76 protein-coding genes and 1 pseudogene are annotated in these 92008 nt (G+C 62.1%); 42 read left to right on the top strand and 35 right to left on the bottom strand.

The genetic code is table 11. The features are described 5' to 3' along the window. From OO306_RS12700 to OO306_RS12690, 3 genes and pseudogenes are all read left to right on the top strand, one after another. Positions 1-1781 (top strand): RHS repeat-associated core domain-containing protein (locus OO306_RS12700; protein ID WP_265968910.1); only part of this gene is annotated, 1781 nt, incomplete at its 5' end. Between the two features lie 6 nt (positions 1782-1787). Then, entirely contained in the window at positions 1788-2507 is a 720-nt protein-coding gene (locus OO306_RS12695; RefSeq protein WP_265968909.1) for a hypothetical protein, read from the top strand. Between the two features lie 701 nt (positions 2508-3208). After that, positions 3209-3472 (top strand): annotated as a pseudogene (locus tag OO306_RS12690) (PAAR domain-containing protein). Between the two features lie 241 nt (positions 3473-3713). Here the strand turns inward: OO306_RS12690 and OO306_RS12685 are convergent. The 3 genes from OO306_RS12685 to OO306_RS12675 form a co-directional block, all read right to left on the bottom strand. Beyond that, complete coding sequence (locus tag OO306_RS12685; protein WP_027593496.1) at positions 3714-4685, bottom strand: biotin-dependent carboxyltransferase family protein; 972 nt, start codon at positions 4683-4685, stop codon at positions 3714-3716. Then, the gene (locus tag OO306_RS12680; protein WP_027593497.1) at positions 4682-5569 is read right to left on the bottom strand and encodes an allophanate hydrolase subunit 1; all 888 of its coding nucleotides are present in this window, start codon (positions 5567-5569) and stop codon (positions 4682-4684) included. The genes OO306_RS12685 and OO306_RS12680 overlap by 4 nt, the downstream gene beginning before the upstream one ends. 93 nt (positions 5570-5662) lie before the next feature. Then, positions 5663-6421 (bottom strand): 5-oxoprolinase subunit PxpA, encoded by a 759-nt coding sequence (locus OO306_RS12675; RefSeq protein WP_027593498.1) that lies wholly within the window; start codon positions 6419-6421, stop codon positions 5663-5665. Positions 6422-6541: 120 nt separating this feature from the next. Here OO306_RS12675 and OO306_RS12670 point away from each other — a divergent pair, with 120 nt between their 5' ends. The 4 genes from OO306_RS12670 (at position 6542) to OO306_RS12655 (ending at position 11098) form a co-directional block, all read left to right on the top strand. Further along, entirely contained in the window at positions 6542-7459 is a 918-nt protein-coding gene (locus tag OO306_RS12670) for a LysR family transcriptional regulator (protein ID WP_027593499.1), read from the top strand. Between the two features lie 155 nt (positions 7460-7614). Continuing rightward, positions 7615-9681: a maltose alpha-D-glucosyltransferase gene (treS, locus tag OO306_RS12665; protein ID WP_265968907.1), complete on the top strand. Its 2067-nt coding sequence runs from the start codon at positions 7615-7617 to the stop codon at positions 9679-9681. An 83-nt stretch (positions 9682-9764) separates the two neighbouring features. Then, entirely contained in the window at positions 9765-10394 is a 630-nt protein-coding gene (locus OO306_RS12660; protein WP_265968905.1) for a riboflavin synthase subunit alpha, read from the top strand. 2 nt (positions 10395-10396) lie between these two features. After that, positions 10397-11098: a YoaK family protein gene (locus OO306_RS12655; protein ID WP_027593502.1), complete on the top strand. Its 702-nt coding sequence runs from the start codon at positions 10397-10399 to the stop codon at positions 11096-11098. A 42-nt stretch (positions 11099-11140) separates the two neighbouring features. Here the strand turns inward: OO306_RS12655 and proP are convergent, their stop codons facing one another. The 6 genes from proP to glaH all read right to left on the bottom strand — a co-directional run bounded on the left by proP (position 11141) and on the right by glaH (position 18791). Next, complete coding sequence (gene proP / locus OO306_RS12650; protein WP_027593503.1) at positions 11141-12643, bottom strand: glycine betaine/L-proline transporter ProP; 1503 nt, start codon at positions 12641-12643, stop codon at positions 11141-11143. A gap of 142 nt (positions 12644-12785) precedes the next feature. Continuing rightward, a complete protein-coding gene (gene hemB, locus OO306_RS12645; protein WP_027593504.1) occupies positions 12786-13760 on the bottom strand; it encodes a porphobilinogen synthase in 975 nt (324 codons plus the stop codon). Between the two features lie 217 nt (positions 13761-13977). Further along, positions 13978-14871: a PA4780 family RIO1-like protein kinase gene (locus OO306_RS12640; RefSeq protein ID WP_027593505.1), complete on the bottom strand. Its 894-nt coding sequence runs from the start codon at positions 14869-14871 to the stop codon at positions 13978-13980. Positions 14872-14990: 119 nt separating this feature from the next. Continuing rightward, on the bottom strand, positions 14991-16382 hold the full coding sequence (gabP, locus tag OO306_RS12635) for a GABA permease (protein WP_027593506.1): 1392 nt from the start codon (positions 16380-16382) through the stop codon (positions 14991-14993). Between the two features lie 158 nt (positions 16383-16540). Next, positions 16541-17791, bottom strand: a complete 1251-nt coding sequence (gene lhgO, locus OO306_RS12630; RefSeq protein ID WP_265968904.1) for an L-2-hydroxyglutarate oxidase — start codon at positions 17789-17791, stop codon at positions 16541-16543. A gap of 22 nt (positions 17792-17813) precedes the next feature. Next, positions 17814-18791 (bottom strand): glutarate dioxygenase GlaH, encoded by a 978-nt coding sequence (gene glaH / locus OO306_RS12625; protein ID WP_085272973.1) that lies wholly within the window; start codon positions 18789-18791, stop codon positions 17814-17816. 196 nt (positions 18792-18987) lie between these two features. On the opposite strand from glaH, the gene csiR reads away from it, so the two are divergent. Next, entirely contained in the window at positions 18988-19686 is a 699-nt protein-coding gene (gene csiR, locus OO306_RS12620; RefSeq protein ID WP_027593509.1) for a DNA-binding transcriptional regulator CsiR, read from the top strand. A 4-nt stretch (positions 19687-19690) separates the two neighbouring features. Here csiR and OO306_RS12615 read toward each other — a convergent pair whose 3' ends face one another. Then, on the bottom strand, positions 19691-20122 hold the full coding sequence (locus OO306_RS12615) for a multidrug/biocide efflux PACE transporter (RefSeq protein WP_099430896.1): 432 nt from the start codon (positions 20120-20122) through the stop codon (positions 19691-19693). A 93-nt stretch (positions 20123-20215) separates the two neighbouring features. Between OO306_RS12615 and OO306_RS12610 the strand changes: the two genes are divergently transcribed. The 4 genes from OO306_RS12610 to OO306_RS12595 all read left to right on the top strand — a co-directional run bounded on the left by OO306_RS12610 (position 20216) and on the right by OO306_RS12595 (position 26333). Next, complete coding sequence (locus tag OO306_RS12610; protein ID WP_265968903.1) at positions 20216-21070, top strand: LysR family transcriptional regulator; 855 nt, start codon at positions 20216-20218, stop codon at positions 21068-21070. Positions 21071-21383: 313 nt separating this feature from the next. Continuing rightward, the gene (locus OO306_RS12605) at positions 21384-23129 is read left to right on the top strand and encodes a hydantoinase B/oxoprolinase family protein (RefSeq protein WP_027593512.1); all 1746 of its coding nucleotides are present in this window, start codon (positions 21384-21386) and stop codon (positions 23127-23129) included. 13 nt (positions 23130-23142) lie between these two features. Beyond that, positions 23143-25227: a hydantoinase/oxoprolinase family protein gene (locus OO306_RS12600; RefSeq protein ID WP_265968901.1), complete on the top strand. Its 2085-nt coding sequence runs from the start codon at positions 23143-23145 to the stop codon at positions 25225-25227. A 149-nt stretch (positions 25228-25376) separates the two neighbouring features. Continuing rightward, positions 25377-26333: a helix-turn-helix domain-containing protein gene (locus OO306_RS12595; RefSeq protein WP_265968900.1), complete on the top strand. Its 957-nt coding sequence runs from the start codon at positions 25377-25379 to the stop codon at positions 26331-26333. 27 nt (positions 26334-26360) lie between these two features. On the opposite strand, the gene OO306_RS12590 is transcribed toward OO306_RS12595, so the two are convergent. Both OO306_RS12590 and OO306_RS12585 read right to left on the bottom strand, forming a co-directional pair. Then, positions 26361-27254, bottom strand: coding sequence for a DUF2950 domain-containing protein (locus OO306_RS12590; protein WP_265968899.1), 894 nt, complete (start codon positions 27252-27254; stop codon positions 26361-26363). Then, a complete protein-coding gene (locus OO306_RS12585) occupies positions 27251-28717 on the bottom strand; it encodes a DUF3300 domain-containing protein (RefSeq protein WP_265968898.1) in 1467 nt (488 codons plus the stop codon). The genes OO306_RS12590 and OO306_RS12585 overlap by 4 nt, the downstream gene beginning before the upstream one ends. Positions 28718-28921: 204 nt before the next feature. Between OO306_RS12585 and OO306_RS12580 the strand changes: the two genes are divergently transcribed. Together OO306_RS12580 and OO306_RS12575 are read left to right on the top strand one after the other, a co-directional pair. Further along, entirely contained in the window at positions 28922-29173 is a 252-nt protein-coding gene (locus OO306_RS12580) for a hypothetical protein (protein ID WP_265968897.1), read from the top strand. 81 nt (positions 29174-29254) lie between these two features. Next, positions 29255-29974, top strand: a complete 720-nt coding sequence (locus OO306_RS12575) for a TorF family putative porin (RefSeq protein WP_238213421.1) — start codon at positions 29255-29257, stop codon at positions 29972-29974. Here the strand turns inward: OO306_RS12575 and OO306_RS12570 are convergent. Beyond that, the gene (locus OO306_RS12570) at positions 29971-30843 is read right to left on the bottom strand and encodes a DMT family transporter (RefSeq protein WP_265968896.1); all 873 of its coding nucleotides are present in this window, start codon (positions 30841-30843) and stop codon (positions 29971-29973) included. The genes OO306_RS12575 and OO306_RS12570 overlap by 4 nt on opposite strands. Before the next feature lie 100 nt (positions 30844-30943). Continuing rightward, on the bottom strand, positions 30944-31354 hold the full coding sequence (locus OO306_RS12565; RefSeq protein ID WP_265968894.1) for a RidA family protein: 411 nt from the start codon (positions 31352-31354) through the stop codon (positions 30944-30946). 191 nt (positions 31355-31545) lie between these two features. On the opposite strand from OO306_RS12565, the gene OO306_RS12560 reads away from it, so the two are divergent. Next, positions 31546-31863, top strand: a complete 318-nt coding sequence (locus tag OO306_RS12560; protein WP_238213397.1) for a hypothetical protein — start codon at positions 31546-31548, stop codon at positions 31861-31863. Between the two features lie 50 nt (positions 31864-31913). Here the strand turns inward: OO306_RS12560 and OO306_RS12555 are convergent, their stop codons facing one another. Further along, on the bottom strand, positions 31914-32126 hold the full coding sequence (locus tag OO306_RS12555) for a PLDc N-terminal domain-containing protein (RefSeq protein ID WP_027593522.1): 213 nt from the start codon (positions 32124-32126) through the stop codon (positions 31914-31916). Between the two features lie 228 nt (positions 32127-32354). On the opposite strand from OO306_RS12555, the gene OO306_RS12550 reads away from it, so the two are divergent. Further along, positions 32355-33362, top strand: coding sequence for a GlxA family transcriptional regulator (locus OO306_RS12550; protein ID WP_027593523.1), 1008 nt, complete (start codon positions 32355-32357; stop codon positions 33360-33362). 6 nt (positions 33363-33368) lie between these two features. On the opposite strand, the gene OO306_RS12545 is transcribed toward OO306_RS12550, so the two are convergent. Next, positions 33369-34040, bottom strand: a complete 672-nt coding sequence (locus OO306_RS12545) for a TetR/AcrR family transcriptional regulator (RefSeq protein WP_027593524.1) — start codon at positions 34038-34040, stop codon at positions 33369-33371. Between the two features lie 180 nt (positions 34041-34220). Between OO306_RS12545 and OO306_RS12540 the strand changes: the two genes are divergently transcribed. Beyond that, positions 34221-35105, top strand: coding sequence for a DMT family transporter (locus tag OO306_RS12540; RefSeq protein WP_265968893.1), 885 nt, complete (start codon positions 34221-34223; stop codon positions 35103-35105). An 8-nt stretch (positions 35106-35113) separates the two neighbouring features. On the opposite strand, the gene OO306_RS12535 is transcribed toward OO306_RS12540, so the two are convergent. Then, the gene (locus OO306_RS12535; RefSeq protein ID WP_099429141.1) at positions 35114-35998 is read right to left on the bottom strand and encodes a hypothetical protein; all 885 of its coding nucleotides are present in this window, start codon (positions 35996-35998) and stop codon (positions 35114-35116) included. 217 nt (positions 35999-36215) lie between these two features. Between OO306_RS12535 and OO306_RS12530 the strand changes: the two genes are divergently transcribed. The 5 genes from OO306_RS12530 (at position 36216) to OO306_RS12510 (ending at position 41268) form a co-directional block, all read left to right on the top strand. Further along, positions 36216-37196, top strand: a complete 981-nt coding sequence (locus tag OO306_RS12530; RefSeq protein ID WP_027593527.1) for an aliphatic sulfonate ABC transporter substrate-binding protein — start codon at positions 36216-36218, stop codon at positions 37194-37196. Between the two features lie 16 nt (positions 37197-37212). After that, positions 37213-38604, top strand: coding sequence for an LLM class flavin-dependent oxidoreductase (locus tag OO306_RS12525; protein WP_265968892.1), 1392 nt, complete (start codon positions 37213-37215; stop codon positions 38602-38604). A 106-nt stretch (positions 38605-38710) separates the two neighbouring features. Then, positions 38711-39547, top strand: coding sequence for a bifunctional allantoicase/(S)-ureidoglycine aminohydrolase (locus OO306_RS12520; RefSeq protein ID WP_027593529.1), 837 nt, complete (start codon positions 38711-38713; stop codon positions 39545-39547). Between the two features lie 101 nt (positions 39548-39648). Continuing rightward, entirely contained in the window at positions 39649-40254 is a 606-nt protein-coding gene (locus OO306_RS12515) for an START domain-containing protein (RefSeq protein WP_027593530.1), read from the top strand. Between the two features lie 90 nt (positions 40255-40344). Continuing rightward, the gene (locus OO306_RS12510) at positions 40345-41268 is read left to right on the top strand and encodes a LysR substrate-binding domain-containing protein (protein ID WP_099429138.1); all 924 of its coding nucleotides are present in this window, start codon (positions 40345-40347) and stop codon (positions 41266-41268) included. A gap of 48 nt (positions 41269-41316) precedes the next feature. Here OO306_RS12510 and OO306_RS12505 read toward each other — a convergent pair whose 3' ends face one another. Continuing rightward, positions 41317-42735 (bottom strand): amino acid permease, encoded by a 1419-nt coding sequence (locus tag OO306_RS12505; protein WP_027593532.1) that lies wholly within the window; start codon positions 42733-42735, stop codon positions 41317-41319. Between the two features lie 380 nt (positions 42736-43115). Beyond that, on the bottom strand, positions 43116-43538 hold the full coding sequence (locus tag OO306_RS12500) for an Lrp/AsnC family transcriptional regulator (RefSeq protein ID WP_027593533.1): 423 nt from the start codon (positions 43536-43538) through the stop codon (positions 43116-43118). 193 nt (positions 43539-43731) lie between these two features. Between OO306_RS12500 and OO306_RS12495 the strand changes: the two genes are divergently transcribed. Both OO306_RS12495 and ctlX read left to right on the top strand, forming a co-directional pair. Next, a complete protein-coding gene (locus tag OO306_RS12495) occupies positions 43732-44784 on the top strand; it encodes an ornithine cyclodeaminase (protein WP_099429136.1) in 1053 nt (350 codons plus the stop codon). 33 nt (positions 44785-44817) lie between these two features. Then, entirely contained in the window at positions 44818-45777 is a 960-nt protein-coding gene (ctlX, locus tag OO306_RS12490) for a citrulline utilization hydrolase CtlX (protein ID WP_369124837.1), read from the top strand. Between the two features lie 111 nt (positions 45778-45888). Here ctlX and sodC read toward each other — a convergent pair whose 3' ends face one another. The 6 genes from sodC to pobA all read right to left on the bottom strand — a co-directional run bounded on the left by sodC (position 45889) and on the right by pobA (position 52260). Then, positions 45889-46404, bottom strand: coding sequence for a superoxide dismutase [Cu-Zn] SodC (gene sodC, locus OO306_RS12485; protein ID WP_265968891.1), 516 nt, complete (start codon positions 46402-46404; stop codon positions 45889-45891). A 120-nt stretch (positions 46405-46524) separates the two neighbouring features. Continuing rightward, positions 46525-47472 (bottom strand): FecR domain-containing protein, encoded by a 948-nt coding sequence (locus tag OO306_RS12480; protein WP_265968890.1) that lies wholly within the window; start codon positions 47470-47472, stop codon positions 46525-46527. Next, the gene (locus OO306_RS12475) at positions 47469-47984 is read right to left on the bottom strand and encodes a sigma-70 family RNA polymerase sigma factor (protein ID WP_085274256.1); all 516 of its coding nucleotides are present in this window, start codon (positions 47982-47984) and stop codon (positions 47469-47471) included. The genes OO306_RS12480 and OO306_RS12475 overlap by 4 nt, the downstream gene beginning before the upstream one ends. A 53-nt stretch (positions 47985-48037) precedes the next feature. Further along, positions 48038-48919 (bottom strand): LysR substrate-binding domain-containing protein, encoded by an 882-nt coding sequence (locus OO306_RS12470; RefSeq protein ID WP_085274280.1) that lies wholly within the window; start codon positions 48917-48919, stop codon positions 48038-48040. A gap of 70 nt (positions 48920-48989) precedes the next feature. Next, entirely contained in the window at positions 48990-50795 is a 1806-nt protein-coding gene (ggt, locus tag OO306_RS12465; RefSeq protein ID WP_265968889.1) for a gamma-glutamyltransferase, read from the bottom strand. A gap of 277 nt (positions 50796-51072) precedes the next feature. Next, entirely contained in the window at positions 51073-52260 is a 1188-nt protein-coding gene (gene pobA, locus OO306_RS12460) for a 4-hydroxybenzoate 3-monooxygenase (protein WP_265968888.1), read from the bottom strand. Positions 52261-52432: 172 nt separating this feature from the next. Here pobA and OO306_RS12455 point away from each other — a divergent pair, with 172 nt between their 5' ends. The 3 genes from OO306_RS12455 (at position 52433) to OO306_RS12445 (ending at position 54697) form a co-directional block, all read left to right on the top strand. Further along, positions 52433-53311: a helix-turn-helix domain-containing protein gene (locus OO306_RS12455; protein ID WP_099454378.1), complete on the top strand. Its 879-nt coding sequence runs from the start codon at positions 52433-52435 to the stop codon at positions 53309-53311. 67 nt (positions 53312-53378) lie between these two features. Beyond that, the gene (locus OO306_RS12450; RefSeq protein ID WP_027593543.1) at positions 53379-53777 is read left to right on the top strand and encodes a MerR family DNA-binding transcriptional regulator; all 399 of its coding nucleotides are present in this window, start codon (positions 53379-53381) and stop codon (positions 53775-53777) included. 20 nt (positions 53778-53797) lie between these two features. Continuing rightward, the gene (locus OO306_RS12445) at positions 53798-54697 is read left to right on the top strand and encodes a hydroxymethylglutaryl-CoA lyase (protein ID WP_027593544.1); all 900 of its coding nucleotides are present in this window, start codon (positions 53798-53800) and stop codon (positions 54695-54697) included. A 529-nt stretch (positions 54698-55226) separates the two neighbouring features. On the opposite strand, the gene OO306_RS12440 is transcribed toward OO306_RS12445, so the two are convergent. Beyond that, positions 55227-55757, bottom strand: coding sequence for an MgtC/SapB family protein (locus tag OO306_RS12440; RefSeq protein WP_238213352.1), 531 nt, complete (start codon positions 55755-55757; stop codon positions 55227-55229). 154 nt (positions 55758-55911) lie between these two features. Here OO306_RS12440 and OO306_RS12435 point away from each other — a divergent pair, with 154 nt between their 5' ends. Beyond that, on the top strand, positions 55912-56151 hold the full coding sequence (locus OO306_RS12435) for a DUF3203 family protein (RefSeq protein WP_027593546.1): 240 nt from the start codon (positions 55912-55914) through the stop codon (positions 56149-56151). 273 nt (positions 56152-56424) lie between these two features. Here the strand turns inward: OO306_RS12435 and OO306_RS12430 are convergent, their stop codons facing one another. Further along, positions 56425-61356 carry an RHS repeat domain-containing protein gene (locus OO306_RS12430; RefSeq protein WP_265968887.1) on the bottom strand — a complete coding sequence of 1644 codons (4932 nt, stop codon included), beginning with the start codon at positions 61354-61356 and terminating at the stop codon, positions 56425-56427. Between the two features lie 244 nt (positions 61357-61600). On the opposite strand from OO306_RS12430, the gene ccoG reads away from it, so the two are divergent. The 5 genes from ccoG to OO306_RS12405 all read left to right on the top strand — a co-directional run bounded on the left by ccoG (position 61601) and on the right by OO306_RS12405 (position 70066). Then, on the top strand, positions 61601-63004 hold the full coding sequence (gene ccoG, locus OO306_RS12425; protein ID WP_099429130.1) for a cytochrome c oxidase accessory protein CcoG: 1404 nt from the start codon (positions 61601-61603) through the stop codon (positions 63002-63004). 52 nt (positions 63005-63056) lie between these two features. Beyond that, complete coding sequence (gene mapR, locus OO306_RS12420; RefSeq protein WP_027593548.1) at positions 63057-64466, top strand: GntR family transcriptional regulator MpaR; 1410 nt, start codon at positions 63057-63059, stop codon at positions 64464-64466. Positions 64467-64523: 57 nt separating this feature from the next. Further along, positions 64524-66179, top strand: coding sequence for a PAS domain-containing sensor histidine kinase (locus OO306_RS12415; RefSeq protein WP_265968886.1), 1656 nt, complete (start codon positions 64524-64526; stop codon positions 66177-66179). 64 nt (positions 66180-66243) lie between these two features. Beyond that, on the top strand, positions 66244-68313 hold the full coding sequence (locus tag OO306_RS12410; protein WP_265968885.1) for a PAS domain-containing sensor histidine kinase: 2070 nt from the start codon (positions 66244-66246) through the stop codon (positions 68311-68313). A 31-nt stretch (positions 68314-68344) separates the two neighbouring features. Continuing rightward, positions 68345-70066 (top strand): ATP-binding protein, encoded by a 1722-nt coding sequence (locus tag OO306_RS12405; protein ID WP_265968884.1) that lies wholly within the window; start codon positions 68345-68347, stop codon positions 70064-70066. A 6-nt stretch (positions 70067-70072) separates the two neighbouring features. Here the strand turns inward: OO306_RS12405 and OO306_RS12400 are convergent, their stop codons facing one another. The 6 genes from OO306_RS12400 to OO306_RS12375 all read right to left on the bottom strand — a co-directional run bounded on the left by OO306_RS12400 (position 70073) and on the right by OO306_RS12375 (position 76664). After that, positions 70073-70819: an SDR family oxidoreductase gene (locus OO306_RS12400; RefSeq protein ID WP_027593552.1), complete on the bottom strand. Its 747-nt coding sequence runs from the start codon at positions 70817-70819 to the stop codon at positions 70073-70075. A 460-nt stretch (positions 70820-71279) separates the two neighbouring features. Continuing rightward, positions 71280-72812, bottom strand: coding sequence for a DHA2 family efflux MFS transporter permease subunit (locus OO306_RS12395; protein WP_186680211.1), 1533 nt, complete (start codon positions 72810-72812; stop codon positions 71280-71282). Beyond that, entirely contained in the window at positions 72809-74002 is a 1194-nt protein-coding gene (locus OO306_RS12390; protein ID WP_099429126.1) for an HlyD family efflux transporter periplasmic adaptor subunit, read from the bottom strand. Before OO306_RS12390 ends, OO306_RS12395 begins: the two co-directional genes overlap by 4 nt. A gap of 30 nt (positions 74003-74032) precedes the next feature. After that, positions 74033-74506 carry a MarR family winged helix-turn-helix transcriptional regulator gene (locus OO306_RS12385; RefSeq protein WP_099429125.1) on the bottom strand — a complete coding sequence of 158 codons (474 nt, stop codon included), beginning with the start codon at positions 74504-74506 and terminating at the stop codon, positions 74033-74035. 121 nt (positions 74507-74627) lie between these two features. Then, entirely contained in the window at positions 74628-75245 is a 618-nt protein-coding gene (locus OO306_RS12380) for a response regulator transcription factor (protein WP_099429124.1), read from the bottom strand. A gap of 12 nt (positions 75246-75257) precedes the next feature. Beyond that, on the bottom strand, positions 75258-76664 hold the full coding sequence (locus OO306_RS12375; protein WP_265968883.1) for a sensor histidine kinase: 1407 nt from the start codon (positions 76662-76664) through the stop codon (positions 75258-75260). A gap of 195 nt (positions 76665-76859) precedes the next feature. On the opposite strand from OO306_RS12375, the gene OO306_RS12370 reads away from it, so the two are divergent. The 3 genes from OO306_RS12370 to OO306_RS12360 all read left to right on the top strand — a co-directional run bounded on the left by OO306_RS12370 (position 76860) and on the right by OO306_RS12360 (position 81571). Continuing rightward, entirely contained in the window at positions 76860-78482 is a 1623-nt protein-coding gene (locus OO306_RS12370; RefSeq protein ID WP_265968882.1) for an acyl-CoA synthetase, read from the top strand. Between the two features lie 141 nt (positions 78483-78623). Beyond that, positions 78624-80393 (top strand): acyl-CoA dehydrogenase C-terminal domain-containing protein, encoded by a 1770-nt coding sequence (locus tag OO306_RS12365; RefSeq protein ID WP_265968881.1) that lies wholly within the window; start codon positions 78624-78626, stop codon positions 80391-80393. Between the two features lie 170 nt (positions 80394-80563). Further along, on the top strand, positions 80564-81571 hold the full coding sequence (locus tag OO306_RS12360) for a FecR family protein (RefSeq protein ID WP_238213309.1): 1008 nt from the start codon (positions 80564-80566) through the stop codon (positions 81569-81571). Between the two features lie 13 nt (positions 81572-81584). Here OO306_RS12360 and OO306_RS12355 read toward each other — a convergent pair whose 3' ends face one another. Next, complete coding sequence (locus OO306_RS12355) at positions 81585-82904, bottom strand: Na+/H+ antiporter family protein (protein ID WP_027593561.1); 1320 nt, start codon at positions 82902-82904, stop codon at positions 81585-81587. Between the two features lie 187 nt (positions 82905-83091). On the opposite strand from OO306_RS12355, the gene OO306_RS12350 reads away from it, so the two are divergent. Beyond that, on the top strand, positions 83092-85236 hold the full coding sequence (locus OO306_RS12350) for a methyl-accepting chemotaxis protein (protein WP_265968880.1): 2145 nt from the start codon (positions 83092-83094) through the stop codon (positions 85234-85236). A gap of 32 nt (positions 85237-85268) precedes the next feature. Here the strand turns inward: OO306_RS12350 and OO306_RS12345 are convergent, their stop codons facing one another. Then, positions 85269-87185 carry a S8 family serine peptidase gene (locus tag OO306_RS12345; RefSeq protein WP_265968879.1) on the bottom strand — a complete coding sequence of 639 codons (1917 nt, stop codon included), beginning with the start codon at positions 87183-87185 and terminating at the stop codon, positions 85269-85271. Between the two features lie 175 nt (positions 87186-87360). On the opposite strand from OO306_RS12345, the gene OO306_RS12340 reads away from it, so the two are divergent. The 5 genes from OO306_RS12340 to OO306_RS12320 all read left to right on the top strand — a co-directional run bounded on the left by OO306_RS12340 (position 87361) and on the right by OO306_RS12320 (position 91840). Continuing rightward, on the top strand, positions 87361-88377 hold the full coding sequence (locus OO306_RS12340; RefSeq protein WP_265968878.1) for an ABC transporter substrate-binding protein: 1017 nt from the start codon (positions 87361-87363) through the stop codon (positions 88375-88377). After that, the gene (locus OO306_RS12335) at positions 88374-89222 is read left to right on the top strand and encodes a proline/glycine betaine ABC transporter permease (RefSeq protein ID WP_085274270.1); all 849 of its coding nucleotides are present in this window, start codon (positions 88374-88376) and stop codon (positions 89220-89222) included. Before OO306_RS12340 ends, OO306_RS12335 begins: the two co-directional genes overlap by 4 nt. Positions 89223-89303: 81 nt before the next feature. Further along, positions 89304-90167, top strand: coding sequence for a LysR family transcriptional regulator (locus tag OO306_RS12330; protein ID WP_085274271.1), 864 nt, complete (start codon positions 89304-89306; stop codon positions 90165-90167). A gap of 109 nt (positions 90168-90276) precedes the next feature. Then, positions 90277-91194, top strand: coding sequence for an AEC family transporter (locus OO306_RS12325; RefSeq protein ID WP_265968877.1), 918 nt, complete (start codon positions 90277-90279; stop codon positions 91192-91194). A 34-nt stretch (positions 91195-91228) separates the two neighbouring features. After that, a complete protein-coding gene (locus OO306_RS12320; protein ID WP_027593568.1) occupies positions 91229-91840 on the top strand; it encodes a cell wall hydrolase in 612 nt (203 codons plus the stop codon). Positions 91841-92008: the final 168 nt, after the last annotated feature.

The following is a 92008-nucleotide window of genomic DNA, read 5'->3' as shown; positions in this document are numbered from 1 at the left end:
GCACCTGCAGACTGCAATGGTTCTACGATGCAGCAGGTAACAACACGCGCGAGCATCAGTGGCTGGATTATCTGGTCAAGCCACAGGTGGCCGTGTTCAAGCATGAGTACGATGCGCTTAATCAACGTATTGCCACGACCCGCCCCGATGGCCACCGGGTCAGCTGGCTGACTTACGGCAGCGGCCACCTGCTCGCGCTCAAACTCGATGACCAGGAGTTGATCAGTTACGAGCGTGACGACCTGCACCGAGAGATCGGCCGCGTGCAAGGTAATGGCCTGGTCCAGCGACAAACCTGGAGCCCGAATGGTCAGTTGCTGGAACAGACCCTGGTTCGGCAAGGTGAGTCCAAACGCATAGCGGCGCGCACCTATCGTTATGACGAAGCCGGGCAGCTATACCACATCAAAGACCTGAACCGTGGCGATCTGCGTTATCGCTATGACCCGGTGGGGCGCTTGCTTGAAGCCAGCCTTAACTACGAGAAGGAAACATTTGCCTTTGACCCAGCGAGCAACCTGCTGGACCCCGAGGCACCACCGGGTCCGAATCCACACTCGCCACGCAAATTGATGGACAACGTGCTGCGCAGCTACTGCGGCACCCAGTATCGGTACGACGAGCGCGGCAACCTGCTGGAGCGGATTGAGAACGGCAAGACAGGCAAGTTCACTTGGGACCTGTATGACCGGCTGCGGCGGTACGAGGATCACCGGTTGGTCGTCGAGTTCGGCTATGACGCGTTAGGCCGTCGTGTCTACAAGGACTCGCGCTCGAAGTACCGCAACCGGGTCCAGGCCGGACCGGTCTGGAACGAGAACGCGAGACGAGCACTAGATGAGGAGCTGGGCTGCGATCTGACCCTATTCGTGTGGGATGGCGACACCCTGGCGTTCGAACAGCGAGGCCGTGATGGCAAGGGGCAGACCACGCACTATGTATTTGAGCCCGGAACCTTTATTCCAGTGGTGCAAGGGGTGATGCATCACATTGAAGAAATGCTGCATCAGCCAATCTATGACTTCCCATATGATGTTAATCAAGATCCTGTCTGGCGGCACCAGGCGGCACCAAGGCCTACTGTGGCTTTCGCCTGGTATCAGTGTGATCAGCTGGGTACTCCCGTAGAGCTTACTGGCGAAGATGCGCATATTGCATGGAGAGGAAGCTACAAAGCTTGGGGACTGGCGCTGGAAAAGCGCAGCGATAAGGCGGCTTGGGCAAACATTCGAAACCCGCTACGCTTTCAGGGGCAATACTTCGATACCGAAACAAGCTTGCATTACAGCCGTTATCGGAACTATGAACCATCAACAGGGCGTTTCATTGCGAAAGATCCAATTGGTTTTCTAGGCGGATTTAATATTTACCAGTATGCAAACAACCCTATTGCCTGGACAGACCCTCTTGGGCTTACGCCGTGCAGAATATCGGCCACAAAGGAAAAATGCAAAGCCCTGATAGCAAAAATTTACGCAAAATCCGTCGGCCGAAAGGAATTTTCTGGAAGCAGGGGTTTACTCGAAAGAGTAGAGGACATGCGCGATGATAAGCATAATCTGTACCTTTTCGCCCGCACCAAAAACCAAGCCAGGCAACATGGTCAACTTGCAGGAAAAGGGTCTTGGGAAGGACACCAAGAGGCAGCAAACGATATCAAAATCGGACTAAATAATGACATAGAAAAGTTTGACAGCCGCGATTGCAACAAGCACTACAAAATACCTCACTCGATACGTAATTTAGCAAGAACTCCTATCCCACCCACCCCTACTAGGTAACGAAAAATGGCCAAGACATTTGACGAATTGATTTTCCTGTTAAGTACAGACTGCCTTGCTGCTGAAGTACTAGAAAGCTCAGACAAAGTCGAACTAAATTCGATCAAAGAAATAGCTCGCCACTCAGTAAAGACAATAATGAATGGCGAAAAAAACTACTACTTGTACGCCGACTTTTCTTTCCATAGACAGCGCAGCACGCAAGAGGTCTTTTTCAAAATGGCAAGAGAAAAAAATATACCGGAAGCCACTTTAAAAAAATTAACAGAATATATTGAAATCCTTGAAGGCATAACAGACTCACTAAGCACCGCACTTCATACAATAAGCTCAATCGCCAGCCACCTATATTGGCTCACCACAGATGAAATAGACTCAACAATAACAAATGAAACACTAGAGATAATTGCGGAAATCGAATCTATTGGGCTCGAAAGAAAATCGCACGTTTATGACTGGGAAGATGCGTGGTCCGAAACCGCATCAGAATGGGATAACTATATAAAATCACTGATGGATGGAATTGATGATGCACCGTATTTAACATTCATGAAAATAAAAAACTTTTCATCTCGACTAGATTTCCTTAATGCTTGGAAAGCACACCTTGGAGAAGAAAAATTCTTAACAATCAAAAATCTTATCAGAGCGGAAGGACATCTTAAACTGGATGAAATCAATCCTCCAGCAGCAGCAGAACTGGATAAAATCTTAAATACTCTATGACAAAAATACAACGTCTTTAAACGCTACTAGCCCCACAACCCATAAAGGTCCTACTGGCGAAAAATGTGCCCCAAGGGCATGCGGGGCTGGGTTGAGCGCCAAAGAGTCACGATGTCACATTATGTTTGCAGACACTGACTTAATCAGATTTAACGTCAAACCAAACACACAAACTAGGACCCCGACAACCGAACCTCAAGAGGCAGAAAAAAATGATGCCCCGCCAATCACAGAAGAAATAATTGAAACAATTATACACATAAATAAACTTATTACACTTAATGAGTTTGAAAGAGCAGAGAAAAACGATTGATCATTCAAGTCAAGCCTGCGCACTTACGAGCAGCACTCCATGAATATTTTAACAACAATTCACCATCCGACTTATCCCGCACACCTACACCTTCCAGACAACAAATACCAAACAACTCAATTCCGCTATTGCGGACCCTAAAAACCCACCCCCATCATCCTGGATGATTGAAGCCGACATCATCATCGATAAGTAACCGAGTGACCTAAGTGCGACTTACAACATGAACACAACCGATACAACAGCAAGAATAGATCTTTATGCAATCCTAACCCAATAAGCAACCAAAGTATCACCGCAAACCAAGACAGGATATAAACACCACCAAAACCCAAGACCGACAACATAAGGCATACCATATGAAAACCAGTCAGATGAGTAACCAAAAATGAGCATCGTAGTTCGTTTAGGCGACACAACCAATCATGACGGGCAAGTGATCGAGAGCATCCCGCACACCAACCTCTACAGAAAACCCATGGCCGGCAAAGGCAATATGGTTCTCTGCCCTCTGTGCAAAGACTAGTTCCCTATCATCGAAGGCAGTGACACGTACCGCGTCAACGGAGTACCCGTCGCCCTTGACGGCACGAAAACCGCGTGCTGCGCCACCTTGATTGCCAGCGCACCACACGGCAGCGTCCATCGCTGAGTCAACCTGGCCAAGTGGAGCAAGCGAACAACAGACACCCCGTCAGTATGTCTGTTGCCGCCGCTCCCGAGATAAAAATTGAGAGCTGATCAGACTGTTCTCCATAACGTAAATGTACGTGTACCGATGAAATGTCAACCCGGTCGCGCACTACAATTTAGCTATGCAAAAAAAGCAGCAACAATAGCGCCTAATTATCGGACAGTGGAGCACCACAAAGATGCTCCACCCCACACCACCATCAGCCAAACAGCCTGGCAACACACCCCAGCTTCTTCTTGTACGACCGCCGCGCCTCCAGCGCCTGCTCCAGGCTCACCGGCAAAAACCGCGCCTGCTGATTAGGCTGCATCTGCCCGACCAGGTCCAGGTCGGCACTGATCACGGTGCCGATCATGGCGTACCCGCCTCCGGACACCGCATCGCGGTGCAGAATGATCGGCTCCAGCCCCGCCGGCACCTGGATCGAGCCGATCGGGTAGCAGCTGTCGACGATGTTCGAGGGGTCCGAGCCGGCGCCAAACGGCTGCTCACGCGGCTGGAAACTCAATGGGCTGCCGCCTTTGTAGCGGTAGCCGATTCGGTCTGCCTCGGAGCCGACGGTCCACGCCTCGGTAAAGAAGCGCTGCGCTGCTGCGTCAGTCAGTCGATGGAAATACAAGCCTGGGACCACCCGCAACACCACTTCGCCACCCAGCGACTGTCGCAACGCCATCGGCAGGCTTGCGCCGGCGCGGGTCTTGCCGCTGGGCACACCGACTGGCAGCACATCGCCTGCCAGCAACTTTCGCCCATGGTGCCCACCCAAGGCCCCCAGCGCGTAGGTCGATCGGCTGCCGAGCACCTCGGGCACATCGATACCCCCGGCGACGGCCAGGTACGCCCGGGCACCCGCCGTGGGGAAACCGAAGCGCAACACCTGCCCTGCCCTGACCGCGAACGCGGTGTCGGGGCGCTGCTCACGGCCGTCGAGCAATGCCGGCATCTGCGCGCCGCACACTGCCACCAGCGCATCCTGCTGGAACTCAAGTTCTGGGCCCACCAGCGCGCATTCAAGCCCCGCGGCGCCTGCCGGGTTGCCGACCAGATGGTTGGCTGCGCTCAAAGCGTACTGGTCAAGCGCCCCGGAAGGCGGAATGCCCAGGTGGTAATACCCCTCGCGACCGAGGTCCTGTACCGAGGTTGCCAGGCCGGGTTTGAGTACCTTGATCATGCCAGCACCTCCTGCAGCGTCTTGGGGTAGCCGACTGGGTCGGCGAGGAAGGCATCCAGGGAGAACGCCACCGGACGAATGCGCAGGTTGAAGCAACCGTCTTCCACATCCGCCACCGCCTGGTCATAGGCGCGGCGGTCGATCGGCTTGAACTGCACGATGTCACCCGGGCGGAAGAACACCATGTGCGCCTTGAGGTAGGCCAGCGTCTGTTGCGGGTCGTAGATCGGTGCCGGGGTGACGCCAAACATCTGGTAGCCCCCCGCCCCGCGCACCGAGTAGATGCAACCGAAGCAACCGCCATGGCCGAGGGTCAGCTTGGGCGTGTCGGTGCGTGGGCGCAGGTACTTGGGCACCTGCAGTTGCCGCTCGCGCTCGACCATCTGGAACATGAACGGCAGGCCGGCGACGAAGCCGACCATCGACACGAACCAGGGTGCGCCGCTGTGGGCAGCGATGAACGCCTCGACATCGGCCAGGCCGTTGACCCGCGCCGCATACTCAAGGTCGGTGCTGCTCGGGTCCTGGTGGCGATCGCGAAAACGCATTAGGGTTTCGTGGGTCCAGGGGTCGTTGTACAGCACCGGGATTTCGATGATGCGGGTGTGCAGCGAGCGCTCGGCCACCGCCTCTGCCTCGGCGCCGCGTACGGCTTCGAGCAGGGCCTCGGGGGCAATACGGTCAGGGTCGAAGCGGATCTGGAACGACGCGTTGGCCAGGCACACGTCGAGGACGCCCTCCAGGCCAAGCCGTTCCACCGCGCGGGTGACGGCCATGCCTTTGAAAAAGGCCTCCAGCGACATGCTGTCACTGACTTCGGCAAACAGGTGCTCGTCGGCACCGAAGCTGTAGCGGATCGGGGTAGAAGCAACCGGCTCGGCCATGACTGTTCCTTTTCTTGGAATCTTTATAGAAAGGCAGGCGAAATCAAATCGATGCAGCGGCCCCGGCCTAGGTGCGCCAGGTGCCGGTAAAACTCAGCGTGGCGCACGCACCTCGATACCGGCCTGATCCAGCGCCTTGCGCGTTGCCTCGACCAGGTCGAGCGCGCCGGGGGTATCGCTGTGCAGGCAAATGGAATCGAACGTGATGGCCAGGTCCTGCCCCTCGACCGTACGCACCAGGCCTTGCTGGCAAGCGCGCAGCACGCGCTCGGCGACGGCCTCGGGTTGGTAGCCGCGCACGTTGCGGGTGAACACGATGGAGCCGCTCATATCGTACTCGCGGTCGGCATAGAACTCGCGCACCACCGGCTGGCCAAGTTCTTCGGCAATACGGCAGATCACCGAGCCTGGCATGCAGTACAACAGCAATTGCGGCTCGACCACGCGCAGGTTCTGCACCAACAGCCGGGCCGCCACCTCATCGCGCGCCAGGTGCATGTACAACGCGCCGTGGGGCTTGATGTGCTGCAAGGTCACACCTTGCGCACGGGCGATTTCACGCAGCGCACCCAGTTGATACAGGATGTCGTCGACCAGCTCCTGGGCGGTGGCATTGATGTGCCGGCGGCCGAAACCGACCAGGTCACGAAAGCCTGGGTGTGCACCGACGCCCACGCCCAGCGCCTTGGCCCGCTCGACGGTGCGGCGCATGGTGCCGGGGTCGCCGGCATGGAAGCCGGTGGCGATGTTGGCCGAGCTGATAAAAGCCATCAGCTCGTTGTCGACGCCATCACCGATGGTCCACGGGCCGAAGCCCTCACCCATATCCGAATTGAAATCCACCACCTGCATGAACGTATCTCCTGGCACTTGTGACTGCATGCAAGCCACGTTAGATTTTCCACACCCCCTTGGGAAGATCTATAAACAGATAGGGTGTCTTCTGAAAATCAGATACACCGGGAGCCAACCGTGTCATTGACCCTGCGCCAGGTCCGCTACTTCGTCGCCACTGCCGAGATCGGCCAGATTTCACAGGCGGCGATCCACCTGAACATTTCCCAGTCGGCGGTGACCACTGCAATCAAGGAACTCGAGGCGATGCTCGGCGTGCTGCTGTTCCAGCGCTCGGCCCAGGGCATGAGCCTGACCGAGGCGGGCCGGCACTTTCTGAACCGCGCCTACGTGATTTTGCGCAGCGTCGACGATGCGCTGAACAGCCCGCTGCCAGACGTGCGCGCCAGCGGCCTGCTGCGCCTGGCGGCGAGCTATACGGTGATTGGCTACTTCTTGCCACACCACCTGCAACGCCTCGAACACTGGCACCCGGACGTGACCCTGGAAGTGCATGAGCAGGAGCGCAGCGCGATCGAGCAAGGGCTGCTGGAGGGGCGCTTCGACATGGCGGTGGTGCTCACCGCCAACCTCACCCACCCGGATATCGTCTCGGAAACCCTGTTCAACTCCGAGCGCCGGCTGTGGCTGCCCGGCCACCACCCGCTGTGCGAGCGCTCGGCGGTGAGCCTGGCCGATGTGGCCAGCGAACCGTTCATTCTGCTGACCGTGGACGAAGCCGAACAAAGTGCCATGCGTTACTGGGAGCAGGCCGGGCAGCGGCCCAGCGTGCGCGTGCGGACCAGCTCGGTGGAGGCTGTGCGCAGCATGGTCGCCAATGGCAGCGGCGTGGCGATCCTCTCTGATTTGGTGCACAGGCCCTGGTCGCTGGAGGGCAAACGGATCGAGACGGTGACCATCAGCGACCCGGTCACGCCGATGAGCGTGGGCCTGGCCTGGCATCGCGAGCGGGCGTTCAGCCCGGCGATGCAGGCGTTGCGCAACTACTTTCATGGTGCATTTCTGGCACCGCAGCAGTTGTCGGCGCGGCGTTGAACCGGGGGGCTGCTTTGCAGCCCAATCGCCGGCAAGCCGGCTCCCACTGGGGCGACGCAAGCTTGAAGATTGCAGCCACTCCGTTTCACGCCGAACGTTCCGCCTGCAACGCCGTCATAACTGTGGCCGGTGCCGACACGCAGAGAGGACGCGAGATGACCCAACCCGACCCGTCATACATCAAGTGGCTCGAAGACCGTTCCATGCTCAAGGCCTCCCAGGAACGGGCCCGCCTGTATTCGGGGCAATCGCGCCTATGGCAGAACCCCTACGCCGAAGCCCAGCCCCGCCGCGCCACTGAAATCGCCTCGGTGTGGCTGACGGTCTACCCAGACGCCATCATTGCCCCGGAGGGCGGCTCGGTGCTGGCGGCCTTGGCCCACGAGGCGCTGTGGAAGCGTTTGTCGGAAATTGGCATACAAGGCGTGCACACTGGCCCGATCAAACAGTCCGGCGGCGTGCGTGGCCGCGAATTCACCCCCAGCGTGGACGGTAACTTCGACCGCATCAGCTTCGACATCGACCCGCTCTACGGCAGCGAGCAGGACTTGATCCAGATGAGCCGCATGGCCGCTGCGCACAACGCTGTGACCATCGATGACCTGATCCCTTCGCACACCGGCAAAGGTGCCGACTTCCGCCTGGCTGAGCTGGCCCACGGGGCCTACCCTGGGCTCTACCACATGGTCGAAGTGCGCGAGGAAGACTGGCCGCTGCTACCCGAGGTGCCCGCAGGCCGTGATGCGGTCAACCTATTGCCGGCTGTGTGCGACGAGCTCAAGGCCCGCCACTACATCGTCGGCCAGTTGCAGCGGGTGATCTTCTTCGAGCCTGGGGTCAAGGAGACCGACTGGAGCGTCACCCCGCCCATCACCGGCGTCGATGGCAAGACCCGGCGCTGGGTGTACCTGCACTACTTCAAGGAAGGGCAGCCGTCGCTCAACTGGCTCGACCCAACCTTCGCCGCCCAGCAGATGATCATCGGGGATGCCCTGCATGCGCTGGACTGCCTGGGCGCGCGGGGCCTGCGCCTGGATGCCAATGGTTTTCTCGGGGTGGAAACGCGGCTCCAGGGCACCGCCTGGTCCGAAAGCCACCCGCTGTCGATCGTCGGCAACCAGTTGATTGGCGGCATGATTCGCAAGGCGGGCGGGTTCAGCTTTCAGGAGCTTAACCTGACAATCGACGACATAGCCCAGATGTCCACGGGCGGCGCCGATCTGTCCTATGACTTCATCACCCGCCCCGCCTACCAGCATGCACTGCTGACCGGTGACACCGAGTTCCTGCGCCTGATGCTCAAGGAAATGCACGCGTTTGGCATCGACCCGGCTTCCTTGATCCACGCCCTGCAAAACCATGACGAGCTGACCGTCGAACTGGTGCACTTCTGGACACTGCATGCCCACGACATGTACCTGTTCAAGGGCCAGACCCTGCCTGGCAGTATCTTGCGCGAGCACATACGCGAAGAAATCTATGAGCGCCTGTCTGGCGAACATGCCCCCTACAACTTGCGCTTCGTCACCAATGGCATCAGTTGCACCACTGCCAGCCTGATCACCGCCGCGCTGGGTATCCGCGACCTTGAGCAGATCGACGCAGCGGATATCGAGCGCATCCAAAAAATCCACCTGCTGCTGGTGATGTACAACGCCATGCAGCCCGGCGTGGTCGCACTGTCCGGCTGGGACCTGGTCGGCGCCCTGCCCTTGCCTGCCGAGGCGGTGGCCGAACGGATGCTCGATGGCGACACCCGCTGGATCCACCGTGGCGGCTACGACCTGGCCGGGCTCGCCCCCGACGCTGAGGCGTCGGTGCGCGGCATGCCCCGGGCGCGGGCGCTCTACGGCAGCCTCGACAGCCAGCTCGAGAGCAGCGACTCGTTCGCCAGCAAGGTGAAAAAACTGCTGGCCGTGCGCCAGGCCTACGGCATCGCCACCAGCCGCCAAGTGTTGGTGCCCGAGGTCAGCAGCCCCGGGTTGCTGGTGATGGTGCACGAGCTGCCAGCGGGGCGCGGCATCCAGATCAGCGCACTGAACTTTGGCCAGACGGTCATTGCCGAGGAGCTGCTCTTGACCGGCTTCACACCGGGAACGGTGGTGGACATGATCAACGAGACGGTCGAGGGGGATTTGACTGAAGATGGGCGCTTGATGGTCAACCTGGAGCCGTACGAGGCGCTGTGCCTGCGCATCGTGAGCAGCAGCGGGCATGTTTGAAGGGCGGCGGCCGCCTTGCTTTTACCGCTTCAGAGGCATAGTTTCCGGGGGACTTCATTTTCCCGTGCCCAGGAGCAATTTCCATGTACACCGGCATCGTCCAGGCCGTTCGCCCGCTGCTTGCTGTGACCCCTTACCCAGGCCACCGGCAGTTCACCGTCGACCTCACCCCTGAACTGCTCGACGACCTCAAGATCGGCGCCAGCGTCAGTGTCGAGGGCACGTGCCTGTCCGTCACCGAGATCGACGGCACCCAGGTGAAGTTCGACGCCATGAATGCCACCCTCGAACGCACCAACCTGCGCTGCCTGACGGCCGGCCAAGGCGTGAACATCGAGCGCTCGGCGAAGATGAACGCGGAGGTTGGCGGCCACCTGATGGCCGGGCACATCGCCACCACCGCCGAGATCGTCGAACAGGTGATCGAAGAGACCGGTGCGTTCATCCGTTTCCGCATGCCAGCGCAATGGGCCAAGTACGTATTCCCCCGCGGCTTCCTGGGGGTCAACGGTTGCAGCCTGACCGTCGCCGATGTCGATGACAATGTCATCACCATCAACCTGATCCCCGAGACCTTGCGCCAGACCACCTTCGCCCATTACAAGGCCGGCGAGCTGCTCAACATCGAAGTGGACCACCAGACCATGGTGCTGGTCGATGTGATCGAGCGAACGCTCAAGGGCACGCTGGCCCGCGAAACACTGCCGCGCTGAGCATGCTGCCCAACGTACTGCCCGCCCGCAACGCACGACGGCTGAAGCTGCAGGCCCTGCGCGGTCGCGTGGGCCTGGGGCTGGTTGCCGCGCTGTCGGTGCTGGCTGGCATGACGGATGCTATCGGCCTGCTGGCGCTGGGTGATTTCGTGTCGTTCATGAGTGGCAACACCACCCGTCTGGCAGTGGCCATCAGCGAGGCGGACCTGGCCATGGTGCTGCGCTTGAGTGGCGCGGTGCTCGGCTTTGTCGCAGGCAATGCGCTGGGGGTGATACTGGCCCGGGCTTGCCGACGCCGCGCCTGGCCGGTGCTGCTGGTGGTCGCCGTACTGCTTGGCATGGCGGCGGCCTGGCCCCTGCCCGCCACGTTTCCGGCGCTGCTGGCAGCGACGCTGGCGATGGGCATGATCAATGCCGTGGTCGAACAAGTGAATGGCCTGCCGATCGGCCTGACCTATGTCACCGGCGCCCTGTCCCGCTTCGGCCGCGGCTTGGGGCGCTGGTTGCTGGGCGAGCGGCGCAACGGCTGGCGGGTACAGCTGGTGCCTTGGGCTGGCATGCTGCTGGGCGCCGCACTGGGCGCCTGGCTTGAGCACCAACTGGGCCTGCAGGCGCTGGCAGGCAGTTGCGCGCTGGCGTGCCTGCTGGCCTTGGTGACACGGTTCATTCCGCGCTCTTGGCAACGCGGCTACATGCCGCGTTGATCAAACGCTGCGGGTAGCGCCGAAAAACCCTCGGCCCGTCCCTTAATCGATGCGCGGGTGTTGCTGCACCAGCAATTTGCGCTTGGCCTCAAGCTCGGCGATCTGCGTGTCGATGTCCTCGATCTTCTGCTCGATATTGTCGTGGTGCTCCTGCAACAGCTCGCGCGCTTCATCGATGTCCGACGCGGCAGGCGCTGCGCCGCGCAGCGGCTTGTTGGCGGTCTCTTTCATGGTCAGGCCCGTGATCAGGCCGATGGCCGCGATCACCATCAGGTAGTACGCCGGCATGTACAGGTTGCCCGTGCTTTCCACCAGCCAGGCCGCCAAGGTCGGGGTAAGCCCCGCGATCAGCACCGAGATGTTGAAGGCACTGGCCAACGCGCTGTAGCGGATATGCGTGGGGAACATCGCCGGCAACGTCGACGCCATCACGCCGATGAAGAAGTTCAGCAGCACCGCAATGATCAACAGCCCGGCAAAGATCAGCCCGAGCGCGCCGCTGTTGATCAGCATGAAGGCCGGGATGGCCAGCGCGAACAGACCGACACTGCCGACCATGATGAAAGGCCGGCGGCCGAACTTATCGCTGAGCAGGCCGATGATCGGTTGCACGAACAGCATGCCGACCATGATCGCGATGATGATCAGCACCCCGTGGTCTTCGCTGTAATGCAGGTTGTGCGACAGGTAGCTGGGCATGTAGGTGAGCAGCATGTAGTACGTGACGTTGGTGGCGATCACCACGCCAATGCAAGTCACCAGGCTGCGCCAGTGTTGGGTGGCGACTTCCTTGAACGACACCTTGGGGCCGGAGGCCAGGCCTTCGCGGTCGCCCTGCTCAAGCTTCTCCACGTGTTGCTGGAACGCCGGTGTTTCTTCCAGTGCGTGGCGCAGGTAGAGACCAATGATGCCCAGCGGCAGGGCCAGGAAGAACGGCAGGCGCCAGCCCCACTCAAGGAACTTCTCCTCGCCCAGCACGGTGGAAATCAACACCACCACGCCTGCGCCGAGCACAAAGCCTGCGATCGAGCCGAAATCCAGCCAACTGCCGAGGAAGCCGCGTTTGCGGTCGGGTGCGTACTCGGCAACGAAAATCGACGCCCCGGTGTATTCACCGCCCACCGAAAAGCCCTGGGCCATCTTGGCCAGCAACAGCAGGATGGGCGCCCAGATGCCGATAGTGGCGTAAGACGGTATGAGGCCGATGGCAAAGGTGCTCAACGACATGATCACGATGGTCGCGGCGAGAATCTTCTGCCGGCCGAACTTGTCGCCCAGGGCACCGAAGAACAACCCACCCAGCGGGCGAATCAGAAACGGTACCGAGAACGTCGCCAGGGCGGCGATCATTTGCACACTGGGGTCGGCGTTGGGGAAGAACACCTTGCCGAGCGCGTAAGCGACGAAGCCATAAACGCCGAAGTCGAACCACTCCATGGCGTTGCCAAGTGCGGCAGCGGTGATCGCTTTGCGCATCTTGGCGTCATCGACGATGGTGATATCTTTCAAGCCAATTGGCTTGACGCTTTTCTTGCGAGATTTCATGCCCATTTCCTTGTCACTGAATGCTCTATGGCATCAGAGACAAAGGGACACAAAATAATTCAGCGCTTAGTAAATTTTTTGTGGCTAGAGGCCATCTGCGGGTATTCGCGGCTCTTGGAGGGCCGCGAATACCTTTTACTGATCAGATGCCTTCGCGGGCCAGGTCCATGGCGAAGTAGGTCAGGATCAGGTCGGCACCGGCGCGCTTGATGGCACCGATGCTCTCACGCACCACACGCCCTTCGTCGATGGCACCGGCGAGGCCGCCGAACTTGATCATCGCGTACTCGCCACTGACCTGATACGCCGCCAGCGGCAGGCGCGAGGCCGCGCGGATGTCGGCGATCACGTCCAGGTAGGCACCGGCCGGCTTGACCATCAGCACATCGGCCCCTTCCTGCTCGTCGAGCAACGATTCGCGCACGGCTTCGCGGCGGTTCATCGGGTTCATCTGGTAGCTCTTGCGGTCGCCTTTGAGCGCAGTGCCGCCCGCTTCGCGGAAGGGGCCATAGAGCGACGAGGCGAACTTGGTCGAGTAGGCCATGATGGCGGTGTCATGGAAGCCTGCGGCATCCAGAGCGCCGCGAATCGCCTGGACCTGGCCGTCCATCGCCGCCGATGGCGCGATGAAGTCAGCACCGGCTGCGGCCGCGACCACGGCCTGCTTGCCCAGGTTGGCCAGGGTGGCGTCGTTGTCCACGCCGTGGTCGTGCACCACGCCGCAATGGCCATGGCTGGTGTATTCGCAGAAGCAGGTGTCGGACATCACGATCATTTCCGGCACGGTGTCCTTGCAGATCCGCGCCATGCGCGCCACCAGGCCGTTTTCGTTCCAGGTGTCACTGCCAACCTCGTCCAGATGGTGCGAGACACCAAAGGTCATCACCGACTTGATGCCGGCGCGGGCGTAGCGCTCGATTTCCTGCGCCAGCAGCTTTTCAGGGATGCGGTTGACGCCAGGCATGCTGGTGATCGGCACGAAATCGTCAATGCCTTCTTCGACGAAGATCGGCAGGATCAGGTCTTCAAGGCGAAACTCGGTTTCCTGGAAGATCGAGCGCAGGGATTCGTTCTGGCGCAGACGGCGCGGACGAACGGAGGGGAAACGGTTGGACATGACAGCTCCAGGGAATATGGACGGCGTACACCATATGCCTGTTGAGCTTCAGTGAAAAGGCTGAATGACGAGATTGTGTCTTGCGGTGGGGGTAATAGCGGGAGTTTGCAGCGCGTGTGCCGGCCCCTTCGCGGGTAAACCCGCTCCCACAGGGGTGGGGGCGCCCATCAGGTACAGCGCTTTGGGTAAAAGCGGCGCTGTACCTGTGGGTGACTGTTTACTGCAACCAGGGCGGTGGCGGTTCTTCGCCCTTGACCGGGCCGCGCTCGGCATCGGCCAGCGCCGCCCGGCGGCGGGCGTCGTCGAGCCGTGCGGCGTCGATTTCACGCAACACGCCATCCACATCGGCAGCCTCGTCATCCTCCTCGTACTCGCCGGTCAGCGGGCTGTCCGGTTTCAACTCGCCGGCCTCGTACAACGCCCACATTTCCTGCGCGTAACGGGTGCTCTTGAGCTCGGGGGCGAAGCGGCCGAAGTACAGCGCCATGTTGCCCACATCACGTTGCAACATGCTGAACGCATGGTTGTTACCGGCCGCATCCACCGCCTGCGGCAAGTCGATGATCACCGGGCCTTCCGGGCCAAGCAGCACATTGAACTCGGACAAGTCACCATGCACCAGCCCCGCGCACAGCATCAACACGATCTGGCGGACGACGAATGCATGGAACTCGCGGGCCTCGTCGGCTTCCAGGTGCACGTCGTTCAGGCGTGGCGCGGCATCGCCATCGGCGTCCGTCACCAGTTCCATCAACAGTACGCCATCCTGGAAATCATAAGGCTTGGGCACCCGGACACCGGCACTGGCCAGGCGGAACAGGGCCGCCACTTCGGCGTTCTGCCAGGCATCCTCGGCCTCTTTGCGGCCGTACTTGGAGCCTTTGGCCATGGCCCGGGCCTGGCGGCTGTTGCGGACCTTGCGGCCTTCCTGGTACTCGGCGGCCTGGCGGAAGCTACGTTTGTTGGCTTCTTTGTAGACCTTGGCGCAGCGCACTTGGGTACCGCAACGCACCACGTAGACGGCTGCTTCCTTGCCGCTCATCAAAGGTCGCAGTACTTCGTCGACCAGGCCGTCTTCGATCAGGGGTTCGATTCTTTTTGGAGTCTTCATCAGGCTTGAGTTCTGGGGTCCTGTGGCCGAGCCGTGGAGGTGGCGGTCATCCTCTCACAGCCTGATGGATCTTGCTCGTCTGTGATGCAACGTTCGTCTGTTCAGGGTGTTTCGGGCGCCTAGGCGCCCTGCCCCACAGCACTGCCTTGCGCCACCCGCGCCCGTCGGCGGGTGATCAACAACCCCGAGCACACCACGAACACCGCCAGCACCATTGTCGAAACCACTTCAAGGCGATGATCCGGGCGGAACAGCATCAGCACCAGCACGCTGCTGATGAACAGGATCACGCCCCAGGTCAGCCACGGGAACAGCCACATGCGGTAGCTCAGCGTCTTGCCCTGGGCGGTCAGGCGCTTGCGCAGGCGCAGCTGGGAAATGGCGATAACCAGATAAACCAGCAAGGCAATGGCGCCGGAGCTGGCCATTAGGAAGCCGAACACCTTGGCCGGCACCAGGTAGTTGGCGATCACCGCCAGGAACGCCGCCCCGGTGGACAACAGCACCGCGACAATCGGCGTACCGCTGCGGCTGGTCACCTGGGCACAGGCCGGCGCGTCACCCCGGCGGCTCAACGAATAGACCATGCGTGAGGCGGTGTACAACGACGAGTTGAGGCAGCTGGTCACCGAAGTCAGCACGACGAAGTCGATGATGGCCTTGGCATGCGGCACGCCGAGCGTATCCAGCACCGTGACATACGAGCCTTCAGTGGCCAGCCGTGGGTCGGTCCAGGGCACCAGCGCGATGACGATGAAGATCGACAGGATGTAGAACAGCGTAATCCGCCAGATCACCGAGTTGGTGGCCTTGGAGATGTGCTTGCCCGCCTCGTCGGACTCTGCAGCGGCAATGGTCACCACCTCGGCCCCAAGGAACGAGAACATGGTGATCAGCATGGCGCTGAGCACCGCGCCAAAGCCGTTGGGCATGAACCCACCGGTATCCCACAGGCGCGAAACACCGCTGACACCGGAGCTGGGCAGCAGGCCGAAAATGGCACAGGCACCCAGAATGATGAAGGCGACGATGGCAATGACCTTCACCAGCGCCAGCCAGAACTCGAATTCACCGTAGTTTTTCACGCTGAACAGGTTGGTGGCGGTCAGCAGCAGCGTGATCACCAACGACAATACCCAGATCTCCATCTGCGGCACGTAGGTGTTGATGATGGTGGCGGCAATGTTGGCTTCGATGGGGATGATCAGCACCCAGAACCACCAGTACAGCCAACCGATGGTGTAGCCGGCCCACTTGCCGATGGCAAGGTCGGCATAGGTGGAGAACGAGCCGGTGTCGGGCGAGGCGACTGCCATTTCCGCCAGCATGCGCATCACCAGCACCACCAACCCGCCGGCCAGGATATAGGCCAGGATGGTTGCAGGCCCGGCTTCGGCGATGGCCCGCCCAGAGCCAACGAACAGGCCGGCGCCGATCACCCCGGCAATGGACAGCATGGTGACATGCCGCGATTTCAATCCATGACTCAAATTGTTCTTGTCTGTTTGCATGGTCTTACCTTCTTATTCTTGTCATGCCCGCGCTAAGCCGTCAGCACGCATGGCTAGCGAACGCGGGCGCGAAAAAGCCCGCCCTGCCCTAAATGGTGAGTAGGGCAAGGACGGGTTGAGTAAAACGAAACGCAGATCCGCCGGGGTTAGCTGCCGCCTCAGCTGGCAGCGCGCTGCTTGCCCGCCAAGTCAGGCTTGAGCGAGCCGCCCCCTTGGCGGCTGACTTGTTCGCAGACCTTCTCGACGATGTAGGCGCCGATCGGAATCGCAGAGGTGGCGGCAGGCGACGGCGCATTGCACACGTTCACGCTGCGCGCGGAGTTGACGAAGAGGAAGTCGTCGATGAGCTTGCCATCGCGTGACACCGCCTGTGCCCGCACACCCGCCGGGTATGGCGTGAGGTCGTCCTTGGTGATGCTCGGGCAGTACTTCTGCACCTGCTTGAGGTAGCCGCCCTTGAACAGCGAGTTCTTCATCTCGATCAGGCCCGGCCGCAGGTTCTTGGCCAGCACCTTGAGGATGCCGGGTGTGGTCAGGGTCTGGAACATGTCGCCAAGGCTGACGTCGGACTTGCGATAGCCTTCGCGCTTCATCGCCAGTACCGCGTTTGGCCCGACGGTCACGGTACCGTCGATCATCCGCGTCAGGTGCACGCCCAGAAACGGCATGGACGGGTCCGGAATCGGGTAGATCAGGTGGTTGACGATCTGGTTGTGCTGCTTGGGCAGCAAGTAGTACTCGCCGCGGAACGGGCAAATCACGAAATTGGTCTGGATGCCCAGCATGCTCACCACGCGGTCGGCCATCAGCCCCGAGCAGGTGACCAGGAAGCGGCTGTGGAACTCATCGCTGCGGGTACGCACGATCACTTCACTGGCGCGCTCTTCCAGGCCAATCACCTCGGCGCTGTAGCGGATCTCGCCACCGGCACGCTGGAACTGACGGCCCATGGCCGCCGTGACCTCGGCGTAATTGACGATGCCGCTGGAGGGGACAAAGATCCCGCCCAGGCCGACGATGTTGGGCTCGCGCTCATGCAGCTCGCCAGCAGACAGCCATTCACGCTCCAGGCCATTGGCCGCGGTGCGCTCCCACAACGCTTTCATGCGTTGCATTTCCAAGTCGTTGGTGGCCACCAGCAGCTTGCCACACTCATCGAAGGCGATGCCGTGCTCGGTGCAAAAGGCCTTGGTCGCCTTGTTGCCTTCCAGGCAGAAGCGTGCCTTGAGGCTGCCAGGGGTGTAGTACACCCCGGCATGGATCACGCCGCTGTTGTGCCCTGTCTGGTGGCGGGCCGGGCCGGACTCTTTCTCCAACAGGAGAATCTTGGCGTCCGGGTACACCTTGATCAGGTGCATGGCAGTGGACATGCCCACAATGCCACCGCCGATGATGATGAAGTCGTACACAGTGTTACCTCCCGCGCCGTGTTTACTGGCCGCGCTGGTACAGCGGCTTGGGGAAGGCGACATAGCCGCGTTGGCGCATCAGCTCGCGGCGCAAGCCATCGTGCGGGGTGAAGCGGTCGCGGCCGTGGAGCCAGAACAGATTATTGATCAAGACGAAGCTGCCCACCGCCACCGGAACGGAAAGTTTCTTGTCGCTGCCCTCCAGCGATTCGGACAAGGCGTTCAGCCAGATACCTTCCTCGAAGTTTTCCGGCTGCACGAACTGGTCGATGTAGCGCATGGTCGGCCGGCCTTCGGTATCGGTATCGAACACCGAATGGAACACGTCCTCGGCCACTTTCTTGCTCGGTGGCGCGGTCCAGCGCATCTCGCGGCGCGCCATCGGGTGGCGGAAGAACGCGTCGCAGTCTTCCCAGTCGTCCAGGTGTAGCAGCAGCGAATTACCGCCTTCCATGTTCTTTTCGTCGATCTTCAGCATCAGCACATAGTCAGTGATCTGGTTCACGAAGGTGCCGTCGTTGTGCAGCTCCATGACGCGGTGTGGCTGGCGCAGGTAGCTGTCGGAGTTGTCGCTGTTCACGACCACGAAGCGGGCGTAGTACTGGCCGCTCATGGCGTCGTAGTTGGAGCGACCGATCAGGTGGGCGCAGGCGGTGGTGAACTTGACCATGTCCTCGGCCTGGCTCACGTCATCCAGCCCGACCGGGGTGATCAGCATGCCGCCGCTGGCGCGGTCGAGGATGGTGTTGAGCAATACCGGGCGCAGCGTGCCTTCGCACAGTTCATCCAGGATTTCGCCCACCCGGAAACGCAGGAACGACTTGTACTCCAACGCCTGCACCGGCCACTCAGCCACGGCCTTGACGAACGCCTCCACGGTCTCGCGGGCAAAGGTCAGTTCAAGCAGACGCGGCGACTGCTTCGAAGGGGCGATGGTGTAACCCCGCGGTTCGAGTGGCAACGGCATGACAAGTTCGTCGATCTGCGTAAAAGCGTTCATGGCTAGGTCCTGGCAGAAAAAGTGAGTGGCGCCGCCCAGTGTGTGATCTGGATCAGTGCAGGCGAAGCAAAAATATCGCCACTCAACAAAAATGTCTACATTTTTATAAAACGAAGATAAAGAGCGCGTATGTCCATTGTTTTTCGTCCGCCAGTGGTTTCGGTATGATCGGCAAAACGTTTTGAGGAACAGGACCTTGGAAGCGCTCGCGCCCCGACAAAATTCAGCATTCAGCGGGTATGAGAGGCTCAAGAAGGACATCATCCGTGGCGTGTTCAAGCCGGGGGAAAAGCTCTTGATGAGCACCCTCAAAGACCGCTACGAACTGGGTGTAGGGCCCCTGCGCGAGGCGCTCTCGCAGTTGGTGGCCGAGCACCTGGTGAATGCCATCAGCCAAAAGGGCTACCGTGTCGCCCCCATGTCACTGGCGGAGATGAACGACATCTACGATGCCCGCGCCAACCTGGAAGCCATGATCATCAGCCTGGCCATCGAACGCGGCGACGACGCCTGGGAGGCCTCGGTGCTGGCCTGTTCGCATACCTTGGCCAAAGTGGTGGAAGTGAAAACCCGCGAGCAGCGCCTGGACGTCTGGGACGAGCGGCACAAGGCGTTTCACACCGCCATCGCCTCCGGGTGCGGCTCCAAGCACTTGCTGCAGGCACGCACCTACCTGTTCGACCAGGCCGAGCGTTATCGGCATCTGTGGCTGACGCAGACGGTGTTTTCCGAGCAGGCCCTTGAACTCAAGCGCCAGGAGCACGCGGCGTTGGTGGAGGCGATTCTGGCCCGCGACGCCAAGCGCGCCAGCGCCATGATGCACTCGCACCTGATGACCCCCGTGCCGATCATCGCGCAGATCATGCATGCCGAGGGCATCGGGCGCGGGGAGTAGGCCGTTAGGCGGCAGCCTGGCGCTGGACCACATAGTGCCGGGCTTTGTCGAACGCCCAGTTGTACACCACGGTGTAGGGCAGGATGATCACGAAGAAGCCCAGCTCGACCATGAACGCCTGAAGCAGCGAAATATCCAGCATCCAGGCCGCCACGGGCAGGCACCACACCACCAGGCCTGCCTCGAAGCCCAGGCCATGGGCGACACGCGTCCAAGGCTTCCAGGCAACCCGTTCGGTTTGCACGACGCGGTCGATCAGTGCGTTATAGGCCACGTTCCAGGCCATGGCGATGACCGACAGGGTCACCGCCAGCCCCCCGGCCGTTGCCAACGACTTGCCCAGCACCCAGGACAACAGCGGTGCGCACAACAGCACAGCGAACACTTCATAACCTACGGCATGGACCATGCGTTCGGTGAAAGAGACCTTTTTCATCTTGAATTCCATCATTTGCTTGAGACGTGCTTCCTATTTTCTTTGATGGAACAGATACTCGCGACATAGCTCCTATCGGTTTTATCAATACCTATGCGCTACTCACCTGAAGCCTTGCTTGCCTTTGTCGAAGCCGCCTCGCTGGGCTCGTTCTCTGCGGCGGCCCGCAAACTGAAGAAAAGCCAGTCCACCGTCAGCATTGCGATAGCCAATTTCGAGGCGGATATCGGCTGCCCCCTGTTCGACCGCGGCGGGCGCCACCCTACGCTCAATGCTGCCGGGCGCCAGGTATTGCCCCATGTCGAAGCGATCCTCGACGCCAGTGCCGGGCTCGACGCCCTGTCACTGAGGCTGGCTGAGCACGTTGAAGCGTTGGTCTCGGTGGTGATGTCGGACAGCTACAGCGTCACCTTCCAAAGCGCGGTCATGGCCGGCTTCGCACACAGCTACCCGCATACCGAGCTGCGCTGTGGGCCCTCGGAAGACGCTGACGTGATCGAGTTGGTGCAGCAGGACATGGCCCAGATCGGCATTCTTGCAGCGCAGCGCCAGTACCCCGCCGATGTCGCCGTGGCGCGCCTGCCTGAGCAGGCGGAGTTTTGTGTGTACGTCAGCGCCGAGCACCCGCTGGCGGCGCTGCGCACAGTGCAGCGCCAGCACCTGGAGACCGTACGCCAGCTGTACATCAAGACCTACGCCCCCAGCCTGCACCACGACCGCGGCCAGGCCTGGTCGGCGCCGGACTACCTGACCTTGCTGGAGTTCGCCGCCCGTGGCTTTGGCTGGGCAGAACTGCCCAAGGCCCTGGTCACGCGCTTTGGCAGCGGCCTGGTGGAATTGCAGGTGGCCGGTTATCCGCGCCGCGTCGACATGGACATCGCCTGGTCCCGCCGCCGCGCCCTCGGCCCAGCCGGGCAATGGCTGGTGCAGCGGTTGCTGGGCGTGTAGGAAATCGACCAGACAATAGTGAACATTGTGGGGGCGGGCTTGTCCCGCGAATGGGGCTACGCGGAGCATGGCACCGGCTTCGCCGGTGTTCGCGGGGCAAGCCCGCTCCCACTTAATGCGTCAATTTTTAGAAATGGCGCAAGACAGTTGCTCCCACAGGATGATGGGCTAAAGCCGCCCAAACAGTGCACCCAAGCGCAACAAGCAGTACACCCACCGACAAGTCAGCCACCCCGCTCGCCCCGTAGCCTGTCACCACGCGCCGATCACTGCGGCACGCACCCAAAAGCACAAGAACAAACGTTGGTGACCTATGAAAACAGTAGATCCGATCACCCTTGCGGTGGTCCGGGGTGCGCTGGAAACAGCGCAGCGCGAAATGACCTTGACGTTGGAAAAGACCGGCCGGTCCAGTGTGTTCAACCTGGCCCATGATTACTCGAACTCGTTGTTCGACCACCTCCCCGAAATGATCCTGCAAGGCCAGGACATCCCCATCCACCTGGGTTCACTGATCCCCGCCATGAAGTGCGTGGCCGAGTTTTTCGGTGACGATATCGCCGAAGGTGACGTGATCTACCACAACGACCCGGCGTACAAGGGCAGCCATATCCTCGACTGCTGCATGTACAAGCCCGTGTACTACCAGGGCGAGCTGGTGTTCTGGACTGTATGCAAAGGCCACCTCACCGACATCGGCGGCCCGGTACCGGCCGGCTACAACCCGGACGCCAAGGAAATCTATGCCGAAGGCCTGCGCATCCCGCCCGTGAAGCTGTGGGAAAAGGGCAAGCGCCGCGAAGACGTGATCAACTTCATGCTCACCAACATGCGCGCCCGCCCCTATCAGGAGGGCGACCTCAACGCCCAGTACGGCGCCTGCAAAGTCGGTGAGCGGCATCTGCTCGACCTGCTCGACAAGTACGGCGTGGAGCAGGTGCGTGCCTGCATCGCCGAGCTGAAGAACATGGCCGACCGCCACATGCGCGCCTTGCTGCGTGACGTGCCGGACGGCCACTACCGCGGCACCGCCGTGCTCGAAGACGCCGGCCACGGCCTGGGCGAACTGGCCATCACCGCGCATGTCGAGATACGCGGCGAGCAAGCCCATGTGCGTATCGAAAGCCCGCCGCAGGTGCCCTACTTCATCAACTCCTACGAGGGCAACTCGGTGTCGGGTGTGTACCTTGGCCTGATGATGTTCGCCCAGGTCGCACCGCCCTACAACGAAGGCCTGTATCGCTGCGTCACGGTCGATGTCGGCGCCAAGGGCACGCTGTGCAACGCCCAGGAACCGGCGCCCCACGTCAACTGCACCACGACTCCGATGGAAACCTTGGCCGATGCCGTGCGCACGGCACTGGAGCAAGCCTCGCCGCAGCGGGTCACGGCCTCCTGGGGCCATACCAGCGGCATCAACATCGCCGGCCACGACCCACGCAACGGCAACAGCGAGTACGTGACCATGGTCCTGGCCTCGATCATTGCCGGCGCGGGGGCCAACAAAGTCATGGATGGCTGGCATGCCTGTGGGCCGCTGTGCTGCTTCGGCGCCTTGATGAGCGGTGACATCGAGCTGCTGGAGCACGCCTACCCGATACTCATCCACCGCTACAGCCTGATGGCCGACAGTGGCGGCGCCGGTGAATTTCGCGGCGGCTCCGGCACCCGCCTGGAGATCGAGCCCCTGCAACACGCGATGACCGTGGTCGGCTTCGGCGAAGGCCGCCAACTGCCCACCGCCGGCGCCGCCGGGGCCCGCAATGCCCTGCTGGAGCCCAAGCTCGGCCGCCTGATCCACCGTCACGCCGATGGCTCGGAAGACCACTACACCCAGAACCCCATGCTCACCCTCCAGCCCGGCGAGCGGATCATCAACATCAACCCGGGGGGCGGCGGTTATGGCGACCCCCTGCGCCGCCCGGTAGCCGCCGTGCTGCAAGACCTGCGCAATGGCCTGGTCTCGCCCCACGGCGCCGCCCTGGAATACGGCGTGGTCGTCGATGCTGACGGCCACCTCGACGAAACCGCCACCCGCCTTGCCCGCGACCTGCACTGACCGGAGACCCATCATGCGCAATCAATATCGCCTGGGCATCGACGCCGGCGGCACCTTCACCGATTTCATCCTGGCGGACCGCGATGGCGGCGTGCAGCTGTTCAAAGCCCCTTCCACGCCGCAGGACGGCACCTTGGCCATCCGCGCGGGCCTGGCGCAAATCGCCGACGCCACCGGCCGCACGCCGGCCGAGATCATCGCCAACTGCGACCTGTGTATCAACGGCACCACGGTCGCCCTCAACGCCCTGATCGAGCGCACCGGGGTCAAGGTCGGCCTGCTGTGCACCGAGGGCCACGAAGACAGCCTGGAAATCCGCCTGGGCCACAAGGAAGAGGGCCACCGCTATGACGCCCACTACCCGCCGGCGCACATGCTCGCCCCGCGTCACCTGCGGCGCCCGATCGGTGGCCGGATCCTCGGCGATGGCCGCGAGCACAGCCCGCTGGACGAGCGCGCGGTGCGTGAGGCTATCGACTACTTCCGCGCCGAAGGCGTGGAAGCGGTGGCCATTTCCTTCCTCTGGTCGGTGCGCAACCCCAGCCATGAGCAGCGTGCCGCCGAGCTGGTCAGGGCAGCGCTGCCCGGGGTGTTCGTTTGCACAGGCGTTGAAGTGTTCCCGCAAATCCGCGAATACACGCGCACCTCCACCACCGTGGTCAACGCCTACCTGAGCCCGGTGATGGCGCGCTACGTGGCGCGTATCGACAGCCTGTTCGAGGCGTTGGGCGCCCAGCAACCGGTGCGCTACTTCCAGTCCAACGGTGGCCTGGCGCCCGGCCACCTGATGCGTGAGCGCGCGGTCAATGCCATCAACTCCGGCCCGGCTTCGGCGCCCCAGGCGGGGCTCTCGGTCGCCCGCCCGTTTGGCATCGACAACGTCATCACCGTGGACATGGGGGGCACCTCGTTCGACATCACCCTGACCAATGCCGGGCGCACCAACTTCAGCAAGGATGTGGACTTCCTGCGCCAGCGCATCGGCGTGCCGATGATCCAGGTGGAGACACTGGGTGCCGGCGGTGGCTCCATCGCGCACCTCGACGAGTTCGGCATGCTGCAGGTCGGCCCCCGCAGTGCGGGCGCCAAGCCTGGCCCGGTGTGCTACGGCAAAGGCGGCAGTGAACCCACCGTGACCGACGCCAACCTGGCCCTGGGCTACCTGCCAGACCGTGCGTTGCTGGGCGGCAGTATTACGCTCAATCGCCAGGCTGCGCTGGAGGCCATCCGCAGCAAGATCGCCGAACCGCTGGGCATCAGTGTTGAGCGCGCCGCGTTTGGCATTACCACCCTGGTCAACCTGAACATGGTCAACGGCATCCGCCGTGTCTCCATCGAACGCGGCCACGACCCGCGCGACTTCGCCCTGATCGGCGCGGGTGGCGCAGCGGGTATGCACGTGGTGCGCCTGGCCGAAGAAATTGGCATGCACACCGTGTTGATCCCCAAGGTGGCCTCTGGCTTGTGCGCCTTCGGCCAGATCCTTTCGGATGTGCGCTACGACCAGCTCACCAGCCTGTCGATGCGCCTGGACGCCGAACACGCCGACCTCGCGCAGCTCAACCAGGCCCTGGCCGAACTGCGCCAGCAAGGCTTGGCGAACCTGCGTGAAGACGGCTTCGGCGACCAGGCCAGCAGCTGCCACTACACCCTGGAAATGCGCTACCGCGGGCAGATCCATGAGTGCAGCGTGGAGCTGGAGCGCCACAGCCTGGACAGCGACGGGCTGGCAGCGTTGATCGAGTCCTTCCACGCTCGCCACCAGACGCTGTACTCGTACAGTGAGCCCGACAGCCCGGTAGAACTGGTCAACCTGGAGTGCTCGGTGATCGGTCACCTGCCGCGTCCACCGCAGCCAGAACTGCAGGGGCCGGCCCAGCCACCTGCTGCAGTCCCGGCGGGCGAGCGCCCGATGCTGTTCAGTGCCGACGGCGAGTGGCAGCACACCCCGGTGTTCAACGGTAACCACCTGCTGCCCGGGCAGACGGTGCAAGGCCCCTGTGTGATCGAGGAGGACACCACCAACATCGTCGTGCCGCCAGGCTGGCAGGCCTGCCTGGAACCTTCGGCCACGTACCGGGTGACACGCGGGGCTTGATCAAAGGGTCGGCACGCGCCGATCATGGGCATGACACCCGCCCGGCAGCGTTGCGCTGCCGGGCGTTTTTGCACAATAACAAGAGCTGCTTGAGTAGCTTGCCTGCAGTTCCTTTTTTCAATGCTGCCCTCTTTGAAAAAGGACAACCCATGCCCACAGAACTGTCGACCCACGGCTGGCCGCAACCCGAACGCCAGGCACGCTGGGCCGAAGCCATCAGCGACACCTACTTCCCCTTGAGCCTGGAATTTGCCGCCGAGCAACCCTTCAATGGCCACCTGCAGCGCTGGAGCACCCCCAGCACGCCGCTGAGCCTGTCACGCCTGCGCTCCAGCCAGCTTGGCTATTCCCGCAGCAAGGCGCACATCGGCCAGGACACTGACGCGTTCTACCTGGTCACCGTGCCCAGCCGCAGCGAGGTGCACTTCGAGCAGGATGGCCACCCAGTGAGCTGCCGCCCGGGCGGTTTCATCGTCGAGCGCGGCGATGCGCCTTACCGCTTCCATTACCGGGCCGAGAACGACCTGTGGGTGCTGAAACTGCCTGAACGCGCGCTCAAGGCCAACTTGCTCGGGCACAAGCGCTACACCCGCCACTGCTTCGACGCCAGCCAAGGCCTTGGGCGCATCTTTGTCGAGCAACTGGACCTCTGCGCGCGCCACTTCGACGCCAGCCCCGCAGCCGCCCGCCACCTGTTGCTGGAGCAGGCCAGTGCGACCCTGCTGCTGGCCTTGCAGCAGGACGAACGGGTGCTAGGCAGTGAAGGCTCCAACCTCAGCACATTGCACCTGACCCGTGTCGAGCACTATGTGCTGCAAAACCTCGGCGACCCCGACCTGTCACCGCAAGCGGTCGCCACGGCCTGCGGCCTGTCATTGCGCTACCTGCACAAGCTGTTCTCGATCACGCCCTATACCCTGGGCGAATGGGTGCGCCAACAGCGCCTGGAGGCAGTGCATCGCCAGCTGTGCGATCCGCACTGCCATCTGTCTATTGGCGAACTGGCGTTTCGCTGGGGTTTTGCCGACCAGGCACAGTTCACCCGGGCCTTTCGCCAGCGCTATGGGTGTACCGCCCGCGAGGTACGCGCGGCGCGCGCGCACTGAAGGCGGCGGCGCAGGGATGCGCCGTGCTCACTCGATCGCCGTGGTATCGACCTCTTTCCAGCTGTCATCCGGGTCGAAGCGTTTCATCTCCTTGGCCAGCTTGTCCCCGTGTGGCCCGAGGTCTTTCTCGAAGACCTGGCCGTCATGGCTGATCATGAAGCTCATCACCCCTGTGTCGTCATACTTCGCTGGCCAGGCGATCAGGGCAAAGCCGCGGCTCATCTGGTTGCCGATCAAGTAGCTGTAGGCGCCACCGGGGGCCGAAGGGCCTTGCGCATCGAGGATGCGGAAGTGGTAGCCATACCAGTCGTCACCCACCACATCCTGGCCGAACAGCGGCCCCAGCGGGCTGACCTGCCCATCACCTTCATCGTCCCAGTACAGGCCGTCATGCTTGCCAGGCTCGCTGAAAATTTTCTGCGCGTATTCCAGCGCACCATTGCCGTTGCGGTCTTGTGAGGCATAGTCCATCTGCGCGTCGTGGTACGCCAGCATCGACTGCAGGGCGCCCAGTTCGTTGCGGCCAATGCGCCGGGCGCGGATTTCGGCACTGCCGGCCTTGAGGTCGAAGCGCCAGCCCTGGCTGCTTTTGCTCAGGGGTATAGGCAACGTCCAGTGATCACTGCCCACCGCCAGTATGGCCTTGCCCTGGGCCGTCATGTCGATGCTGTGCTGCGCGCGATACTGCTCCAGGAAGGTGTCCACATCACTGCGTTGCACACCCCCACGCGGGATGTAGGTACGCCAATCATCGCCCAGCAGTTGGGCCAAGCGCGCTTCATCCGCTTTCTCTTGGCCCAACGCCGCGATGAAGGCCTCCACGGCCTTCTCCGGTGTAGGAAAAGCGTCTTGCGCAGCGGCCAGGGATGACCAGGCCAGGCCTGCAGTGAGCAGCAATGCCCCGAGTAATGGACGGTTCATCGACGGCCACCTCCCCCGCGGCGTGCAGGCGCACTGGGCCGGGAGATCTGGTGCCCGGCGGCACGCGATGCGTTCGGCCGCTGGGCGAACGACTGACTGGTACGGCCGCGGCTGGCCTGCGCGCTGGTGCGCGACGGCGAGCGCACGCCATCGAAGGCATTGTTACGCGCCCGGCCTGCGGTATTGGCGGGGCGGTTCTGCGCCCCTTGCCGCGCCTGGCCTTCGCCTTGCCTGCGCGGGCTCACCTGGTTGTTCTGCTGCCGGCCTTGGGGATTACGTGTTTCCTGTCGACGGTCGGCTGGCCGTGCCGCGTCGTTACGCGATTGCATGCGATTGCCGACCGAATTGCCCGCCTGCGCCTCGCGCACCTGCTGGCGGGCCTGGCGGTTGCTGGTGGCCGGCCGCTCGATACCAGCCCGGTCCATTGAAGCCCTGGCGTTGTTGCGTGCCTGGGCACGCTGGGCGTCGTCGCCACGGAACGCGGTACGCTGGGTAGCACCGTCCAGCTGGCGACCATATTGCTGGCGGCTGCGGGCATCGCGGTAAGGCACACCCTCGCGGTTCGCGGCGTTGTGCTGCCATTTGTTCTGGTTGTTGGTGATGCGGTTGTTGCCGTTGATGTTGTTGTAGCGGTTGACGTCGATGTCGATGTCATTGTTGCCCCAGTCACAGTCGCCCCACAGCGAACTGACAATCGCCACGCCCGTACCGAAGGCCAGGCCCGCCACCAGCGCGGAACCGGCGTAGTACATCGGCGGTGGCGGGTAGTACACCGGCGGCGAGGCCGGGTAGGCCCAGGTGCCGTAGGTGGTGGTGGGGTTGTAGCTGGGCACGTATACCACTTGCGGGTCGGCCGGCTCGATAATGATGGTGGTGGGCGGGCTGCTGGCCGGGGCAGCCTGCTTGCTGCTACCACCGCTGGAAGCCGGCGCTGCCGCCGGAGCCGCCTGCACGGTCACGTTCTGGTACTGGTTGCTCTGCAGGTTGCCGGCCGCCTGCGCTTGATGACGCAAGCGCTGCACGCCGGCCATGACATCGTCGGGTTGCGCGAGAAAGGCGTCGCCCAGGCGTTGTACCCACACGGGGTCCTGGCCCAGGGTCGCCAGCAACTGCGGGAAGGCCACCAGCGCCTGCACGCTCGGGTCCCAGGGCTGTTTCGCCACCTGCTTGACCGCATCGTCGCCAGAGGCCTTGGGGTTGGCCTTGGACCAGGTCACGGCTTCACTCACCTGCCCCGGGTAGGTGGCGGCCATCAGCACCTGGGCCAGCAACGCGTCGGGGTACAGCGCGATGGGTGCGAGCATCTGGTCCAGTTGCTCCTGGGTGAACACCGCCTCCTTGGCCGCGAGCGTGTCGGTTTGTGGGGCCGGGTCCGGCGCGGGTACATCTTGTGCCAGCACCCGGCCAGGTGCAGCGCTCAGGCACAGCACCGCCGAAAGGACGGCAATCAATGGCATGCGCATCGCTAATCCCCATGAGGTCAGACCGCGTGGGTTAAGGGTAGCAATGGCAATCCGTTTGACCAGCAGAGAGGGCGCTAACTTTTCGCACTGATGGTTGTATCGATAGTGACTATCGAACGAGGCAATTTCTACTGATCGGCCCGGCCCAATAACCTAGCGCCATTGATTCGAACTTGGCGAATCCCCGCACTCCGGAGCTACCCGATGAATACCCTGGCCCGCCTCTCGCTCACTGCCCTGGCCGCTACCGCCATCGCCCTGTTGGCCGGCTGTGCCAGCCACCCCGAACTGCGCCCGTACAGCGCCGAAGAAACCCGCCAACTGCAACTGGAAGCCTTGCAGCGCCGTGGCCTGTCGCTGGACGACTATGAGCAGCAACGGCGGGTGATCCAGCGTGCCAACGACCTGCCTGTAGTCACTGAAGCCGCCGATGGTGACCCTTCGACCAAAGGCTGAAGGCCATAGCCAACGGTTCCCTCCTCCCGCCTGCGCAGGTATCCTTTACCGCTCAACCGCAAGCCTTCCAGGACGGAGACCATGACCAGGCCCCTTCTGTTGCTGAGTGCTGCACTGCTCTTCAGCCCCCTGCTGCTGGCCCAGCAAATGAAACGCGAACTGGGCGATATCGACTTCACGCTAGGCACCACACCCTCCCGCAGCATGGCCCAAGGGCTGATTTCGCCCAGCGCCATCGGCGCATTCCATGGTGGACTCGACCTCAGCCACCGCAGTGGCTGGTACCTGGGCCAATACGCCCCGAGCATGGGCGTCACCCCAAACTCCACCCTGCGGTTGGACAGCTACCTGGGCTACAAGCACCACTTCGACAGCAGCCTGGGTTACGAGGTGGGTTTGATTCATTACAGCCAGCCCACTGTCGCAGGCCCCGACAGTTACGCGCTGTACGGCGGCGTGTCGGTGCTGGGCAGCCGCTTTGGCGGGGCGCTGCGCGACAACCCCGACAACCGCACCGGCACCCTCTTCGCCGACTTCGGCCAATTGCCGCTGTTCGACGTCGACCTCACCGTCAAACTCGCCCATCACCGTTTGGGCACGCCGTTCACCATTGGCGATGGCAGCCAGGTGAATGCCTTTTCCGACTGGTCGCTGGAACTGTCGCGGCCTTGGCTGGGCATTGACCTGAACCTGATCTACAGCAACTCCAACCTCAGTGGCGGCGGTTGTGATGCGTATTCGGGGATCAACACGTATTGCGAAAGCGTCGTCACGCTCAAGGCGCAGCGCAGCTTCTTTTAACGGCGCGGTGCCAGGGCCAGCGCGATACCGCCCAGCACCACGGCACACGCCACCAGCAAGCGAATCGACAGCGGTTCACCAATCAGGCAAACCCCGCCCACTGCGGCAATCACCGGCACACTGAGCTGCATCGTTGCCGCCTGTTGTGCGCTGACCTGCCTGACCACGCCGTACCACACGGCATAACCCGCCCCCGAGGCCAGCACGCCCGAGGCAAGCGCATACAGTAAACCGGGTGCGGTCAACTGCGTGCCGCCACCGACCCAGAGCACGGGTGCCAGCAGCACCAGGCATGGCAGGCTGCGGGCAAAGTTGCCGGCGGTATCCGCCAACGGCCTGGGTGAGCCTTTGCCCAACAGCGAATACACGCCCCACGCCACGCCCGAGGCGGCCATCAGCAAGGCGCTGGTCAAGGGTGGCGCCTCGGCACCGGGCAACAACAGCACCAACAGGCCAGCGAAGGCGATGAGCATGCCCAGCAGCATCCGCGGGGTGATGCGCTCGCCTTTGTACGCGGCAAAACCAAACATGGTGATCTGCACGGCGCCGAACAACAGCAACGCACCTGCGCCAGCGCCCAGTTGCAGGTACGCCGCAGAAAACAGGAATGCATAAAGGAACAGCGCCAGGCCGCCTCTCCAACTGCCGCCCTGGGGGATTGCGGGCTTGCGCAACCGTATCAGCAGCATGAGGAACAGCGCACCACTGGCCAGCCGCACCACCGTGAACGATGCGGGGTCGATGGCCCCGTCCCGCAGTGCCAACCGGCAAAACACCGAATTGGCAGCGAAGGCCACCAGGCTGAACAGTGCGGGCCAGAGCCAGGCCCTGGCCTTGCGGTCAGTAAGCGTGGTGGTGCCGGTGCTCATGGTGGGGTCACCTCTGAGAGGGTTATTGTTGTTATATCGGCCCTGCAGCTACCGATATACAACAGAGTGTTTCCCTGGCGCCACCCCCGAGTGGCAGCCGCTACAGCGCTGCCACCGCGTCGATCTCCACCAGCATGCCGCCCAGCGCTAGCCGAGGCACGGGTATCAGTGTACAGGTCGGTTTCATGAGCGGGCCCCAGGCCCTGTTAGCCTCGGCCACCCATTGCTGCAGACGCGCCTCGCTGTGATCGACGATCAGCAAGGTCAGCTTGAACACCTGTGCCAGGCTGGCGCCTTTGGAGGCCAGGGCCGTCTCGAGGTTGGCCAGGGCCTGTCGGGCCTGGTCGGCGAATGCCGGCGACAGATGCCCGCTGACGTCCTCGCCGCCCTGGCCGGCGATATACAGCAAACGGCTGCCGGCAGGCACTTCTGCGACATGGGAATAGGCATTGCCACTGGGGTCATACAGCCCTGCAGGGTTGGACAGCTGGAAAGGTGCTGAACGGGACACGGTGAATACTCGCACGGAGAAAAGTGCCGCCGAGTATCAGACCTCGAGTTAGCTTGAGGTCAAGCGCGCTGTAGGACTTTTCACATGACGCGGTCAGCGTGTTGAACCACGTGTGTGTTTTCAGCGGCGTCTGCCTGCCGCTAGAGTGCAAAACCCGGCACGGAGGCCTGCCTGCAACAAGGAAAGCGACAATGACCAAGCACCACTTTCAACTTGCCTACACCATTAACCCACGGCATGACGGCGATGACGACGAGGCCGCCCGCGCCCGGCTGCACTTGCGCAAAATCGGCTGGGACACCGTGGACCACATCGAAACCACCCTGCTAGGCGTGGTCCAGCTTTACCAAAGCACCACGGCAGCCCGTGTCGATGAAGCCGAAAAGCAGATTCGCGACCGCATACACGAAGAGCTCAAAAGCCTGCGTGTGGTGTCGCGGGTAAAGTTTCACGGCAGCCTGATGGTCGACGGCCTGGGTCAGGCCATTTACTTCAGCATCGTGCCCTGAGCCGCGAGCAGTGACCGCACCAGGCGCCCCCGCGCCTGGTGCCATGGCCATCACTTTTCTTGCAGCACTGCCCTGCCCTTCACCGCTCGCGGCCCGCGCCACGCCCAGAACAACAGGCCGGGGAACGGCGCATAGACCACGAAGACGACCCACAGCATCTTGCGCTCGGCGCGGCGGTCACTGCCGATGATGTGCCAGATGGCCCAGATTTCCAGCAGGATCACAAAGGCCGCGATGATGATCCAGATCGTTCCGATTTCCATGAGCGCTCTCCCATTTGGCATGTAATGGGTTGGGTTGCCTTGGGCGCTGAGGGTTCAGATTGATTTCCCGGGGAGCGTGTTTTTAGGCTTGCAGCGCCTGCACCTCACAACCACCCTTCAACCCATTGCCTGAATACGACCTGAAATACGACAGGCCCACCCGAGAGATTGTCTTTCCCCCGGCCACCCGCCACACTCCGCCTGGCCAGCCAGGAAGCGGAGTCCAGAGTGCCCACCCCACGCCAGTTCAGCAAGAAGACCAGCACCAGCAACATGCTGAGGCTAAAGTCCACCACCGGAAATGCCCAAGCGCCCTATCGGGTCGACTTCGTATTGCTCGAACACTTCTCCATGGCCAGCTTCACCGTGGCCATGGATGTGCTGGTCACCGCCAATCTGCTGCGCGCCGACAGCTTCCAGTTCACCCCACTGTCGCTGGACGGCGACCGGGTGCTGAGCGACCTGGGGCTGGAGCTGGTCGCCAGCGAACTGTCCGCCGAAGCGCTCAAGGAGCTCGACCTGCTGATCATCTGCGGTGGCCTGCGCACCCCGCTCAAGTACCCTGAACTCGACCGCATGCTGGACGACTGCGCCGCCCATGGCATGGCCCTGGGCGGCCTGTGGAACGGCGCCTGGTTCCTGGGCCGCGCAGGCGTGCTGGACGACTACGGGTGCAGCATCCACCCCGAGCAACGCGCCAGCCTCTCCGAACGCAGCCCGCAAACCCGCATCACCCCTGCCAGCTTCACCCTCGACCGCGACCGCCTCAGCGCCGCCAGCCCCAATGGCGCGATGGAGCTGATGCTTGGCCTGGTCCGCAGGCTGTACGGCGATGGCCTGGCCGAAGGCGTCGAAGAAATATTGTCGTTCTCCGGCGCGCGCTATCGCCAGGTCGGGCCCGGGGCGAAAAAGTCCATGAGCCTGCACATGCGCACCATCGTCGAGCTGATGGAAAACAACCTCGAAGAAACCCTCAGCCTCGATCAACTGGCCGCCTACAGCGGGCGCTCACGCCGGCAGATCGACCGCCTGTTCCAGGCCCAGCTGGGCACCTCGCCGCGGCGCTACTACATGGAATTGCGCATCACCAAAAGCCGCCGGCTGCTGCAGTATTCCGACCTGTCGGTGATGGAAGTGGCAGTGGCCTGCGGATTCGTATCGGTGTCGCACTTCAGCAAGTGCTATGCGGCGTACTTCGGCTACCCGCCGTCACGCGAGCAACGGCTGGGCGAATGAACCCGCTCAGGCGCGGATGTAGCGGATGACTGCGTCACAGATCATGTTCTTGTGGCGCTGCTTGATCTCGTCGTCGGCGAGGTCTATCTGGAAGATCTCGCCGAAGGTGTGGCGGTTCGACACCCGGTAGAAGCAGAACGAACTCATCAGCATGTGCAGGTCGATGACCTCGATCCCGGAACGGAACACACCTTCCTGCTCGCCCCGACGCAGGGTGCTGCCGAGCGCTTCGAGCACCAGGCTGCTCATTTCGCGGATGACCGGCGACTGCTTGACGTACTCGCCATAGTGAATGTTTTCGGTGCAGATGATGCGCACGAAATCGACATTGCGGTCGTGGTGATCGAAGGTGAACTCCACCAGGCGACGGATCGCCTGCTCGGCCGGCAGCGACTCCAGGTCCAGGCTTTGTTCGGTCTTGCGAATATCACCGTAGAGCTTGACCAGGCACTCGACGTACAACTGCTCCTTGCTGCCGAAGTAGTAGTAGATCATGCGTTTGGAGGTGGCGGTGCGCTCGGCGATGGCATCGACGCGCGCGCCGGCCAGGCCCTGCTGGACGAACTCGTTGATGGCGGCCTGAAGGATGTCCTCGCGCGTTTTCTCGGGGTTGTTCTTGCGCGACTTGCGCACCCCTTCGATCTCAGGCTGGCCGAGGCTGACTACGGAATCACTCATACCCACTCACAGGCTGTTTATTGGAATGAGGGGATTATCCGTGAGCGCGGCCATGCAGGGAAGCACGCTGTTGGTCGGGTAGCCATCAAAGGGCATTACAGGCAAACCACTGGCGGCGCTTGTAGTCACGCCCTTCAACCCGCTAGCCTGCGTTTCTCTGCCCTGGACGGACCCTGCCCCATGCAACCGCGTGACCTTGCCGCTTACCTGTTTCTGGCCATTGCCTGGGGCTTTTCTTTTCTGGTGGTGCTCAAGACGGTGCACGCCTTTGGCTGGGTCGGCGCGGTCAGCCTGCGCTCGCTGATTGCCGGCAGTACCTTGGCCATTCTGGGCGCGGTGTGCGGCCGTGCCTTGCGCCTGCGACCGTTGCTGAAACCGCTGCTGGTGATCGGCGCCACTACCGTGGCCGGGCAGTTGATCGGTATGTCTTACGCCACGCCACGGATCGGCACCGCCATGGCAGCGATCTTCGTGGCCACCATCCCGCTGTTTTCGATGATCATCGGCCGTGTCTGGGGGCTGGAGAAAATCACCCTGCAAGGCCTCATCGGCCTGCTACTGGGCTTTGTCGGCATCGCCATGCTGGTGGGCTTTCCGGCCCAACCGGTCAACGATGTCTTCATCCACGGCTGTATCGCGTCGCTGTTCGGGGCCTTGAGCGCTGCGTTCGGCAGCAACTACGCCAGCCTGCACGTGCGTGGCCAGGACCCATGGACGGTGACCGGCGGCGCGTTCCTGGCCGGCGGCCTGATGACCTTGCCGCTGTTGCTGGTGGTGCCCGTGCCTAGCGTGCCCCAGGCCAGCGACTGGCTTTACCTGCTGATCAGCGGCGGGGTCATGAGCGCTACCACGTATGTGCTGTTTTTCGGCCTGGTCGCCCGTATCGGTGCTACCCGCGCCATCAGCGTAGAGTTCGTGGTCACCCTGGTGGCGGTGCTGGTGGGGGCGTTGTTCCTCGATGAAACCTTGAGCCTGCTGCAGGTCACCGGCGGCGGGGTGATCCTGCTCGGCTGCATGCTGGTGCTGGGCTTGCTACCCGGGCGCAAGCAACGCCTGCCGAGCTGAACGATTGGTCAGTCACGCTGCGCGGTGCTGCGCTCCACCGGTGGGGTCAGGTGCAGCACGCGGTTGCGCCCGCCCTCAGCCAGCAGGTAGCCGCCCTTGCCATCGGCGACGATTGACTGGGGCGCCTTGAGGAACGACAGCACGGTCTGGCGCGAGCCATCAGCGTCAATACGCAGCAAGCGGGCGCGGTGCGTGTTGTCTTCGCTGATCCACAAACCGCGCTGGTCGCAGAAGAGGAAGGTTGGGTTACGCAGGCCATCGACCACCACCGGGTCCTGGCCGTCTTCGGACAACGCGCGGACCTTGCCGTTGGCTTTCTCGGTATACAGCAGGCGGCCATCGCTGCAGCGGGTCAGGCCTTCGGTTTCGGTAAGCCCGGAACGCAGCACGTCAAGCTGGCCAGTGCGCCAGTCGTAGCGCATCAAGCGGCCATTGCCCTTGCGGTCCTCGATGGCATAAAGGTGATCGCCCTCGTTCCACAGCCCTTGCACGCTCTCGCCGTCGAACAGCCGGGTCACCTGGCCATCACGCGACAGGCTGACCGGCGCGAAGCCCCCTTCCTGGCTGAACACCCAGCCGCCGTCGACGGCGACCATGCCGTCAGGTTTGGACAGGTTGTCGATCACCACGACCCGGTCGCCCTGGGCGGTGATCTTGAGGATGCTGCCTTTGCCGTCGTCCAGTTCGCGGCTGACCAGCAGGCTGCCGTCGGCTTGCGGCAGCAACGAGGCTGCTTTGGCCACGTCGCGGTGCAACACCTCGACGTCCCAGCCGCTGGCAGCCTGGACGGGGTAGAAACTCTGCCAGGCAAAGAAGCCAAGCGTGGCCGCGAGCAGGCTGGCAGTAGCGGTCAGGGCGATGCGGGTGCTGCGCTTGCGCAGGGTGTGCGGCATGAAAAAGGCTCCTCAAACGTGATCGGGATCCTAACAAAGAGATGTGAAAAAAAAGTGATGGCACAGTGCCCTTATGTGCAAGCGCATGCCTCTAAACTACAAAAAGGATATAAAAATAACTAAACATTCTAACCAAATGGAATTAAAAAATTGAAAGCCAAACGCCACCTCCTTAGTCTGGGCGCACGGATTATCACCCCATTCCAGGAGCCCCCTCATGCCCACCCGTGCCTTTTCCCCCTTGCGCCGCCTGCTGATCGGCGGCCTGTTGGCCAGTGTCGCCAGCGCCTTGCTGCCCTGGTCCAACGCCCTCGCCGAAGACGCCAAAACCTTGCGCATCGGCTACCAGAAATTCAACAGCATCAATATTCTCAAGGGCAGTGGTGCCCTGGAGAAGGCCCTCGCCCCGCAGGGGGTGACTGTCAGCTGGCACGAGTTCGCCGCGGGCCCGCAACTGCTCGAAGCGCTGAGCACCGGCGCCATCGACCTCGGCCACGCCGCCGACGCCCCCTCGGTCTTTGCCCAAGCCGCCGGCAAGCCAGTGGTTTACCTGGCCGCCGAGCAACCCTACCCGCGCGGTATCGGCCTGGTGGTGCGCGAACAGGACCACCTCACAGGCGTGCAGGACCTTAAAGGCAAGCGGGTAGCCACCGGCCGTGGCTGGAACGCCCAATACCTGTTGGCCGTCGCGCTGGAGCAAGCTGGCCTGAGCTACCAGGACATCACCCCCGCCTACGTCAATAACGCGGCTGATGCCGTGGCCGCCCTGCAATCGGGCAGCGTCCAGGCCGTGACCCTGTGGGACCCGTTCCTCGCCGCGGCAGAAAGCCAGCCGGGCCTGAAGAACCTGCGTGACGGCAGTGGCTTGTCCAATAACCGCACCTTCTACCTGTCCACCGCGGCATTCGCCGACCAGCACCGCGCCCTGCTGAAGACCTTCTTCGCCGAACTGGGCAAGGTCAGCCAATGGGCCAACGCCAAGCCCGCCGACGTCGCCGCGCTGCTGGCGCCGCAGTTGGGGATCAAGGCTGATGTGCTGGAAGTGGCCAGCGAGCGCCGTAACTACAACGCCGTCGCCATCACCCCGCAGATCGTCGCCGAACAGCAAAAGCTGGCCGACACCTTCCAGGGCCTGGGCCTGATCCCGCGTAAGTTGCAGGTAGCCGATGCGGTCTACCCGGCTTCCGTGCTGCCGTGACCGGAGACTGACCGCCATGCCCCGCCCGATCCGCTTCAACGCGTTCAGCATGAACGCCGCCAGCCACCAGTCCCCCGGCCTGTGGCGCCACCCGCGTAACACCAGTGTGGCCTTCAACCGCCTGGGCTACTGGACCGACCTGGCCCGCCTGCTGGAGCGCGGCCTGTTCGACGCGCTGTTCATTGCCGACGTACTGGGCATCTACGACGTCTACCAGGGCGGCCCTGAAGCGGCCTTGCGCGGGGGTGTGCAGGTGCCGGTCAACGACCCGCTGCTGCTGGTCCCGGCCATGGCCGGCGTAACCGAGCACCTGGGCTTTGGTGTGACTTTTTCACTGACCTACGAACACCCCTACCCCTTTGCCCGGCGCATGTCCACGCTCGACCACCTGAGCAATGGCCGCGTCGGCTGGAACATCGTCACCGGTTACCTGGACAGCGCCGCGCGTAATTTGGGCCTGGCCCGCCAACTGGGCCACGACCAGCGTTACGACCTGGCCGAGGAATACCTGCAGGTGCTGTACAAACTGTGGGAAAAAAGCTGGGACGACGACGCGGTGGTGCTGGAGCGTGACAGCGGCCGTTATATCGACCCTTCCCGGGTCCACCCGATCGGCCACGTCGGCGAGCACTTCCAGGTGCCCGGCACGCACCTGTGCCAGCCCTCGCCGCAACGCACGCCGGTGTTGTTCCAGGCTGGCGCCTCGGCACGCGGCCAGCAGTTTGCTGCGCAGCATGCCGAGTGCGTGTTCATCAGCGGGCCGACGACTACGGTACTGCGCCGCTATGCCGATGGCATTCGCCAGGCCAGCGAAGTGGCCGGGCGTGGCCGCGACGAGGTGTTGATCTACGCCCAGGCACTGTTGATCGTCGCCCCCACGCGTGAAGAGGCCGAAGCCCGCTTTGCCGAGTACCGGGGCTATGTCGACCTGGACGCCGCGTTGGCCCTGCTGTCGGGCTGGACCGGCATCGACTTCGCCGGCCTCGACCCCGACGCACCGATCGAGTATGTCGAGAACGATGCCGGCCGCGCCGCCCTGGCCGCCTTCACCGCCGCGGACCCTAACCGCAGCTGGACCGTGCGCGAAGCGACCGAATTCGTCGGCCTGGGGGGCCGTGGCCCGGTCCTGGTCGGCGCTGCCAGTGACATCGCCGACCAGTTGGAAACATGGCTGGACGAGACCGGCATCGACGGTTTCAACCTCACGTACGCGGTGCAACCGGATGACCTGGCCAACGTCGTCGAGCTGCTGGTGCCCGAGCTGCAACGCCGCGGCCGCTACCCCTTGCACTACCAGGACGGCACCCTGCGCCACAAGCTGTTCGGCCAGGGCGACCGCTTGCCGGAGCAGCATGCAGGGCGCCAGGTTAGCATTCAGCAAGCAAATACCGGGTATTCCAACATTTAATTTGTAGATGGCACGCGCTCGACCCTATTCTGTCGGCACATCCCCTGCGCCGCACCGGCCGGTGCGGTTCACGGCACGGGGAGAGAACAACAAGTCGAGATCGTCCATGTCGAATCATTCCTACTTCGCCCCCCACGGTGGGCACCCAGCTCAAACCGAGCTGCTGACTGACCGTGCCATGTTCACCGAAGCCTATGCCGTCATCCCCAAGGGCGTGATGCGTGACATCGTCACCAGCCACCTGCCGTTCTGGGACAAAATGCGCATGTGGGTCATCGCCCGCCCATTGACCGGCTTTGCCGAGACCTTCTCGCAATACATCGTCGAAGTGGCCCCGGAAGGCGGCAGCGAGCGCCCAGAGTTGGACGTAAACGCCGAAGCCGTGGTGTTCGTGGTCGAGGGTGAGCTCGACATCACCCTGGAAGGCAAGCACCACACCCTGAAGCAAGGCGGCTACGCCTTCATCGCCCCAGGCGCCGAATGGAGCCTGCGCAACCACAGCAAGGCCAACGTCACCTTCCACTGGCTGCGCAAGCACTACCAGAAGGTTGAAGGCCTGGACCTGCCAGAGTCCTTCGTCACCCACCGTGACAACGCCACCGTCATCGAGATGCCAGGCACCGAAGGCCGCTGGAAAACCACCCGCTTCGTCGACATGGCCGACATGCGCCACGACATGCACGTCAATATCGTGACCTTCCAGCCAGGCGGCGTGATTCCGTTCGCTGAAACCCACGTCATGGAACATGGCCTGTACGTGCTGGAAGGCAAGGCGGTATACCGCCTGAACCAGGACTGGGTCGAAGTCGAAGCCGGTGACTTCATGTGGCTGCGCGCCTTCTGCCCGCAAGCCTGCTACGCCGGTGGCCCAGGCAACTTCAGCTACCTGCTGTACAAGGACGTCAACCGCCACGTGCACCTGACGCTCAACCCACAGCGCTAAGCGTTTAGTTAAGCCCAGCCTGTTGGACCGAAGCCCGCCTCCCTGGCGGGCTTTCTGTTTGCCGCTCATACTGAACAATCCTGCCCTGCGCGGTGCTCACCATGAACCGCTACCGCCTGCTTGCCGCCTTGTTGCTGGCGCTGTCCAGTACCGTTCAGGCGACCGACGACTGGAACCTGGCCTACGACAGGGAAGGCATCCGTGTCTACCTCAGCGGCGACGGCGATTCCCCCTACCAGCAGTTTCGCGGTGTCAGCACCATGAAGGCCAGCGTACGCACGTTGACAGACCTGCAGGAAAACCTGCGCGTGGCCTGCAAATGGCTGTATGCCTGCGCCGAGATGCGCTTGCTGGAGGTCGACGGCGACAGTACCTGGGTCTACCTGACCACCAACCTGCCGTGGCCGACCCTGCCGCGCGACATCGTGGTCAAGGTGACCACCGAACAGCGCGACGACGGCACCCTGCTGCGCCACCTGAGCGCCGACCCTGGCAAGATCCCCGAAGTGGAGGGGCTGATCCGCGTGCAGCGCCTTAGTGGCCAGTGGGTGATGAAACCGCTGGGTGACAAGCAGACCGAAGTCACGTACCAGCTCAAGGCAGACCCGGCCGGGGATGTGCCGGGGTGGCTGGCCAACCGCTTTGTGGTGGATGCACCGGTGGTGACGTTGCGCACGCTGCGGGCGGTGGCCGAGCGCCAGCACTGAAGGCCTGCTGGCGACTACCGCCCTGGCGGTTTTTCTGCCACTGTCTGGGCGCGACGCGGACCAGCGCGTCGCGCCTTGCCAGGACTTCGCATGAAAACACAAGAATACGGCAACAAGCACAAAGGCTACCGGCGCATCATCCCGTCGATGACGGCACTGCTCGAATTCGAAGCCGTGGCCCGGCACAACAGCTTCACCCTGGCCGCGCAGGAGTTGGGCGTGACCCAGGCAGCGGTGAGCAAACAGGTCAAGCAGCTCGAAGAAACCCTCGGCAGCCAGCTGTTTCAGCGCCTGCACCGGGGCGTGCGACTGACCAGCGAGGGCCAGGCCCTGTATGCGGTCATTTCCGATTCGCTGCAAAAGATCGCCTCGGTCTTCGACCGCCTCAGCGAGGGTGGCAATGAGCAAGAACTGGTGCTGAGCTGCACCGCGACGTTTTCCCAGCTGCGGGTCATGCCGCGCCTGGGCACCTTGCGCACCGCCCTGCCCCACGTGCGCCTGCGCCTGGCCACACAGATGTTCATGGGCGACCTGCGCAATCACGATGTCGATCTGCTGGTGCGCTATGGCAACGGGCGCTGGGAAGACGGCACCGCGGTGCAGCTGTTCGAGGAAGAAATATTTCCGGTGTGTTCACCCGACTGGCTCACCCGCAACAGCCTGCCGGAGTCACTAGAAGGGTTGTACGGCGCCGACTTGCTCGATGCCGATGCCACGACCGAGGGCTGGATGACCTGGCCTACCTGGTTCCGCGAAGCGGGTGGGCACCCGCCCAAACTTCGCTACAGCCTGCGTTGCCACTTGTACGCCGACACCGTCCAGGCAGCGCTGCATGGGCATGGTGTGGCGCTGGGGTGGGGTCGAATGGTCGATCACCTGTTGGCGTCCGGTGAGCTGGTGCGCCTGACCGACCTGGTGGTCAAACCCCGCGAGGCCTACTACTTGGTAGTGCCCCATGGCCGCAGCACGACCCCGACCACTCTGGGCTTGGTGGACTGGCTGCGCGACAGCTGAAAGCGGCAATGGCCGTGGGCGTTACCCCACGGCCAACTGCACTGCGTTTCAGGAAGCCGTAGCCGCTACTTGCCGCGCGCACACCTTAACCCGGCGCCGGTAGGCGAGCAGCAAGCCGATGTACCACAGCGGCATCACATACAGCGCGGTGCGTGTGTCAGGCTCGAGCGCCAACAGGCACAACACGAAGATCAGGAACAGCTGCGCCGATGCCGCCGTCACTTTGCCCCCTGGCAGCTTGAACCTGGACTGCTCATGCGCCTTGGGGTTTTGCCGACGGTAGGCAAAGTAGGACATCAGGATCAGCGACCAGGTGACGATGATCATCACCGCCGAAATGGTCGACACCAACGTGAAGACCGTCATGACCTCCGGGATCACGAACAACAGCGTCAGCGCAATCGCCATGCACACCCCCGAAAACACCAGCGCCCTGACCGGCGTACCCGACCCGGACAGCCGCCCGAACGCGGTCGGCGCCTGTTGCTGGTGGGACAGGCCGTAAAGCATCCGCGACCCCGAATACACACCGCTGTTGGCCGACGAGGCGGCAGACGTCAGGACCACGAAATTGATGATGCCGGCCGCAGCCGGCAGGCCGCCCAGCAGGAACAGCTCGACGAACGGGCTGCGGTTTGCCGGCACATTCGCCCACGAGACCACGCTGATGATGCACACCAGCGAGCAGATGTAGAACAGCAGGATGCGCACGGGAATGGTGTTGATCGCTTTGGGCAGGGTCTTTTCCGGGTCCTTGGCCTCTGCGGCTGCGGTACCGATCAGTTCGGTGCCCACGAACGAGAAAATCGCGATCTGGAACCCGGCGAGGAAGCCGAGAATGCCATGGGGCATGACCACGCCGGGTGCCACCAGATGGCTGAAGGACGCCGTGACCCCGGCTGGCGACGTGTAGGACGTGGCCACCATCACCAGCCCCGTGACCACCAGCAGCACGATCGCGACAATCTTGATCAGCCCGAACCAGAACTCGACCTCGCCAAACGCCTTTACCGCCAGCATGTTCAGGCCCAGCAGCAGGAACATCGTGGCAAATGCCGGTAGCCAGGTGGGCACATCGGGGTACCAGTACTGGAAGAAGCCTGCCACCACGACCACATCACCCACCGCCGCGACCACCCAACTGAGCCAGTAGGACCAGCTGAGGATGAAACCGGCGCGCGGCCCCAGGTAGTTGTGTACCAGGTCTGCGAACGACTCCATGTGCAGGTTGGCCAGCAGCATCTCGCCCATCGCACGCATGATGCAGAACACGAAAAAGCCGATGATGGCGTACACCAGAATGATCGAAGTGCCGGAAAGCGCGATGATCTTGCCCGAGCCCATGAACAGCCCGGTGCCGATCGCACCACTGATCGAAATGAGCTGAATGTGCCTGTTTTCCAGCCGTCGCTTCAGCGTACGGCCAGGCTGCCCAGTCGCGTCTTGCGAGTTGCACGTTTGCTGCATAGTTGACCTCTTATTCTTTTTCTGTGAAACCACATGCCCTTCACTGCGCACTTTAATTGGTACGCACGTGCACACGTGTTGTAATAACAAGCGCAGCAGGCATGGGTATTAACGCAGACGGAAATACACGCCCCGATGAAACTTCTCATCAGGCTTAATTAATTATGAAAGCCCATCACACGTGCACGCCGATTAACCTGGTCATGCCCGGCAAGACGTTTAAACGTGAAACACAGGGTGCTGACGCTGTTTCATTTTGCCAGCCGTTGTGGTCAATCGGAACGCTACAGACTGCACACACGAAATGGGATTTGTTGCACTGTGAAAGGCCGGGGTGACAGTTTGCGCCAGGCGCCTGCCCATTCCGGCTATCGCGGTGCTCACATCTTGAAGGTGGAGAGCAAAATGCTGGTCTCGGTGTTCTCGATGTGTTGTATCGAGCGAATGGTGTTCAACGCTCGGTCGAAGGCCTCGAGGGTGTCCGCCCGCAGCTCGGCCATCAGGTCCCAGCGACCATTGGTGGTGTGGATGGCCACCACGTTGGGGTGCCCGCGCAGCGCGTGCTTGACCTCCGCAGCATGGTGGCCGCTGATGCCGATGCTGGTAATTGCCCGTACGCCTTGCTCCAGGGCATCTGACCTGAGGCGAATCGTGTAGCCCATGATCACCCCTTGTTCCTCAAGCTTGGTGATGCGGTTCTGCACCGTTGCCCTGGCAACCTTGAGTTTCTTGGCAAGGGTGAGGATCGGCGTGCGTGCATTATCACGCAACAGCGCGATCAGTTCCCGGTCTACAGTGTCCATGGTGCCTGCCCATTAATCAGATTGTTATTCGGGGGTCGCAGATTGTCTAGAAAGATGACGAAACTGGCAACCTGCTCTCTTCAATTTGACGCAACCTTTCATCAAACTCTTCGTGCTGGCAACCCCTCAACAATCTTAAGCGTTCACCCTGCAGGCCTTGAGGTGAGAGCGCGCGCATAAAAGGTGCAAGAGCATGACGTATTTCATTGATGTTCCAACCATGTCCGATTTGGTCCATGACATTGGCGTAGCGCCCTTCATTGGCGAACTGGCCGCGGCCCTGCGCGAAGACTTTAAACGTTGGCAGGACTTTGATAAGTCCGCCCGTGTTGCCAGCCATTCGGAAGTGGGTGTGATCGAATTGATGCCAGTCGCCGACACGCATCGCTATGCGTTCAAATACGTCAACGGGCACCCTGCCAATACAGCAAAAGACCTTCATACCGTCATGGCCTTTGGCGTGTTGGCCGACGTGGCGACCGGTTACCCGGTGCTGTTGTCTGAACTGACCATCGCCACCGCCCTGCGCACCGCCGCCACATCGTTGATGGCCGCCCAGGCACTGGCCCGGCCGAACGCGAAAAAAATGGCGCTGATCGGCAACGGCGCGCAAAGCGAATTCCAGGCACTGGCCTTCCACAAACACCTGGGTATCGAAGAAATCGTCGCCTTCGACACCGACCCGCTGGCCACCGCCAAGCTGATCGCCAACCTCAAGGAGTACAGCGGCCTTACCATTCGCAAGGCTCGCTCTGTTGCTGAGGCGGTCAAAGGCGTCGACATCATCACCACGGTGACCGCCGACAAGGCCTACGCGACCATCATCACCCCCGATATGCTCGAACCCGGCATGCACTTGAACGCAGTGGGCGGCGACTGCCCAGGCAAGACCGAACTGCATGCCGATGTACTGCGTAAAGCCCGGGTGTTCGTCGAGTACGAACCGCAGACCCGTATCGAAGGTGACATCCAGCAATTGCCAGGCGACTTCCCGGTGGTCGACCTCTGGCGTGTACTGCGGGGTGAAACCGAAGGCCGCCAAAGCGACAGCCAGGTAACCGTATTCGACTCGGTGGGCTTCGCGCTCGAAGACTACACCGTACTACGGTATGTACTACAGGAAGCCGAAAAACGCGGCCTGGGTTCAAAAATCGACCTGGTGCCCTGGGTGGACGAAGACCCGAAAGACCTGTTCAGCCACACCCGCGGCCGCGCTGCCAAAAGCCGCATCCGACGCGTTGCATAACCCTACGGTCAGCTCTTAATTTCGGTAATCCAGATGGCATTTCCAACGCGTTCGATTCAAGCACCTGCGGCAGTGGTCATGGTCAGGCCGCACGCCTTCACCCCCAACCCGGAAACAGCGGCAGACAATTCGTTTCAGAGCACCCACCCTGACGTCACCGCGCACGCCGTGGCCGATGTGGCGCGCGACGAAGTCACCCAGGCCGCGGGGCGGCTTGAAGCCGAGGGCGTGCGGGTGCACCTGTTCGACGACTTTGGCGAGCAGAACACGCCGGACTCGGTGTTCCCGAATAACTGGTTTTCCACCCACCCGGGCGGCCACATTGCGATCTATTCGATGTACTCGCGCAACCGCCGCCGCGAACGGCGGGCGGATGTCATCGAGATGCTCAAGCATGAGTACCGGGTGCAGGATGTGATCGACTATTCCGGGCTGGAACAGGACGAGCTGTTTCTCGAAGGCACCGGGGCAATGGTGTTCGACCATTTGTCCAGGGTCGCCTATACCGCCCGCTCCAACCGCGCCGACCCGATCGCCCTCGAGCGTTTCAGCACGCACTTCAACTTCGAGCCCATGGTGTTCGACACGGCAGACGAGCAAGGCACGCCGATTTACCACACCAACGTCCTGATGTGCGTGGCGACTGAGTTTGCACTGGTGGGGTTTGACACGTTCACCAACCCGAGCCGTGCACAGGAGGTGCGCATGCGCCTGATCGAGTCAGGCCGTGATGTGATCGACCTGAGCAACCAGCAGATCAGCCAGTTTGCCGGCAACGCCATTGAGCTTTCTGGGCGTGATGGTCGAATCCTTGCGCTTTCGCGCAAAGCGTTCGACAGCCTTACAGGTGAGCAGCGTCAGCGCATCGAGCGTTCGGCGCGGCTGGTACCTTTGGATGTGCCGACCATCGAGATGGCCGGGGGCTCGGTGCGCTGCATGATCGCCGGGATTCACCTGTCACCGAGAAGCTCACGCCCGCTTTCGATCAATTGATTGAAAGCCACCTGTAGGAGCAGCCTTGTGCTGCGAAGAGGCCGGTACAGCTGTTGCAGATGATGTGCCTGCAATGGCCTCTTCGCAGCGCAAGGCTGCTCCTACCCGCCGTTACTGCACAACCCCGCATGCCATCCGCGCACCACCACCGCCCAGTTTTTCCGGGTGGTCACTGTGGTTGTCGCCACCGGCATGCACCATCAACGCATGGCCTTTGAAGTCCACAGCCTTGAGGCGTGGTGCCAGCACCGGATAGCTGGCCTTGCCATCGGCACCCACGTACAGCGCCGGCAAGTCACCCCGGTGGCCGCTGTCATCGTAGGGGCCTTTATGCGCCTGGGTCGAATCCGGGTCCCAGTGGCCACCCGCCCCGCCAGCAGGCACCGGCTTGCCGTTCTCCTCCGTGGGAGCACACGAGGCATTCTGATGCAGGTGGAAGCCATGCACGCCGGGTGGCAGGTCCTTGAGATCAGGGGTCAGAAGGGTGCCATATTGGTTTTGCTCGATGCTGATGGTCCCGATCGACTTGCCCGGGCCGTCGGGGCCTGCCAGCTTGAGTTCCACCGTCTGGGCGGCCTGCGCAAGGCCGGTGCTGGCCAGCAATGCAACGAAAAGCGCTGCTTTCATGTTGGTTCTCCATGGCGTGGGATGACGGGTGTCGTACCCAGGTAACAGTTGGGACTGCGCAGCCCGCCAGGTATTCCATTTGGCCACAGACTGAAACACTTACACGTGTGCGGTGTACCCTCAGGCAGGTTGCTTGCGCGGTGTCAGCGACACCCAGTAGCGGGTCCGGTAATGCACCTGCAGCGGCAGGCTGGCGGCCAACAAGGCAAGGATGCGGTCGTTGTCGTCGAGCTGGAAGGTGCCGGTCACGCTCAGGCGCTCCAGGGCCGGGTCCCAACGCAGCAGCCCGGGGCGATAGCGGTCGAGTTCGCGCAATACATCGCCCAAGGGCTGGTTGTCGACCATCAACAGGCCTTGCTGCCAACCCGGTAACTGAGCGTCGAACGCCTCTATAGGCCCTGCCCCGCCTGCAGCAAGGGTTACCCTCTGCCCAGCCTGCAATGACAGCGCGCCGCCCTGTGCCGTTTGCAGGCGCACGGCGCCATCGCTGACCGACACGCGGTAGTGCTGCCCTTGCTGACGCACGCAAAAACTCGCCTGGGTAGCAAAGACAGCGCCTTGGGCGGTCTGCACCTGCAACGGGCCGACGCAGTCCACGGCAATCTCACCCCGTACCAGTTGCACAACGTGCTGGCCGCCCTGCACAGACAGGTTCACCGCACTGGCAGTGTTCAAATGCACGCGCCCTCCCCCTGCCAGCACGTGGCCACGCCGTTCTCCGGTGGCGGTGTGCAGGTCGGCGCGCCAGCTGTCCACGGGTAGCTGACGGTAGCTATACCAAGCTAGCGGCGCCAGCGTGCCGATCGCCAAGGCCTGGCCCAGCAACCGGCGGCGGTCAGGGTCCGGGCGGTCCAGGCAGGCCACGGCAAGCGACGATGGCACGGCGGAAAACTGCGTGCGCAGGGCCTCGGCCTTTTGCCACAGCGCTTCATGGGCTGCGCTGCGTGCACGCCAGCACTGTAGCGCGTCGATCTGGCCATCATCCAGTGGGCCAGCGTCCTGCAAGGCCAGCCACTGCGCGGCCTCGCGGGCCAGTTGCCGAGCGCGGGCGTCGACGGGTGCGCTCACAACGCCACCAACAGGCAATGCGCGTACGCCTTGACCATGTAGCGTTTGACCGTACGCTCAGAAACCTGCAAACGCTCGGCAATGGTTGCGTAGTCGACCCCTTCCAACTGCGCCCACAAAAAAGCCCGGCGCACGGCGCGTGGCAGGCCGTCGAGCAGTTCGTCCAGGGCCTGCAAGGCTTCAAGCAGTATCCAGCGTTGCTCCGGCGAGGGTGCCAGCGCTTCGGGCAGGTTGGCCAGGGCTTCCAGGTAAGCGCGCTCCAGGCTGCGTCGCTTGTAGTGGTTGATCAGCAGCCGCTTGCCCACGGTCAGTAGATAGGCCCTGGGCTCACGCAGGCTGGGTAGCGTCTGCCCGGGGTGCGCGGCGAGCACCCGCAAGAAGGTGTCCTGGGCCAGGTCGGCGGCCTCCCAAGCATCGCCCAGGCGGCGCGAGAGCCAGCCTTCCAGCCAACTGCGATGGTCGCGGTAAAGCGTGCCGAAGGAGGTTTCGTCTGCCGGGGTGGAGTCGGTCATTCAAGGGCACGCTAGCGGGCTAAAGGTATGAATGCGACTGATTCTAATTGCTTTTAGATCCCACCTCCAGCCAACAATTGCGTCATCACCTCGGCCAGTGCCTTGACCATCACGTCTGCGGTGGGCCGATGGACGATGACAATTTCGTAGCTGTCGACCTCGGGCAACCCCTGCTCGCCCCCCAGCACCCGGTGCTCGCGCGTTGCCGCCCGCGGCGGTAGCAGGCTGATGCCCATGCCATCGGCGACTGCAGCCTGGATGCCGCTGAGGCTGGAACTGGTAAAACTGATGCGCCAGCGCCGGCCCATGCCTTCGATGGCGGTGATCATGTCATCGCGGTACAGCCCGCGTGGCGGAAAGGTCACCAACGGGATCGGGTCGAGTTCAAAAGCCGGCGTGCGCGCACTGTCGATCCACTGCAGACGCTCCGGCCAGCAGGCCACCCCTTCGCGGCTGTTGCGCCGCTGCTTCAGCAGCACCAAGTCGAGCTCGCCATTGTCGTAGGCTTGGCTGAGGTCGCGGCACAGCCCGCTGGTCACTTCCAGTTTGACCTGCGGGTGCAGCCGGCTGAACGCCGACAGGGCGTTGGTGGTGCGCCCACCGACGAAATCCTCGGGCACGCCAAGGCGCACGGTGACACCGACCATCGCCCCTGCCAGCGCTTCGAGCATCTGGTCGTTCAAGGCCAGCATATGGCGGGCATAGCCGAGCAAGGTCTGCCCGGCATCGGTGGGCAGCACGTCACGGTTGCCGCGCACCAGCAAACGGTGGCCGACCATTTCTTCGAGTCGGCGGACCTTTTGGCTGATGGTGGACTGGGTCGAGTGCAGGCGCGCGGCGGCGGTGGTGAAACTGCCGCAATCGGCCACCACGACGATCGCGCGCAGCAAGTCGAGGTCGAACAGTGCTCTATTCGATTTTACGCTGATGGACATCTGGGTATTCAACTTCTGAATGGCAAGGTAGCGTTCTATCACGCCACCTCGCACCCCGCAACGCGCTTGCTCAATCGCCGAGTGCCGCGCCTTCGCGTCGCGGGTCAGCGCCCCCGGACCAGCCAGCGCCAGTGCGCTGGATGATCTGCATGCCGCTGGTCATGGTCATGGGCGTGACCTCGTGCCCCCAGGCCGCCAGTTGCCGGATCAGCGCCGGGCTGGTCAGCCCCGCTTCCACCTCGGTGCCGGCATTACGGCTGCCGAAATTGGGCAGGTTGCTGGCTTGTTGCGGGTTTAGTTGCCAGTCCAGCAGGCCGACCAGCGCTTTGTTCACGTAGCCGATGATCTGCGAGCCGCCGGGGGAACCGAGGCTGGCCACCAGTTCACCCGATGACCGCGAAAACACCAAGGTCGGCGCCATGGCCGACAAGGGGCGCTTGCCCGGCTCGACCCGGTTCGCCACGGGCTTACCTTGCTCCTGTGGCAAAAACGAGAAATCGGTCAGGTGGTTGTTCAGCAAAAAACCTTTGACCATCAAATGCGCCCCGAACGCCGCCTCCACTGACGTGGTCATGGCCAAGGCCTGGCCACTGTCGTCCACGGCAGAGAGGTGCGACGTGGAAATACGCAGCGGCGAACGGTCGGGGGCCATGGCCAGGTCGCCGCCCTGCGGGGTACCGGGGCGGGCGCGCTTCATGCTGTAGGTGCCGATCTGGGCGGCACGCCCAGCGAGGTAGGCAGGGTCGATGAGGGCTTTGACCGGCACCGGCACGTAGTCGCTGTCGGCCAGGTATTGGGCGCGGTCGGCATAGGCCAGGCGTTCGGCTTCGGCGATCATGTGAACCGCCAGCGGCGTGGGCTCCAGGCCGGCGGGCGATGACGTGGCGCGTGGCGCACGTTTCGCCAGGTCATAGTGCGGCGACGCGCGCTGCAGCGCTTCAAGGATGCCCAGTGTCTGCAGTACAGCGACCCCGCCCGAAGAAGGCGGCGGCATGCCACAGATACGCCACCGTTTGTACGGGCCACAGACCGGCTCCCGCTCGCGCGCCCGGTACTGGCTCAGGTCCTGCAATGACAGTTGCCCCGCATTGGCATGCCCACGCACCTGAGCAACGATCGCTTCGGCCACCTCACCGGTGTAGAACGCATCAGGCCCCTGCGCGGCGATGCGCGCCAGGGTCTGCGCAAGCTCGGGGTTGCGCAGCATCGTGCCGACCGGAAGTGGCTTGCCGTTTTCGCCAAGGAAGTAGCGGGCCATGCTGGGTGAGCGGGCGACATAAGGGTCAGCTGCCAGCAAGGTGTGTAGACGCTCAGAGACTGGAAAGCCCTTTTGCGCCAGCGCTATCGCAGGCGCGAACAAATCCTGCCACGGCAGCTTGCCATGCTGTTCATGGGCCAGTTTAAGCGCCCGTAGCACGCCAGGAACGCCGACCGCACGCCCACCGATTTGCGCCGCCCTGAATGGCATCGGCGATCCGTCGGCTTGCAGGAAGAGTGATTCCGTGGCCGTTGCAGGCGCCGCCTCACGGCCGTCGAACGCCTGCACACGCTTGCCGTCCCAATAGAGGATGAAGGCCCCACCACCAATGCCACTGGATTGTGGCTCGACCAGGGTGAGCACCATCTGCATGGCGATCGCCGCATCGATGGCACTGCCACCGGCGCGCAGCATCGCACGCCCCGCCTCGCTGGCCAGCGGGTTGGCAGCTGCGGCCATGTGCCGGCTGGCGTGGACGGGTAGCAAGGCGCTGCGGTAGCCGGACTGCAATTCTGGGGGTGGGGGTAGTACCTGGTCGGCCCAGGCTGGGCCAGCGGTGGCGGCCAGGCACAGGGCGGTTATCAGTTGCCGGGGGAGTGATGAGAGGCTTGAGTGCATGGCGATGGATTGATTTCGCTTTTGAGATCGAGCGCCGCCCGCGCGGCGCATCGCGAGCAACGCTCGCTCCTACGTTTGTTTCGGGCCAATTATGCCTGTGATGGCGGCGCGCGACCGCCTTGTTTTTCCAACTCGATATCGAGGCGGGCACCAAGGGGCGCGCGCCCATGCCATAGGACTCACTGGCCCGAAACACACGTAGGAGCGAGCGTTGCTCGCGATGCGCCGCGCGGGCGGCGCTCGATTTTGCAGGCGCTGAAAATCTCCAGCCCTACCCCTACGCCACCTCTTCGAACGGCAAGCCCACATAGTTCTCGGCAATGTTCACCAACCCCGCCGGCGACGACAGGAAGTACTCGCGGTCAGCCTCCTGCATCTTCTGGTCCCAAGCGTCCTTGTGCGTGCCAAAGTCATGCAGCAACTGGGTCATGAACCAGCTGAATCGCTCGCCTTTCCAGACCCGGCGCAAGGCCAGCGGCGAGTACTGCTGCAACAGGTCGGTACGCCCTTCGTGGTAGACCTTGACCAGGATCCGGTACAGGTAATTGACGTCCGATGCCGCCAGGTTGAGGCCCTTGGCACCGGTAGGCGGGACGATGTGGGCGGCATCGCCGACCAGGAACAGGTGCCCGTATTGCATCGGTTCGACCACCAGGCTGCGCAGCGGGGCAATGCTTTTTTCCAGCGCAGGGCCGGTCACCAGGCTCGCCGCCACGTCCTCGGGCAAGCGGGCCTTGAGCTCGTCCCAGAAACGCTCGTCGGACCAAGCTTCGACCTGATCGTCCAACGGCACCTGCAGGTAGTAGCGGCTGCGCGTCTGCGAGCGTTGGCTGCACAGCGCGAAGCCCCGCTCGTGATGGGCATAGATCAGCTCGTGATTGACCGGTGGGGTATCTGACAACAAGCCCAGCCAGCCAAACGGATACACCCGCTCGTACTGCTTGAGCACACCCTCGGGGATGCTCTGCCGAGACACGCCATGGAAGCCATCGCACCCGGCGATGTAGTCACAGTCCAGGCGGTGAACCTGCCCGTCCTTCTCGAACGTGAGGTACGGACGCTCGCCTTTGAGCTCATGCGGCTGCACATTGCTCGCCGCGTAGATGATCGGTGCACCATTGGCTTCACGCGCTTGCATCAAGTCACGGGTAACCTCGGTCTGGCCGTAGACCATCACCGTCTTGCCACCGGTCAGGGCCTTGAGGTCGAGTCGCTGGCGACGCCCGCCGACCAGCAGCTCGACGCCTTCATGCACCAGGCCTTCGCGGTCCATGCGCGCAGCCACGCCGGCCTCACGCAACAGGTCGACTGTGCCCTGCTCCAGCACGCCGGCACGGATGCGGCCGAGCACGTATTCGGGGGTCTGGCGTTCGACGATGACCGTTTCGATACCGGCCTTGTGCAGCAACTGGCCGAGCAGCAGGCCGGACGGACCTGCACCGATGATTGCAACCTGAGTTTTCATTGTTGTTGTCTCTAGTCGGGCGATGCCGGCCCTGGACTGGCAGTGGCATGGCATCTGCTGTTAGGGTTTACACCTGCATTTTTACTGGCAAAGGCTGCCGGTTAAGTGTGCTATTCCATGCATAACCTGCACTTTTACAAAAAACGTTCGATTAACGGACAGGCAAAACCGCATGAAATCCACCCTCCCCGGCATTCCGTTGTTCCAGCTGTACGGCGAAAACCAGGCGTGGCCCGGCACCGACCTGTTGCACTGCGAGTCGATCCCGGCACGCAGCCGCTTGCACCACTGGGAGATCAAGCCGCACCAGCATGCCGAGCTGTTCCAGTTGCTGTATGTGCAGCGTGGCCAGGCCGAGGTGGAGATCGAAGGTGTCCGCAGCTCAATCAGCCAGGCCGCCATCCAGGTGGTACCGCCACTGACCGTGCACGGCTTTCGCTTCAGTGCCGACATCCAGGGGCATGTACTGACCTTCGGCACCGCGCTGGTGGCCGAACTGGAACAGCAACTGGGCGCGCCGCTGGGCATGCTGGCCACGCCGGCGTGCTATGCGTTGGGCAAGGACCGCCAGCGTTTACGCAGCCTGATCGACACGCTGCAGCAGGAATATCAGGGCAATGCCCCGGCACGGGCGACGATGCTGCAGGCGCTGGTGACCGCATTGATGGTCTGGATCAGCCGCCGGCAGCAACTGGGCCAGGCGCCCCGTAACCGTGACGAACGGGACCGGCAGTTGCTCGGGCAATACCTGCGCCTGGTCGAGGCGCATTACCGCGAGCATTTGTCCGTGGAGGACTTCGCCGCGCGCCTGAACGTCTCGAGCCTGCAGCTCAACCAGCTGTGCCGGGCACTGAGCGGGCAAACGGCTTTGCAGGTGGTGCATCAGCGGCTGCTGCTGGAGGCGCGGCGCAACCTTCTTTATACGCGCATGAGCATTGGGCAATTGTCAGATAGCCTGGGGTTTACCGACCCCACCTACTTCGCGCGGTTTTTCAAGCGGCTGAGCGGGCAGACGCCCAATGGCTATCGCCGGGTGGGGGTGCCTGAATAGCGCCCCTGCTTGACGTAAACGTCAACCTGCATTCAGGATAGCCCCATACCCCACGCCGAGCCCCCGCATGAGCCTCCAGACCTACAGCATCTCCGACCTGTCCCGCGAGCTGGACATCACCACCCGTGCCATCCGCTTCTACGAGGAACAGGGCTTGCTGAGCCCCGAGCGACGTGGCCTGGAACGCATCTACTCGGCACGTGACAAAGTCAGCCTGAAGCTCATCCTGCGCGGCAAGCGCATTGGTTTTTCCCTCGCCGAATGCCGTGAACTGATCGAGCTGTATGACCCCACCAGCGGCAACCTGAAACAGCTCAACAGCATGCTGGTGAAAATCGCCGAACGACGTGCCCAGTTGGAGCAGCAGATGCTCGACATTCATCAGATGCAACTGGAGCTCGACACCGCCCAGGAGCGCTGCGAGCAGGCCCTTGCCGCGACCTTGAACAACAAAGACAACCGTTGACCCGCCACAGGAAACCCGCCATGCCCTTGCCTAAAGAAGTCCGTCTGGTCGAAGTAGGCCCCCGCGACGGTCTGCAGAACGAAGCCCAGCCCATCAGCGTCGCCGACAAGGTGCGCCTGGTTGACGACCTCACCGAAGCGGGCCTTGCCTACATCGAAGTCGGCAGCTTTGTCTCGCCCAAGTGGGTACCGCAGATGGCCGGTTCCGCAGAGGTGTTCGCAGGCATCGTGCAGCGGCCAGGTGTTACCTATGCCGCCCTGGCGCCGAACCTGCGCGGCTTCGAGGATGCCCTGGCTGCCGGGGTGAAAGAGGTGGCGGTGTTTGCCGCAGCATCCGAGGCGTTCTCGCAGCGCAACATCAACTGCTCGATCAGCGACAGCCTCAAGCGCTTCGAGCCGATCATGGAGGCCGCGCGCAGCCACGGCGTGCGCGTGCGTGGCTATGTGTCGTGCGTCTTGGGCTGCCCTTATGAAGGCAAGGTCAGCGCCGAACAGGTCGCCCCGGTCGCCCGCGCCCTGCATGACATGGGCTGCTACGAGGTATCGCTGGGCGACACCATCGGTACCGGCACTGCAGGCGATACCCGCCGGCTGTTCGACGTGGTGTCGGCCCAGGTGCCCCGCCAGCAGTTGGCCGGGCACTTCCACGACACCTATGGCCAGGCCTTGGCCAACGTCTACGCCAGCCTGCTTGAAGGTATCAATGTGTTCGACAGCTCGGTGGCCGGGCTGGGGGGCTGCCCCTATGCCAAGGGCGCCACCGGCAATATCGCCACCGAAGACGTGGTGTACCTGCTACAGGGGCTGGGCATCGAGACCGGCATCGACCTGGACCGTTTGATCGCCGCAGGGCAACGCATCAGCACGGTGCTGGGCCGCGCCAACGGGTCGCGAGTGGCACGCGCACGCAGCGCGCACTAGTCACACGGGTGTCACATGAATGTGGGTGGAGTGTTACCTCCCCCACGTTTCGCAGCAAAAAATCGGGTAACAGGGAAACAAATCGACAAAATTTCAGGTCGAGCGTTTTTCACCAAAACACCTAAGTGCTTGATTTTAAAGGATTTGAAAAAGTTGGCACGGGCCATGCTATATCTTTGGTACAAGAACAAAAAAAATGTGACACCCAATAAAAACAACAGGTAACGGCTCTGACATAACAAGAACAACACGGCAGAGGCGTAGCAAGCAGATTTTTTTGGAGTAGACACGCTTTTCAGGGGTACGCCCCGCGGTCTGACACAGAACAATAAAACTACCTCAAGGTAGCGGCAGTCAGCATCGGATCAGTCATGATGAAAGCAGGTCAGCGCTCAAAAAAATACGTTTGTTCTTGACCCCGCATGGGGGTCGCCCGCGACACAAAGACAGGCTGACAAAAACAACAAAAGGCCGTCTTCAATAATAAAAAGAGCAGGCAACAACGCTTTGGGGGGAGCTTCGGCTCCCCTCAGTGCTTCCTGCCCTCCTCCTCGCTCTGTTTCTCCTCATCCTGTTTCTCGACCTTGTCCACCAGCATAGGCATCGTGCCCAGCACCAACAGTGCCAGCACCGTGCTGATCAATGCCGTGGCTTCGCGCCCCATGCCAGCGGCCGTACCGATCGCGGCGGTCATCCACAGCCCTGCTGCGGTAGTCAGCCCTTTCACGTGGCTGGTGTCCTGGCCGTTGCCCTTGAGAATGGTACCCGCGCCCAGAAAACCGATACCGGCGACAATGCCCTGGATCACCCGGCTTAGCGCCTGCTCGTCGGCCCCGGCCATGCTCGGCGCCAACACGAACAGCGCAGCGCCCAGCGAGACCAGCATGTGGGTACGCACGCCGGCAGACTTGCCTTTGTGCTCACGCTCAAAACCCAGCACCGCACCCAGCACGGCCGCCATCAGCAGGCGCACCAGCACCTGCGTGACTTCGCGCTCGTCGCCGAGGTCGGCGAACTCAGCCTGAATGGTTTGCCAAATCGGATGCCACCAAGGGTTCATCGTGACGCTCCTGATCAAAATGCGCTGGGGCTGCCTCTGTGAGAGTTGACTCGCGCAGCGCCGGCAAGTGCGATACATCCCGCCCAGCGGATCGATGCAGCAACCACCTCTGCACAGTGGTCACACCTGTAACCGCCACCAAGAGGACATTCCCATGCCGGTTGAAATCGACGAAAGCACCCGCCGTTGCACGCTCATCGGCGACCACGTGCACCTCGAAGGCGATGGCCCTGCCATCGAAATCATCACCGATGAGCAGCTGCGCATGTCGGTGGCGGTGCTGGCGGGGGAACGGGTGCCGATCACCGAAGCAGAAGCTGATGCCCTGACCGTAGCGGGTGCGGTGGATAGCCGCAGGCATCTGAAGACCAGCGTACCAGGCTCGGTAATCTAGAATTGTGGTTCTGAAGTACCACTGAAAATTACATGCCCAGTGCCCGTGCCGCACCGGCGACTGCCTTGTTGACAAAAGATGCGGCCTGAACACAAACGCATGCCAGATACGCATGATGCTAGCGAGTGATAGGCCCGTCTCACGGCTCATGCGCCGCGTACTTCAGTGCCTGGATAGAACCCAGCAGCCATCATTAGCGGGGAGATGCCCCACCTCGTGAATACTCACGAAGTGGGGCGACGTCAATTTAAAGACTGCACATAGAATGGCTATTCAGACATTCGAAGAGTGGTGTTTACCACCTATGCCTAGACCCAGCAGAGCCTCCATGCCCATCGTTACACCCACCAAGCGGAAAGATGCAGTGGAAGCCATGCGAGCAAACAAATTCAAAAACAGAGAGCTACCGACGCTTTGCACCCCGCTGACCATGTTCGAGGATGTGCTGTAGGCGTACCTCGCCCCCCCTCTGAACTCAGTGTACATGGCGCGTTCGCTACCAAGTGTCAGCGCCTTCCCCATCGGCTTCATTTCAATCGCCAAGGTTTGGCTATTGACCTCTCTCATCCCAAGCCTCGCCAATCGGCCTATTCTCGGGGCACCGCTGCGAACGGCGTGTAACGAGGTTTGTGCAGCACCTCGCGCGAAACCGGCGCCGATTGCCAACACTGAGCCCGCAACTCCCAGCCCGTACGAAACCCAGTCCAACGTCTTGGCCGTCGAGGGATCATTGTCGCGCACGATTTCGGCCGCGATGGCGACCGCGCCTGAAGCGGCTATCAAGGCGCCGCCTGCAACCATCATGCCTGCGGCAATTGAAAAGCCGAATGCAGAAATGGCCGCGATACCTGCTCCCATGGTCAGCACACCCAAAACAATGCCTAATACAACTGCCGCCGCAATACCGAGCCAGCCCCAAAACGAGATGTGGCCGCTCGGGTCGGGGCAATTGACCGGGTCAAGGTAAGCATAACAATTGATGCCTCCTGCATCGAACGGGCTCCAGCTGTCTGGGGTGGTAAAGCGCATCAGTGTAGGGCTGTACTGACGCTCACCAAGATGGTAGTAACCGCTGACCTCATCGAACAGAGCGCCGCTCCAACCAGTTGCCAGTGGTGCATCGGTTATACCGAAAGGGGAGCACTTGGTGAGCGCTGGATCCACCTTTCCATCATAGGCGACTTGTGGTGTGCCCATGCGGTCTGAGCTGATTAGTCGCGACGCGTCCGCTTCGGAGGTCAATGCAGCTATCTGCTCGGCGAGTCTGCAGATCCGCACATGCTCCTTACCTTTTCGCTCAGTGACCCTTAGCGGGACGTCCGATCCGAGATCGTAAAACCACTCTGTGCGTTCCGTGAGCTTGCTGCGCGAGCGTAGACGGCCTTGTGGGTCGTAGTGATACAGGAAGGTATCCTTGCCGTCCTTGAGGCTGGCCAAGCGATTGAGGGCATCGTAGCTGAGTGTCTGGCCTTTCTCATTCTTTATCAGACAGCCGTTGCCGTCATATTCGAGTGCAATGCACGCCGGGTAATCGGCATGAGTATGGGTGACCTCGCTAAGCTGGCATGGCACTTTGGGGTTGTTGTAATGGAATGTAGCCTTATCTGTGCCCCCGTTGAAGTGGCTGATGCATTCGAGCATGTTGCCTTGCGAGTCATGCTTGAGTTCAAGTTTGGTGATCGCCTTGTTGTAAGCATCCACTGGAAGCTCGCTGCCACTGCAGGTATAACCACTCAGCATGTTGCGCACGTCATAGGAGAATGTCTCGTCCCGCAAGGGTGTACCACCTTTCATGACCTTACGGGAGGCAAGCTGTCGATTCTTGAAATAAGTCTGCTCGACGTCAATGCGCTTGGCATTGTTACCTTCAGGGGTGATCGTGCGTTTTATCTCTTCGCCAAATGCATTGTAGCCATACGTGATAATCAGGTTTTTGTGTGTCTTTTTGTCGAGGATCTTCTGGGATTGGACCCGGCTGAATGCGTCATAGGTTGCGCTGACAAATACATCAGGGTCGTCTATTTCCGTGATATTGCCGCGTCCGTCATGCTTTCGCGTCTGGGTGTTTCCGGTGATATCTGTGTACTCAACGCACCTGCCGTTCGCCGAGAGGGTCTGCGACTGGGTCACAACAGCACTGCCTTTGATCGGTAGGATCACCGCTGTGTTCGGTTTCCCAAGCGCTCCGTAGCTAAGGGTTGTCTTGAAGCCGCTTTGGTCCTCGAACTCGTTTAGCAACCCTGTCTGCTTGTCGTAACTGAAGCTGTGATGCAGGTTGCCGCTTTTGATTGACTTCACTGCGCTGCCGAGTTGGGGAATGGTCTCATAGCTCAGCGTGCCCCGGGGGAACGTCTCTGTCTGAGGTGCGAGGTCGTTATCCAGGTAGGTGAAGGTGCACTTACATGCACTCGTGCTGGAGAGCATACGCTCTAGGCCGTCGAATACCTGTTCGCCTAGCACGTACTCCGTTTTTCCAGAGGTCAGCGTAATGCGTTCGATCAACTCTTTATCAGTATGCGCGGGATAAGACTTGGTCAAAATGCTGCCATCGGCAAAGGTAGTGGTCGCGTGGCGATCGAAAACATCGTAAGTGAATTTGGTGCAACGCCCTAGTTCGTCAGTGACGGAGGTGCGTCTATCTGCCACATAGGTCTGTGTGCTGGTGGAATGGGGTGTTAAAACCAGCCCATGGCTATCGACGGAGGAGGCTGCGAGTGCATAGCGGTCAATACGGATAACGTTGCCGCACACGTCCAGTTGCTGCATTTCATACCAGCCGAACGACTCGCTTTTCACAGGGACAAGCGGGAAAATTGAAATAGAGCATTCTTCAAATTGAAGCGACTGTTCAAAGTGAAGCGGCTGTTCAAACCAACCATTATGAGCCTCAGGCAGGGAATGCCAAGCGATACTGGAAGCGTCAAATGATAGAGTGTGAATGATATTTTGTTGTTCGTCAGCTTGTGTGTACTTTATTTGGGTGTTTTCACTCAGGGTGGAATCTAATTCAATGTCAACTCGAGCATTGAGATTGGGGTGGTGTGTGATTGTAGTACGGGACGTGGTTCTACCTGCGCTGTAGCCACAATCGATGGTTTTATGAATTTTGGAGCCGTGATATTTTTTTTGCTGTAATAGCACCCATTCATTGCTTGGGGGCTGACTATATTCCCATACCTCAATCTCTCGATTGAGGCTGTCGAAACCAGACAGTGTTTTCTTTCCTGCGCTGTCAGTATGTATGATATAGGAAGCTAATGAAGAGGCAATGCCGTGGGTGTCACCCAATATTTTTTTTCGTTGGTCAGCCGACGCCAGCCCGTGCTCATAACTTTCTGAGGTTTCGAAGTCAGTTCCTTCGTTGTTGATGATTTTGGTCAGGCGGCCCAATCCATCCCGAGTATAGGAAGAGGTGTTTCCGGAGAAATCTTGCTCCCATAATAGAAGGCCGGTGTGCTTCGACACTGAGTTTGCCGTGCGTCGTGTAAGCCCATCATGGCTTGTAAATGTTGTGGTTCGGGTTGTTTCATTCTGAGTGTGCGTGTAGTTGAAGTCCAGTGATGATGTTTGGATTTCTGGGTGGTTTGATTTTGTTTGTCTATTAATGACACGCTCCACTTGGTTCGATGAGTAGGAAAAAAAATCGTCGTCGTCAATTCCTTTTATGCTTATGTGTGAGGTCAACCTAGCGGGTCGCAGGGAGTCAACGTTGTTTTCGGATGGCTGATTGTACTCGCAAAAATTGATCTCGTTCACACGTTTGGAGTACTGCTCGCCATTGCCCTTGATGACGTAGGTCGGCAGCTCAGCCTTGATAGCGACTGTTAGTGTGTCGTGAATTTTGCAGCTGAGGTCATAGGAGCCATATACGTAATTCGTCTCGGTGAGGTTGGCGTCTGCGTAGTTATTTGGCTTGGACGTCTCTTTTGAACGAATAGCGCTTTTACAGTCGCCGGGGTTATGGTAGGAAAAAGTTTGTGTTGCTTCGTCACTGTTGAGTTCAGTAATTCGTCCGTATTCATCATACCCCCAAGTTGCCGAACGAATTTCACCCCCCGCACCGTTATGAGTTTCTTTAGTGATGCTGAAATATTTATTGTATTCGTAGACGGTAGTAACGAGATTGCAATCTGGATATGAAAATAGAGTTCCGCTAAAATTGTCCAAAAGGGTGTCAAACTGCTGAGTTATCTGGCCCCCCCCTGGAACGTGTCTCGTGAATGGATTATTCTTAACGAGGGCTTCATGCAACAACCCTGCAGCACCGTCAAGTACACTGTTTTGACGGAAGGTTATGTGTGACTTTTCATGAAGTGTTCCAGATTCGTTGAAACCGTAAAATATATACTCTTTCGGGGCGTCAAAAAGAGGTTGATAGTCATTGAGCGGGAGGGTAAGTGAAGAAGATACCCTCAATTCTTCACTGTAGTGGTATCCGGTGAAGGTAGTGGCAGTCAGATGAAATTTAACCCTGCTTCCTTGGAAGCCCACTGCCTCTTTATAGCCTGTGGGATATGTTATACGTTCAAGTGCGTCGAATTCATTGCACAGGAACTCCCAGTGGTTTGCGATATTTAGTGAGTGGTTGGTGAGCGTGTAAGCTCGAAGTCCGCACTCCCATGTAAACAAGCGTGCTTCAGGAAAGGATGGCCAAATCTCGACGCGCACGCTACCGTACTCATAGCGCACGGACAAGAGCTTTTCAGCAGCGTGATTGATTCTATAAATGGCTGCGAGTCTAATCTCTTTTCCATCCTCATATGAACCCCATTCGTAGCGTATACCTGTACCGATCGCCGATAGCCTTGCTGTGCACGGACAATGATCGGACTTGCCAAATTCAAGTATTTCGATTATTCCGCTTTTACGATAAGTCACCCGATAGCCGTGGCTACCCTCTTCTTCAAAAAAAACGTCGCCGGATGTGTTTTTCAAAGACAAGTCATCATTCACCTCAAAGAGGCGCCCGTCAGACAATGACAAAAGCTTTGTTTTCTTATTGTAAACCGAAACAGGTATGCGCCAACCTTTACCAAAGCCGAAGTCCTTCAGGTTTAGTGGGGAGAAACAAAGGCGGATTTCGAAGGATGGATCAACGAGGGTTGCTAAAAGAATATTAGCTGAAAACGTTCCGGTGAGCGGGTCGACGCCGCTGTCTATATAGCTATGAAAATTAACTTTCCCTTCTTGTGTGCTTGTGCTCATAGCGTGTGCTCCTTGAAAGCGCACTGGGAAATCCCAGGACACCTCAATCTACTGAATGATTAGACAGATTCGCTACTGATAGAAATGACAGGTGGATGTGTCTTTTTTTCGTACAAATCCTAAGGCCTGGCGTGGTTTTGCTGATCATCTGATACGGTTTTTATCGCCAAACCTGAGCCTGTGCTGATAACAGCTCGGGGGCCATAGTGCTCATGCCTGATCGAGGCCTGATGAGCACCGAGCCATGAACGATAGAATCCCCTTTACCGAGATCGCCGCGCCCGCAAGTTCAGCCGCCAAACGCCACGTTGACAGCGGCCTTCACACCCGCAGTTTCACCGGGCTGTACCGCAACCTGCGGATCGGTTTTGCGGGGGCGCTGTTCGCCCTGTTCTTTGGCACCGCCTGGCTTACCTGGAACGGCCGCCAGGCTGTGCTCTGGGACTTGGGCAGCAGCAAGTTCCATATCTTCGGCGCAACGTTCTGGCCGCAGGACTTCATCCTGCTGTCGGCGCTGTTGATCATCTGCGCCTTTGGCCTGTTCGCCATCACGGTCTACGCCGGGCGCGTGTGGTGCGGGTACAGTTGCCCACAAAGTACCTGGACCTGGTTGTTCATGTGGTGCGAAAAGGTCAGCGAAGGTGACCGCAACCAGCGCATCAAGCTTGCCGCTGCCCCCTGGAGTTTGGAAAAACTGGCCCGTCGGGCGCTCAAGCACAGCCTGTGGCTGGCCATCGGCTTGCTCACCGGCCTGACCTTCGTCGGCTACTTCACCCCGATACGGCCCCTGGCGGCAGAACTGTTCACCTTGCAGTTGGGTGGCGTCGCGCTGTTCTGGGTGTTGTTCTTCACCGCCGCCACTTACATCAATGCCGGCTTGCTGCGCGAGGCGGTGTGCCTGCACATGTGCCCTTATGCCCGCTTCCAAAGCGTGATGTTCGATAAGGACACCCTGGCGGTGGCCTACGACCCGCGCCGCGGCGAAACCCGTGGCCCGCGCAAGAAAGGCAGCGACGCCCACGCCCAAGGCCTGGGCGACTGCATCGACTGCACGATGTGCGTGCAGGTCTGCCCCACCGGCATCGACATCCGCGATGGCCTGCAAATGGCCTGTATCGGCTGCGCGGCCTGCATCGACGCCTGTGACGGAGTCATGGACAAGATGGGGTATGCGCGCGGCCTGATCGGTTACAAGTCTGAACACAGCCTGCAGGGCGGCACCACCCACTGGTTGCGCCCGCGCCTGTTGGGTTACGCCGCGGCACTGGTGGTGATGATCGGCGCGCTGGTAGTTGCCTTGCAACTGCGCCCGATGGTGTCGCTGGACGTGATCAAGGACCGCGGCCTGTTCCGCGAGAACGCCCAAGGCCAGATCGAGAACATCTACCTGCTCAAGGTCATCAACAAGACCGAAAGCACCCAGCGCTATCACCTGCGTCTGCTGGACGCTGACGGCTTCACCCTGCAGGGCAAGACCGAGTTCATCATCCCGGCTGGCGAAATGAGCGAACTGCCGGTCTCGGTGGCGATGCTTGCAGAACGCCCGACCAGCAGTTCGCAAACCTTGAGTTTCGAAGTGCAGGACAGTGACGAACCTGCCGTGCGCAGCGTGGCTCAAAGCCGCTTCGTCGCACCGATGAACCGCTGATCCCTTACACTGTTTTTCCACCTTGCCTGCCAGGCTTCGACAGAAGGCCAGAATGAAACGCTACGAACGATTCGCCGATGACATTGCCGAACTGATCCGCTCGGGTGTGCTAGGCCCTGGCCAGCGGGTGCCGTCGGTGCGCTATGCCAGCCAGACCCACGGGGTCAGCCCGTCCACGGTGTTCCAGGCCTATTACCTGCTGGAACGGCGCGGGTTGATTCGCGCGCGCCCGCGTTCGGGGTACTTCGTCAACGCCCATGCACCGCGCCAGTTCTGCGAACCGCAGGCCTTGCAGCCGGTCAGCGAGTCCACCGATGTCGACGTCAGCGCGCTGGTGTTCTCTATCCTCGACTCGATAAAGGACCCCAACACGGTGCCGTTCGGCTCGGCCTTCCCAAGCCCCGAACTGTTCCCGCTGCAGCGCCTGTCGCGCTCGCTGGCCAGTGCCAGCCGTGCGATGGACCCGCGCATGGTGGTCACCGACCTGTCGCCCGGCAACCCCCAACTGCGCCGGCAGATTGCCCTGCGCTACATGGTCGGCGGGCTGATGCTGCCGATGGAGGAGCTGCTGATCACCAATGGCGCGCTGGAAGCCCTGAACCTGTGCCTGCAGGCCGTGACCGAACCCGGCGACCTGGTGGCGATTGAAGCGCCGGCCTTTTACGCCTGCCTGCAAGTGCTGGAGCGGCTCAAACTCAAAGCCGTGGAAATTCCCGTTCACCCGCGCGAAGGCATGGACCTGAGCGTGCTGGCGCAGACCTTGGAGAAGCACCCGGTCAAGGCCGTATGGTGCATGACCAACTTCCAGAACCCGGTAGGCGCCAGCATGCCGGAGGCCAAGAAGCAGGCGCTGGTCGAGTTGCTGGCACGCCACCAGGTGCCGCTGATCGAAGACGACGTCTACGCCGAACTGTATTACGCGCAACAGGCACCCAAGCCCGCCAAGGCCTTCGACACTCAAGGCCTGGTGATGCACTGCGGTTCGTTCGCCAAGAGCCTGGCGCCCGGCTACCGCATCGGCTGGGTGGCCGCCGGGCGTTTCGCGCAGAAGATCGAACGCCTCAAGTTGATGACTTCGCTGTGCGCATCGATGCCGGCCCAGGCGGCCATCGCCGACTACCTGCAACACGGCGGCTATGACCGCCACTTGCGCAAGCTGCGCTACGCGCTGGAAGGCCAGCAAGCTAACATGCTCGCCGCCATCTCCCGCCACTTCCCGGCGCAGACGCGGGTTAGCCAACCGTCTGGGGGCTACTTCCTGTGGCTTGAACTGCCAGAGCAGATGGATGCGCTCAAGCTGTTCCACATGGCCTTGGCCCAGGGCATCAGCATCGCCCCCGGCCCCATCTTTTCACCGACCCGTCGCTTCGGTAACTGCATCCGCCTGAACTACGGCAGCCCCTGGCATGACGGCGCCGAAAAGGCCATGGAGACCCTGGGGCGAATCATTCGTTCATTTTGATAGCTGTTAGCCTGCGCCGCGACTATAGTTGCCCGATCCGCTCACCGGTTCGACACCATGCAGCCAGTCACGCAAGCTTCCTACGAGCAACTGCAGGCACGTGTCGCAGAGCTGGAATCGCTGCTGGCCCAGCGCGATGACATCGCGCTGGCAAACAACAAGCTGCTCGGTGAACTGGTCGACAGCAGCTTGGCCAACGTGTTTGCAGCCGACCGCAAAATGCGCCTGTTGGCGATCAATCGGACCGCCCGCGAAACCTTCCAGCGGTTTCGCGGTTTTGTGCCGCAGATCGGCGATTACATCCCGCAGTTTCTGGCCAACCAACCGGACATCATGGGTCGCTTGGCCCCCGTATGGCCGCGCCTGCTGGCCGGCGAAGCGTTCATCGACACCATCGCCCTCGGGCCACCTGACGCCCTGCGCCACTATGAAATCCGCTACCACCCGCTGCTCGACGCGCAGCAGCGCATCCAGGGCGGCTATATGTTCGCCTACGACATTACCGAGCGCATTGCCGAGCAGGAACGCCTGCACCAAACCGAAGAAGCGCTGCGCCAGTCACAGAAAATGGAAGCCGTCGGCCAATTGACCGGTGGCATTGCCCATGACTTCAACAACCTGCTTGGCAGCATCCTTGGCGCACTGGAGCTGGCCGGGCAACGCCTGAGCCAGCGTCGCGTGCTGGACACCGCCAGGCTGCTCGAAGTCGGCAAGGACAGCGCGCTGCGTGCAGCCTCGCTGGTGCAGCGTCTGTTGGCTTTTTCGCGCCAGCAAACACTGCTGCCGCAACCGGTCGATGTACAGCGGTTGGTGGCCGGCATGCACGACCTGATCCGCAGTTCGATCGATTCGCACATCGACTTGCAGGACCGGACACTGGCCGGCCAATGGTCGATCCGCATCGACCCTCAACAGCTGGAAAACGCCCTGCTGAACCTGTGCATCAACGCCCGCGATGCCATGCCCCTGGGCGGCACCCTACGCATTGGCTGTGAGAATGCCGAGCTCGACGACGAGCAGGCCCGCCGACTGGACGTGCCGCCAGGGCAGTTTTTGCACATACGGGTGGACGACACTGGCATGGGCATGAGCAAGGACGTGATGCAGCGTGCCCTCGACCCGTTCTTCACAACCAAACCCATGGGCCAGGGTACTGGCCTGGGGCTGTCGATGGTCTATGGCTTCGTGCGCCAGTCTGGCGGGCAATTACGCATCGACAGCACGCCTGGGCAAGGCACCAGCGTCCACCTGTATCTGCCCCAGGACGAAAGCACCACACACGAGCATCCTTGCACTGCGCCTGAACATGCTGACGCCAGGCCGCTTCACAGGCCACACCGGATCATGCTGGTAGAAGACCAAGCGACCTTGCGCCTGGTACTCGGCGAAGTGCTGAAAGAGCTGGGCCACCAGGTTCAGGTTTTCGAGGACGGCCGCAGCGCACTCGAGGCGTTGCAGCACGGCCCATTGCCTGACTTGTTGATCACCGATGTCGGCCTGCCCGGCGGCATCGACGGCAACCAGCTCGCAGAGGCCTACCGGGGCCTTGCCAACGAAGCACCGGTGATACTGATCACCGGCTACGACATTGCCAGCAGCATGGCCCGAGGCTGGCCTGCAGAGCGCACCGAGGTGCTGTCCAAGCCCTTCGACCTCAAGGCACTGGGTGAGCGCATCGATCGCTTGCTGGGCGTGGCTGCGCATTTGCGTTAAGGGTGTTTTCGCCCTTGGGGTGAACACGTTAGAGTTTGGGCCTTTAATTTCGTCGGACGTCGGCATGCCTTCCCGCGACCTGCTTTCCCTGCGCCAACACGTCGAAGACCTGGAGCGCCGTAACGCACTGCTGGAGTCGCAGTTGGCGAGCCACCAGGAACACGATCAGATTCTCTATCGCTCCTTGTTCGACACCATGGACGAAGGGTTCTGCATCATTGAGTTCTTCGATGGGCCACATGGCCCCTTGAGTGACTACGTGCATGTCGTAGCCAATGCAGCGTATGCGAAACATGCCGGCATCCCCAACGTGGTCGGGCAAAAACTGCGCGAGATGGTCCCCGACGAGGCCGACGTTTGGGTAGCCCGCTACGGCGAAGTGCTGCGCACCGGCGAGCCGCTGCACTTCGAACAGGAGTTGGTTGCCACTGGCCATGTCCTGTCCGTCACCACCTTTCGCGTCGAACCCGCTGAGCGGCGCCAGGTGGCGGTGCTGTTCAAGGATGTCACCGAACGGCGTCGTGCAGAGCTGGCCCTGCAGCGGTTGAACGAAGAGCTGGAGCAGCGAGTCAGTGCCGCGCTGGCGGAACGTCAGCTGTTTGCCGAGCTGGTCGAGCACAGCCTGGCCAACGTGCACATGATCGACAGCAACTTGCGCTGGCTGGCGATCAACCGGCAGGCCAAGCTGGAATTTCATTACTTGTATGGCGCCACCCCGGAAGTGGGCGACTCTGTGCCCGCGCTGATGGGCGATAACCTCACCGACCTGAACGTGATCATGCCGATGTGGCAGCGTGCACTGGCGGGCGAGCAGTTCACGATAACCCAGCGTTTCGGCAAGGGGGCTGCACAACGGCATTACGAGCTGCGCTTCAACTGCCTTCGCGACCCTGATGGCGCGATTCTTGGTGCCTACTTGTTCGCGTATGACATCAGCGAACGCGTCGCCGCCCAGCAGCGCCTGCTCAACGCTGAAGAGGCACTGCGGCATGCGCAGAAAATGGAGGCCGTGGGGCACCTGAGTGGCGGCATCGCCCATGACTTCAATAACCTGCTGGGTAGCATTCTGGCGGCCCAGGAATTGATGCAGCAACGCTTGCAACAGGCGCGTCACGACCAACTCGGCAGCTTGCTGGACGTTGCCAGTGGCGCGGCGCAGCGTGCCGCCGCTGTCGTGCACCGCCTGCTGGCGTTCTCGCGCCAGCAGACGCTGCAACCCCAGCCCACCGATGTCACCCGCTTGGTCAATGGCATGGAGCAGCTGGTCCGTGGCAGCATCGGCCCGTCCATCCAGTTGCACAGCCACTTCCCGCAGCACCTGTGGCCAACGTTCATCGACCCGCCACAGCTGGAAAACGCCCTGCTCAACTTGTGCATCAACGCCCGAGACGCACTGCCTGAAGGTGGGGCAATTACCCTCAGCGGCGACAACCTGACCCTTGACTTGCAGCGTGCCCAAGGGCTCGACCTGGCTGCAGGCGATTACCTGCGCCTTGGGGTCAAGGACAACGGGCGAGGCATGTCGGCAGAGGTCGCGGCGCGCGCGGTGGATCCGTTCTTCACCACTAAGCCAATGGGCCAGGGCACTGGCCTTGGGCTTTCCATGGTCTACGGCTTCGTGCGCCAGTCAGGGGGGCAGATGCGTATCCTGTCCAAGCCCGATGAAGGCACGCTGATCGAACTGTACCTGCCCCGCCACCTTGCTTGGCAAGCGATGAACAGTTTCGAAACCCCGGCTCAACTCCCGGCGAGTGGCAACAGCTTGCCGACTGGGCAAATCGTATTGGTAGAAGACCAGGAGCCCCTGCGCCTGGTCATCCGCGAAGTACTCGAAGAGCTCGGCCATGACGTCCAGGCATTCGCCGACGGCCCAAGCGCGCTGGCGTACCTTGAGCAGTGCCCCCCGCCGCACCTGCTGATCACCGATATTGGCCTGCCCGGTGGGCTGAACGGGCGTCAAGTCGCCGACCGATGCCGCGTACTGCACCCGCACATAAAAGTGCTGTTCATCACCGGTTACGATGAAAGCGCTGTACTCAGTCACGGCCAACCCCTGGAAGCGTCCAGTGTATTGACCAAACCCTTTGACCTGGCGGCACTCGTGGAAAGGGTCGCACAGCTGCTGATGCATTAGCGGCCCGTGGTTTATCGATGGAGCGAAATGAATGCCCAGTGATTGCTTGAATACAACCGATGAGCTGGAGGGTTTACGCCAGCGAATCGATCAGCTCGAACAGCAAAACAGCCAGTTGAACAGCGAACTGTTGCGCTTGAACGCACGCGCGCAGGCGTCGGAAGGCTACCGCTTTCTGTTCGAGAACATGGAAGAAGGCTTCTGCATCATCCAGTTCATCGATGGACCGCTTGGGCCGTTGAGCGATTATGTACACCTGATGGCCAACCCGGCTTACTGCAGGCATGCCGGGCTGCCCAATGTCGTGGGCCGGACCCTGCGGGAAGTGATACCCGACGAGGCCCATGTCTGGCTGGACTACTTCGGCACCGTGGAGCGGACTGGCAATCCGCTGTACTTCGAGCATGAGTTGCTTGCCACCGGCCGCTGCCTTGGCCTAGCGGCAATCCGTATCGAACCGGCCCACAACCATCAGGTGGCGGTGATCTTTCGTGATGTGACAGCGCGCAAGCGCGCTGAGAGTGCCCTTCAAGACCTCAACGCAGAGCTTGAGCAGCGTGTCGAACAGGCCGTGGCGCAGAGCCAGAAGGCCGAAGAGGCTTTGCGCCAAGCGCAGAAAGTCGAGGCTGTAGGTCAGCTGACAGGGGGTGTTGCGCACGACTTCAACAACCTGCTCGGCGGCATTCTCGGTGCCCTGGAGCTGGCCAGGGACAGGGTGGCCATCGACCAGCCCAAGGCAACCATTACCCCTTTGCTGGAAAGCGCCCATAGTGCGGCACAACGGGCTGCGGCGCTTGTTCATCGATTACTCGCGTTCTCCCGTCAACAGACCTTGCAGCCACGCGCCACCGACGTCGCGGTGCTGGTCACCGGCATGCTGGAACTGATCAGCCGCAGCACCGGCCCCCACATCGAACTCGACTACCAGTGCAGCGACGCTTGCTGGACGGTGCATATCGACCCTCCTCAACTTGAGAGCAGCCTGCTCAATTTATGCATCAATGCACGCGATGCTCTGCCCGACGGGGGTAGGGTCCGTATCGCCCTGTGCAATGTCTCGTTGGCCAGCGAGCAGGCTGCGCAGCTTGAGCTAACGCCTGGCGACTACCTCTGCCTCAGCGTCGAAGACAACGGCAGTGGCATGACGGATGAGACCCTGACGCGCGCCGTGGACCCGTTCTTCACCACCAAACCGCTTGGCCGCGGCACGGGCCTAGGGTTGTCGATGGTCTTCGGTTTTGTGCGCCAGTCCGGCGGGCAACTGCACATCGCATCGTCCTTGGGCCAAGGCACCACGGTGCGCTTGCTGCTGCCCAGACACCACGCGCAGCCTGCGCCTGCCGTACTCAAACCCGCGGTACCGGTACCGCGCTCGAATACAGGCGCGATAAAGCGAATCGCCGTGGTCGAGGATGTCAGCGCCATGCGCCTGGTGATTGCTGAAGTGCTGCATGACCTGGGCCATGACGTAATGATGTTCGAAGATGGCCCCCAAGCACTTGCAGGCTTGGCAGAGCAACCCGCGCCCGACCTGCTGATCAGCGACGTGGGCTTGCCGGGCGGGATCAACGGGCGCCAGTTGGCCGACACGTTGCGCGGGCGTTACACCGGGCTCAAGGTGCTCTTCGTCACGGGCTACGACGAAAGTGCAGCGCTGGCTAACGGCAACCTGGAAACCGACATGCGCGTGCTGACCAAGCCCTTCAGCCTCGAGGCACTGGCCGAGCAGGTCGGCCAGTTACTGGAAGGATAAGGCGCCTCAGCGCCCGCCGCCCAAATCGACGAAGCTGCCGGTGGAATACGAGGCCTTGTCCGAGAGCAACCAGACAATGGCCTCGGCGACTTCTTCTGGCCGGCCGCCGCGGCCCATGGGCAACCCGGGTTCGAGCTTGGCGACCCGGTCCGGATCACCGGAAAGCGCATGGAAGCCCGTGTGTATATAGCCTGGGCGCACGCCATTGACCCGCACGCCCTCGCCTGCCACTTCCTTGGCCAAGCCAAGGGTAAAAGTATCCAACGCGCCCTTGGAGGCCGCGTAGTCGACGTATTCGTTGGGCGAGCCCAGGCGCGCAGCCACTGAAGAGACGTTGACGATCGCCCCGCCCTGCCCGCCATGCCGACGCGCCATGCGCAACAGCGCATGTTTGGCGCAAAGCATGGGCCCAACGACGTTGGTCTTCATCATCTTGAGCAAGCGAAACTCGGACATCTCCTCGACACGGCTCTGCTGGCCGATGGTGCCCGCGTTGTTGACCAGCGCAGTCACCGGGCCAAGCGCCTCATCGACACGCTGGAACAGCTGAATGATCTCATCCTCGACACTGACATCGGCCCGCACAGCAATCGCTTCGGCGCCAAGCGCGCGGACCTGCCCAAGGACGCGCTCGGCAGCCTGGTCATCCGCGTGGTAATTGATGCAGATACGATACCCCTGCCGAGCGGCCAGCAGGGCTGTCGCCGCGCCGATACCTCGGCTGGCGCCAGTAATGACGATGACATTCTCCATGGGCCTGCCAATGCTGTTGAAAGTGGGCTTTCGACAATAGGACAAATGCCAACGCATGGGAATGCCACCCCTTCCCCAAAGCGCACAATCGCACGCGACGTTGCCCCAGCTCTTGATCCAGCTCTTGATCTTGATCTGGCTTTTGACCTTCAGCGACTCAGGAGGCCGAGCGCAGGCCTTGCGGAGGGAGGTGACGGGCAAGGATGCCCGTCAAGCGCTGGGGCCCAGGATGGGCCCTGCAGCGCGGTCCTCCCGGGAGCAAGGCCGGAGCGAGGGAACCCCGAAGCGCAGCGTAGGGGCCGGATGATGGAGCGCAGCCCTTTTTGGTTACTTTTTGGGGCGTTTGCCAAAAAGTGACCCGCCGTAAGGGCGGAAAGGTGACTAAGCGTCGCCTTGGCAACTGGCCCCTGCCACACCTTCAACACCAACAACACCAACAACACCAACAACTACTATCCCATCAATGCCCCGCAGAAGGCCCAGCCTTAGCCGTAAACGGCGGCCGCGCAAACCAAACCAACAAAATCAACCCCGCAAACACCCAAGTCATCATCATGAAATAGTCCACCGTAGACATCATGTAAGCCTGCGCATTCACGATCTGCTCCAACCGCGCATAGTTCTGCACACTGGCCCCCCCAAGCTGCTCCAGCGTATGCCGCGTCGCCGGATCAAACTGGCTGATATTCTCACTCAGATACGCATGATGCTGATCCGCCCGCCGTATCCAGATCCACGTCGTCAGCGACGCCGCAAAACTCCCCCCCAGCGTACGCAGGAAGGTCGCCAGCCCCGAGCCATCGGCAATCTGATGCGGCGGCAAGTCCGACAGCAAAATGCTCAACGTCGGCATGAAGAACAGCGCCACGCCAATCCCCATGAACAACTGCACCAACGCCACATGCTGGAAGTCCACCTCACTGGTAAACCCAGCCCGCATGAAGCAGCTCGTGCCAATCGCCAGAAACGCCAACCCCGCCAGCAGCCGCAAGTCGAACCGGTGCGCGTACTTGCCGACAAAGGGCGACATGATCACCGGCAACAGCCCGATGGGCGCCACCGCCAGCCCCGCCCAGGTCGCCGTATAACCCATCTGCGTCTGCAACCACTGCGGCAAGATCAGGTTGATACCGAAGAACCCCGCATAGCCCCCGACCAACACGATGGTGCCGACCCGGAAGTTGCGGTGCACGAACAGCCGCAGGTTGACCACCGGATGCCGATCGGTCAGCTCCCAGATCACGAACACCGCCAGGAACACCACCGAGATCAAGCTGCCCATGATGATGAACGACGACTCGAACCAGTCCAGGTCATTGCCCTTGTCGAGCACCACCTGCAACGCCCCCACCCCCACGATCAGCGTCAAAAGCCCGATGTAGTCCATCGGCTGGCGGCTGGTCACCACCGGCCGCGAGCGCATCTGTTGGCGTACAACAGCGGCGGCAAACAGGCCGATCGGCACGTTGATGAAGAAGATCCACGGCCAGCTGTAACTGTCGGTGATCCAGCCCCCCAGTATCGGCCCGGCAATCGGCGCTACCACCGTGACCATCGCCAACAGCGCCAGGGCCATCCCCCGTTTCGCTGGCGGATACACCGCAATCAGCAAGGTCTGGGTCATCGGGTACAACGGCCCCGCCACCACGCCCTGCAACACACGAAAGCCCACCAGCTCCGGCATCGACTGGGCGATGCCGCACAAGAACGATGCCAGCACGAACAGCAACGTGGCCCAGATGAACAGCTTCACCTCGCCAAAGCGCCGGCTCAGCCAGCCTGTCAGCGGCAAGGCGATGGCGTTGCTCACGGCGAACGAGGTGATCACCCAGGTGCCCTGCTCATAGCTCACCCCCAGGTTGCCGGAAATGGTCGGCAAGGCCACGTTGGCGATGGTGGTGTCGAGCACTTGCATGAACGTTGCCAGCGACAGGCCGATGGTGGTCAGCAACAGGCTCGGCGGCGTGAACTGGGCGGCAGCCTGGTTGCTCATCGCTGCGCCGTCTTGCCGGATGCGCTGTTCTCGTGAATCAGCCGGGCGATCAGGTTATCGGCATCGACCAGTTGGCGGTCGTACACCTGGGTGGTGTAGCTGGCCTGCTGCGGCGGTTGCTGGGCCAGGGTCGGGCCACTCTGGTCGTGCAAGTCGACCTCCACCAGCGTCGACAGGCCGATACGCAGCGGATGGTCCTTGAGCTGGTCCGGGCTTAGGTGAATACGCACCGGCACCCGCTGCACGATCTTGATCCAGTTGCCGGTGGCATTTTGCGCCGGCAGCAGAGCGAACGCGCTGCCAGTGCCTGCACCGAGGCTGTCGACCGTGCCGCTGTACTTGACCGCGCTGCCGTACAGGTCGGCGCTGATTTCCACCGGCTGGCCGATACGCATGTCGCGCAGCTGGGTTTCTTTGAAGTTGGCATCGATCCACACCTGGTCCAGGGGGATCACCGCCATCGTCGCGGTGCCCGGCTGCAGGCGTTGGCCCAGTTGCACGGTGCGCTTGGCGACATACCCGGTCACCGGCGCCACCAAGGTGGTGCGGGCATTGTCGAGGTAAGCCTGGCGCAGGTCGGCAGCGGCTGCCATCACTTCAGGGTGCGAGGAAACCACGGTGTCGTCGACCAGCGCGGTGCTGGTGTTGAGCTGCTGACGGGCACTGGCCAGGGCGCTCTGGGCCACACTCAGGTCGTCACGGGCGTGGGAGATTTCTTCTGCCGCAATCGCACCGCTGTCGGCCAGCACCTTGCGCCGGTTGTAGTTGTCCTGGGCCTTTTGCAATTCGGCCTGGCGCGTCTGCAACTGGGCCTTGAGCCCATCGACATTACTGTACAAGCCGCGCACCTGGCGCACCGTGCGCGCCAGCTTGGCTTCGGCGGACTGCAGCGCCACCTCGCTGTCGGACGGGTCGAACTGCAGCAGCACTTGGCCGGCGTGAACCAGGTCGCCGTCATCGGCACCAATGCTGGTGACAGTGCCGGTCACCAGCGGGGTGATCTCCACCACGTTGCCATTGACGTAGGCGTCATCGGTGCTTTCGTGCCAGCGCCCGACCAGGGAATACCAGGCCCAGGCGCCGACACCGCCGAGGATCAGCAGCAGAAGCAGGCCAAGCAGCCAGGCCTTGCGTTTGCGCGACGGCGCAGGCGCGTCGGCAGGGGTTGGGGTGTCTGTGGAAGTGGCCATGACAATACCTTGGATAATGCGTAACAGGGGTCAACGATCGCCAAAGCGGCGGATCGTCAAAGGGTCGCCAGCGCTGAGCAGCACCTTGGCCAACAAGCGCTCGAGCGTCTTGAGCTCTTCGGGTTGCAGTGCGCCGCACAATTCGTTCATCGCTGCCGCTCCGATTTCTGGCAGCCGGTCCGCCAGGCGCTGGCCATCGGCGGTCAAGGCCAGGCGCACCTGGCGTCGGTCGTCGGCGCAGCGGTTGCGCAGGATCAGGCCCTTCTGCTCGAGGCGGTCGAGCATGCGGGTCATCGAACCGCTGTCCAGGCCCAGGTAGCGGCACAGCTCGGCCGGGGTGTCCACCTGATACTGGGTGACGATGATCAACACCTTGAACTGCGCGGCGGTGACGCCCTCTGATTCGAGGTGCCAGTCGAGAATGCGGTCCTTGAGGATCGCCGCGCGGCCCAGCAGCATGCCGATGGCACAGGTCTGGAAGTTTTCTGGAGAGAAATGCGCCATGGAGTCTGCCCGGGTAATTGTTTAAAAATATTACTGCCTAGGCAGTGAATGTCAAAGCTTTGATTAGGGTGCTATGCAAAATTTCATGAATTTGCATAGCCCGGACCTTTGTGGGCCGCCCCTACCTCAACGCTGGCACAGCGCCGCAAGCGATCGCCATGCCTACCAGTTCCGCCAGGCTTCCTGCTTGCAGCCGTTTCATCACCCGCCCCCTGTACAGGTCAACGGTCTTCACGCTAACCCCGAGGCGCTCGGCGATCTCGCGGTTGTTCAAGCCCTGGGCCAACGGCACGAACACATCGCGCTCCCGTGGCGTCAGGCCATCGACCCGCGCCTGAACCTGCGCCAACGCCTGGTCGCCCTGACGCGCGCGCCCTGCCCGCTCCAATGCCGCCTGCACACTGTCGAGCAGCAACTGGTCGCTGTAGGGTTTCTCGATGAAATCGCAGGCACCGGCCTTGAACGCCCTAACCACGATCGGCACGTCGGCATGGCCACTGACAAAGATCACCGGCAGGTCCAGGCCCCGTTCCTTCATCAACTGCTGCACCGCCAGCCCGCCCAGCCCAGGCATGCGCACATCCAACAGCACACAGGCCGGCCCGTCATCGATGCACGCATCCAGAAACGCCTGCCCACCGGCAAACGACAGGGCCTCGAGCCCCACCGACTGCAGCAGCCAGACCGTGGAATCACGCATGCCCTGGTCGTCGTCGACCACATACACCTTCGCTTGCACCCTGACCTCCCGTTATTCCCTGCTCACTGCCAAGCGGCAGCACAACACCAACCCACCGTCCGCGCCCGCACGTGCCCATAAGCTGCCACCAAAGCCTTCGATGAGGCTGCGGCTCATGCTCAGGCCCAGCCCTAGGCCATCAGCCTTGCTGGTGGTGAACGGGGTAAAGATTTCATCCAGGCGCTCGGCCGCCACGCCCGGCCCTTGGTCCGTCACTTCGACCAACACGCCGTCGCCTTCGCGCACGGCGCCCAGCAGGATACGTGAGGGCCGTTCGCCCTGCTGTTCGCGATTGGCATCGATGGCATTGCGCAGCAGGTTCAGCAGCACCTGCTCCAGCAACACCCGGTCGGCATACACCGCCGGCAATTGCGCGCTCATGCGCAGTTCGATGCTGACCTGGTCACGCGCCGCCTCCCAGGCACACAGGCGCATGGCTTCATTGGCCACATCGAGCATGTCGAGCGCTTGCAGCCGGCGGGGCCCTTTACGCAGGAACACACGTAGCCGGCGGATCACCTGCGCGGCGTGGGTAGCCTGCTCGGTGATGCGCTGCAGCCCCTGGCCGACCCGCTCACGCGCCTGCGGGTCGCGCTCCAGGCCTTGCAGGTAACGCTGGCTGGCGTTGGCATAGTTGACCACCGCCGCCAACGGCTGATTGATCTCGTGGGCGATGCCCGAGGCCAGCTCGCCCAAAGTGGCCAGCCGCGCGCTGTGGGCCAGGCTTTCTTGGGCCTCGATGCGCAGGGTGATATCCCGGGAGACACTGACGATTTCCACCACTGCCCCGGTGTAGGTCTCGCGGATAGCGCGGCTGGCGATCTCGAACCAGCGGTAGCCGCCCGCCGCCTGGCGCACCCGGCAGGTCATGGTGTGGTAGCCATCCTGGTCCAGGGCAGCAGCAGCCTGGGCCAGCACCTGGCGGCGTTCACGCGGGTGCAGCAAGGTCCGCACGGCCATGCCACGCAGTTGCTCGGGCCACCGGCCCAACAGGCGGAAGGCCGCCGGCGAGGCGTCGAGGAAGCGCCCGTCAGGGCTGTGCCGGGAGATCAGGTCCGTGGTGTTCTCGATGATCAAGCGGTACAAGCGCCGGGCGCGGCTGGCTTCGCGTGCACCCTGGCGTTCGGCGCTGGCGTCACGGCAGCGGCCAAGCACCTGCTGGCCCTGGTCGTCAGGGATAAAGGTCCACAGCACGATGCGCTCGCCAACCTGTACTTCCACGTCGGCAATTGCCCGGTGCTGCCGCAGGCAGGCCCGCACCAGCGCGGCGCAGTTGGCCGGTAGCCAGGCCGCCAGCGGCGGGCCTTCCTGCAGCAAGGCCTGCAAGGCCGGGTTGGTGGCCAGCGGCCTGGCATCGGCGGCCAGCAACAGGCTGGGCTGCGGGTCTTTGGCGAGCAAGGGAGACAGGGTCTTGTCCACGGTATGCGACTCGTTGTTATAGTAGTTTTACTATATTGCTATAGTCGATATTCCATCTACCATAGCGACTCGCGTAAAACTGCGACAGGGGAAAGCGGCCAACCGTACGCTTTTCCACACCCTGAACAGAGCTAACAATCAGCCACCGGGGGTCACGCGCACAGGCTGCGCTTGCCTCCCCTACAGGATTACCGCATGTCGATCTATGCCCAGGGCCTGATGCCCGCTGCCGTCAACCATGTCGCCCTCACCCCACTGAGCTTCATCGAACGCACCGCTGCGGTGTACGGTAACTACCCGGCTGTCATCCATGGCGCCATCCGCCGCAACTGGCAGGAAACCTACCAACGCTGCCGGCGCCTGGCCAGTGCCCTGATTGGGCGCGGCATCGGCCGTGGCGACACGGTCGCGGTGATGCTGCCAAACACCCCGGCCATGCTCGAAGCGCACTTCGGCGTGCCCATGACCGGTGCGGTGCTCAATACCCTCAACGTTCGCCTGGACGCCGAAGCCATCGCCTTCATGCTGCAACACGGCGAGGCCAAGGTGCTGATCACCGATCGCGAGTTCCACACGGTCATCGAAGCCGCCCTGGCCTTGCTCGAACACCCGCCCCTGGTGGTCGACGTCGATGACCCGGAGTACGGCGAAGGCCGCGCGGTCAGCGCGCTTGACTACGAAGCCCTGCTGGCCGAGGGCGACCCGGAATTTACCTGGGAATGGCCCGATGACGAATGGCAGGCCATTTCGCTCAACTACACCTCCGGCACCACCGGCAACCCCAAGGGCGTGGTCTACCACCATCGCGGTGCCTACCTCAACGCGCTGGGCAACCAGATGACTTGGGCCATGGGCCACCGCCCGGTGTACCTGTGGACCCTGCCCATGTTCCACTGCAACGGCTGGTGCTACCCCTGGACCATCACCGCCTTGGCCGGGACCCACGTGTTCCTGCGCCGGGTCGACCCGCAAAAGATCCTCACCCTGATCCGCGAACACCGGGTCACCCACCTGTGCGGCGCGCCCATCGTGCTCAACGCCCTGGTCAACATGCCTGAGGCCGCCAAAGCTGCCATCGAGCACCCGGTGCAGGCCATGGTCGCAGGCGCCGCGCCCCCCGCCAAGGTGATTGGCGCGGTGGAAGAAATGGGCATCCAGGTGACCCACACCTACGGCCTGACCGAGGTGTACGGCCCGGTGACGGTCTGCGCCTGGCATGAGGAATGGGACGCGCTGCCGCTGGAAGCGCGCGCACGCATCAAGTCCCGCCAGGGCGTGCGCTACCCGACGCTCGATGGCCTCATGGTCGCCGACCCGCAAACCCTCGCCCCGGTGCCGCGCGACGGCAACACCCTGGGCGAGATCTTCATGCGCGGCAACACGGTGATGAAGGGTTACCTGAAAAACCCTGAGGCCACGGCCGAGGCCTTCCGCGGCGGCTGGTTCCACACTGGCGACCTGGCAGTCTGGCATGCCGATGGCTATGTCGAGATCAAGGACCGGCTCAAGGACATCATCATTTCCGGTGGCGAAAACATCTCCACCATCGAAGTCGAAGACGCCCTCTACAAACACCCAGCGGTGCTGGAAGCGGCCGTGGTGGCGCGCCCCGACGACAAATGGGGCGAGACGCCCTGCGCCTTCGTGGCGCTCAAGCCTGGCCGGGAAGACACCCGCGAAGCCGACATCACCAACTGGTGCCGTGAGCACCTGGCAGGGTTCAAAGTGCCGAAGACCGTGATTTTTGGCGAGCTGCCCAAGACCTCCACCGGCAAGGTCCAGAAGTACGTCCTGCGCGACCGCGCCAAAGCCCTTTAAGGCTGTAACTGCCTCTTCGCGGGTAAACCCGCTCCCACAAGAACAGCGCCGTTCTTGGGAACTGCATTAAACCGGTGGGAGCGGGTTTACCCGCGAAGAGGCCCGGCCAGACAACCTATAACTCACTTCTTCGAGCCGACGATGCCCCACTACACCGCCCCACTGCGCGACATGCGCTTCATCCTCCACGATGTGTTGCAGGGCCCTGCCCTGTGGGCACGCCTGCCCGCCCTGGCCGAGCGCATCGACGCCGACACAGCCGATGCCATCCTCGAAGAAGCGGCCAAGGTCACCAGCCAGCTGATCGCCCCGCTCAGCCGCAACGGTGACGAGCAGGGTGTGCATTTCGAAGCCGGCCAGGTCACCACCCCGGATGGCTTCCGCGACGCCTGGCACACCTACCGGGAGGGTGGCTGGGTTGGCCTGGGCGGCAACCCTGAGCATGGCGGCATGGGCATGCCGAAGATGCTGGGCGTACTGTTCGAAGAAATGCTCTACGCCGCCGACTGCAGTTTCAGCCTGTATTCGGCCTTGAGTGCCGGCAGTTGCCTGGCAATCGATGCCCACGCGAGCGAAACACTCAAGGCCAGCTACCTGCCGCCGCTCTATGAAGGCCGTTGGGCCGGCACCATGTGCCTGACCGAACCCCACGCCGGCACTGACCTAGGGTTGATCCGCACCCGCGCAGAACCCCAGGCCGATGGCAGCTACCGCATCAGTGGCAGCAAGATTTTCATCACCGGCGGCGAGCAGGACCTGACCGAAAACATCGTCCACCTGGTGTTGGCCAAGTTGCCGGATGCACCGGCGGGGGCTAAAGGCATCTCGCTATTCCTGGTGCCCAAGTACCACGTCAATGCCGATGGCAGCCTGGGGGAACGCAACGCCGTGCAGTGCGGGTCGATCGAGCACAAGATGGGCATCAAGGCCTCGGCCACCTGCGTGATGAACTTCGATGGCGCCATCGGCCACCTGGTCGGCGATGCGAACAAGGGCCTAGCGGCCATGTTCACCATGATGAACTACGAGCGGCTGTCCATTGGCATCCAGGGTATCGGCTGCGCCGAAGCGTCGTACCAGAGCGCCGCACGCTACGCCAACGAACGCCTGCAAAGCCGTGCCGCCACGGGCCCGCAGGCGAAGGATAAGGTGGCCGACCCGATCATCCAGCATGGCGATGTGCGGCGCATGCTGCTGACCATGCGCACGCTTACCGAGGGTGGCCGGGCCTTTGCGGCGTACGTGGGGCAACAGCTGGACCTGGCCCGCTACGCCGAAGACGCCGGAGAACGCGAACATGCCCAGCGTCTGGTGGCACTGCTGACGCCCGTGGCCAAGGCGTTTTTCACTGACAATGGCCTGGAAAGCTGCGTGCTCGGCCAGCAGGTGTATGGCGGCCATGGCTACATCCGCGAATGGGGCCAGGAACAACGCGTGCGCGACGTGCGTATCGCACAGATCTATGAGGGCACCAACGGCATCCAGGCCCTCGACCTGCTCGGGCGCAAGGTGCTGGCAGACGGTGGCCAGGCGCTGGCCAGTTTCACCGCCGAAGTGCGCGCCTTCAGCGTTGCCGCGCCACTGTACCGCGAAGCCCTGCAAGCCAGTGTTGCGCGTCTGGAAGCCACCAGCGCCTGGCTGCGGGCACGCGCAAGCCAGGACGCCAACCTGGTCAGCAGCGTGGCCGTGGAGTATTTGCACCTGTTCGGCCTGACCGCCTACGCCTACATGTGGGCGCGCATGGCCGCCGTGGCGCAGGCCAAGCGCGAACAAGACCCGGCCTTCCATGAGGCGAAACTGGCGTGTGCAGCGTTCTTCTTCCAGCGCGTGTTGCCACGCAGCCTGGGGCTGGAAGCCAGTATCCAGGCCGGCAGCGCGAGCCTGTACGGGTTGACTGCGGAACAGTTCTGATAAGCGTGGGGGCGTAAAGCGCCCCCCGGCACTGCCCGCGAAGGGTTCTCAAACGCTGAAATTCCATTGCAAATCCGACGAAAAACCGGCACAACTGATAGTCATTCGCCATTACCTCGGTTCTCGGGAACCCTCTAGCAAGGGTAGAATGCGCAAAACCCGGAGCCGCAATGAATCACGACCGCCTCAATCCCAGCCCAGACGATGCCATTACCGACGCCGCCGCGCATTGGTGCATGCGCCTGCACGCCGAAGATTGCACGGCGGCAGAACGCGAGGCGTTCGCCCGCTGGCGGGCGGCTGACCCACGGCACGCCGAGGAATACCAGGCGATGCTGGAAATCTGGCAGACCGCCGACCTGCTGCCACGCAACGCGACCGTTGTCGATTTCAACCCGCCGTCACGCCAGGCCGCACGCGTTCGCAACTGGCGCCCGCTGGCCTCGGCTGCTGCCATCGCCCTGGCGGTACTGCCGTTGGCAGGCTGGATGGGCTGGGAACAAGGTTGGCTGCCCAACCATTACCAGCACTTCGAAGCCAGCGACCGGATGCAGACAGTAGAGCTGAGCGACGGCAGCACGGTGCAGCTCAACCTCAATACCGAGCTGACATACCTCAACTTCAAGGACCAGCGCCAGGTTACCCTCAAGCGCGGCGAGGCGTTCTTCAAGGTCCAGCACGACAGTGCGCACCCCTTCATCGTCCACGCTGGCCGCGGCCAGACCCGGGTAACCGGCACCCAGTTCAACGTCTGGAAGTACCAGGACCAGGTCAAGGTCACCTTGGTGGAAGGTTCGGTGCTGGTGTCCAGCGACGGCAGTGCCGGCGGCTACCGCCTGGGCCCTGGGATGCAGGCCAGCTATCACAAGGGCGATTTCGAGCCGCAACTCGCGCAAAGCGACGATTACGGCAATGCCCTGGCTTGGCGCAATGGCAAGCTGGTGCTCGATAACCTGAGCCTGGAACAGGCGTTGCCGGTGATCAACCGCTACCTCGACGCCCCGCTGCTGCTGGCCGATGCCAGCACCGGGCGGATCCGCATCAGCGGCATCTATAACACCCGCGAAGTCGGGCGCCTGGTCAATAACCTGCCCAAGGTGCTGCCGGTCTACCTGACCCGCAGCAAGGACGGCAGCACAGTCCTCAACAGGATCTCGCCGCCGCCCGACAAGGGCTGACGCCCTCCTCGCCTTAGAGCGTCATCGCCGCCAACCAGCCAAACGCCAGCAGCGGCAGGTTGTAGTGGATGAAGGTCGGCACCACCGTGTCCCAGATGTGGTGGTGCTGGCCGTCCACGTTCAGGCCCGAGGTCGGGCCCAAGGTCGAGTCCGACGCGGGCGAACCTGCATCCCCCAATGCCCCGGCGGTACCCACGATGCACACCGTGGCCACGGGGTCGAAGCCCAGTTGCACGCACAGCGGCACGAAGATCGCCGCCAGAATCGGCACGGTGGAGAACGACGAGCCGATGCCCATGGTCACCAGCAACCCCACCAGCAGCATGAGCAAGGCGCCGACGCCCTTGCTGTGGTCGATCCACTGCGCCGATGTCTCTACCAGGCTCTTGACCTCGCCGGTGGCCTTCATCACGTCGGCAAAACCCGACGCGGCAATCATGATGAAGCCGATCATGGCCATCATCTTCATGCCTTCGGTGAACAGGTCGTCAGTGTCTTTCCAGCGCACGATGCCCGACAGCGAGAAGATCAGGAACCCGACCATGGCGCCAATGATCATCGAGTCCAGCAACAGCTGCACGATAAACGCCGCCGCGATCGCCAGGCCAGCGACCATCAGGGTCAACGGGTTATATTGCACGCTGACCTGCTCGACCTGCTCGATACGCGCCAGGTCGTAGTCGCGCTTCTTGCGGTAGCTGAAGAACACCGCCAACAACAGGCCGGCGAGCATGCCCGCCGCCGGAATGGCCATGGCATGGGTGACATTGACGCCGCTCACATCGACCCCGGCGCGGGCGACGTTGGCCAGCAGGATCTCGTTGAGGAAGATGTTGCCAAAGCCCACCGGCAGAAACATGTACGGGGTGATCAGGCCAAAGGTGATCACGCAAGCTATCAGTCGACGGTCGATGCGCAGACGCGTCAACACATACAGCAGCGGCGGCACCAGCAGCGGGATGAAGGCGATGTGGATGGGCAGGATGTTTTGCGACGACACCGCCACCACCAGCATCAGGCCGATCATCATCCACTTCACCTTGCCGCCATTGGCATGGCCCTGGCGGTCGATCATGGCCAAGGCCCGATCGGCCAGGGCGTGCGCCAGCCCTGACTTGGCGATGGCCACGGCAAAGGCGCCCAGCAGCGCATACGACAATGCCACGGTGGCGCCGCCACCCAGCCCGCCATTGAAGGCCTTCAGCGTGCCCTCGATGCCCAAGCCGCCGACCAGGCCGCCGACCAAGGCACCAATGATCAGGGCGATGACCACGTGTACCCGCGACAGGCTGAGTATCAGCATGATGCCGACCGCGGCGATCACTGCATTCATGGTTGGCTTACCTCATAAGGACAGAAAAAAAGCGCGCACTCTGAAGCAGTGGGCGGCAGATGTCAAAAGCGCCATGTTGCGGCGCATTACTCAGCCCCGCCTTAATTTAAATTGAACGTTTGAATAAAGAAAAAAGCGCGATGGCCGACACAGTCGACAGCCAGAACTATTACAAGGGATTCGCCCCATGCCTTTGCGACAACTTTCCATCCAGTGGAAGATCACCCTGCTCGCCGGTCTGTGCCTGGCCGGCATCGTCACCCTGCTCGTCGGCCTTTCGCTGTACCGCATGGACCACAGCTCGGACCTGGTCAAGGCGAGCAGCATGCAGATGCTCACCGATGCGGCCCAAGGGCGCATCGAGTCGCAAGGTGAAGTGCAAGCCTTGAACATTCGCCGTCAATTCATGGACGCCTATCAGTACGGCGCCGGCTTCGCCCGCCAGGTGCTGTTCCTGCGCGAGCAGGCCGATAAGCGCTTCCTCGACGCCTACGACCTGCGCGAGGACATGACCCGCCAGGTGCGCGCCGCGTTGCAGGCCAACCCTGACCTGCTCGGCATGTCGCTGGTGTTCGAGCCCAACGCACTGGACCACAAGGACAACCTGTTCACTGCCAAGCCAGAGCTAGGCAGCAACGAAACCGGGCGTTTCGCGCTGTACTGGTCGCAACCACGTGCCGGCCAGCTGACCGCCATGGCCCTGCCTGAACATGACATGGCCAACACCGAGGTCGGCCCCAGCGGCCAGCCCGCCAACACGTGGTGGGTGTGCCCGCGCAGCAGCGGCAAGGTCTGCGTGGTGGAGCCCTACTTCTATGACATCGATGGCCAGCGGGTGCTGATGACCAGCATCGTCTTCCCCCTGGCCGTCAACGGCAAGGTGATCGCCACCCTGTCGATCGACATCAACCTCAACAGCCTGCAGGCCTTGACCCAGAATGCCAGCCGCAGCCTGTACGAAGGCCGCACCACCGTGGGCATTCTCAGCCCGGTGGGCCTGTTGGCCGGTTACAGCGCCGATGCCGGCAAGCTGGCCCAGCGCTTCGACCAGGTCGACACGGCCAAGGGCGCCGAACTGGTGCGCAAGCTGGCCGAGGGCAAGCTGAGCATCCTGCACGACCAGCAACGCCTCAAGGTGTTGGCGGCTTTCGAGCCGATCCCCGGCGCCCAGCCCTGGGGCGTGCTTCTGGACGTGCCGGAAAACGCCCTGACCGGGCCCGCCGAAACGTTGAAACAGGAACTCGATGCACTGAACACCAGTGGCACCTTGCTGGAGCTGGGCCTGGGCCTGGCCGCTGCAATCGCCGGCCTGCTGCTGGTGTGGCTGATGGCGCGTGGTGTGACCCGGCCGATTCTGGGCGTGGCAGCGATGCTCAAGGACATCGCCAGTGGCGAAGGTGACCTGACCCGCCGCCTGACCTACCAGAAGCAGGACGAACTGGGCGAGTTGGCCGGTTGGTTCAACCGCTTCCTCGACAAGCTGCAGCCCACCATTGCCGAGGTCAAACGTTCGGTGCAGGCCGCCCGTGGCACGGCTGACCAGTCCTCGGCGATCGCCAGCGAGACCAGCGCTGGCATGGAGCAGCAGTACCGCCAGGTTGACCAGGTGGCGACCGCCTCGCACGAAATGAGCGCCACCGCCCAGGACGTTGCCCGCAGCGCTGCCCAGGCTGCGCAGGCAGCGCGCGAGGCCGACCAGGCCACCCGCGAGGGCCTGGCCGTGATCGACCGCACCACCCACAGCATCGATGCCTTGGCCGCCGACATGAACAACGCCATGGCCGAAGTCGAGGGCCTGGCGCAGAACAGCGAAAAAATCGGCTCGGTGCTGGAAGTGATCCGCTCGATTGCAGAGCAGACCAACCTGTTGGCACTCAACGCTGCAATCGAAGCCGCCCGCGCCGGTGAGGCCGGCCGTGGCTTTGCCGTGGTCGCCGATGAAGTGCGCAACCTCGCCCGGCGCACCCAGGAGTCGGTGGAAGAAACCCGTCAGGTGATCGAGGCCTTGCAGGCCGGTACCCGCGAAGTGGTCGGTGCCATGGACAACAGCCACCGCCAGGCCCAGGGTGGCGTGGAGCAGGTCGGCCAGGCCGTCACAGCACTGCAGCGCATCGGCCAGGCAGTGACGGTGATCACCGACATGAACCTGCAGATCGCTTCGGCCGCCGAAGAACAAAGCGCGGTGGCCGAAGAGATCAACAGCAATGTCGCAACCATTCGCGATGTCACTGAATCGCTGTCAGGGCAAGCCAACGAGTCGGCTCGGGTCAGCCAGTCGCTCAACAGCCTGGCCAATCAACAACAGGCGCTGATGGATCAATTCCGCGTCTGATGCGTTAGAGGCCGGCGCTTGCCGGCCTCACCTCAAGGTTCGAAGCGGCCGTTGCCGAGTATGCGATCGAGCATTACCAACGCACCGTGAACGTTGGGCCTGGCCCCCATCGGCAGTACATCGGTACCCGGCTCGGTGGCGTCTTCATACCCGGACGCCATGACCAGCAGGTGCATCTGGTCGGCATTCAGGTAGACGTGATGGTGCTCCATGGCATAGCACTGGATCAGACTCAGTGCGCCCGTCACCATGGGAGTTGCACTGGAGGTGCCGGCGTAGTTCTCGGAGTAGTCCCTGTTTTCACCCGGTAAGTCCTGCAAGTCACCTCTGGACAGGGTCACTACGCTGTCGCCCCAGCCATTGAGCATGCGGTGGCGGTAGCGGTAGTTGGAGTACGTGTGGGGCTTGCCGCTGTACGATTGGCATGCGCCAATCAAGATGACACCGGCGTCGCCGTAGTCGTCGAAGTAGGGCCAATTGGCAAGGTCGACGCCCTGGTTGGCTTGAGTCCCTTGTTGCGCCAGGGTCTTGCTGCTGCCATTGGCCGCCGCGTTGACCACCACAGCGCCGCGTTGGGTCAGTTGCTGCATCACTGTCCACCAGGCCTTGTCGTGCAAGGACGGCAGCAGGGTGCTGAATACTGCGGGGTTGGCGGATTGACGATTGATGGCGACAATATCCCCGGGTTCCACGTTGCGCAGCAGGTCTTTGAGCACCTGATTGTTGCCGTGAATATCCTTGGAGCGGTTGTGGTACAGGTACAATTCGCTGTCGTGACTGACCCCCGTTGCCCCAAACCCATTGCGCGTTGCCAGGATGATCCCCACAGAGGCAGTCCCGTGCTTGGGATCGTCGTTGGGCGCTAGCGATACGATCTTCAGGTCAGGGTTGCCCCGCAGGTCCTCGTGTTCCGCAAACAACCCGCCGTCACTGAAATGGATCCGCGAGCCTCGCCCAGTTACCCCCCCGGCCCAGGCCTTGCGCACGTTCAATCCTTTCCATCTTGGCCCTGGTGCGTCGAGGTAATGCTGGCGAGGCTCGAAGTCGGGCGTGGGCTGGGCATTTTCGTGGGCTCGATTGCCCGCCACCACGGCGGCGCCGGTCAACAGCGTGGCTACCACCGCCGCCGCGCCAAGCAAGATCAGGTTTGGCTGGGCGCTGGCTTGCAGGAACTGCATGGACTGCACGTACTCCAGCGCGGCCAGGGTCTTGAGCAGTGCGAGGTAAGTGTCGTTGAGCATGCTCGGCGGCTGCTCCAGATAGCAGAACGTGCGTAATGCCTGGAGCCGATCGTCGTGCTGCTCCTGCTCATCCAGAACAGGCCGGGGGGTAAGCACGGTATTCAGATTCGGCCAATAACGAACCAGTACCGAGCCTGAATCGGGCTGCAGATCATCAAGCAGCCGTTGGTAGCCACCCGCTTCGAACGCGATAACCAGCGTGGGGTACGCGGCACCTGGCGCCACTGCCGCAAGGCCTTGCGCGAGCTGCTCACGAGGTTCGTATTCGCGGCTGCTCTGGCCCACCTCACGCTTGCCTCGCCCGCCCGCAGACGGCAGCGGTATTTTTTCGAGCACGCGTCGGTTCAACTCCTCGGCCTTGATCTCGAGCACCAAGGGCGGCAAGTCAATGATCCCGGCAACGCCGGTAGGCCGGTTCATGGCCCGGGCATGTTCATCCAACAGGACGACTCTTGGCCGGATGCTATAGACACCTGACGCTTCTTCGGCGATCAACGTGGCCGGGCATCCATGGTCCCCCAAGCGGCCAGTGTGTACCTCGGACTGTACCGAGACCCCTCTGAACGACACCGCGCCCTCAGGCCCGGCCCGCTCCAGCTCGTAGCGAATACGGCTGACCTTGTGCAGGTCTGCACCCATGCACCGAACGTGAAATTTTCCATCGAAACAGAAGTTGCGGTAATAGACGAAACTCAAATCAAGGGTCATCAGGAATGCCTCGCGCCGTGGGCCAAGTGTGCTGCCGAAATGGCAACGCACACTCTTGCAACCGCGCGCCACGGGGCACAGAGAGAGCGCCTTCCCTGCCTCCCGCCAGGCAAAGCAAGCAAAGGGGTCGTCTACACTTGCCGGCACTGACTCAGCGGCTACCGAGGAGGCCCCGATGAAAAGAATTCCAACGCTGCTGGCCGGCCTGCTGCTGGCTTTTGGCTTGGCCAGCACCGACAGCGCCGCCTCAGCGGAACGCAACGCGCCGATTCACTTTGGCGCCATTGGTTGGGAAAGCGGTGCACTGACCACCGAGATCCTGCGCCTGATCGTCGAGCGTGGTTACGGCTACCCCACCGACACACTGCCCGGCAGCACCGTGAGCATGGAAGTGGCCTTGGCCCGCAACGACCTGCAGGTGATCGCCGAGGAATGGGCCGGGCGCAGCCCCGCGTGGATCAAGGCCGAGCAGGCTGGGCAGGTGTTTGCCCTTGGCGACACGGTCAAGCACGCTGAGGAAGGCTGGTGGGTGCCAGCCTACGTGATCCAGGGCGACCCGTCACGCAACCTCAAGCCCTTGGCACCGGACCTGCGCAGTGTCGACGACCTCAAGCGTTACCCCAAGGTGTTCAGCGACCCTGAAATGCCGGACAAAGGGCGCTTCCTCAACAGCCCCAGTGGCTGGACGTCCGAGACGGTCAACAGCCAGAAACTCAAGGCCTATGGGCTGGATGCGCTGTACAACAACTTCCGCAGTGGCTCTGGCGCAGCGCTGGATGCCGAAATCAGCTCGTCCATCCGCCGCGGCCAGCCAGTGCTGTTCTATTACTGGAACCCGACCCCGCTCATGGGGCGCTACAAGCTGATCCGCTTGCAAGAGCCGCCCTTCAATGAAAAGGCCTGGGCCACCCTGACAGATGCCAGCAACCCCAACCCGCAAGGTAGCCAGTCACTGCCAGCCAAATTGTCGATTGGCGTTTCCAAGGCGTTCAAAGAAGGCTACCCGGACCTGGTGGCGGTGTTCGAAAAAGTCGACCTGCCGATCGATCGGCTCAACAGCGCCCTGGCCGAGATGAGCGAAAAGCGCATCCCGCCCAACCAGGCTGCCCTCGCCTTTTTGCGCGATAACCGCGACGTGTGGAAAGCCTGGTTGCCTGCGCAGGTCGCAGCCAAGGTCGAGGGCAGCCTATGAGCGGCGGCTTTCCCGAAGCCCTGCAATTTTCCTTCGCGGGCCGCGTCAACCAACTGGTCGACTGGCTGGTGTTGAACTACGGCGACCACTTGCGCAGCCTCTCGGATCAACTGCTGCAACTGCTGGTGGGGCTGGAAAACCTGCTGCGCCTGTTGCCTTGGTGGGCGCTGTTGCTGGTGGTCGGGCTGCTCGCCTGGCATGCCAGCCGCAGCCTGTTGCGCAGCCTGATGATGGTGGCCCTGCTGGCCTTGATCGGCGTGCTCGGGCTGTGGGACAAGCTGTTGCAAACCTTGGCCTTGGTCCTGATCAGCACGGGCTTGTGCGTGATGGTTGGCGTGCCGCTGGGCATTCTGCTGGCGTCCCGCCCGCTGGCTCGACGGCTACTGATGCCGGTGCTGGATGTGATGCAGACACTCCCGGCCTTCGTCTACCTGATCCCGGTGCTGATGCTGTTTGGCCTGGGCAAGGTGCCGGCGGTGTTCGCCACCCTGATCTACGCCTTGCCGCCACTGGTGCGGCTGACCGAACTGGGCTTGCGGCAGATCGACCCGTCCTTGTTGCAGGCTGCGCACGGCCTGGGTGCCAGCCGCTGGCAGCGGCTACGTCGCATCGCCCTGCCACTGGCCCTGCCCAGTATCATGGCCGGGCTCAACCAGTCGGTGATGATGGCGTTGTCGATGGTGGTGGTGGCTTCGATGATTGGCGCCCGCGGGCTGGGTGAGGATGTGCTGGCGGGGATCCAGACCCTTAACGTCGGCCAGGGCGTCGAGGCGGGGTTGGCGATCGTGGCGCTGGCCATGGTGATTGACCGCATCAGCCAGGCGTATGGGCGCACGGGGCGTTGAAGTACGCAGATGCCGGCTTGCCGGCGACCGGCCCCGCACTGACAATGCACGTCTGCCCGCTCAGCCCTGGAGCCCCTTCGCGTGTCCCTCAAAGCCCTGCGCACCCTGGTGACCATCGCCCGCCACGGCACCTTCGCCCGTGCCGCCGACCTGCTCAGCCTCACCCCTTCGGCCGTGAGCCTGCACATCAAGACCCTCGAAGACGAACTGCAGGTCACCCTGTTCGATCGCAGCCGACGGCAAGTCGTGCTGACCGAAGCCGGGCAGTTGGCGGTCGCGCGCGCCGAGAGCATCCTCGGCGCCTATGACGAGCTGGCCGATGCCTTGGCCAGTGGCCCGAGCCTACGTGGCCGCTTGCGCCTGGGGGCGATCCACACGGTGCTGGCCCGGCGCTTGCCCAAAGCCCTGCTGTGGATCAAGACTCACCACCCGCAGTTGCACATCAGTGTCGCGTCGGGCATGTCGGCGGAATTGGCCCGGCGCGTCGAAGACGGCGAACTCGATGCAGCGATCACCACCGAGCCGGTCAGCCCTTACCCGCAGAGCCTGGTCTTCACGCCCCTGTTCGCTGACCGCTTCTGGGCCATCGCCAGCCCCGACCTGGCTGGCCAGAGCGTGCCCGAGCTGCTGGCCAGCCAACCGTTCCTGCGCTTCGACAAACGCGCCTGGGCCGGACGGCAGATCGAACAGGAGCTGCGCCGCCAGCACCTGCAAGTCAGCGAACAAATGGAGCTGGACAGCCAGGAAGCCCTGGCCAGCATGGCGGTGATGGGCCTGGGCGTGGCCATCATCCCCATGGCCGACGCGGACCTGCAGCGCTTGCCGCCGGCGACCTGCCTGCCGTTTGGCGAACCGCAACTGACGCGCCGGGTGGTGCTGCTGGAGCATGAGAAAAGCCAGCGGCGCCACCTGAGTGCGGTGCTAAAGACGGCCCTGGACGCCTAAATCGCATCAACCGTGCAGTTATTCTCAACGGTCACTGAAGAAAACAACGTTTTTACAAACCAAATCGCCCCCGTAGTCTGTAGCGGTACCCGACGACGGAACGCCGACCATGCTCCACCTACTGCTGACCACACTGCTACCCATCATCCTGCTGATCGCCCTGGGCACCTTTCTGCGTGTGCGCGGCTTTCTGGCCGAAACCTTCTGGCCCGGTGCCGAACGCCTGAGCTATTACGTGCTGCTGCCGTCGCTGTTCCTGCATGGCCTGGCCACCGCCAACCTCGACGGGGTACCGATACTGGGCATGGTCGGAGTGCTGATGCTGTCGACCCTGCTCGGCGCCTTGCTGCTGGTGCTGTACCAAGGCGCGGTGAACCATGACGGTGCCGATTTCACCTCGGTGTTCCAGGGTGGCATTCGCTTCAACAACTACATCGGCGCAACCCTGGCGGCGGGCATCTATGGCAGTGCTGGCATTGCCTTGGCGGCCGTTGCCAACGCCGCCATCGTGCCCTTGGTCAACCTGCTGTGCGTACTGGTGTTCGCCCGTTTCAGCGCACGCCACAGCTCACTGGCCACGGTACTGCGGGCGATCTTCGCCAACCCGCTGATCGTTGGCTGCGCGGGTGGCCTGCTGCTGCGGGTCACAGGGCTGGGCTTGCCGGCAGGGCTTGAACCGACGGTCAAGGCGCTTGGCCAGGCCGCCCTGCCCTTGGGCCTGCTGTGCGTGGGCGCAGCCTTGGGCGGTGCCAGCGTCGGCCGCCAGGTGCGCCCGTTGATGGCCGCCTCGGCGTTCAAGTTCCTGGTCATGCCGCTGACGACCTGGGGCCTGTGCCGTGTGCTGGGCCTGGGTGGGCAGGCGGCAGTCGTGGCCGTGCTGTTCCAGGCCTTGCCTACGGCGTCGTCGTCCTATGTGATGGCCCGGCAGATGGGCGGCAACGCACCGCTGATGGCCACCATCATCGCTCTGCAGACCGTGGTAGCCGCCGCAACCCTTCCTTTGGTGCTAATGCTTACGCTTGGCTAGACTCTGAATCAACTCAGCGATCGGAAGCTCGGCCATGCGCCTCTCGTGGATGGTAATCGGCTTGACCTCGGCCCTGCTTGCAGGCCCATTGCACGCTGCAGACACGGCCAAGGCCGCGGTCGCCGAGGACAAGGCCGAAGTCCTTGAAGAAAAAGTGGTCGAGGACGCCCCGCCGCCGAAAAAGGCCGAAACCATCACCCCAGGCGAAGTGAAAGCAGTCGACCCGGCAGGCCAATCGCCGCTGGACGACAGCATTACCTGCCTGGCCCGCACCATCTATTGGGAAGCCAAGGGGGCCAACGAAAAGGACATGACGGCGGTGGCCAGTGTCGTGCTCAACCGCCTGGGGCATGATGGCTTCCCGGACACCATTTGTGGCGTCGTCAAACAAGGCGTGGAAACCAAGGCCTGCCAGTTTTCCTGGTGGTGTGACGGGCGCTCGGACCAGGTCGAGGAAGCGCAGCGTTACGACATCGCCAAAGAAATCGCGCGCAAGGCGCTCAACCAGCAGCTCAAGGACCCTACCGGCGGTGCGCTGTACTTCCACGACCGCAATGTGCACCCGGATTGGGCCAAGGCCTACCGCAAGACTGCGGTAACCACACATTTTCTGTTCTACAAGCCTAAGCAGGCGCAGGCCCGCTGATGTGTGTGGGTGTTTGGGTGTTTGGGTGTTTGGGTGTTTGGGTGTTTGGGTGTTTGGGTGTTTGGGTGTTTGGGTGTTTGGGTGTTTGGGTGTTTGGGTGTAGGAGCAGCCTTGTGCTGCGAAGAGGCCGGTGAAAGCACAGTGAATCTTCGCTGCTTTCACCGGCCT

It is taken from the genome of Pseudomonas sp. DCB_AW, assembly GCF_026240895.1.
In the GTDB taxonomy this organism is placed as follows: Bacteria; Pseudomonadota; Gammaproteobacteria; order Pseudomonadales; family Pseudomonadaceae; genus Aquipseudomonas; species Aquipseudomonas kermanshahensis.
Note: the sequence above shows the minus strand (reverse complement) of the source record. Positions and strands in the feature narration are given on the sequence as shown.

What these genes read in the sequence shown, in the direction of transcription:
- OO306_RS12695 (WP_265968909.1), top strand. Translation starts at nt 1,788, where the DNA reads ATGGCCAAGACATTTGACGAATTGATTTTCCTGTTAAGTACAGACTGC.
- OO306_RS12685 (WP_027593496.1), bottom strand. Translation starts at nt 4,685, where the DNA reads ATGATCAAGGTACTCAAACCCGGCCTGGCAACCTCGGTACAGGACCTC.
- OO306_RS12680 (WP_027593497.1), bottom strand. Translation starts at nt 5,569, where the DNA reads ATGGCCGAGCCGGTTGCTTCTACCCCGATCCGCTACAGCTTCGGTGCC.
- OO306_RS12675 (WP_027593498.1), bottom strand. Translation starts at nt 6,421, where the DNA reads ATGCAGGTGGTGGATTTCAATTCGGATATGGGTGAGGGCTTCGGCCCG.
- treS (WP_265968907.1), top strand. Translation starts at nt 7,615, where the DNA reads ATGACCCAACCCGACCCGTCATACATCAAGTGGCTCGAAGACCGTTCC.
- OO306_RS12660 (WP_265968905.1), top strand. Translation starts at nt 9,765, where the DNA reads ATGTACACCGGCATCGTCCAGGCCGTTCGCCCGCTGCTTGCTGTGACC.
- OO306_RS12655 (WP_027593502.1), top strand. Translation starts at nt 10,397, where the DNA reads ATGCTGCCCAACGTACTGCCCGCCCGCAACGCACGACGGCTGAAGCTG.
- proP (WP_027593503.1), bottom strand. Translation starts at nt 12,643, where the DNA reads ATGAAATCTCGCAAGAAAAGCGTCAAGCCAATTGGCTTGAAAGATATC.
- hemB (WP_027593504.1), bottom strand. Translation starts at nt 13,760, where the DNA reads ATGTCCAACCGTTTCCCCTCCGTTCGTCCGCGCCGTCTGCGCCAGAAC.
- OO306_RS12640 (WP_027593505.1), bottom strand. Translation starts at nt 14,871, where the DNA reads ATGAAGACTCCAAAAAGAATCGAACCCCTGATCGAAGACGGCCTGGTC.
- gabP (WP_027593506.1), bottom strand. Translation starts at nt 16,382, where the DNA reads ATGCAAACAGACAAGAACAATTTGAGTCATGGATTGAAATCGCGGCAT.
- glaH (WP_085272973.1), bottom strand. Translation starts at nt 18,791, where the DNA reads ATGAACGCTTTTACGCAGATCGACGAACTTGTCATGCCGTTGCCACTC.
- OO306_RS12615 (WP_099430896.1), bottom strand. Translation starts at nt 20,122, where the DNA reads ATGAAAAAGGTCTCTTTCACCGAACGCATGGTCCATGCCGTAGGTTAT.
- OO306_RS12610 (WP_265968903.1), top strand. Translation starts at nt 20,216, where the DNA reads ATGCGCTACTCACCTGAAGCCTTGCTTGCCTTTGTCGAAGCCGCCTCG.
- OO306_RS12605 (WP_027593512.1), top strand. Translation starts at nt 21,384, where the DNA reads ATGAAAACAGTAGATCCGATCACCCTTGCGGTGGTCCGGGGTGCGCTG.
- OO306_RS12600 (WP_265968901.1), top strand. Translation starts at nt 23,143, where the DNA reads ATGCGCAATCAATATCGCCTGGGCATCGACGCCGGCGGCACCTTCACC.
- OO306_RS12595 (WP_265968900.1), top strand. Translation starts at nt 25,377, where the DNA reads ATGCCCACAGAACTGTCGACCCACGGCTGGCCGCAACCCGAACGCCAG.
- OO306_RS12590 (WP_265968899.1), bottom strand. Translation starts at nt 27,254, where the DNA reads ATGAACCGTCCATTACTCGGGGCATTGCTGCTCACTGCAGGCCTGGCC.
- OO306_RS12585 (WP_265968898.1), bottom strand. Translation starts at nt 28,717, where the DNA reads ATGCGCATGCCATTGATTGCCGTCCTTTCGGCGGTGCTGTGCCTGAGC.
- OO306_RS12580 (WP_265968897.1), top strand. Translation starts at nt 28,922, where the DNA reads ATGAATACCCTGGCCCGCCTCTCGCTCACTGCCCTGGCCGCTACCGCC.
- OO306_RS12575 (WP_238213421.1), top strand. Translation starts at nt 29,255, where the DNA reads ATGACCAGGCCCCTTCTGTTGCTGAGTGCTGCACTGCTCTTCAGCCCC.
- OO306_RS12570 (WP_265968896.1), bottom strand. Translation starts at nt 30,843, where the DNA reads ATGAGCACCGGCACCACCACGCTTACTGACCGCAAGGCCAGGGCCTGG.
- OO306_RS12560 (WP_238213397.1), top strand. Translation starts at nt 31,546, where the DNA reads ATGACCAAGCACCACTTTCAACTTGCCTACACCATTAACCCACGGCAT.
- OO306_RS12555 (WP_027593522.1), bottom strand. Translation starts at nt 32,126, where the DNA reads ATGGAAATCGGAACGATCTGGATCATCATCGCGGCCTTTGTGATCCTG.
- OO306_RS12545 (WP_027593524.1), bottom strand. Translation starts at nt 34,040, where the DNA reads ATGAGTGATTCCGTAGTCAGCCTCGGCCAGCCTGAGATCGAAGGGGTG.
- OO306_RS12540 (WP_265968893.1), top strand. Translation starts at nt 34,221, where the DNA reads ATGCAACCGCGTGACCTTGCCGCTTACCTGTTTCTGGCCATTGCCTGG.
- OO306_RS12535 (WP_099429141.1), bottom strand. Translation starts at nt 35,998, where the DNA reads ATGCCGCACACCCTGCGCAAGCGCAGCACCCGCATCGCCCTGACCGCT.
- OO306_RS12530 (WP_027593527.1), top strand. Translation starts at nt 36,216, where the DNA reads ATGCCCACCCGTGCCTTTTCCCCCTTGCGCCGCCTGCTGATCGGCGGC.
- OO306_RS12525 (WP_265968892.1), top strand. Translation starts at nt 37,213, where the DNA reads ATGCCCCGCCCGATCCGCTTCAACGCGTTCAGCATGAACGCCGCCAGC.
- OO306_RS12520 (WP_027593529.1), top strand. Translation starts at nt 38,711, where the DNA reads ATGTCGAATCATTCCTACTTCGCCCCCCACGGTGGGCACCCAGCTCAA.
- OO306_RS12515 (WP_027593530.1), top strand. Translation starts at nt 39,649, where the DNA reads ATGAACCGCTACCGCCTGCTTGCCGCCTTGTTGCTGGCGCTGTCCAGT.
- OO306_RS12510 (WP_099429138.1), top strand. Translation starts at nt 40,345, where the DNA reads ATGAAAACACAAGAATACGGCAACAAGCACAAAGGCTACCGGCGCATC.
- OO306_RS12505 (WP_027593532.1), bottom strand. Translation starts at nt 42,735, where the DNA reads ATGCAGCAAACGTGCAACTCGCAAGACGCGACTGGGCAGCCTGGCCGT.
- OO306_RS12500 (WP_027593533.1), bottom strand. Translation starts at nt 43,538, where the DNA reads ATGGACACTGTAGACCGGGAACTGATCGCGCTGTTGCGTGATAATGCA.
- OO306_RS12495 (WP_099429136.1), top strand. Translation starts at nt 43,732, where the DNA reads ATGACGTATTTCATTGATGTTCCAACCATGTCCGATTTGGTCCATGAC.
- ctlX (WP_369124837.1), top strand. Translation starts at nt 44,818, where the DNA reads ATGGCATTTCCAACGCGTTCGATTCAAGCACCTGCGGCAGTGGTCATG.
- sodC (WP_265968891.1), bottom strand. Translation starts at nt 46,404, where the DNA reads ATGAAAGCAGCGCTTTTCGTTGCATTGCTGGCCAGCACCGGCCTTGCG.
- OO306_RS12475 (WP_085274256.1), bottom strand. Translation starts at nt 47,984, where the DNA reads ATGACCGACTCCACCCCGGCAGACGAAACCTCCTTCGGCACGCTTTAC.
- OO306_RS12470 (WP_085274280.1), bottom strand. Translation starts at nt 48,919, where the DNA reads ATGTCCATCAGCGTAAAATCGAATAGAGCACTGTTCGACCTCGACTTG.
- ggt (WP_265968889.1), bottom strand. Translation starts at nt 50,795, where the DNA reads ATGCACTCAAGCCTCTCATCACTCCCCCGGCAACTGATAACCGCCCTG.
- pobA (WP_265968888.1), bottom strand. Translation starts at nt 52,260, where the DNA reads ATGAAAACTCAGGTTGCAATCATCGGTGCAGGTCCGTCCGGCCTGCTG.
- OO306_RS12455 (WP_099454378.1), top strand. Translation starts at nt 52,433, where the DNA reads ATGAAATCCACCCTCCCCGGCATTCCGTTGTTCCAGCTGTACGGCGAA.
- OO306_RS12450 (WP_027593543.1), top strand. Translation starts at nt 53,379, where the DNA reads ATGAGCCTCCAGACCTACAGCATCTCCGACCTGTCCCGCGAGCTGGAC.
- OO306_RS12445 (WP_027593544.1), top strand. Translation starts at nt 53,798, where the DNA reads ATGCCCTTGCCTAAAGAAGTCCGTCTGGTCGAAGTAGGCCCCCGCGAC.
- OO306_RS12440 (WP_238213352.1), bottom strand. Translation starts at nt 55,757, where the DNA reads ATGAACCCTTGGTGGCATCCGATTTGGCAAACCATTCAGGCTGAGTTC.
- OO306_RS12435 (WP_027593546.1), top strand. Translation starts at nt 55,912, where the DNA reads ATGCCGGTTGAAATCGACGAAAGCACCCGCCGTTGCACGCTCATCGGC.
- OO306_RS12430 (WP_265968887.1), bottom strand. Translation starts at nt 61,356, where the DNA reads ATGAGCACAAGCACACAAGAAGGGAAAGTTAATTTTCATAGCTATATA.
- ccoG (WP_099429130.1), top strand. Translation starts at nt 61,601, where the DNA reads ATGAACGATAGAATCCCCTTTACCGAGATCGCCGCGCCCGCAAGTTCA.
- mapR (WP_027593548.1), top strand. Translation starts at nt 63,057, where the DNA reads ATGAAACGCTACGAACGATTCGCCGATGACATTGCCGAACTGATCCGC.
- OO306_RS12415 (WP_265968886.1), top strand. Translation starts at nt 64,524, where the DNA reads ATGCAGCCAGTCACGCAAGCTTCCTACGAGCAACTGCAGGCACGTGTC.
- OO306_RS12410 (WP_265968885.1), top strand. Translation starts at nt 66,244, where the DNA reads ATGCCTTCCCGCGACCTGCTTTCCCTGCGCCAACACGTCGAAGACCTG.
- OO306_RS12405 (WP_265968884.1), top strand. Translation starts at nt 68,345, where the DNA reads ATGCCCAGTGATTGCTTGAATACAACCGATGAGCTGGAGGGTTTACGC.
- OO306_RS12400 (WP_027593552.1), bottom strand. Translation starts at nt 70,819, where the DNA reads ATGGAGAATGTCATCGTCATTACTGGCGCCAGCCGAGGTATCGGCGCG.
- OO306_RS12395 (WP_186680211.1), bottom strand. Translation starts at nt 72,812, where the DNA reads ATGAGCAACCAGGCTGCCGCCCAGTTCACGCCGCCGAGCCTGTTGCTG.
- OO306_RS12390 (WP_099429126.1), bottom strand. Translation starts at nt 74,002, where the DNA reads ATGGCCACTTCCACAGACACCCCAACCCCTGCCGACGCGCCTGCGCCG.
- OO306_RS12385 (WP_099429125.1), bottom strand. Translation starts at nt 74,506, where the DNA reads ATGGCGCATTTCTCTCCAGAAAACTTCCAGACCTGTGCCATCGGCATG.
- OO306_RS12370 (WP_265968882.1), top strand. Translation starts at nt 76,860, where the DNA reads ATGTCGATCTATGCCCAGGGCCTGATGCCCGCTGCCGTCAACCATGTC.
- OO306_RS12365 (WP_265968881.1), top strand. Translation starts at nt 78,624, where the DNA reads ATGCCCCACTACACCGCCCCACTGCGCGACATGCGCTTCATCCTCCAC.
- OO306_RS12360 (WP_238213309.1), top strand. Translation starts at nt 80,564, where the DNA reads ATGAATCACGACCGCCTCAATCCCAGCCCAGACGATGCCATTACCGAC.
- OO306_RS12355 (WP_027593561.1), bottom strand. Translation starts at nt 82,904, where the DNA reads ATGAATGCAGTGATCGCCGCGGTCGGCATCATGCTGATACTCAGCCTG.
- OO306_RS12350 (WP_265968880.1), top strand. Translation starts at nt 83,092, where the DNA reads ATGCCTTTGCGACAACTTTCCATCCAGTGGAAGATCACCCTGCTCGCC.
- OO306_RS12345 (WP_265968879.1), bottom strand. Translation starts at nt 87,185, where the DNA reads ATGACCCTTGATTTGAGTTTCGTCTATTACCGCAACTTCTGTTTCGAT.
- OO306_RS12340 (WP_265968878.1), top strand. Translation starts at nt 87,361, where the DNA reads ATGAAAAGAATTCCAACGCTGCTGGCCGGCCTGCTGCTGGCTTTTGGC.
- OO306_RS12335 (WP_085274270.1), top strand. Translation starts at nt 88,374, where the DNA reads ATGAGCGGCGGCTTTCCCGAAGCCCTGCAATTTTCCTTCGCGGGCCGC.
- OO306_RS12325 (WP_265968877.1), top strand. Translation starts at nt 90,277, where the DNA reads ATGCTCCACCTACTGCTGACCACACTGCTACCCATCATCCTGCTGATC.
- OO306_RS12320 (WP_027593568.1), top strand. Translation starts at nt 91,229, where the DNA reads ATGCGCCTCTCGTGGATGGTAATCGGCTTGACCTCGGCCCTGCTTGCA.